This window comes from Nonomuraea monospora (assembly GCF_039531895.1).
GTDB classification, from domain to species: Bacteria; Actinomycetota; Actinomycetes; order Streptosporangiales; family Streptosporangiaceae; genus Nonomuraea; species Nonomuraea monospora.
Genome location: NZ_BAAAQX010000010.1, coordinates 1 through 115,343 on the forward strand (window position 1 = coordinate 1; position 115,343 = coordinate 115,343).

Sequence of the window (115,343 nt, forward strand, 5' to 3'; positions counted from 1 at the left end):
CCCCACCGCCCTGCCCCGCCCCGCCGCCGCCCCGTCCCGGTCCGCCGCGCCGTCCCCACCCTGCGGCCCCGCTCCGCCCCGCCGTGCCACGCCAGGCCGGGCCACGCTGCGCCACGCCACGCCGCGCCCGCGCTGCGTGTCCTGTGCGGTGCTGCGTGTGCATGCCGTGCCGGGTCGCGTCGTGCCGAGTGGCGTGAGGGCACCGGATCTTGCAGGACCAGCGCTGCGGCCGGGTGCCGACGGGGCGGGCCATTGACGCGTTGAACAACCAAGCGCATGCTTGGCCCGTGGCTGACTCAACGAGATCGACGAACGCTCTGACCCCCCGCGGCCAGAGCCGCCGCGCGTTGTTACGCGGTGCCGCCGTGACCGGCGGCGCCCTGATGGCGGGCGCCGCGCTGGCCCCCGCCCCCGCCCGGGCCGCGGCCGAGTACGACGTGGTGGTGATCGGCGCCGGCGCCGCCGGGATGACCGCGGCGCTGACGGCGGCCAAGCGCGGCCTGAGCACCGTCGTGATCGAGAAAGCACCCACGTTCGGCGGTTCGGCCGCCCGCTCCGGCGCCGGCATCTGGATCCCGAACAACGAGGTCATCCTCGCCGCCGGCGTTCAGGACACCCCCGCCAAGGCCGCCACCTACCTGGCCCGCGTCGTCGGCGGCACCGTGCCGGTCGAGCGCCAGCAGGCGTTCCTGTCGGCGGGCCCCGCGATGCTCTCGTTCGTGATGCGCAACAGCCCCCTGCGCTTCCGTTTCATGGACGGCTACTCCGACTACTATCCGGAGCTTCCCGGCGGCATGCCGAACGGCCGCTCCATCGAGCCCGCGCAGCTCGACGGCAACATCCTCGGCGCCGAGCTGACCCGGCTGAACGGCCCGTACATCCCCACCCCCGCCGGCATGGTCGTCTACAGCGCCGACTACAAGTGGCTGACGCTGGCCGCCGTCAACCCGAAGGGCCTGGAGGTGAGCGCCGCGTGCCTGCTGCGGGGCACCGAGGCGGCGCTGCGCGGCGAGAAGCCGCTGACCATGGGACAGTCGCTGGCGGCCGGCCTGCGCGCCGGGCTGCTGGCCGCCGGCGTCCCGGTGCTGCTGAACACCCCGCTGCTGGACCTGATCGTGGAGGGCGGCAGGGTCACCGGCGTCCTCACCCCGTCCGGACCCGTCAGGGCGCGGCGGGGTGTGATCGTCGGCTCCGGCGGGTTCGAGCACAACGCGGCCATGCGCGCCCGCTTCCAGCGCCAGCCCATCGGCACGAGCTGGACCGTGGGCGCCGAGGCGAACACCGGCGACGGCATCGCGGCCGGCGAGCGGGCCGGCGCCGCGCTCGACCTGATGGACGACGCCTGGTGGGGCCCGTCCATCCCGCTGCCCGACGAGCCGTACTTCTGCCTGGCCGAACGCACCCTGCCCGGCTGCGTCCTGGTCAACGGCAACGGCGTGCGCTTCGTCAACGAGGGCGCCCCCTACAGCGACGTCGTGCACGTCATGTACGACCGCAACGGCTCCGGCGCCCCGCACATCCCCGCCTGGCTGATCGTCGACCAGAACTACCGCAACAAGTACCTGTTCCGGGACGTCGCCCCGCTCCTGCCGCTACCCGACGCCTGGTTCGACAGCGGCGCCGCCTACAAGGCCTGGACCGTCGAGCAGCTCGCCGCCAAGATCGGCGTGCCGCAGGCCGCGCTGCGCGGCACGATCAACCGGTTCAACGGGTTCGCCGTGACCGGCAGGGACCTCGACTTCCACCGCGGCGACAGCGCCTACGACCGCTACTACGCCGACCCGCTGGTCAGGCCGAACCCGTGCCTGGCCCCGCTGTGGCTGGCGCCGTTCTACGCGTTCAGGATCGTCCCGGGCGATCTCGGCACGAAGGGCGGGATGCGCACGGACGCCCGCGCGCGGGTGCTGCGCGCGGACGGCTCGGTCATCCCCGGCCTGTACGCCGCCGGCAACGCCAGCGGAGCCGTCATGGGCCACAGCTACGCGGGCTCGGGCTCGACCATCGGCCCCGCCATGACCTTCGGCTACGTGGCCGCCAACGACCTCGCCAACGCCCGCTGAGCTACCTGCCGGTGGTCGAGGGCGGGCTCCGGGTCGTGCTCGCGGTCGGGCTGGTGGCTGGGCTGCCCGGCGGCGCATCCCACATCGGCAGGTTCGCCACGATCGCGGCGACGACCACCGCCAACGCGACCAGCCCGAGGAACAGAGGGATGCCGAGCCGGTTCCTGAGGTCCCTGAACTGGCTGAACAGGTTCTGCTCCGGGGGCTCCTGCTCGTCGGGCAGGATGTCGACCAGCACCCGCCATGCTCCCAGAGCCTCGGACTGGCGTCGGCTGAGAACCCCTGTGCGCAGGACCAGCAGCGTGCCGGACAGCCGGTCCAGCGTTCCCTGGCTGCGGAGTGCCGCGAGTTCGCCGGCCACCTGCTCACGCGCTGTCTCCGTGTCGTCGTCGACGCGGGGTCTACGTGTGGGAGGCGATTCGGACGACGTGTGCCCGCCCTTCACGTCCTCCAGCATGTCGTTCCAGTCCTCAGGCTCCAAGGCGAAGCCGGACCCGCCGTCCGGCCCGTAGACCACCGGCAGCCGGTCGGAGAGGTCGCCCCGCAGGGCCGCGCAGGTGACGGAGAGGATGGCATCGGTGCCGTCATCGGTGTTGTCAGCGAAGTCGGCGGCAAGCCGGTCCGCGCTGTCGTGGGTGCAGCCGAGCACGTTGACCCGGATGGCGCGCTTGCGCGAGTCGACCGGGCGGCCGGCCGGGATGAGGCCGGTGATCAGGAGGAGCAGCCCTTCGCTCCGGAAACGGTACAGCAGCAGGCCGGGTCTTTCGTCGTCGAGCAGGGTGAGGAACGACGAGCCTTTCCGCCACCCCTTCTCGAGGAGCCGCAGCGCCCTGAGATTCTTGTGCCCGATGGGCAGCCATCGGTAGTCCTCCGTGGTGCCCGGACCGCGCGTCTGCACCAACCAGCGGGCGCCCATGTCATCGTCCGTCCAGGTAGGGATGGCTCTGCAGGACGCCGAAGCCGTCGTCGCTCTTGCAGCCGGTGGCGAACTCCCGTGCGGCCTCTACCATGGCGGCGTCCGTCCCGATGGCACGTTCCCACCACGCCCGCATCACGCCGCGATGGTCGCTGTCGCGATACTTGTTCACCACGAACCGCAGCGCGTACCGCAGGAGCTGGTCGGTGTGGAGTGGCGCGTACCGTGCGCCGACGGCCTTCACCCGGAATTCGAAGACGGGGTTGAGGTGTTGCGGGTCCTCTTCCAGCCGGTGGAACACCACCGAGCCGACCGTTTGCACGGGGGTGATCACGCACCCCACACGCTCGCGGAGCTCTCCGGAGCTGATGTAGTTGAGCAGCGTCCGATATTCGTCGACTATTTTGGCCTTGAGCTCCTGTGCGCCGGGCGGTTTCTCCACATAGGTTTCACATTTGAGCGGGGCAAGAATGATCAGCCGATCCATTCTCACCTGCAGCATGCGCTTGATCTCGTCGGTGACGATCTGGGGAATGTTGATGAGGTTGTGATAACGGCCGTTGCGTTCGATGAGCGCGGCGGCGTCGATCGCCACAAGGATGACGTGAGCGCGTTCGAGTGCACGCTGGAGCTTTTCGTCATCTAGATTGTCCGGATTAAGTAGATATTTTCCGGGATAGTCGGTGAATCGTAGTTTGAAGAGAGGGGAGCGACCCTTGCGGCCGACGTCGAAGGCGTAGTCCCGCAGCTCACCGGTGCCCTGGATACCGCCCTGCACCCGCAGGCCATCCGCGATGCGCCGGAGGTCCTCGATGTAGCCCTGCAGGCTCACCGAGGTCTTACGGTCAGTGGGCGTCACCTGAAGGTCCGTGGCGCCGATCACCTGCCCGAACCGTTCGTACATCGAGGCCAGCAACGTGGTCTTGCCCACCCCGATCGAGCCCAGCATGGTGACGTCGATGATCGCGTCCTCGCCGATGCGGCCGGTGATCTTGCGCCAAGGGGCGCTGCTGAGGCGTTGCCGCCTGGCTGGCTTTTCGCTCACTTCTCCTCCTCCTCGTGATCCTGGTCGAGGAGCGAGGCCAGCGCCTGTACGGCCTCGTCCCACACCCTCAGATGGCCGGCTTGTTCGGCCAGGGCGGAGAATGCGCCGCTCCACAGCTCTGCCCTGATGTCCTGGTAGAAGGCGCGCCATTCGTCCGTGCTGCCCTCCGCGCGCAGAACGCGGTCGCGGAACTCCTCGACGATGGAGAAGACCGCTCCGTTCGGCTCCGTGGTCAGCCCGTCGAGGGCCGTGTCGCAGCGATCCAGTGCCTCCTCGTAGGAGATCCGCAGCATCTCCCGCATGGTCTTCTCGTCGACCAGGGTGCCGTCCGATGGCAACGCCATGGCCGGTGAGTCGCCGTGCAAGCCGTCCAGGCACGGCCGGATGCGGTGCTGGACGAAGCCGCGATAGTTCAGCTCGAACTCGGTGAGCATGGTGAGCGCGTACTGGATCTCGCTCTGCCGGCCCTGCCGCAGGGCCGGCGGGATCCGCTCCGCCACGTCCAGCAGGAACTGCCTGCCTTGCTCGCCGCTCAGCGGTGCGAGGCCGCCCGCACGCGCGAGCAGGGCCGCCACGTCCTCGTGCATCTGCTCGACGCATTCGCGCAACCCGTCGTGCAGGCCGAGAAAGTGCCTGGACAGATGAGCGCGCGTCTCGTCGAGCAGGTGACTGTAGGCGGCCTGCCGGGTGCCCTCGACGGCGAACCGGGTCCTGATGTCCTCCGGCGCGGGAATGCCGTCGTCACTGCGGGCCAGCGCGAGCACGGCTCGCACGCTCTGGCTGAAGGCCGTGTCGCGCAGCCCTCGTTCCTCCCTCAGCCGGTCGACCAACTGGTCGAGCTCGGCTGACAGGCTGGTGTGCGCCTGCTTGAACAGGGACTGGAAGGCGGGGAACCACATGCTCGCCGGCTGGGCGAGCGCGTCGAGCCGGCGCGCCTGGCTGATCAGAAGGGTGATCTGGCGGCGCAGTTCCGCCATGGTCCGCCTGCGCGCCCGCAGCAGCATGCGGTCGAGCTCGCCGACATGCGTGAGCAGGTAGTCGACCACGGGCTCGAACGCCGCGGCGACGGCCTCGGCGTCGGAGCAGTCCACGATGTCGGTGCCGGCCACCTTGATCGCCGAGCCGGGGATCTGGTCGCGGAACAACCTGGCGTTGTTCAGGTTGTCCTGATCGACGCTGCGCCGATGGTTGAGCAGCAAAAACGAGCGTTTCTCCATGGGGATGTCCGGCAGCGCGCTCTGTGCCAGGTCATACAGGTCGATGTCGGTGTCCTGGATGGCGTCCCGCTCGGGGGAGGGCCGCCGGACGAACAGCACCACGTCCACGTCGTCGCTGAGCGCGCTCAACAGCAGCCGGGAGTCACCGAGGTTGGTGTCGCCGAGCCCCGGCAGGTCGATCGTGCCGATGCCGCCGAGGTCGTCGTGGGGAAAGGCGGTGGTGATGTGGACACGGCGCACCGCGCGGAAGGCGTGGTAGCGACGGTTTCCATCCGGGTCGTCCTGGGCGACGAACTCGCGGATCTGGTCCGCGGTGATGCGATGCGGGGAGGACGTCCCCAGCCATCGCCGGTATTCGGTCAGCGTGGTGCGGAAAGACGACAGATGGGTGTAGGCGCTCTCCTTGCGCGCCATGTCCTCCTGTCCGTCCCTGTCGAGCGGTGGGAGCGGGCCGGCGAAGTCCTCCAGCGACGCCGGGGAGCGGCCGAGGCGGAGGCGTTCGAAGTAGGGCGCCACGACCTCGTGCAGGAAGGACTGCTCGGTGTGGAAGAACACGTCCGCGTACGTGCTGGCCCCTGGCGCGTGCCTGACGACGCTCGGCACGCCCGTGCAGAACCCGCCGCTGCCGTCGGGGATTTCTCTGGTCGTCAGGCCGGTGAGGCTCTGCAGCAGCCTGCTCTTGCCCTGGCCTGCGCGCCCCACGACACCGATGTTCAGGGTGGTCCGGCGAAGCCTGGCCAGGACGCGCTCGAGTTCGGCCCGTTCCCTGCGCACGCCGAGCATGAGATCCTTCAGCGGCTCCGCGAGTGCGCTCAGCTGGTCCCTCGCCTCGTCCTCGACCCGCGTGACCATGTCGGCCCTGATGTCCTCCAGGCGGGAGAGCCCTTCGGCCAGTGAAGCGAGCCGCCGCTCCATTTCTTCCGCTGCTGCCGCACTTGTGGCGCGTTGCGCCTGGATGGCAGCGATTTTCGCAGCCCTTGTCATGATTCCCCCCAGTTCTGAGCTCACATTCGATGGCCTTCATGTCGCTGGGTGCCGAGGTAACACACGAACGCGCCCCAGTTCACCACCGGCTCTCCGGCCGCGTGACGTTCCAGCTGAGCGGTGCGCAGGGCGTCAGCCGGCTGATGCCCCCGGCTCAGCAACTCGTAGAAGCGGATCATGAGGTCGCGGGTGGGCAGATCCGGCACCTTCCACAGGCTCGCCACCACCGCTCCGGCCCCGGATCGCAGGAACGCTGCCCGGAGGCTGATGTGACCGTCGACCGCGTCGAGGTCCCCGACACCGGTGTCGCACGCGGACAGGACCACCAGCGCGGTGCCTGACAGGTCCAGAGCGCTGACGTCCGCCACGGTGAAGATCCCCGTTTCCGCCCCAGAGCCGGGAACGCCGTGTGCCAGCCACATGTTGGCGCCGGCGAGCGCGAGGCCGCTACGCAGGCTGGGGTGGCGGCGGAGGTTGACGAAGCGCCCTGTCAGCTCGCTCGTGGTGCCACGCAGGCGGCGATCCGTCTCACGGGCCGCCGCCTCGCTCATGCCGGACAGCACATAGCCGTGCGTCGCCAAGTGCAGCAGCCGAGGAGACCGGGTTTCGCGCAGCCGGCCCTTCAACGCCTCGTCACCCCGCAGAACGACCGCCCGTGGCCCGAGGAGGCAGGCGATGCCGTCGGCCTCTCCGGCGGTGCCGTCGAGCGGCCCGAAGAGGAAACCCGTCTGCCCGGGCTCCACACTGCCGAGATCGTAGTCGGGGGCGGCCATGACCAGCTCCGGCCCCGGCTCCGCACGGGGACCGCCGTCCGTGGCCAGATCGTCGGCTGTGACCAGGTAGTCGAGGGCGAACATGGTCAGCAGCGGGCTTCCAGCGGGGTCCACCGGCAGAACGCCGATGGGCACGTGCAGCAACGGCCCGTCCAGAACCACCCGGATGCGCCGGCACCCCGTCAGGGCGGGCAGCAGAGGCGCCACCAAGAGCTGAGCCAGGGCTCGGAGGTCACCGGCGGGCGCGGCCAGAACGGGCTTGAGATCGCGAAAGGCCGTTGCCCGGTCCGGTCCTTCGAGCGTGACTCTGGCGCGCAGCGCCTCCTGGTCGATCCGCGCCGCAGGGCCCAGGTCGATGACGGCGGTCTGCCCGTCCAGCGGTCCCGCCACGAACGCTACGTACCGTCCTTCGACGCCCATGATGTCCACCAGCCGCTCGTCGGCGGCCAACGCCCGGCGAGCGGCGGCCACGGCGGTGGACGCCAGGGGCCGGGCCAGCACGCCGGGCCGGCACTCCCGCCGGAGGAGGGTCTCCAGCTCGGCCTGCCTGCCTTCCAGGGCAGGCAGTTCGGTGACGTGCCCCATCCAGGCCGGCCCGGCCGTCGCCGCGCCCGGCCGCCTGCCCGCGGCCTGGTACCGCTCCTGCAGGCGGTGAGCGATCCGCGCCATCACGGCGTTGAGCTCGGTCTCGCAGGGATGGTGCATGCCGGGTAGCCGCCAGGGGGACCACAGCAGGTGAGGCAGCCGGCGCCGCCAGGTCGCCACCTCCAGGGCCTCTGCCATCAGGGCCTCTGCCGGAGTTGACCGGCTCGCCGTCCACCATGACAGGTAGCGTTCGGCGTACCGGCCGAAGGTCTTGATGAAATCGCGGCGCTGCTGGTCGTTCAGCGTCGTGGCCCCGCCCGACTCAAGCCACGCGCCGACGGTGCACAGGGCATCGCGCGTGGCGCGCAGAGCACGCTCGCCGCTCGTGGCCAGGCTGATGGACATCATGGTGGCCGCCACGTCGGGATGGGCGTCTCCCAGCGCCGCGCGCTGCTCCGCCAGTGCCTTCTCGAACTGCGGCAGGGCGTCTTCGCCGCGTCCGGCCGCCACTCTCGCGCAGGCCACCAGGTAGGTCCCGACCTGATCGTCCCCCAGCGCCCGGGCGGTCAGCACGGCCTGGGCATAGGCGTCGGCGGCCGTGCCGAGATCACCGGCCAGCTCGGCCAGGTAACCCACCCCCTCCGCGGCCATCAATCCCCACCTATCAGGCGGATGCAGCGACCAGATGCGTAGCGATCGCCTGTAGTGGGCGGACGCCTCCTGGTGTCGTCGCTGCTGGCGCAGCTCTCCCGCGAGCTCGCACTCGGCCGCCGCCACGTCGGGATGGGACGGCCCGCGCAGCGCCCGCAGGAGGCCGAGCCGCTCCTCGAGAGTCGTCACGCACTTGGCAGGACGGAGATGGCGCAGGCACTGGGCGTACGTCCACAGGACCGCGGCCACCGCCTCGTCATGCCCTCCCTGACCCGAGTGGAGGATGGCGAGCGCCTCGTCGAAGAGCAACTCGTACCCGAACTTGGTCGCGGAGCCTGTCTGGCTCGTCATCGACAGGGCCCGGGCATGACGCACCAGGGCCGGCACGAGCTCGGCATCACCGGCAGGCAGGCGCTCCCGGCACCAGGCCAGGGCTTCAGCCGTCGCCTGTACGGCTTCGGCGGCGTCTGCCCCGGCCAGCGCGTCATCGGCGCGCGCTCTCAGCACCTCGTAGTCCCCGCCGGACGTCATGAGGGTCCTCTCGGGGTGCCCGGATCGCCGTGGCAGACGAACGCGCCCCAGAAGAACGGCTCAGGATGGCTGTCGCGCAGCCTCGACTGCGCCGCACGAAGCGCGTCCGCCGGGCTCAGCCCCGCCATCAGCCGCTCGTAGAACATCTCCATCAATTGCCGGGTCTCCGCGTCGGGCACCTGCCACAGGCTCGTCACCACCGTGCGCGCACCGGCGAGGGTGAACGCGCGGCGCAGGCCCAGCACCCCTTCGACGGGATGTTGCGCGCCCAGGGCGGTCTTGCAGGCGGACAGGACGACCAGCCTGGTGCCGTCCAGATCCATCCCAGACACTTCCTCCGCCGTGAGGATGCCGTCCTCCGCCTCGGCCGGCAGCACACCGCCCGCCAGCCAGGTGTTGGCTCCGGCCAGCGCGAGCCCAGAGCGCAGGAACGGGCTCGCGCTCGCGTTCGACAACCGGCCGAACCCTTCCGGCAGCTCCGCGAAGCCGCTCGTCAACGACGGCTCCGGCCTGTCCTGACCTTCAGGGCCGGGCAGGGAGAAGCCGTGCGTGGCGAGGTGCAGGATCGCCGGGCGCCGGCACGACCTGACGGTCCCCTCGTTGGCGTCCCTGCCTGTGACGGCCTTGACACCCAGCAGCTTCGCGACCTCCTCACCTTCCGCCGCCGCGCCCGGCAGCGCCGCGAACTGCACGTTCAGCCGCCGTAGGTCGTGAGCGGCCGGTGACCCCCGGTCCGCCGCCTGTTCCTGGGGTGGGTCGGCGGTGGACTGCCACCAGAAGTCCGGGTCCGCGACGACCAGCGGCGCCGTGGGCTCCTGTGCCACGGACGCCGAGAGCCGGACCAGGTCGTGTGCCGTGCCGAGGTAGCTGATCGCGTACTCGTCGGTGAGGCGCCGGTCCGGGCCGAGGGGGAGCACCTCCCAGGGAAGCCGGGACAGATCGCCGTCCGGGCAGAGGAACAGGGACCGGTCGTCGCCGAGTGCCGTGCGCAACGGGTCGAAGACGGCGGATCGCAGGCTCAGACCCGCGTCGAGCTCGCTCTGCCGTGCCGGCGCCGCCACGAGAGGCCGGAGGTCACGAGCATCGCCGGACCGAGGGGGAGGCGGAGCATCGCGGGCACCGTCGATCGTGAGGATCGCCTGCCGATAGGTCGCGACCAGGCGGTCGATCTCGTCGGCGTCGCCGAGATCGACCAGCCTGATACCCGCGTGCGGCCGCAGCACGAACGCCCAGTAGCGGTGCCGGTTCGGAAGCCGGGACGCGCCCGTCTCGGGCGGGGTGTCCGGCAGCACTTGGAAGCGGACGAACTCCACCAGCGCCGAGTCCTGCGGAAGCAGCGCCATGACCTGCTGCCCGCTCAAGCTCGACAGCCGCTGCTCCAGGCGCAGCTGAGGCACGGCGCCGACCAGCTCGGCCTCCAGCCGTTCCTTTTCCTCACGCCAGCCGGTGAGAACCGCGCTGTGAGCCTCGCGGCCCTCGGGGCCGGGCCCGCTCAGCGTCCCGCCGGCGATCTTCGCCTGCAACGAGCGTAACTGCTCGATCTTCGGCCGCAGCTCCGGTCTGCCCTTGTCGTCGCTGCCCGCACGCCAGGCGCGTTGCACCTCGCCGTCGATGCCCTTGCGGCGCAGGACCAGGTCGAAGGCGTCCGCGACCGCCTGGTCCGGCATTCCCGCGGCACCGACCAGAGACAGCAGGACGGACAGGCGCGCGTGCACGTTCTCCAGCAGTTGCAGCCGCTGCCGCTCGGCGGCGATCATGAACACGTCGAGCAGCAGGCGAGAGGTTCCCTGCTCGGACTGCTGAACCAGGTCGAGGGCGCCACGCGGGTCGTCTGCCCACGCGGTCAGGATCGCCAGGCAGAGCGTGACGGTGACAGAGTCCGGATGCAGAGGGCCGGCGACCCGTTCGAGGATCGATCGGCTCTGCTCGAAGGCGCGGCGCGCCTCGCCGAGATCGCCGCGAAGGGCGGCCACGTTGCCCAAGCCGGCGAGGCACAGCGCGTCCTCGTGGGTGGCGCTCTCATCACCGTGCGACACCTGCCGCAGCACCCGCTCCGCCTCGTCGAGCCGGCCTTGGCGCGCGTACACCGCGGCGAGAGCCCGGGCGTTGGCCGTGATGTCGGGATGGTGGGACGGCAACTCGTTCCTGAGAATCTCGCCCGACTCGGTGAGCAACGCCTCGGCGCGCTGAGAGTCGCCGGTCTCCTCATACAGGAGGCCGAGATTGCCCAGCGTGCGGGCATGGTCGGGATGCCGTCCTCCCAGAGCCGCCCGCTGGGTCTCCACCGCCTCCTGACCGAGCCGGATCGCGGTCGGAAGGTCCCTCATCTCCCGATGGACCTCGGCGAGATCGGCCAGTATCTGCGCGCGCACAGCGTCGTCCGGCCGTTCGGCGAGCTGGATCTCCGCGAGCGCGTCACGCAGAGCGGAGATCGCCTGCGGGTACCGGGCGAGGTCGGTGTGGATCACGCCCAGAACGCCGAGTGCCCTGGCCACGGCGACGTGGTCACGACCTGGCGCCTGTCTCGCCTGCGTCACCAGGTCGCGCAGCAGCGCTCCGGCGCGGTCGCGGTCGCCTGTTCTGTAAACGGCCACGGCCAGGTGGTAGTGGCTGGAGGTCCGCTCAGGCGAGTTGACCTCCAAGCCGTCCGCCAGGCGCCAGGCGGCCTGCGCTGGGCTCAGTGCCGCCGCGAAGGACGCCCCGACGAGCAGGCGCACCGTCGTCCGGTTGAGCTCTCGCACCTGGGCGGCCAGGGCACGGTCGGACGCGCGCGGCGCGGCCCGCAGCAGCCGGGCCGCCATCCACGTCTCGAAGCACGGCACGCCGGCACGCGCACAGTCGAGCAGACCGTGCAGCGCCTCCTGGACGTGCCCCTCGCTCATCCGCCGCTGCGCGGTGTAGAAGAGCAGCTGGCAGGACTTCTCGTCGTCGTCGGCCAGTCGCGCGACCTCGTCAGGGCCGGTCCGGCCAAGTGTCTGGGCAACGAGCGCCGAGTACCACGGGTCGGCGATCTGCGCGGGCAGCTCCGTGAAGATGGGCTGGGAGATCGGCGCCGCCGTGTCGCCGGGGGCGGTGTCCAGCGTCTGGCACATCAGGAACAGTTGCAGGGTCTCGTGTGTCGCCTCCCGTGCGTTGAGCTGGATCGCGTCCCGTACGCACGCGCCGTAGTCGCCTTCGGCGAACTCGGCGGCGATGGTGCCGAACAGCCACTGATCGTCGGGCGACCACTGGCCGGGCGCGCCGCCGACGGCCTTGGGGCGCTTCGCCGTCTCCGGCAGGAACGATTCCAGGAGCTGGAACGTCGGCGTCAGCTCGGGCAGCGGGTGTGGGATGGGGAGGTCGTCTTCCCATGACGTCTCCCCGCTGGTCAGGATGCGGTTCGGCAGGTCTTCGATGGCCTTGTGCTGATTGGTCGCCTCGTACAGCTCAAGCAGCACCGCGAACGTGGTGAGCATGTCCGGGTGGAGGCGGTCCAGCACGCGTGCCTGGATGTCGGCGGCGCGGGTGAGGAGCCGCTCGGCCTCGGCGAAACGGCCCTGCGCCAGGCGCAGGCGCCCGAGGGCGCTCAGAGTCTGGGCGAACAGGTGATGGTCCTCCCCGTATCGTTCGCGCTGCCGGTCGAGAGCCTGCAGATGCAACCGCTCCTCGGCTTCGTGATCGCCTCGTGCGCCGCGGACGCCCGCCAGGTCGACGAGCGCGGCGGCACCGAGCCCGGCGTCGTCGTCAAGGTCCTCGACGCCGTCGAAAACCTGCTGGAACAGGAGCTCTGCCTGTTCCTGACGACGTTGCCGCGACGCGATCCTGGCCAGCCCGTGCAGGGCGGCGGCCCTTTCCGCTCGATGCCCCGGTGACCGGTCCAGGCTGTCGGCCGCCGCCTGGTAGAGCCGGTTCGCCTCGTCGAGGTCGCCGATCTTGTCGTGGAGATGGGCGTCGATGATCAGAAGCTGCGCCAGTTCAGGATCGTCCTCCTGTAAGTGCGCGGATCCGGTTCCGAGCGCTGTGGGCATCAGCTCCATCGCTTCGGCGAGCCGGTCGGCCGCGGCGAGCGCATGCAGTTGAAGGCGCAGCCCTCGCGTGCGGCGGACGACGTCCTCGCCCGCGAGCCGGGACGCCTTCCTGGCCTGGCCGATCGCCGCGTCGAACCGGCCCTCGGCGATCGATGCCTCCGCGCGGGCGAGGAGGACGTCAGCTTGTTGCCCCGCCAGTTCCGGCCGATCGTCGAGGTCGAGCTCGGCCAGGTCGATCTCGGCGAGTCGTGCCTCAGCGCAGTCCACGCCCTGGCTCAGGCAATCGAGCAGGCGTTCCCTGGCCGTGGCGAAGTCGCCGACCGTGAGAAGCCTGGCACCGGCGTAGTAGAGCGCCTGGCAACGCCGCTCGTCGTCCGTCGCGGACCGCCAGACCGTCTCCAGATCGGCCATGCCGAACGTGAGCTGCAGCAGCTTCCTCTCCCAGGGGTCGGGAAGGGAGTACAGGATCGGGAGCCGCCGCTGATCGAGGTCGGCTCCTTGGCCCAGGCGGTAGACGCAGATCGGCATCAGTTGCCCGAAGACGAGGTGGCTCGGCGGCTCCCATCGTGGGTCGTCGCGTCTGGCGGCTGCGGCGCAGCCTCCGTAGTCGCGGGCCGCGTACGCCGTCAGACATTCAGCGAAACGCTCTTCGTCGGAATTGTTCATGTGTTTCCCCCTTTCGCCGCCATAATGCGACGGCAATTGCTGCCGGAAAATGCGTTTTCTTGCGTATTGCCCCGGCAAGAAATCCGGCCGCCATGCAGCGATCACACCTTGAGCACCTCGTACCTGAAGGAGAAGTCCTGGGCCCGCATGAGGCCGGTGGACGGGTGGTGGCCCAGGCAGAAACCCTCCGCCTGCAACAGCGACGTGCGATAGAGGCCGATGCTGTCGCCGACCGCTGCCGACAGCAATTGATAGGCGATGTTGACGATGGTGGCGGTGGCGCCGAGCGCGGTCACCGCCGCCAGGATCTGCGGTGCGGCCATCGCCAGGCCCGCCACGTCGACGACCGCCTGCTTGAAGTCCATCGATCCCAGGCGCTCACTCAGCATGTCGCTGAGGTGGAGGCTGTCCTGCCGGTCGCGGGACACCCAGAGCGCCAGGTCGAGGTAGTCGACGGCAGGCCCGTGGTAGAGGAGGAGGTCGTCGAGTGGGAGCCGGTCACCGTCGCGTATGCCGGAGAATCGGACGGTCTCCGCGCGGTACGCGGGCAGCTCGCCATCGGCCCCGGTGAGCACCAGCGCGTCGATCCGCACGTCCCCGCCACGTAGCGCCCGGTTGCGATGCACGACGAGCTCGCCGAGCCGTAGCGCGACCGGGACGGGGCCGCCGCGTGCCCGCCCCTTGTGCGGGATGCGCAGCGAGCGGTCGGGCCGTTGGTCGATGAGGAACGAGGCGGTCTCACGGGAGACAGCCGGAGCGGGGTGGAGAAGGAAATCGAGATGCTCGACCGCGTAGCGAACCGGGCGGGCGTGCTGCTCGGCGGGCAGTTCCCTGCTCATGCCGGCCATGGTCCGATGCAGCATGCTCTCGAGCACCGACGAGGCGGGCCTCAGACTCGCGCGTACGGCGGCCTGGCCCTTCGCGCCACGGGCAGCCGCCTGCTCCACGGCGGCGAGGTCCTGCTCCCGGTCGGCCACGACGACGAGCAGCGACTCCGGCCGGGGCGCGTCCGCCGGCACGCCCTCTGCCCAGGACAGCGGCAGACCGGCCAGCCCCGCGTCGGGCAGGTGCCCGACGGTGTACTCGCTGCCGCCGGCGAGCAGCAGCCCGTACGGATCGCCATTCGTGATGTGCGTGACACCACCGGTGATGCCCAGGTCGAAGAGCCAGAAGTACAGGGGCCGGTCGCCGTCGTTGCGGAGCAGGACGTAGATCGGCTCGCCGGTGTAACAGACGGCGCCGCCGTCGGGCAGCCGCTCCGGCGCACCGTCGCTCACCCGGCCCCATTCCACTGTGTACGGGACCATCAGCTCGGCGTCACCCGTTCCGCCGGGCAGGGTGCGCAGAGTCGCGCTGCGCGCCAGCTTGGACACGTTGCCGACTGTGGCGGCGACGCCCTCGGGGGAGGCGGGTCTGGGCCGGACCAGCTCGCCGACCTCGTCCCGCAGCCGGATCTCGCCCGGCTCCTGCGAGACCTCGACCGTGCACAGGACCGCCGCTGTCCCGGCCGTGGCGAGGCGGACGTGCGGCGCGGCGTCGAGCGCCGCACGCATGTCGTCCGCCACGGGACCCTGCCCGTGCACACTGACGGCGTACCGGGGCAGCTCGCGGCGGACCAGACGGGCCCGCATGCGCTGCGGCAGGGCGGGGGGCGGCGAGCCGGAGGTCACGGCGGCGACGGAGGTAGCTCCGGACACTGTGCTCACGGTCACGTCGGTGAGCACGGAGTCCTGGTCCGTGATGAGCGCATAGCCGTCACCCGGCTCCACGCCGAGAAGGTGCCCCCCGAGGAGCCGAATCCGGCCGTCCGGCAGTCGCTCGGCGTCGAGCAGGTCTTCGTGCGTCTCCTCCGCGAGGTCGAAGGGCAGCCGCCACGGGTTGCCCTCGACGTGCGCGCGCTGGCCGGGAGCCAGGGCGAGCACGCGCTCCTCGACCCGTCTCATGATGGTCTTCCAGCTCGCCCTCGTGCCGATCGCCTCGGCCTCCTCCGCCTCCCGCAGGGCGAGGCACAGGGATTCGGTGAAGACACCCGTGGTGACGCCCTGGGCGTTGGTGTACTCGAAGGCCGTCTGCCAGCGGCGGCACGCGGCCAGGCGCACGGCGAACGGATTGGCCTCGGCGTGCCGTTGCCCCAGGTCCCACCCCTCGGCGCTCAGCCGGCGCAGGTGCTCGGCGACGACCTCGGCAGGTACCGGATGGGCCAGCGCCCTGGGCCGCAGCCGCGGGTCCCTGGACATGCGGGCGGCATGGCAGGAGTCGATGATGGCGGTGACGTTGGGCGTGACGGAGGTCAGCCGGGCCTGCAGCACCGACAGTTCGACGTCGGTGATGCCGCCGAACCCGTCGCCGGCTGTCCCGTAGCCCCAAGGGACGATGAACTGGACATCGGGCAGACCGGTCTCGGCCGTGGCGGCGTGCACGCCGTGGCCGCTGAAGTAGAAGACGACGGCGTCCCCCTCGCGCACGTCGCGGATCAGCCCCTCGTACGCCTCGATGATCCCCTCTCTCGTGGCCGCTTCGCCCTCGCACCGGCGGATCTCGAATCCCCTGCGGCCGAGCAGGTCCGCCATCGCCGCCACGTCGGTCCCCACGCCTGTGAGGCCCTCGGTCTCGGCTCCGGCCAACAGCGCCAGACGTCCCATGCCTTCCTCCAGTCCTAGGTGAGCCACAGTTCTCTCTACGAGCCGGGCCGGAACCGGGCGGCAAGCTGCGCACGCGAGCGGATGCCCAGCTTGCGGTAGATCCGGCAGAGATGAGCCTCGATGGTCTTGGGGCTGAGGAACAGCGTCTCGGCGGCCTCGTTGTTGGTGGCACCCGCGGCGACGATCACTGCTACCCGGTGTTCCTGAGGCGTCAGCCCTTCTTGACCGCCGTCCAGGACGGGTCGCACCTGCTCGCCGGTCGCCCGTAGTTCGTCGGCGCTGCGCCGCGCCCACACCGGGGAGCCCAGCGCCAGGAACGCCTCGTAGGCCTGACGCAGGTGCCGGCGCGCATCACGGCGCCGGCCGGTGCGGCGGAGCCGTTCCCCGAAGCAGAACTCCGTTCGCGCCCTGTCGTAGCGGGAGCCGGCGTCACTGTGCAGCGCGAGCGCGTGCTCGAAGAACTCGGTGAACATCTCGTCGTCGGCCATGAGGCCCCTGCACCGCCAGGCCAGCGCCGCGTCGCCACCGGGATCGAGGTGTCCCGACTGGTGGATCACCTGCTCGGCCAGCTCGCCGGGGACGGCGCCGAGCGCGCGCACGTAGGCCTCGACCAGATCGGAGCCGGACGGGCCGTGGAAGACGAACGCGCTGCCCGGCCGGGGATTGCGGTGGGCGGCCTCCAGATGCGCCAGAGCCGCCTTCGGCCTGGCGAGGCTGAGCTCCTGCAACCCGAGGGCGTTGTGTGAGTCACGCGGGAACCGCAGGTCGGATGAGTCCCGCAGCGCCGAGGCCGCCGCGGCGTGCTCACGGCAGCCTCGTTCGTCACCCTGATGTGCCTCCACGAGGGACAGGCAGCTCAGCGCGAAGTACGACCACAGCGGGTTGCCTGTGCGGCCGGCCAGCTCGACCGCCTCGCTCGCCTGGTCGCGGGCCGTGGTGAAACGGCCGGATGCGAGGTGGGCGTACGCGGAACCGTACAGGGCCAGGGGCAAGGTCCCGAACGCTGCCCGGGTGCGCAGCTCGTCGACCAGCGTGGTGGTGAGAGTCCGGGCAGCGGGCAGGTCGCCCACCCATACGTGGGCGAGGGCCAGGAACACGGCGTATTCCAGGTCCTCGGTGGAGACGCCGCGTTCGTGGACGGCCGCGACGGCCTCGCGGAGCATGCGCAGGCCGTCCACCACGTGCCCGGTCTGCAGGCACGCCATTCCGACGATCAGGCCGCTGACCATGCTGATCCCCGCGGGGGCGGCCAGTTCCGGCGTCATGGCGGCGAAGGCGTGATCGCTGGCGCGTACGGGGTCTCCCGCCAGGAAGGCGGCCATGGCCGCGTCGGCGTAGGCCGGGGCCGCGGCCGGGGACTTGTGCGCGGCGAGGGAGTCCGCGGCGGCGCGCAGGAGGGCGGCGGCCTGGTCAGGATCGCCGCCGGTGAACAGGTGGAAGCGCCCTCGCGTGCGGTCGGCGTAGGTCGTCGGCTCCTGGGGACCATTGGCCCGCGCCTTGTCCAGGAGCAGCGCGGCATACCCTGGGCGGCCCGCGCGCCTGGCGTGGTCGGCGGCCAGATGCCAGCGCCTGGACCGGTGTCCCGAGTCCGGGCTCAGCTCCGCCGCGCGGTCCAGCTGCTGGGCGGCGGCCGCGTGCCCGCCCCGCCGCCGGGCGATCTCCGCGGTTTCCTCCAGCATGTTGGACACCTGCTCGTCGGCCGCAAGGCAGGCTTCGGCCAGGTGCCAGGCCCGGCGTTCGGCCAGGCGCGGCTCTTGAAGGGCGTCGGCGAGCACGCGGTGCGCCTCGCGGAGCTCGCGGGGCCGGGCGAGGTCGATGGCGGCGGACCGTACCAGGGGATGGCTGAAGGTGATCCTGTGTCCGCTGAGGGAGACCAGATCCGCGTTCTCCAGCGCTTCGAGCGCCGAGTCCGGGACGCGTGCCAGCCGAAGCGCCGAGAGCACGGGGCCGAGCTCACCCTCACCGTGAACCGCCGCGACCAGCATCGCCCGGCGGGCCGCCGCGTCGAGCGAGGTGACGCGCGGGCCGAAGAGCCGGCCGGCCGAGGCGGCCGACGGCAGCGGGTCCGGTAGCGGGCCGCGCCCGGCGAGCTGGCCGTCGTCGAGACCGCGGACGATCTCGGCCAGGGCGTCTGGGTGGCCGGCTGCCTGGCGGGCGATCTCGACGGCCACGGCGGCGTGTGTCTCCCGGTCCCGCGCCGCGGCGGCGATCACCCGAAGCGAGGCGTCCCGGCCGAGCGGACGCAGCCGCAGGACGGCCAGGCCGATCTCCCGGGTGTTCCCGGGATCGTCCTGTGGCCGCCCGGCCACCAGCATCGCGACGCCTTCAGCCCGCAGACGCCGGGCAGCGAACATCAGCGCCTCGGCCGAGGAGCGGTCGAGCCATTGAGCGTTGTCCACGCACACGAGCAGGGGCCGGCGTGCGGCCGACAACAATGCCAGGAAAGCGGCATAAATCGGATAGTGGTTCTTGTCTGTCGTCAGCCGTAACGACAAAGCATCAATCAAGGCATTTCGTTCCAAGTCCGGCAAATCCTCAATATCGTTTCTCAGGGGGCGGATCAATAGGGACAGGGCTCCGAAGGGGACGGCCGCCTCAGTGGGGGAGCAGTCGGCGACGAGTATGCGCATGTCCGCCGCTTGGTCGCGGGCATACCGCAGCAATGCCGTTTTCCCTAGCCCAGGCTCGCCGTGGATCAATAGTGCCGCGCCATGGCCGCGCTGAGCACGATCAAGGGCGTCCACTATGGCGCCCGTCTCGGATTCCCGCCCGTACAACACGGCTCAAGCATGAGCGCATTCATGATCTAAAGCCAGCTTTTATACGTATCAATGCGTACTACCCGGCATTTCAAGGAATAGGGATTTCCCTGTATCGATTTCGGGCGCTGTTATCGGACGCTGGTCCCGTGAACCTCCATCGAGATGACGACCTCGGGCCGCTCTCCCAGCGGCTGCTGGGGCTGTGCGACCGGCTGCTCGGCTCGCTCACGCAGCCGGACCAGCGCGCGACGGTGACCGGCGTACGCGACCGATTGTGCGAGCCGCTGCGTGTGGCGATCGGCGGTCGGGAGAAGGCCGGCAAATCGACGCTGGTGAACGCGTTGCTGGGGCGGCGGGTGGCGCCCACTGCGGTCGGGACCTGTACGAAGGTCGTGACCTGGTATCGCTACCACCATCACGAGCACGTCGACGTCCAGCCCTACGAGGGGCCGGCGATCGTGTTGCCGCTGCGCAGCGGGCGACTGCCCGTGGCCGAGGAGATCGGCCTTGAGCACCCGCGCATCTCCCACATGACGGTCTACCTCTCGCACGAGCGGCTGCGAAGCGTGACGATCGTCGACACGCCGGGACTGGAGTCGTCCGACGCCGGACTGAGCGCGCGCACCCATCGGTTGCTCGCCCTGGACGGCGCCTCCACCAGGGCGATCAGCCAGGCGGACGCGCTCATCTACCTGTTCCAGCAGCCGCGCAGCGACGACATGCTGCGGCTCGAGGACTTCCGGGACGCGCTCGCCGGGATGTCCGCGCTCAACGCACTCGGCGTGCTCAGCCGGGTGGACACACTGGCAGGACACGTTCCTGACCCGTGGCCGGATGCCAGGAGGATCGCCACCAAGTACGCTCACCGCTTCCGCATGCTGGTGGCCGACGTGCTGCCGGTCGTCGGGCTGCTCGGCGAGGCCGCCGGGGCGGGACTGCTCACCGAACGCGACGCGGACGACCTGCGCGCCCTGGCAGCGCTCACCGCGGGAACCCGGCGACGGCTGCTGCTCAGCGCGGATCTGTTCGTCCGCGAGGACGCGGCGCCCGTTCCGGCGGCGCGGCGCCGGCACCTCCTGTCCCTTCTCGGTTTGTACGGGCTCCGACAGGCACTCGGGCAGATCGACTCGGGCACCGGATCGGCGGCCCAGCTCGTCCGCGCGCTCCACGAGCTCTCCGGGGTCCGGGAGGTGGACACGTTCATCGGACGGTCGCTGACCCGCAGAGCCGATCCCATGAAGGCGGTCACCGCCATCAGGGCGCTGGAGTCGCTGGCCTACGGAGACCTCACCGGGCTGCGGGGAGAGCTGGAGCGCATCCGCCTCGCCCCGGACATGCACCAGCTCGAGGAGATGGACGCGATGCGCCTCATCGCTACCGGCACGGCCCGCCTGCCGGCGGAGCTGGAAGAGGACGCACTGCGAGTGATGACCGGGACCGATCCCGCCGCACGGCTGGGCCTCCCCGCCGGTGGTGGCGCGCAGTCGATGCGCGATACGGCCCGCGCGGGAGCGAGCCGCTGGCAGGCCGCCGAGAACCGGCCGGGGATCAGCCGGGCCGCCGCGCGGGTGGCCAGGACCGTGAAGCTCTCCTACCTGCATCTGTACGCCCAGGCCGACGCGCACGGCCAGGCCGAGGAGGCGATCCCGTGTCGTTCCTGATCACCTGGGTGTGGGTCCTGCTCGCCGTGACGGCCTTCGCGGCAGGGCTGTGCCTGGGCGGGCTGCTCAGGCAGCATCGCTGGGCCACGGTCCTGGCGCCGCACACCGCGTCCCACGCCAGGAATGACCGGCTCGTCCTGGCCTGCATCGAGCTGGCCGACCAGCTCACCAGCGAGGCTCTGCGCGCTCAGGTGCATCGGGCACTGGCCGACGTCGGCGTCCACGCGATCGCGGCCTGCGGCGAGCCGTTCTCCACGCTCCGCCATCGGGCGGTCGACCGCGAGCCCACCGACGATCCCGGCCGTCACGGCCTGGTCGCCGCCGTGGTGCGGCCCGGCTACGAGAGCGGGCCAGAAGTGCTCCGCGAGGCCGAGGTCACCGTCTTCGACCACACACGTACGAACGAGGAGAACCGGTCATGAACGATCCGATCGCTCGCCTCAGGGAGCTGACGACGTCTGTCGCGGCCCTGTCCGACCAGGCCGGGTTGCCGGAGGCCGCCAAGCGGCTGTGTGCCGAGCGGGACGCCGACGGCCCACCGGCCACCACGGTGGTGGTCGTGGGCGAGACCAAGCGAGGCAAGAGCTCACTGATCAACGCGCTGGTCGGGCGGCCCGGCCTGCTACCGGTGGAGGCGGACATCGCCACCGCAGTGCACATCACGGTCCGCCACGCCCCTGAGGAGGGCGCCTGGGCTCACCTGGTGGACAGGTCCGAGCCGCTGGACATCGGGGTGGCCGGGATCCCCGCCTACGCCTCGGCCGACGGGAACCCGGGCAATGCCAAGGGTGTACGCTCCGTCACCGTCGGCCTGGACGCCGGCTTGCTCAGCCGCGGTCTGGATCTGGTGGACACCCCCGGGGTGGCCGGTCTGGAGGCGGGCCACACGGAGATCACCCTTGCCGCGCTGGCCACGGCGGACGCGTTGCTGCTGGTCGTGGACGCGTCCGCGCCTCTGACGGCAGCCGAGCTGCGATTCCTCGCCCGCGCCACGGAGCGGGTCGAGTACGTCGCCGTCGTGCTCACCAAGACGGACGTCCATCCCGGGTGGGCGAGCGTGGCCGAGGCCAACCGGGAGCTGCTGCGCCTGCACGCGCCCCGCTTCGCCGGCGCCCCTGTCGTACCGGTGTCGAGCAGGCTCAAGGCCGAGGCCGACCTGGCCATGGCCGAGGGCGAGGCGGACATCGCCGAGCAGCTCCACCGCGAGAGCGGCTTCGACCGGCTCGAACGCCTGCTGGCCGACGACGTGATCGGCCGGGCCGAGCGGCTACGGGCGGTCAACCTGATGCGGCTGATCCTGACCGTGCTGGATCGGATCGACCACACGCTGTCGGCCCGGCTGGCCGCGGCCGCCGGTGACCCGTCGGGCGGTCTCGGGGCGGAGAGGCGGCGCTACGAGGAGCTCACCAGACTCTCCGCCCGCTGGCGCCAGGACCTGGCGGCAGGCTTCCAAAAGATCGGCGTGGACCTGCAGAGCGAGATCGCCCGGCACCTGCAGGAGCTGTCGGGCCGCTGTGAGCGGATCATCGTGCAGGCCGCACCGGAGCTGCTGGAGACCATGCCCCGGGAGCTCGGCGACGCCGTGGACGGACGATGGGCCGATCTCAACACCTTCGTCAGGACGAGCGCCGAGGAGGTCGTGGCCGAGATCCTGCTCCGCGAGGACGCCCAGATCGACATCGACGACCTGCCGATGCCGGGGCGGCTGCGCAGGCTTCCGCAGGTGACGGCCGATGAGCCGCAGCCACCGGGCGAGGACGGCTTCGGCGACCTCCTGTCCGCCGGCTGGCCCGTCCTGGGAGTGTTCATGGCGAGCAGCACGCTGCTGTCGTCCGTCTTGGGGCCGCTCGGGCCCGCGGCCGCGCTCGTGGTGAGCTCGGCGATGTTGCGGCACCGATACAACGAGCTGACGCGCGTACGCACGCAGCGCGAGGCCCGCCTGTTCGCCAAGGAGAGGCTCGAGCTGATCAGGCGCGAGATGACCGCGCAGCTCAGCAAGCACGTGATCGATCTGCGCCGCCGCCTCGAAGGCGAGATCGCCACCCGCCTGGACAGCCGCAGACGCCGGCTCCAGGCCGACCTGGAGTCGGCCTCCTCAAGACCGGACGCGGCCGCCACGGAGGGACTGCGAGGCCGCACGCGCGAGCTCGCCGCACATGCCGGGCGCCTGAAGGCCGCGCTCGGCTCAGGCGACAACCGCTGATTGGAGTGAGTCATGCAATGGCAACTATCCGTCGACTTCGGAACCACGTACACGGTGGCCGCCGTTTCAACCGGCGACGGGCCGCCGGAGGTGCTGGAGGTAGACGGCTACAACCGCATGCCGTCCCTGGTCATGCTGCATCCCGAGGGTCGGCTGCTGGCCGGTCGCGCCGCCGTGAACGAAGCCGGGCGCTACCCCGAACGGGTGGAGCGGACACCGAAGCGGTACATCGGCGTCACGGAGCACCTTCCGCTGGGCGGCGAGATGGTGCCCGTGACCGACGCGGTGGCGGCGGTGCTCGAACGCGTGGTGGTGGAGGCGCGCAGGCGCCACAACGGCACATTCCCCGAGCGGCTGGCGCTGACGCATCCCGCGCGGTGGACCGAGGGCCCACTGGAGTGCCTCAAGGCAGCCGCCGTCGCCGCGGGCCTGCCCGCCGCGTACATGGTGCCCGAGCCGGTGGCCGCAGCCCTGGCCTACACCGAGGTGCATCTGAGCCACGGTGACCACGTCGCCGTCTACGACCTCGGCGGCGGCACCTTCGACACGGCCGTGCTCCGCCGCGAGCGGCAGGGGTTCGTCGTCGCGGCGGCGCCCGGCGGCAACCCGCACCTCGGGGGCGAGGTGTTCGACGAGCGGCTGCTGAACCTGCTCGGCCGGCAACTGGCAGAGGTCGACGGCGCCCGCTGGGAGGCGCTGTCCGCGCCGCCGGACCGACGCTGGGCCCGCGCTCACGCCGACTTCCTGACCCAGGTGCGCACGGCCAAGGAACAACTGTCCGACCGCGTCGACGCGACCTTGTACGTCAGCGCGTACGACCGCGACCTGCTGGTCACACGGGAGGAGTTCGAGAGCCTCATCCGCGTGGATCTGGCGGGCAGCGTGGCCGAACTCCTGCGCACGGTGCGTTCGGCTGGCCGCGCCCCGGAGGACCTGGCAGCGGTCTACCTCACCGGAGGTTCCAGCCGCATCCCCCTGGCCGCGGGCCTGGTGCACGAGCAACTGCGGCAGATGCCCGCCACGAGGGGAGACCCGAAGAGCGTCGTGGCGCTCGGCGCCATCCGCGCCCTGACGCCGGCCCGCGCCGACACGCCGCCCCCGCCCCCGCCTACGTCCTCGGTGAACGGGACCGTTCACTCCGGCCCCAGGCCGGTGGTGCTGCCGCCCATGCCGAACTTCCTGGTGCCGGCGATCATCTCGACGATTCTCTGCTGTGTGCCGACCGGCGTGGTGGCGATCGTCCACGCCGCGCAGGTGAGAGGCAAGCAGAGCGCGGGCGACATCGCGGGCGCCCAGGACTCGCTGAAGAAGGCCAAGGCCTGGACCTGGGCCTCGGTCGGGCTGGGCGTTCTCGTGGCCCTGTTCTATCTCGTCGCGATGCTCAGCGACCCCTACCAGTACTGAAAGGAGACGACCATGTCCGAGGAATTCCCTGAGCTCTACGAGGTGTCCGTCGAAACCGACGAGATGACGCTCGTGGGTTACATAACTGTCGAGGAAGTCCCCATGGATGCCCTTCCGGAGTCCACGGAGGATACCGGTCAGGAATCGGCTCCCGAGCCTGTCGACAGCGGGGAGCTCGCCAAGAGCCTCAGCGACGCGTCCGCGGCGCAGCACCGTGCGGCGATGCAGGTCATCGAGAACATGAAGTTCTGAGTCTTCGGGATTCCACGACGGAGGAGATGGTGGCCGTGGAGAAGGTCGCGTTGCTGATCGGATCGGAGATCCTCAATCTCAGAGGCCCGCACCATGACCTCGACATCATGCAGCGCCTGCTCGAGTCCAGGGGGTTCGAGATCCGCCGGCATCAGGAGAAGACGGCGACCCGGGACGCGGTGGTGGCGGCCTACCGCGAGTTGATCGAGGACGCCACCTCCGACCACTGCGTGGTCGTCTACGCGTCCGGTCACGGTGTACGGGCCCAAGCAGGGCCGGGCGACTCGCCGGCCCTCGATCACCGTTTGTGGGTGCCCACGGACTTTCCGGAGTCCACTCCGGACGACCTGCGCGGGATAACCGCGACGGAACTCTCGCTCCTGCAGTGGGAGCTCACCGGGAAGACGCGGAACGTCACGACGATCTGGGACTCCTGCTACTCCTCGCGGATGTCCAGGGACGTGGGGGTCGTGTCGCGTGCCCTGCCCCGCGCGCAGTGGGCCGATGTCGAGGCGCACCTGATCAGGCGCGGAGTCATCGAGCAGGTCCGGAGCAGGCGCGACGCGGTGGGGAACCCGTGGGCGGTCCGCCTGGTGGCCTGCGGGCCCGAGGAGTCGGCCTACGAGTACGAGAACCGCGACGGCATCGTGGTCGGCGCGTTCACCGAGGCGCTCAGCGACACCCTGGAGGAGGTCGGTGAAGCCGGGCTCACCTGGGCCGAGATCATCCGCCGGGTCCGCTACCGCGTACGGCGCCTGTTCCCGAACCAGTGGCCGAGGGCCGAGGGCCCCTACGATCGGCTGCCCTTCACCACCGACGTCCCCGACCTCACCGGAGTCCTGCCCGTCGAGGTGGATCTCGACGGGCAGGTGAGGCTGGCCGCCGGGCGGATCGCGGGGGTGGCGCCGGGGGACGTCTACGCCGTGCAGCCCGCCGGAGCCCCCTTCAGATCGCTGGAGACCAGCCTCGCCAGGGCGACCGTTACCCAGGTCTCCTCCACCGACGCCGTGGTGGAACTGCAATTTCTGGGCGGCGCCACCGAGTTGCCGCGCAACGCACGGGCCCATCCGGTGGAGCTGTCGATGCGCAGGAGGCCGGTGGCCGTCGTGGGAACCGGCCCGGAGGCCGAGACCGTGAGCGCCGCCGTCGCCGAGGCGAGCCACGTGCGGATCGCGGAACCCGCCGAGGCGGACGTGCCCGTCAGTGCACACGTCAGCGGCGGGATCGTGGAGTTGCGCGATCCCCAGGGAGCGCTGACCCTGCCGCGGGACGCCACCGCGATGACCGGCATCGTGCGTACGGTCCGGGATCTCAACAGGTACGCGCGGGCCCTGACGCTTGAGGAACTGACCTCAGGTACGGGCACCTCCGCGCTCGATGCCTCGTTCGAGGTGGAGTTCGGGCGGGTCGTCGACGGGCAGCCCGTGCCGATCACCGCTCCAGGCAACATGGTCTTCTGCCAGGAGCACCTGTACGTGCGGATGCGCAACACCAGCCCCAGCCGGCTGTTCTTCTTCATGTTCGACGTCGGCGTCAGCCGGAGGATCAGCCTCAGCACCAACACCAACCCCGAAGGTCTCGCACTCGACAGAGACGAGGAATGGTGGGTGGGCCGCAGCCCCGCGACCCGGGAGCTCGTCGGCCTGGAGCTGGAGTGGCCGGAGGGGTTCGCCGGCACGAAGCCGCGGCTGGAGACGATCATCGTGATTGTCACTCACCGGGCCGAGGACCTGAGCGTCCTGCAGCAGGAGGGCGTCCAGAAGGCGATCAGCGGCGATGAGTCGCCGCTGTGGCACGTGGTCGCTCAGGTCGCGCTGGGCGGTGGGCGCGAGCTCAAGGAGTCGGAGTCGGAACAGCAGTACAGTATCCGCTACGCGGTCCGCCAGTTCCCGATCATGGTGCATCCCGCTCCGCCGCCTCAGGAGGAGGCCACGCGATTCCGGTATGCGGATCTGCCCGACCGGTCCCTGCGTGCGCTGCCTCCGCAGCCGACGACGCCGCCACCGGCCGGGGTCACGCTCCGACTGACGGACCTGTCGGTGTCCGAACCGATCGCGGGCGGTGCGGCCCTGCGTGTGGACGCGCTCGTGCTGACGGGCTCACCTGACGGGAACGGCGGTCACGTCGCCTACCACGCCTTCACCGGCCTGGCCGGGGCGGGCGGCGTCCCGCAGGTCCTCTTCGACGGCCACGTACGCGATCATCTCGACCTGGCGATCTGGCTGTCTCCCGCCCGGGCGGCCCATCGGCCGCTGGCCGACCTGCTGGCCGGCCAGGTGATCACGCCATCGGCCGCCGTGGACCCGGCGATCGCCGCCATGACCGCCACCGCGAAGTTCATAGATCTGGCGCACGGGCTCCTCGCAGGGCAGGAGGCTGACGTAGTCGCGATCTACCGCACGTGCCTGCTCTCCGGGGAGGCCTTCGGCACCGTCACCGGTAGGGAGGCGGTGAGCATGCCCGGCGTCTCTCTCGCCTTCGAGGTTCTCCCGCGCTGACGAACATGCTGCGCGCCGAGCGGCCCCGCCGAGCCTTCGTACCGAGTGAACGGAGCGTGCTGTGACTCTTTTGTCAGCCGACCGGATGGTAGGCCGCGAGGACCAACTCGCCATGCTGCGGGACGCTTTCGGCGCTGCGAACGGCGGTGCTCCGGTCGCCTTCGTGGTCGGCGGCGAGGCCGGGGCGGGCAAGACCAGGCTGCTGCGCGACTTCACCGCCTGGGCCTTGGGCAACGGAGCCCGGATCCTGGCCGGCGGGTGCCTGAACCTGGGTGCCGGCGACATGGCCTACGCGCCACTGACCGAGGCGCTGCGCAGGCTGGTGCGCGAGCTCGGGGCGCCCGCCGTGCGCGGGCTGGCCGGGCGCAACTGGCACGAGCTCGGGCTGCTCCTTCCCGTCCTGATGGAGGAGGACCAGCAGGAGCCGTCCCGCGAAGGCACCCAGCGCCGCCTGTTCGAGGCGGTCCTGCACTTGCTCGACGAGCTCAGCGAAACGGGACCCGTGCTGTTCGCCGTGGAGAACGTGCAGTGGGCCGACCGCTCCACGCTGGACCTCCTGGTGTTCCTCATCCGCACGCTCCAGGAGGAGCGGGTGCTGGTGGTTCTCACCTACCGGACCGACGACCTGCTGCCCGGCCACATGCTCAGAGGCACGCTGGCCGACATCGAGCTCAGCGGCCGCTGCCGCCGTTGCGAGCTGGTGCGGCTCGACCGCGAGCGGCACCGGGAGCTGGTGGCGGCCATCATCGGTGGCGAACCTCCAGGAGACCTCGCCGATCGCGTGTTCGACCGTTCGGACGGCAACCCGTTCTTCACCGAAGAGCTGATCGCCGCGCGGGATCTCGGCGACGAGGGCGTCCCGATCGCCGTCCGCGACGTCGTGCTGGCCAGGATCGAGGCGCTCAGCGAGCCCGCGCAGGAGGTGCTGCGGGTGGTCGCGACAGTGGGGCGGCAGGTCACACACCCACTGCTGGCAAGGGTGTGCGATCTGCGAGAGCGCGAGCTGAGACGGACGTTACAGGAATGTGTGGGGCGGCAGATCCTTGTCGTCAACCCGTCCCGGCAGACCTACGGCTACCGTCACGAGCTGGCGCGGGAGGCCGTCTACGCCGAACTGCTGCCCGGCGACCGAAGCTGGCTGCACGGCGCGATCGCCGAAGCGCTCACCGAGGACCCGGCCCTGTCGCAGACCGACAGCCTCAACATGGCCGCCGAGCTGGCACACCACTGGGAGCAGGCGCACAACGTCCCCCAGGCGCTGGCCGAGTCCGTACGCGGCGCAGCGGCGGCGGTGTCCGTCTTCGCCTACGCCGAGGCGGCCCGGCAGTACGACCGTGCGCTACGGCTGTGGACCCGCGTGCCCGACGCCGAGGACCGCGCCGGGCTGGCCCGCGAGGACCTGCTCGTCCGGGCCGCCGACGCCTACCGCTGGTCGGGCCGACTCTCCGAGGCGGTGGAACTGCTCGACGAGGTCCTGGCCGGTGCAGGTCACGACGGCGAGGCCGCACGAACCGGAACCCTGCTCGAACGCAAGGGCCGCTACCTGTGGGAGCTGGGCCGGGGCGAGGAGTCGCTGCACGCGTACGAGAAGGCCACCAAGGTCCTGTCCGGCGAGCCGCCCTCGGCCGAGGTGGCGTGGACCCGGGCCGGGTACGCGACCGCGCTCATGCAGGCGGGACACTATCGCGCCGCCATTGGCCAGAGCGAGGAGGCGCTGCGGATCGCCCGCCTCGTCGGAGCCCGGGCGGAGGAGGGGCGGGCACTGAACACCATGGGCGTCGCCCTCACCCTGACAGGAGCGCCGGACGCCGGCACCGCCGCGCTGCGCACGGCCACGGACATCGCCGATGAACTGGGCGCGCTGGAGGACGTCTTCCGGGCGTACGCGAACCTGGCGTACGTCCTGGAGGTCACCGGCGAGCTCGAAGAGGCGCTCGACGTGGCACGGCGGGGCGTGGACCGCGGCCGGGACCTGGGGCTCGAGCTGACCGGAGGCGGCGCGCTGGTGGCCAACGCGGCCTCGGTGCTGGTGCTGCTGGGCAGGTGGAACGAGGCCGAGGAAGTGGCCGGCGCGGCGAGTGCCCGGGACCTGCCGCCGGGCTTCGACTTCTACCTGCAGATCGTCCGGTCCGAGATCGAGATCGGGCGTGGCACCTTCGCCGCGGCCGAGGAGCGGTTGAACGAGGCGGGCTCGGTCGCCGCCCGGCTTGACGAGCCGCAGTTCGCGGGACCGCTGCACGTGCTGTGGGCCGAGCTGGCGCTCTGGCGCGGACAGCACGCGCGGGCTCTCGGTTACGTGGACAACGGGCTCGCCGCCACGGCACACGGCGATCATGGTGGCTTCGCCCTGCGGCTGTGTGCCATGGGGCTGCGGGTGACGGCAGACGAGGCACGGCGGTTGCGCTCGCTGCCCAGACCTGACCAGGCGGCGATCGACCAGGTCGTGGACGTGGGCGCCCGGCTCCTGTCCCAGGCAGAGGCCGCGGCGCTCGGCGCGGAGGAGGCCCCGCTGCCCGAGATGTCGGCCACTCTGGCGCTGTGCCGGGCCGAGAGTGCCCGGCTGGCTGGCCGGTACGACGTGGACGCGTGGGAGTCGGTCGCGGAGTCCTGGCTGTCGCTGCGGCGCCCGTATCCGGCCGCGTACGCGCGATGGCGGCAGGGCGAGGCGGCGATCGAGCGCGGCGACCGCCGGGCCGCCGCGGAGCCCCTGGGCGAGGCCGTCCGCATCGCCGGGCGGATCGGCGCGGAGCCGCTGCGCGCCGAGGTCATGGCCATGGCCGTGGCGGCCCGGGTGAGCGTGGACACCGGCCAGCGGCCGCCGCCGCAACAGGTGCCCGACCCGTTCGGGCTGACCCGGCGCGAGCGCGAGGTGCTCAGGCACCTGGCGCAGGGGCAGAGCAACCGGCAGATCGCGCGAGCCCTGTTCATCACCGAGAAGACGGCGAGCGTGCACGTGTCGCACCTCATGGCCAAGCTCGGCGCCACCACCCGCGGCGCGGCCGCGGTGACGGCGCGCCGGCACGGACTCGTCGATCCCTGATCCTCATTCGATCCCATCGGAATCACCAGAGAGGAAAGCACCATGGCAAGCAAGATCCACCTGTACGGGAAGTCGTTCGACCTGCAGGAAGGCGCCGATCCCACGGCGCTCACCGAGGACATACTCAAGGCGATGGACCTGAAGAAGCCGCTGTCCATCGGGGTCGTCTACCACGGGAACCCGCTCACCATCATCTTGAACGGCGAGCGGCTCGACTTCGTCACCATGGACCTCAACGGGGCGATCATCGGGTTCCACTCCGGCTGAGGCCGGGCGCCTGAGGAGCGGACGGGCCGGGCCTAAGGGTTTCCGTAAGGCACGTTCGCTCCTTTCTCCCCATGACGCGGACGCGCTGGGGCGGGACGGTGACCAGGTGACCACCACACCACAGACCCGGCCGCGGCTGACCCCACGCGAACACAGCGTGCTCCGGCTGCTCGCCGAAGGGCTGACGGCCAAGGAGATGGCCCGGCGGCTCGGCGTCTCGCCTCGCACCGTCGGCAAGCACCAGGAGAACCTCTACCGCAAGCTCCGCACCTCCGACCGGCTCACGGCCGTGCTGAGGGGGTACGCGCTCGGCTTGCTCGCATTCCCGATCACCGCCCGCCATGACTGAGCCGCGGGAGGCCCCATGCTTCACTCGACCGATCTGCTCGTATCGCTGCTGTTGACGGAACGTCACGGTGACGATCTCACGCCTTTCCTGAGGGAGGAGGGCCGATCGACCGTCCTGGTCGCGATCCCCGAAGCCGAGCGCCCGCTGGTCGTCGCGGCCGGGGCGATCGCCGCCGGGGAGCCCAAACGCGCCCTGCGTGCCCTCGACGGCCTGCGGGGGCCCGTCGAGGTGCTGGAGGTGGCGGCGGCGCTGCGGCTGGCCGCCCGGACGGCCGACGTCCACCTGTATCCGGGCGGAGGGGCGCCTCAGGACATGCTGCCCGATGCCGGACCTGTCCCAGCGCCGGCGGAACCGGGAGCCGACCTCGTCGTCCAGGTCGCGGCACGCGTGATTCCGCTCGTTCAGTGGTCGAGGGCGGTGGCCGAGAACGCGCTCGCGGGCGCCGACGAGGACATGTCCGCCGTGTACAAGGAGTTCCAGGAGCTGGGCGAACGGCTGACCTCGCGGGACGCGCTCTGCTACCTGCGCCTCGCGCAAGCCGACGTGGCCAGGCGTGCGGGCAGCACGCAGGACGTGGTGGCCCCCCTCGCTGAGGCCCACCGGCTGGCGGGGGACGATCCGCTGATGAACGCGCATATCGCGCTCACCGAAGGGGACTGGGCCCTGGCCCCGGCCGCACATCCGGACATTCTGTCCCTGTCGCTGACCCGGCTTCCCATCGGGGTCGCGCTGCCTGCCGCCGACCCCACGTCGGCCCGGCGGCACTACCTGCGTGCGGAGGAGCTGTACGCGAGCGTGGGAGCCGCTGCCGGGCGCGCGGCGGTCACGCTGCGGCTGGCCTGCCTCATGCGCGAGGACGCGAGCGGCGATCCGGTGCCCCTGCTGCGGCAGGCCGCCGAGGCGGCGGCTGGCTCCGGGCGGTCGGCCCTGCGCCGCGTCATAGAGACGCACCTGCTCCTCGACCGGCTCGACGCGGGTGAGGACGTGCCCCTCGACGAGATGGACGCTCTGGCGGCGTGGAGCCGTGCCGAGGGCGGCGACGGGTTCGCGCAGGGCATCGCACGGCTGCTGCTGGCCAGGGCACGCAAGCTACGGGAGAGCGGACCGTCCCTGCCGGCCATGAGGGGCATGCGGCTGGCCCGGCGGCTCGCCGCCCTCGCCGGCGCCCCCAAGGAGCGGACCCTGGCAGGGCGCGACCTGATCGACCTGATCAGCGAGGCCAACTTCCGCTTCGCCTCGACCGTGCTGCTCGCGGGTGAGGCCGCGCAGCACGTGGCGGGGCTGGGTTCCGGATCCGTCGAGGCCCTGGCGTGGACGCGGGCCGCCGACGTGGTGAACGAGCTCGACAACGTGGCGGAGAGCAGCGCCGATCCGGATCTCAAGAGAGTCGCGGCCACTTACCTGAACGCGGTCGCGGATGCCGCGGATCGCATCCGACAGCGCCCCGCCAGGGTCGAGCAGGCCCTCGCCGCAACGCGCGAGGCCGCTCGGCAGGCGCGCCCGCTGATCCTGCGCTACGAGGGACGGCGAGATGAACAGGCGGGACGCCGCAGGGAATCCCGGATGCACCTCCAAGAGGCGCTGGAGGCGCTGCGCGACGACGACGTCATCCTCCGCATCGTCCTGCTGGCGGAGCTGGGCCGGCGGGACGAGGCCCACGAGATCACCATGACGCTGTTGAAAGCCGGGATGCTGCACCTGGACTTCGCCGTGTCGATCTTCCTCATCCTCGAGGACCCGGTGACGGCGCAACTCGCGCTGCAGGCCCTCGACGAGCAGGGCTGGCCACCACCGGCCAGGCGGCCCTGGCTCGACGCAGCGCGCCGCGCGGAGCTGTCCACCGCGCTCGGTCGTTTCGACGAGGCGGTCACGCACGGCGCCCGTGCCATCGAGGACTTCGAGACCAGGTCGGCCGGCCTCGTCAGGGAGGTGCTGCGTACCTCGATGACGGACGACGTCAATGTCGCCGCCATGTACCACTTCGGCGTCATGGCCCACCTCGGGCGGGCCGGCCAGGCCGATTCGCCGGTGGAGGCGGATCGGGCCGTCCGCGATGCCTTCCAACTCGCCGACCGCTGCCGCGGGCTCGTCGTCGACCTCCTGCGGGCGCTCGACGCGCTGCCCGACGGCGCGCCGCGCGACGCCGTCGGCCGGTGGCTGCGGGCGGGCTCCGCCTGGGCGGCAGCCTACGAAAGCCTGGCAAGGGAGGTGGCGTGGGCGGCGGCGGATCCGCCGCCGCCCGAGGAGGTCCAGCGCCGAATTCTGGCCGTCGAGGACGAGCTCGAAGCGGCGGAGTCGACGGTCGCCGAACTCGCGCCGCAGGTGCTCACCGGATGGCGGGAGAGACGGCCCGGCGCTGACTGGGACGAGGTGCGCGCCGGACTGACCGGTGACCGTGTCCTGCTCTACTATGAGGCGTTCGGACAGGACCTGGTGGTCTGGGCCGCCGGCTCGGACGGCATGCGGCACCAGCGCATGCGGGTTCGCGAGCGCGACCTGACCGCCGACGTCAGGGCGTTCCACCAATCGTGCGCGACCGGCTGGTACGACCAGCGGCTCGGTGAACGACTCACGGACCTGCTGCTTCAGCCGGTCCAGTCCATGATCGCGGACGACGGTCACCTGATCGTCGTGCCGCACCGCTCGCTGGCGCTGCTTCCCTTCCACGCCCTGCCCTGGCGCGGCAAGGTGCTGGGAGAGCGCAACCACGTCTCCCACCTGCCCTCGGCGGCGCTGCTCGCCCGCCCGGAGGCCGCACGCGCGCCGGATCTCAACGGGCCGGCGCTGCTGGTGGGCAACCCGGCGTACAGCCCTCAGCGTGGTCTTCACCCGCTGGGAGGCAGCGCCACCGAAGTGGCGGCGATCGCCGGCATGCTCAGCGACGCGAAGCTCCTCACGGGCGACGACGCCACCGAGCAGGCCGTCAGGGCACGGGCGCCGGGATGCCACATCCTGCACCTCGCTACGCACGGCCTCGTCGACGAGTTGGCGCCCCACGGCAGCTATCTCGCACTCGCCGGTGACGACCGGCTCACCGTGGGAGACCTCATGGGGCTCGACCTCGGCGCCGACCTCGTGGTGCTGTCGGCGTGCCATACGGGCAAGGGCACCGCCACCGCGGGCGGAGACATCGTGGGGCTGGTCCGCGCTGCGGTGACGGCCGGCGCGCGGCACGTGGTGGTGTCACTGTGGCCGGCCGACGATCAGGCCGCCGCCCTGCTCATGACGGAGATGTATCGGGGTCTGGCAGAGGGCGACGGCGTCACGCGGGCTCTCACCTCGGCCCGGCGCTGGGTTCGCACGCTCGACGAGGACGCACGGGATGCCGCGTACGAGACCCTGCGGCGCGACGTCGGCACAGGCGGGGCCTCCGGGGTGCGGGACCTTCGCCCCGAAGGGCCCGCTCCCGGCCCAGAAATAGGACTACCTTATTTCTGGGGTTCGTTCGTGCATTACGGCGTTTGAATCGAATACGTAATTTCACGAATTCCGGGGCCTGGAATTCGCGGCCATCATGGAATGGCGGGGGAAATTCTCTCGCCATTCCTGCTCGGGAGGGCACATGAATTCCAGCGACGCGAGAATAGCGGCGGCCTACACCACGGCACCTAACGGCACCGTCGCCGACGACACCCCCAACGCGGGTCCGCCCAGGTCGCCGACCTTCGATCTCGTCCTGCAACTGGAGGCGGGCAACGTACTCGGCCAGAGCGGCGGCGATTACACGCTGAACATCGTCGCCATCAACGAGAACACCGGCCTTCCGGTGGCCAGCCTGGTGCCGACGGGGAATCCCTTCAAGGAGGAGTTCAAGGCGCCGGCCTGGACGCCGAGTGGGAACGACTTCGTGCGCTCCGGCTCCAGTCCCGGGGTACTGCGGTACTCGATCACCGTGCCGAGCGGGGTGACGGGACGATTCCACTACAACGTGGACTTCGTCAGCTCCGGCTTCCAGGTGGTCGAGCTCGCCAAGACCCCGTCCTTCCTGCTGGTCTGAACCCGCGAAACCCCGGGGCGGCGCTTCCTCCGCACCGGGGTTCGCCTCAAGTGGCGCAGGTCACCTGGCCACCGCCTGGCGGTAGCCCTCGTCCGTGTGCAGCAGGTTGCGATGGGTGTCCTCCGCCGTGATGACGCCACCGTCCAGCACCAGCACCCGATCCGCCGCGTCCAGCAGCGCCGGGCTGCTGGTGATGACGATCATCGTGCGCCCCCGCCGCACCCGCGCCAGGTTCCGGGCGATGAGCTGCTCGGTGACCGCGTCCACCGCCGTCGTCGGATCGTGCAGCACCAGGATGCCGGGGCCGGCGGCCAGGGCGCGGGCCAGGGAGAGGCGCTGGCGCTGCCCGCCGGAGAGGTTCGCGCCGCGGTCGCGCACCTCGTGGTCGAGCCCTTCGCGGTGCAGGGCGACGACGTCGGTCAGCATGGACGCCTCGACGGCGTCCGCCACCGGCAGGCCGGCGCCCGCCGGGTCGAGGTTGGTGCGGACGGTGCCCGCGAAGATCTCCGCGTGGTACGGGTTCACCAGCAGGTGCTCGCGGACCGCCTCGACCGACAGGTCCTTCAGCTCGTGCCCGCTGACCCGCACCACGCCCTCGTAGGCGTCCGGCGGCACGTTCACGGCGAGGATCGCGGCGAGGTCGGCGGCCTCCCGCGCCTGGTAGGCGGCGATCGCCACGAACTCGCCCGCCGGCACGTGGAACTTCAGCCCGTTCAGCGACCCGTAGCGGACGCTGTCGACCTCCAGGTCGCCGTCCGCGGACGGCCGCCCCGTGCCCGGCGTCATGACCGGGGGAGCGGCCAGCACCAGGGCCATCCGGTCCGCCGACGCCCGGGCGATCATCACGTACTTCGGCATCTCCGAGAACAGCTTGAGCGGCTCGATGATGAACTGCGCCAGCCCCACCGCCATGACGAGCTGCCCGATGCTGATCTGTCCGCTCAGCGCCAGCCAGCCCGCCGCCAGGGTGACGGCCGCGGCGAGGATCGCGTTGAGCGCCAGCGCCGCCCCGGCGTACGCGCCGTTGATCCTGGCGACGCTGACCGCCTGGTCCTTCGCCTCGGCGCTGACCTTCCGGTACGTCAGGAACGCCGCGTGGTTGCCGCCGAACCCGTGCAGCGGGCGCAGGCCGGAGATCAGGTCGGCGACCTTGGCGCCCGCCCGCGCGACCCGCGCCTGCTGCTCGCGGGTGCCCTCGCCGATCCGCCTGGACAGCACGCTGAGGATGGTCAGGATCGCGACGGTGCCCACGATCACCAGCACCCCCAGCCAGAGGCTCGCGATGCCCAGCGCGACCGCCGTGATCACCACCGCGACCAGCGAGCTGATCAGCAGCGGCACCACCTCGATGATGTCGGCGGTCTGGTCGGCGTCCTCCGTGGCGATGGTCAGCACCTCGCCCGATTTGAGGTCCGTGTCCCTGGCCACCGGCTGCAGCCCGCGGTCGGCGACCAGCACCCGCCAGCGGTGCGCCTCGGTCGTGTTGGCCTTCTGCAGGATGCGCATCCCGAACCGCCACGACAGCGACACCGTCGTGATGATCACGGCCAGCGCCGCGATCGACCACCCGAGCGAGGCGAGGCTGCGCTCCTGCAGCGCGTGCTCGACGATCAGACCGAGCGCGATCGGGAACGCGGTCTCGCCCGCCTGGTACAGCCCCATGAGCAGGGTGCCGCCCGCCATGGCGCCCGCGTTGCGCCGCAGCGCGGTCCTGAGGATCCGGGAGCCGGTACGGGGCTCCCGCGGCTCAGTGCCGCTCATCGAGGTGCCGCTCATCGAGGTGCCGCTCATCGAGGTGCCGCTCATCGAGGTGCCGGGCGATCGCTTCGGGGGTACGCAGCGCGAACAGGTCGCGGATGGTGACCACGGGCCCGTACTCGCGGCGGAGCAGCCCGGCCAGCCGCACCGCCAGCATGGAGTGCCCGCCGAGGGACACGAAGTCGCTCACCGCGCTCACCTCGTCGTCGTCCAGGTCCAGTGCCTCGGCGAACAGCTCGCACACCGCCCTCTCCGTGTCGGTCGCCGGGCCGCGCTCGGCCGACGTGGTCAGCGCTCCCAGCGGCTTGGCCTCGGGCAGCGCCTTGGTGTCGGCCTTCCCGTTGACGGTCAGCGGGATGGCGTCCACCTGAGCGTAGTGGGTGGGCCGCAGGTAGTCCGGCAGCCCCGCCCCGACCTCGGCGGCCACCGCCGCGAGATCCGTCCCGTCCAGTACGAGGTAGGCGGCCAGCCGGTAGGCGCCGTCCACCTGCGGGTCGGACTGGGCGACGGCGGCGGCGAACCGCACCGCCGGGTGCGCCGCGAACGCCGCCTCCACCTCGCCCAGCTCGACCCGGTGCCCCCGGATCTTGACCTGCTGGTCGGTGCGGCCCAGGTACATCAGGTTCCCGTCGGGCCGCCGCAGCACGAGGTCGCCCGTGCGGTACATGCGCTCGCCCGGCTCGCCGAACGGGCACGCGACGAACCGGTGCGCGCTCTGGCCAGGCTGCCCGAGGTAGCCGCGGGCGATGCCGACGCCCGACACGTACAGCTCGCCGGGCACGCCGTCGGGCACCGGCCGCAGCCAGGCGTCCAGCACGTAGACGCCGGTGTTGTCGATGGGCACGCCGACGACCGGGTCCGGGCACTCGAACGTGCCGACGCCGAGGGTGTTGATGGTGTACTCGGTGGGGCCGTACAGGTTGTAGCCGACCGTCCCCTCGGTCTCGGCGAGCCGCCGCCACAACCCCGGCGTGACCGCCTCGCCGCCCAGCAGCACCAGCGGCGGACGCCGCGCCGGGTCGTCCAGCAGGCCCTCCGCGACCAGTTGCTGCGCGTAGGTGGGGGTCACGTTGATGACGTCGATGCGGTGGTCGAGGCAGTACTCGACCAGGCGGGGCGCGTCGCGCCGCAGCTCCTCGTCACAGACGTGCACCTCGTGGCCGTCCGCCAGCCACAGCAGCTCCTCCCACGACATGTCGAACGCGAACGACACGGTGTGCGCGATCCGGAAGACCCGGTGGCCGTGCTCCGCCAGCACCGGCTCGAAGATCCGGCGCTGATGGTTGATCAGCATGTTGGTGAGCCCGGCGTACTCCGTCACCACGCCCTTCGGCTTGCCGGTCGAGCCCGAGGTGTAGATCGTGTACGCGGGGTGCCGCAGCCGGTCCGGGTCACCGGGCGCGAACGTCACGAACGGCTCCGCCTCCGGGAGCGGCCGGTCCAGCTCGATCAGCTCGCCGCTGAGCCGGGGCGAGACGGAGCTGACGGTGAGGATCACGTCGGGGCGGGCGTCCGCGACGATCGCGGCGATCCGCTCGTCGGGGTGGTCCAGCTCCAGCGGCACGTACGCCGCCCCTGCCCGCAGCACGGCGAACAGCGCCACGATCGAGTCGAGCGAACGCGGGATCGCCAGCCCCACGGTCGTCTCAGGCCCGAGGCCGCGACCGGCGAGCACCCCGGCCACGGCCCGGCTGCGGTCCCGCAACTGCGCGAACGTCATGCTGCGGCCGTGCGAGACGAGCGCGACCCGGTCAGGATGGCGGTCGGCCGCCAGGTCGAACCGGTCCACCACCGTGTCGGTGCCGATGCCGGTGCGCTCGACCGGCGTCGGCACGGGGCCCAGACCGGGCAGCGCGCCCACGGGCCCGCTCCAGCGGGCCAGGTCGTCGAGCACGCGCAGGTAGTCGTCGAGGAGCCGGCGGGCGCGCGCGGTGTCCCTGTCGCGGTACTCCAGCTTGACCGTGAGCTGCTCGCCCGGCGTGACGACCCAGGTGAACGGGTAGTGCGTGGAGTCGTCGGCCCGCTCGGCGACGATGCCGTGGCGGGCGTTCCGCTCGGCGAACGCGTCCAGGTCGAGGAAGTTCTGCAGCACGAAGAGGTTGTCGAAGAGGGTGTCGTGCCCGCTGCCGCGCTGGATCTCGCCCAGCCCCAGGTGCTCGTGCTCCATCGCCGCCACCCTGGCCGCCTGCACGTCCGACAGGTACTCGCGCACCGTGTCGCCCGGCCTGGCCCTCGTCCACATGGGGACGGTGTTGAGCAGCACGCCGACGATGCCGGACAGGCCCTCGCCCTCCCGCCCCGAGACGGTCACGCCGAACACCGCGTCCGAGCGGCCGGTGTGCGCGCCGAGCAGCAGGCCGAACGCGCCGGTCAGCACCGAGTTCAGCGTGACGCCGTGCGCCCTGGCCGCCTCCCGCAGCAGCCGCGACCGCTCCGCCGTCAGCGTGTGCACCAGCGCGGACGGCAGCTCGTCCGGCAGGGACGGCGACGGGCCGGCGAGCAGCGTCGGGCCGGGCAGGCCCGCCAGGTGCTCCGCCCAGAAGCGTTCGGACGCGGCGACGTCCCTGGCGGCCAGCGCCCTGGCGTGCTCCTCGAAGCTCGGCGCGGACGGCACAGGGACCGGCGGCTGCCCGGCCACGATGGCCGCGTAGGCGTCGAACAGCTCCCGCAGCACGATCTCGCGCGACCAGCCGTCCCACAGCAGCAGGTGGTAGCTCAGCAGCAGGCCGTCGTGGCCGGGCAGCCGCACCACCGTCAGCCGGATCAGCGGCGCCTCGCCGGGATCGAAGCCCGTGTCGCGGTCCCGCGCGCACAGCGCCTCGGCCGCCGCCTCGTCCGGCAGCTCCACCGTGCGGACCCGCACCCGCCGTCCCGCCGCGAGCACCTGCACCGGGTTTCCGTCGGCGTCGGTGCTGAAACCGGCGCCAACGGACGGGTGCCTGGCGATCACGTACGCCATCGCCTCGGCCAGCGCGCCGGCGTCCAGCCGCCGGTCGAAGGTGAAGTAGCTCTGGGCGACGTAGTGCCCGGCGGGGCCGGTGAGCTGGGCCTGGAAGTACAGGCCGCGTTGCAGCGGGGTCACCGGCGCCGTGCGCTCCGCCGTGGCGCAGGCGTCCGCGACGCGCTCCAGCGCGCGCCGCCAGTGCTCGGCCAGCTCATCGGGTACGCCGTCGGCCAGCGTGAACGTGGCATGCAGGCTCCCCGTGGCGGTGTCGAGCCAGGCGTTCACCTCGGCGGCGTACGGGCTGCCCTGGTCGCCGCCGCTGATCCGCACCGCCGCCGCCTCGCTGGCCGGGCCCAGGTAGTTGAACAGCACCTGCGGGCGCGCGGCCAGCAGCGGGGCGGTCTGCGGGTTGAGATACCGGAGCCGTCCGTAGCCGGCGTGCCCGCGCTCGTCCGGCTGCCGCCCGGCCAGCTCGCGGGCCGCCGCCACCGGGTCGGTGTGCGGGGACAGCCGCACGGGCGCGATCGCGGTGAACCAGCCGACCGTACGCGTGTAGTCGTGGTGGCCGAGCACCGGGACGCGGCCGTGCCGCTCCAGCTCGAGCGCCAGATCGGCGGGCGACGCCTGGACGTGCGTGAGCGCGGCCCGCAGCGCGCCGCACAGCAGCTCGGTGAGGCCGACGCCGAGCGCGGCCGGTGCGGTGCGCGTCACCAGGGCCGACAGCTCGGGCGCCAGCTCCACCGCGACCTCCCGCGACCCGCTCGCCACCGGCAGCAGCGGGGGCGCTTCGAGCGTCTCCAGCCAGTGGCCGAGGTCGTCGATCGGCTGGGCCGACTGTGCCGCCAGCGCGTCGGCGTACTCGGCGTAGGAGGTGGTGGGGTGCGGCAGGGGCGTTCCGCGCAGGGCGGCGTTCAGGTCGTCCAGGAGGATCAGCCAGGAGACCGCGTCCACGGCGAGATGGTGAGCGGTGATCACCAGGGTGCGGCTCGGCTCCAGCCACGAGAACGCGATCACCTGCCCGGCCTCGGGGTCGAGCCGTCCCGCCGCCTCGTTCGCCGCCGCCGTGGCGTCGGGCGCGTCCGTGCGGACGACGGCGACCTCGGTGGCGGGCTCGGTGCGCAACGTCCACACCCCGTGCTCGGTTCGCAGACGGAGGCGGAGGATGGGGTGGGCGGACACTACGGCTTTCGCGGCGCGCTCCGCGTCCTGGAAGCCGGTGCCCTCCGGGGTCACGAGTGTTCTGGCCTGGGCGAAGCGTGCCAGGGAGCCGCCCAGCTCGCGTTGCCTCAGGATGATCGGCGTCGGGGCCAGCGGGCCGTCCGCTGCACGGGCCGGTGCTGCGGTGGGCTGGTCCGTGGCAGGCGGCGCGGTGGTGGCCAGGATCGCGGCGAGGGCTCGGGGCGTCTTGTGCAGGAAGAGGTCCCTGGGGGAGATCGGCAGGCCGAGGGCTCTGGCGCGGTTGACCACGCTGATGGCGATGATGCTGTCGCCGCCCGCCATGAAGAAGTCGGTGTCGGCGTCCGCCTCGGAGCCGGGCAGCGCCTCGGCGAAGATGCCGGTCAGCGAGGCGAGCGCCGGGAAGTCCTGCGCGCCCGGCGCGAGGACTCCGCCGGACACGACGGCACCGCCGGACACGACGGCACCGCCGGGCGGGAGGGCTCCGCCGGGCGCGACGGCTTCACCGGCCGCGACGGTGGGCGTCGTGGACGGGGTGGCGGGTTCGGTGCGGGACGCGTGTTCACGCAACGCCTGCCGGTCCAGCTTGCCGTTGACCGTCAGCGGCAGGGCGTCCACAGAAAGCACCCGCCCCGGCACCATGTACGCGGGCAGCTTCTCCGCCAGCGACCCGGCCACGTCACCGGCCGCCTCACCCACCACGTGCGCGACCAGGTGATCACCGCTGTCCGCCACCGTGACGGCCGCGTCCACCACCCCGCCCAGCTCCCTGATCGCGCTCTCCACCTCGCCGAGCTCCACCCGGAACCCCTTGAGCTGCACCTGGTCGTCGGCCCGCCCGGCGAAGACCAGCTCGCCGCCGAGCGTCCGCCGCGCCAGGTCGCCCGTGTGGTACATGCGCGAGCCGTCCCCCGCGAACGGGTCCGCCACGAACCGGCTCGCGGTCAGCTCCGGCCTGCCCAGGTAGCCGAGCGACACCTGTTCGCCGGCGACGTAGATGGCGCCGACCCGGCCCGGCGGCACCGGCCGCAACCGGTCGTCGAGCAGGTACGTGACCAGGCCGGGGATCGGGCCGCCGATGGGGCTGACGTCGTCGCGGGCCGCGAAGTCCGCGCCGGTCAGCACCCGGTGGGTGACGTGCACGGTGGTCTCGGTGATGCCGTACATGTTGACCAGCTCGGGAGAGGCGGCGCCGTACCGCTCGACCCAGCCGCGCAACCGGCCCAGGTCCAGCGCCTCGCCGCCGAAGACGATCACCCGCAGTGAGGTGAGCGGCTCGCCGGCGTGCCGGTCGGCCTCGATGAGCTGGTAGAACGCGGACGGCGTCTGGTTGAGGACGGTGACGCCGCGCTCGCGTATCAGGCGGTGGAAGTCGACGGGGGAGCGGGTCAGCCCGTACTCGGGCACCAGCAGCTCGCCGCCGTGCGCGAGCGCGCCCCACAGCTCCCACACCGCGAAGTCGAAGGAGGCGGAGTGGAACTGCACCCACACGTCGTCCGGGCCGAACCGCAGGTCGTGGCGGGTGTTCGCGAGCAGCGCCACCACGCTGGAGTGCGGGACGACGACGCCCTTGGGCCTGCCCGTCGAGCCCGAGGTGTAGATCACGTACGCCGGGTCGTGCGGGGCGGCCCCCGGTCCGTCCGTGGCGGCGGGCGGTGGTGGCTCGTCTCCTTGGACGAGCACGCGGGCCTCGATGCCCGCCCTGGCCGCCAGGTCCGTGAGGCGGTCGCGCTGGTGGTGGTCCACGAGGATGACGCGCGGGGCGGCGTCGGTGAGGACGTACTGGAGGCGTTCGTCCGGGTATGCCGTGTCCAGGGGGACGTAGGCGGCGCCCGCGGTGACGACGGCGATCAGCGCGGCGACCTGTTCGGCGGAGCGGGGGAGGGCGACGGCCACCCGTTCGCCCGGCCCGGCTCCGGCGGCGCACAGTGCGGCGGCCAGGCGGTCCTTGGCCTGTGCCAGCTCGGCGTAGGTGAGTGACCTGGTGCTGCCGTCCAGCGCGCACTGGGTGACGGCGGTGGCGCCGGGACTCCGGCGCGCGGCGGCGTCGAAAAGGCCGCCCAGCGTCGCCGGAGCGGGGCCGGGCAACTCGCCGTGCGCCCCAGGGGCCGCCCCCGGTGCCGCCGCAGGGGTCGCGATCGGGGCTGAGGTCGGGGTCGCGGCAGGGGCTGCGGTCGAGGCCGGGCGCCGGTCGAGCGCGCTCGCCAGGCCGCTCGCCAGGTCGTCCGGCCGCGTGAGCAGCCCGGTGAGCGTCCGCGTGAACGTGCCCAGGATCGCCCGCGCGTCCGCCTCCCGCGCCACCTCCCCGTCGTAGATCAGGTTGAACCGGGTGCCCCCGTCCGGCGCCCGCTCCACCACCAGCGTCAGCGGATAGTGCGGCGCCCCCTCGTTCACGACCCCGGTGATGGCCAGCGCATCCCCGCGCAGCTCGCTCACGTCGGTGGCCACGTCGAACACCACCAGCGTGTCGAACAGCGGCCCGCCCCCGGCCTGCCGCCCGATCCTGGCCAGCGACACGTGCTGGTGCGGCAGCACCGCGCTCTGATGCTCCCGCACCGACCCGAGCAGCTCTCCCGAGGTGGTGCCGCCGCCCCACCGGACGCGTACGGGAATGGTGTTGATGAACAGTCCCACCATGTCCTCGATGCCGGGCACCTGCGCGTCCCGTCCGGACACGGTGGAGCCGAAGACCACGTCCCGGCTGTGCAGGATGCCGCCCAGGGTGAGCGCCCAGGCGCCGTGCACGGCGACGCTCAGCGGCACCCCGGCCGAGCGGGCGGCGGCGTCGAGGTCGTGGTCCGGCTCCACGGCGGTGTCGGCGTACCGGCCGGAGGGGGTGTGGCCCTCGGCGACCAGCGAGGGGCCGGGCAGGCCCGCGAGCTGCTCGCGCCACACCCGGTCGCTCGCCTCGTCGTCGCGCCCGGCGAGCCACCGCACGTAGGCGGGGAAGCCGCCGAGCGGGCGCACGCTGCCGGGCGCGTGGTACTCGGCCAGCAGCGCGCGCAGCATGGCCGGCACCGACCAGCCGTCGGCGATGATGTGGTGCACGGTCTGCACGAGGACGTGCCCGCCGGCGGCCGCCCGGATGAGCGTGTACCGCATGAGCGGGCCGGTGGCCAGGTCGAATCCGGCGCGGCGGTCGCGTTCGGCGTGGTCGCGGATCTCCTCGTCCGTCATGCCGGGGTGTTCGAGCGTGGTGAAGGGCGCGACCGCGCCGCTCTCCAGCACCGAGATGACCCGCCCGTCGTCGAGCGCGACGAACCGCGCGGCCAGGTTCGGGTAGAGGGTGAGCAGCCGGGTGGCCGCCGCGGCGAGGCGGTCGGCGTCCACGTCGCCGTCCAGCGTGAGCAACTGCTGCTCGACGTAGCTGCCCGCCGAGTCGTCGTCGAAGACCGAGTGGAAGTACAGGCCCTCCTGCAGCGGGGTGAGCGGCAGCAGGTCGCGCAGGGCCGGGCCGTCGAGGGCGTCCACGTCGGCCTGGGTCAGGGGCAGCGGCCGGAAGTCGCTGGGGGAGTGGCCGCCCTGGTCGAGCGCGGCCAGGCCCGCGAGGGCGGCCAGGAAGTACGCGCCGATCGCGGCGGCGTCGTCGTCACTGAAGACGCCCTCCGGCCAGGAGATGGCGGTGACCAGCTCGTACGCGCCGGTGGGCCCTGGCTCGGCGATCGCGTTGAACTCCAGGGCGCGCGGCAGCCGCATCGCGGGGTCGCGCCGCTCGCCGAGCTGCCCGGTCGCCCCCGCGAGCTGCCAATCCCCGGACGTGCCCGCCTCGAAGCGGCCCAGGTAGTTGAAGAGCACCTGCGGCGCGGGCGCGTCGAACGCGGCGCCGGCCAGGTAACGCAGCACGCCGTAGGACAGGCCGTTGCCCGGCACCCGGGCGAGGTCCTCCTTGACCGCCTTCAGCGCGGCGGCCAGGTAGCCGGGATCGGTGAGGTCGGCCGCCGCGCCGGGGTCCACGACCACCGGGAACAGCGTGGTGAACCACCCCACGGTCCGCGACAGGTCCGGCTCTGGACCCGTCACGTGCCGCGCCTCCCTGCCGTGCCCCTCCAGCTCGATGTGCGCGAACGTCTGATCCTGCCCCAGGTCGCGGCGCCATCGGGCGAGGGCGACGGCCAGCGCGGTCAGCAGCACGTCGTTCACCCCGGCGTGGAACCGGGCGGGGATCTCGCCCAGCAGCGCGGCGGTGACCTCGGGCCCGGCGGTGACGACGCGCACCTGCTCGCGGGCGACGGTGTCGTCCCCGGACAGCGGGCGCCTGCCGATCGGTCCGTCCGGTCCCGGCAGGGGGCGGCGGTAGTGGGCGAGGTCCGCGTCGAACGGTGTCCGCTCCAGCAACTGCGTCCAGCGGCGGAACGACGTGCGCACCGGGGGCAGCTCGATCGGCGCGCCCGACGTGAGTTGCCGCCACGCCGTGGCCAGGTCGTCCATGAGGATCCGCCAGGACACGCCGTCGATCACCACGTGGTGCGCGGCCACGACGAGCTGGCGGGACGCGCGACGCCAGACGGCGGCCAGCATGGTGCCGCCGTCCGGATCCAGGGCGGAGACGGCGAGGTCGGCGCACTCGCCGGGCGGCCGGTCGCTCTCCTGCCACCTGACCGCCGCCCCCTCGGCCTCCGGGACGTCGAAGCCCCAGCGGTCGCCGCGCGTCAGCCTGGCCCGCAGCATGTCGTGCCGCCCTGCCAGGGCGGTGAGGATCGCGTCGAGCGCCTCCGCCGTCAGGTCCGCCGGGGTGTTCAGCACGACCGACTGGGCGAAGCCGTCCACGGCACCGGTGGTCTCGCCGAGCCAGCGCACGATGGGCGAGCCCGTGACGGGGCCGGTCGCGACGTCCTCGTGGTCGGTGGCGGAGTCGTCCTCGCGCCTGGCCACCGCCGCCAGCGCGCCCAGGGTGACGCTGGTGAAGATCTCCGTCGCGGTGACGTGCAGGCCCGCCTCGCGCAGCGCGCCCAGCAGCGAGATCGCCAGCAGGCTGTCGCCGCCGAGCTGGAAGAAGTTACCGTCCGCGCCGACCTCGTCCATGCCCAGCACGGACGCGACGGCCGCGCACACCACCCGCTCCTCCTCGGTGACGGGCGCGGCGATCGGGCCGGGACCCATCGACGGCTCCGGCAGCGCGCGCCGGTCCAGCTTGCCGTTCTCGGTGAGCGGGAACTCCGTCATCACCACGACGTGCGCGGGCACCATGTAGTCGACCATGTTCCGCGCCGCCCAGGCGGTGACGTCGTCAGGACGCAGGCCCTCGCCGCCCGCCGCCGGGATCACGTAGCCCACCAGGTAGGTGCCGCCCGCGGTGTTCTTCTTCGCCACGACGCACGCGTGCCGCACGCCGGGGTGCTCGGTGAGCCCGGCCTCGACGTCCTCCAGCTCCAGCCGCATGCCGCGGATCTTGATCTGGTTGTCGGCCCGGCCGAGGAAGTCCAGCGAACCGTCAGGGGTGAAACGGGCCAGGTCGCCGGTCCGGTAGAGGCGGGAGCCGTCCGACGCGAAGGGGTTGGCCACGAAGCGGGAGGAGGTCAGGCCGGGCGCGCCGGCGTAGCCGCGTCCCAGGAGGAAGCCGCCCACGTACAGCTCGCCACCCACCCCGACCGGGACCGGGCGCAGCTCGTCGTCCAGCACGTACAGCTGAGTGTTGGGGTTGGCCTTGCCGATCGAGGTGGTCAGCCGCTCCGCCGCGCCCCGGTAGATGACGTGGGAGACGCCGATCGTCGTCTCCGCCGGGCCGTAGCCGTGGTAGAGGGGGATGCCGAGCAGCTTGCGGAACCGCTCGTACAGCTCCGGGGTGAGCACCTCGCCGCCGCACCACACGTGCCGCAGGCTGTCCAGCCGCCCGGAGTCGCCCGCCATCTCCAGCAGCACGTCCAGCATGGACGACACGAGGTAGGTGAACGTGACGCGCTGCCCGGCGATCACGCTCAGCAGGTGGTGCGGGTCGCGTTCGCCGCCGGGCCGCAGCACCACCAGCCTGCCGCCGCGCACCAGCGGCAGGAAGATCTCGTTGATGGAGATGTCGAACGACAGCGGGGCCTTGAACAGCGCCGCGTCGTCGGGGCCGAAGCGCAGGATCTCGCCGGCCTGCCACAGCAGCCGCTCGCTGATCGCCTCGTGCCGGATCATCGCGCCCTTGGGCCGTCCCGTCGAACCCGACGTGAAGATCACGTACGCCAGGGCGGGCCCGGCGATGGGAATCTCGGGGTCCTCGGCGGGGTAGGAGCCGTAGCGCCAGCCGTCGAGATCGACGGCCACGGCCTCGGGCTCGCCCCCGGCGTGCTCGCCCGAGCGGTTGAGCTGCGCGACGAGCCCCGCGTCGGCGATGACGACCGCGCGGCGCGCGGCCGGCCAGCGCGGGTCGAGCGGCACGAACGCGCACCCGGCCATGAGCACGCCGAGCAGGCCGATCACCATGTCGGCCGAGCGCTCCAGTGAGATGCCGACGACCTGCTCGGCGGTGAGGCCGCGGCCGATCAGGTGATGGGCGAGCTGGCTCGCCAGGGCGGACGTCTCGCGGTAGGTCAGGGAGCGGTGCCCGTCCACCACGGCGACGGCGTCCGGCCTGGTGCGCACCTGCTCGCGGAACAACTCCACGATGGTCGGGCGGTCCCGCTCGGCCCCGGTGTCGTTCCACTGCGCCAGGGTGCGCAGCCGGTCCGCCAGGGTGGACGGGCCGATGGTGGCGAGCGGCCGGTCGGGGAAGTCGGCCAGGTCGTCCAGCGCGAGCTGCGCGTCGGCCGCCGTGACGCCCTCGGGGACGGCGATGCTCAGCCCGTCGTCGGCCACCTCCCAGCCCGCGGGCGCGCGCCCGCCGTCGCCCGCCCAGCCGATCACGTCGGTGAAGAGCGTGCCGGGGGCCAGGTCGAGGCCGTCGATGAGGGACGTGCCGGGGGCGCGGCCCTCAGTGCCGTTGCCCGCCGCCCAGTACGCCAGCCCGATGGCGCACGCCTCTGCCAGGGTCCTGTCGGGATGTTCGCCGATCCGCCGGCGCAGGCCGGCCAGCCGTGCGGAAGAAAGCGTGACGAGACGGGCGCTTGGTTCCAACATCGCAGACTCAGCCATCCCCTTCGGTAACCTCCATCTGATCGCCTATCCGGCGTCCCGCCACGCCCGCCACAGCCGCGCGTAGCGGCCGTCCAGGGCGACGAGCTCCTCATGCGTTCCCTGCTCCACCACGCGGCCCGCGTCCAGCACGGCGATGCGGTCCGCCGCCATCGCCTGCGTCAGCCGGTGCGCCACGAACAGCGCGGTACGCCCCCGGCACGCCGCCAGCACGGCCCGCTCCAGCTCGGCGGCGCCCTGGCTGCCCGCCTCCGCGGTCGACTCGTCCAGCACCACGACCGGCGCCCGGCCCAGGACCAGCCGGGCCAGCGCGAGCTGGGCGACCCTGGTGCCGTCCAGCCGCTCGCCGCCCTCGCCGACCACGGTGTCCAGCCCGCCGGGCAGCGCCTCGGCCCACGCGCCCGCGCCCGCCGTGCGCAGCGCGTCCCACAGCTCGGCGTCCGTCGCCTCCGGCGCGGCCAGCCGCAGGTCGTCGGCGAGCGAGCCGGAGAACACGTGCGTCTCCTGCGTCAGGATGCTCGCCAGGACGCGCGCCCCCGCCTCGTCCAGGTCGGCCAGGTCGGTCGAGCCGATGCGCACCGACCCGGCCTGCGGGGCGCCGATGCCCGCGATCAGCGCCGCCAGCGTCGACTTGCCCGCGCCCGTAGCGCCCACCAGCGCGAGCGAACGGCCCGCCGGGATCTCCAGGTCCACGTCCAGCAGGACCGGCCGCTCGGACCCTGGGTAGCCGAACGTCAGCCCCGCCACCTTCACCGGGTACGGTCCCGCGCCCGCCGGCGTGACGGCCGCCTCGCCCACCAGCCGCTCCTCGGTGGACTCGCTCAGCACCCCGACCAGCCGGGTCAGGCTCGCGCCTGCCTTCTGCGCCTCGTCGAAGGTGAACATGATGGCGCCCAGCGGGTTGAACAGCCGGTGGAACAGCAGCGGCGCCACCGACGCCTCGCCCAGGGTGACGGCCCCGGCCTCCAGCAGCACGTACCCCGTCACGATGATCAGGACCAGCCCGATGAACTCGGCGCGGTTCTCCCTGCCGACGAACCGGCCGAAGAAGCGGAACACCTCGATGCCGAGATCGCGCACCCGCCACGACTCGCGGGCGACCCGCTCGCGGAAGACGCCCTCCAGCCGGTAGGCGCGCACGGTGTCGATCCCGTTCAGCCCGCTGATCAGCGCCTGCGCGCGGTCGGCCTGGGCCTCCCGCTGCGCCCGGTACAGCGGCGCGGAGCGGGGCAGGTACCAGCGCAGCGCCAGCGCGTACGCGGGCAGCGCCCCCGCGCCCGCCAGGCCGAGCCGCCAGTCCAGCCCGAACATGCCCACCGTGGCGACCGCGACCAGCACCCCCGAGGACAGCACCGTGGGCACGGCCTGCCGGATGCCCTTCGACACCACGGCCACGTCGTCGCCGACCCTGGACAGCACGTCGCCGTGCCCGACCTGCTCGATCCGGGCGCTCGGCATGCCGAGCACGGCCCGTACGGCGCCTTCACGCAGCCGCGCCAGCATTTCCGCGCCGAGCCGCCCGATCAGGTACGCCGACGCCGCGGTGGCCGCCGCCCCGAGCAGCGCGGAAGCGACCAGCAGCACCCCGATCGTGACCAGGATCGACTGCGGCTCGCCCGCCGTCACCCCGTCCACCACCCGTCCGAGCAGCAGCAGAGGCAGCACCTGGAGCGCCGCGCCGGCGACCGTGGTGAGCGCGGCGGCGGCCGTCAGCCACGGGGCCTCGCGGCAGGCCGCGACGACCCAGCGGGTGGCCTCGCGGCCGCTCGCCGTGCGCAGGATCGCCGGTCCTTGCCCGGTGGCGCGGGTCTCGGCGGCGGTCACGTCCACGCCGCGGCGGACGGCGCCACCGGTGATCGCCGTGGGGTCGTCGTCACAGTCGTTGCCTGGAAGAGCATCCGGAATCCCTCGCTGTCCGCTGCACACTCGCCGAGCCAGGGAAACCGTAACATGCTGATATTAGGTAAGGCTAACCTTGCTTAACGCTACGACCGTGAGGACGGGCCGCATGGACGACACCTTCGCCGAATTCGGCTTACCCGGCGAACCGGGCACCGACGCGTTCTGGGCGGCCGCGGCCTCACCCGCGTGGAAGCCCGACGGCGCGGGCGGCTGGACGGCCCTGTTCCTGTGGCGCGGATCGTTCGCGACCGTCGACTTCGAGAGCTGGTCGCCGCCCGTCCCGCTGCGCCGGTGGGGCGGCACGGACTGCTGGTACGCCGAGGTGGCCGTGCCCGCGCGGCTGCGGGTCACCTACCGCCTGCGCGCCGGGGACGCGGCCTGCGCCGACCCGCTCAACCCGGTGGGCGCCGGCGGCGAGCTGTCCATCGCCGCCGCCCCCGACGCGCCGCCGCAGCCGCACTGGCCCGCCGTCGGCGCCGCCGACGTCCTGCCGCTCCCGTCCACCCGCCTGCGCTGGACCAGCGAACGGCTCGGCGGGCGGCGCACCGTGCGCGTGCACCCGGCCGGCGGCGGCGGGCCTGTCGTGCTGCTGCTGGACGGGGACGACTGGCTGTACCTGCATCCGGCCATGACCGCGTTCGACTCGGCCGTCGCCGCGGGGGAGCTGCCTCCCGTCACGCTCGTCTTCGTGCCCGTCAGGGACCGGGAGGCCGAGTTCGCGTGCAGGCCCGAGCTGTGGGAGGCGATCAGGGACGAGCTGCTGCCGCTGGTGGCGGACTGCGGGGTGCCCGCCTCGCCGTCCCGGACGGTGGTCGCGGGGCAGAGCCTCGGCGGGCTGAGCGCGATGTACGCGGCGCTGGAGTTTCCCGGGCTGGTGACGGGGCTCGCCTGCCAGTCGCCGTCGTTCTGGTGGGGGCCCGGTGTCGACGGCCTGGCGGACCCCATGGACGGCCCGGCCGGAGGCGCCGTCGCGGCGCGCCTGCGTGGGCGGCCTGACCTGTCCGGGGTGCGGGTGGCGTTCGACGTGGGGGAGCACGAGGGGCGGATGTTGCCGCACTGCGAGCTGGTCGAGCGCCTGGCCGGGGAGGCGGGCGCGACGGTGCGGGTGTCGCGGTCGCCTTCCGGGCACGATCGGGCGGCCTGGCGGCACGCGCTGCTGCGGGACGTCGCCTGGGTGCTGTCGGGCGACGACGCGTAGATGACGACGCCTGGATGAGGGCGCGCGGCGGCCCGGGGCCGTCGGGCCGCCGCGCGGCTCTCAGGTGGCGGGGTGGCGGGTCAGGTAGCCGCCCATGGTCCTGAACACCTCGGTGGCGGGCAGGCTCGTGCCGTCCTCCGTACGGACGCGCTCGATCACCAGCCCGTGACTGCGCCCGCGACGGGCGTCGGCGCCCGCCACGATCACCACCCCGTCGCCCTCCCGGATGAACACCCGCCCCGGCGTGCCCCCGTAGATGCCCCGCGACACCGACGCCTTGAGCACCCGGATCCGCTCGCCCCGGTAGTGCGTGAAGGCGTTCGGATACGGGTCGGACTGGGCGCGGACCAGCCGTTCGATGTCCTCGGCCGGCCAGTTCCAGTCGATGTTGCTGTCCTCGATCGAGCGCTTGTGGAAGAAGCTGGCCTTCGACCTGTCCTGGGGCGTCCAGGTGGTCCGGCCCGAGGCGATGAGGTCGAGCGCTTCGGTGACGATCGGCGCGATCAGGTCGACCGTGCGGTGGAACAGGTCGGTGGCGGTGTCCTTCGGGCCGACGGGCACGGACCGCTGCACGACGATGTCGCCGGCGTCCAGCTCCTCGTCCATCATGTGCGCGGTGACCCCGACCTCCTGCTCGCCGTTGATCAGCGCCCAGATCAGCGGGGAGAAGCCCGCGTAGGCGGGCAGCAGCGAGTCGTGCACGTTGAGGGTGCCGTGGCGGGGGAGGTTGAAGATCTCCGGCGGGATCCAGGTCCGCCAGTTGTTGGCGACGATGAGGTCCGGCTCGGCCTCCTTCAGCCGGACCATGAGCTCCTCGTCGTCGGGCCGGTTGCGCAGCAGCACGGGGACGTCGTGCGCCAGTGCCAGCTCGGCCACCGAGTCGCTCCAGATCCTCTCGTAGGCGTGCTCGCTCCTGGGGTGCGTGACCACCAGCACGACCTCGTGCGCGGAATCCAGAAGTGCCTGGAGCGTGCGATGACCCCAGGTCTGGTAGCCGAACATCACGACCCGCATGGTGCCTCCTTGTCGGGGCGATCGGATTAGGTTAGGCTCCCCTTAATTAGGCCAGGCTAACCTAATTTGGGCAAGGTCTCCACCCCTGTTTCGTACCGGCGGAAAGGCGTACATGTCCTCAGCGGAGCAGCACGTCCACGACCTCGTAGGCATCGGCTTCGGGCCGTCCAACCTCGCCCTGGCGATAGCGCTACGGGAACGGCAGACGCGGACGGGCGACCTGCTCGACGCGGTGTTCCTCGAGAAACAGCCGGCCTTCGGCTGGCATCGGGGCATGCTGCTGGAAGGCACGACCATGCAGGTGTCCTTTTTGAAGGACCTGGTCACCATGCGAAATCCGACGAGCGAATTCAGCTTTCTCTGCTATCTGCAGGACAAGGGCCGATTGCCCGACTTCATCAACCACAAGACGATGTTCCCGTCCCGCTTGGAGTTCCACGACTACCTCGAATGGGCGGCGGCCCGCTTCACCGAGCAGGTCGAGTACGCCTCCGAGGTCGTCGCCGTCACCCCCGTCGAGCCGGCCGGGACGATCGAGCTGCTCGACGTGGTCGTCCGGCAGGGCGATGGCACGCTGGTCACCCGCCGCACCCGCAACCTCGTCCTCGCCGCCGGCCTCGAACCCGTCCTGCCGGACGGCCTGGTGAGCGACGACCGCGTCTGGCACAGCGACGAACTCCTCGCCAAGCTGCCCGCCCTGCGCGACCCGCGCAGGATCGTGGTCGTCGGCGCGGGACAGAGCGCGGCCGAGGTGACCGAGCACCTGCACGGAGCCTTCCCCGAAGCCGAGGTGTGCGCCGTCTTCGCCAAGTACGGCTACACCCCCGCCGACGACAGCTCCTTCGCCAACCGCATCTTCGACCCCGTCGCCGTCGACCACTTCTACTCCGCGCCCGACGAGGTGAAGGCGCGGCTGCGCGACTACCACGCCTCCACCAACTACTCGGTGGTCGACCTGGACCTCATCGACGAGCTGTACCGCCGCCACTACCAGGAGAAGGTCCAGGGCAAGGAACGGCTGCGCATACTCAACGCCTCCCGCCTCGCCGAGGTCGAGCGCGACGAGGACGGGCTGCGGGTCACCGTCGAGTTCCTGCCCACCGGCGAGCGCACCCTGCTGGAGACCGACGTCATCGTCTACGCCACCGGCTACCGGCCGTCCGACCCCCTCACCCTGCTCGGCGAGGTGGGGCGGCTCTGCGAGCGCCTCCCCGGCGGCGGCGTGCGGCTGGACCGCGACTACCGGGTCGTCACCTCCCCGGCGCTGCGCTGCGGCGTGTACGTCCAGGGGGCCAGCGAGCACACGCACGGGCTCACCTCGACCCTGCTGTCCGCCACCGCCGTCCGGGTGGGCGAGATCGCCGAGTCGGTGGCCGACCGGCTCAGGAGCGGCAGCCTCAGCTCCTACCTGCTGTCCCGCTCCACCTGACGGGCTTCTGTGGACCGGCGGGGCCCCTCGGGCGGACAATCGCGAGGGGCGCTCGCCGTGCCCGGCGGACGCGTGACGCATGGAGAGCCGCACGGAGGCCGCATGGAAGGCCGTATGGAGGGCCGCATGGAAGGCCGCCGCATGGAGGGCCGCGTGGAGGGCCGCGTGGAGGGCCGCGTGGAGGGCCGCGTGGAGCAGGCCGCCGCTGACCGGCCCTTCGTCCTTGATCCCACCGGCCGCGACATCCACGCCGAGGCGGCACGCCTGCGGGCGCTCGGCCCGGCCGTACGTGTCGAGCTGCCCGGCGGCGTCCCGGCCTGGGCGGTGTGCGGGCAGGCGCCGCTGCGGCGGCTCCTCACCGACCCCCGGGTGTCCAAGGACGCGCACCGGCACTGGGCCGCATGGATCGACGGCGAGGTCGGCGCCGACTGGCAGCTCGTCGCGTGGGTAGGCGCACGCAACATGTTCACCGCCTACGGCTCCGACCACCGCCGGTTACGCGGGCTCGTCTCCAGCGCCTTCACCGCCCGCCGCACCGCCGCGCTGCGGCCCCGGATCGAGGAGATCGTCTCCACGGCCCTGGACGACCTGCCCGGCGACGAGCCCGTGGACCTGCGCGCGCACTACGCCTACCCGATCCCGGTGAACGTGATCTGCGAGCTGTTCGGCGTCACCGACGACGGCACTCGCACTCGGTTGCGCCGGTGCATCGACGCCTTCTTCCGCACCGCCGCCGATCCGCGGGAGGCCGCGGAGGCGTACCCGCGCATCCAGCACATCCTGCGCGAGCTGATCGCCGAGAAGCGGCTGCACCCCGGCGACGACCTCTCCTCGGCCCTGATCGCGGCCCGCGACGACACCCCGCACCTACCGGACGGCGTCTTGGAAGGCGGGGCGGCGCACGACGGCGGCCCGCACCTCCCGGAAGGCGAGGCGGCGCGCGACGGCGGCTCGCACCTCCCGGAAGGCGGCTCCCGGTTGTCGGAGGACGAGCTGGTCGACACCCTCTCGCTGTTCCTCAGCGCGGGCCATGAGAGCACGGTCAACCTCCTCGACAACGCCGTCTTCGAGCTGCTCACCCACCCGGACCAGCTCGACCTCGTCCGCACCGGCCAGGTCACCTGGGCGGCGGTGATCGAGGAGACCCTGCGCCACCAGGCGCCCGTCGCCAGCATCCCGCTGCGCTACGCCGTCGAGGACATCGACCTCGACGGCGTCACGCTGCGGGCCGGCGACGCGATCCTCGCCTGCTACGCGGCGGCCGGCCGCGACCCGCTGGTGCACGGCCCCGACGCCGGCCGCTTCGACGTCACCCGCCCCGCCAAGGACCACCTCTCCTTCGGCCACGGCGCCCACCACTGCCTCGGCGCCCCGCTGGCCCGCATGGAGGCGCTGGTCGCGCTGCCCGCGCTGTTCGACCGCTACCCCGAACTGGCCCTGGCGGCCGAGGCGGGCCCGCCGGCGCCGATGGAGTCCTTCATCTCCAACGGGCACCGCGCCCTGCCCGTCCGGCTCGGAAAGGCAAGCCGATGACGACCACCACGCGGATCCAGACGCCGGGGAGGCGGCCATGACCGTCGTACTCGCGCCGCCCCGCCTCACCGACCAGGCCCGCCAGGACTGGGACCTGCTCCAACGCCCCACGCGGCGGCCACCCGCCTTCGACCCCGACCTGGCCGGACTGCTGCCCGAACCGGCGCAACGCTGGCTGCTGCACGCCATCGAGCCTGGCACGCCCCTGCTGCGGGCCGTCGTCCTGAGCATGCGCGGCACGATCAAGCTCGGCGAGTGGCACCGCTTCCACGCCAACCAGGCGCTGCTCCCGCTGGAAGGCTACGTCTGGGCGGGCACCGCCTCCCTCGGGCTGACGTCGGTGCGCGGCCTCGACCGGTACCGGGCGGGCGCCGGTGAGACGCGCTGGCGCATGTACGGCGCGTTCCCGATGGTGACGGGCGGCGGGCCCGACGTCACGCGCAGCGCCGCCGGGCGGCTGGCTTGCGAGCTCGTCCTCGCGCCCGCCGCCGCGCTCGATCCGCGCGTCCGCTGGAAGGCCCTGGACGAGCGCCACGCGGTCGCCGCCATGCCGATCGGCGGCGAGGACCACGAGGTGACGCTGGCCGTCGCGCCGGACGGGCGGCTGGACAGCGTCACCACGACCCGATGGGGCGCTCCCGGCGGCACCGCCTACCACGAGCACACCTTCGGGCTGGAGTGCGTCGAGGAGGGCACTTTCGACGGGTTCACGATCCCCGCCCGGGTGCGCGGCGGGTGGTGGCCGGGGACGGACAGGCGAAGGGACGGCGAGACCATCCACTTCGCCCTGGACGACGCGCTGTTCCGCTGAGCGAGCGGCAACGCTCGCACGCCACCCGCGCCCAAGCCCCGCCCGCCCTGCACGTCGCCGCGCCCTGCATGCCACGTGCGCCCAAGCTCTGCACGCCACGCACGCTCAAGCCTCGGACACGACGCGCGCTCAGCCTGGCACCCGCGCCTAAGCCCTGCACGCCACCCGATGCCCAAGCCCTGCGCGCCGCCCAACACCCGAAGCCCCGCTCCCGCCCTGCGCCCGGCCCCGCAGCCGCCCGCAGTTGCTCGAAGCTGCGGCGAGCCCGGGCGGTCGCCTATCCGGCGTAGGTCTCGAACTCGGCGATCCTCGGCGCGGCCGACGACCCCGTGATCCTGAAGGTGATCTTGCTGAGCGACGCCGCCGTGAACGTGATGGTCCCGGCCCCGCTCCCCGACTTCAGCACGGCCCCGGTGCCCGCGTTCAAAAGCTGCCACGCCCCGATACGACCCTCCGCCCCGGCAGCCTCACGGATGACGACCCGGGACACGGTCGTCGCGGAGCCCCACTTGATCGAGATGTCACCGGTGGAGCCCGACGGCGACCAGTAGGTGCTCAGGTCCCCGTCCCGCACGTTGCCGTAGCTTGTCCCGTCAGCCTTGCTGGAGCCGTCCGAACCGGCCCCGATACTGAGATTCGTCCCACCAGGAGTGGGAGTAGGCGTGGGCGTGACGGTCGGGGTGACCGTGGGAGTGACAGTGGGCGTGGGGGTCGGCGTCTGCGGCGTGCAACTACCGTTCGACACCTGCAAGCCCTTGTTCGCCCCGGCCGTCTGCCGCACGATGGCCGGCACGCAGCTCGCCCCGTCGAGCGTGTAGGAGTAGGGGACGCTGACCGAGGTGTTGGACTGCGGGTTCGGCCCGGCCGGGTTGTTCTCGCTGCCCGGGGCCGACCAGGTCACGTTGTCGAAGATGTTGCCGGCGACCTGCCAGTAGCCCGCCTCGCTGGTGTAGAAGGTGCCCAGGACGTCCTTGGAGTCCTTGAAGTAGTTGTTCTCCACCTTGGCGCGCGCCCCGGCCCGGGAGTTGATGCCCGACTCGTGCAGGCTCACGTACGAGTTGTTGTAGATGTGCGAGACGCCGCCGCGCAGCAGCGGCGTGCGGGAGTCGATGTTCTCGTACAGGTTGTGGTGGAAGGTGACGTAGCCGTTGGACAGGTCGCTCTCGCTCGACCCGATGAGCCCGCCGCGCCCCGAGTTGCGCAGGATGCTGTAGGACAGCGTCACGTACTGGGTGTCGTCCTTCATGTCGAAGAGGCCGTCGAAGCCCTCCGACTCGCCGCCGGAGGCCTCCAGGGTGGCGTGGTCGACCCACACGTTGCGCACGCCGCTCTCCATGCCGATGGCGTCGCCGCCGTTCGACGTGGGCGAGCCGGACTTCTTGACGTTGCGGATCGTCACGTTGCGGATGATGATGTTGCTGGCCTCCCGGATGTGGATGCCGAGCTGGTCGAAGACGGCGCCGCCGCCGACCCCGATGATGGTGACGTTGCTGATCTGCTTGAGCTCGATCACCCCGGCCGCGGTGTTGCAGCTCTCGCCCGACACCTTGGCGGTGTTGCCGTGGTTGATGGTGCCTTCGACCTCGATGGTGATCGGGGTGCTGCTGCTGGCCCGGCCGCACAGGGCCGCGTGGATCGCGGTCCCCGTGGTGGCGCGCACCGTCTGCCCGCCTGCGCCGCCGGTCGTCCCGCCGTTGCTGCTCGCGTAGCCGGTGGCGCCGTCGGCCGCCGCCGACGCCTGCGTCATCGGCAAGGCCACGGCGGCGGTGCCGACCGCCGCCGCGGCGGCCACCGCGGCCAGCACCGCGTGGAGTCGTGACGCGACTGCTCGTCTCATCCCTGGTTCACCTGCTCCTTCGACATCGAGCGCCTGCAGCGACACCGTAGGAAAGCGCTTTCCCCACTGTCAACGCACCGTGAAACTTTCATCGGGGCACCCTTGGGGGCACCGGGAGGCTCGCCCGGGCACCGTACGAGCGGCGGCGGCGAGCGTCCGACAGCAGGCCGAGGGGTGGTGAGCCCGGGTGCGGCTGTACGGCCGGAGATTCGAGTGCGAGAGGCTGGACGAACCCGTCGCCACGGTGCAGACCGGCCGCAGCTCCAGCGCCGTCCTGGTGGTGCGGAGCGAGGCGGGCGTCGGCAAGACGGCCCTGCTGGAGCACGCGCGCGACAGCACGGCAGGCTGCCGGGTGGCATGCACGGGCGCGGAACTGGCCTTCAGCGGGCTGCACCAGCTCTGCGCCCCGTTCCTGCACAGCCTGCGGCAGCCGCGCCGGGCGTGCCCAGGCAGACGATGCTGGACGTACTGCTGATCACCGCCATCATGCAGTTCCTGTGGCAGCCCGTCGCCGTCCTCATCGCCCACAGGGTCGGGGCGCTGCGCGTCATGACGAGCGCGCTGGCCGAAACATCACTCGCGCTCACCCGCCGCACCGGCTTCCAGCAGAAGCCCGCCGCCAGTCCTACCCAATTCCCGAAAAGCCGTCACGAAGCCGACCCCCTGTCCTGTCTCACCGGGAGACCACCCCACGCAGCGACAGGATCGACACCTTGCCACCCGCCAGAATCCGGCTCCGCATCCGCATGAGCGCGCGTCCCGTCGATGAGCCGCACCGCGTCTCCAGCCAGCTGGAGCTGCTGTTCGACCTCACGTTCGTGGTCGCGGTCGCCGCCATCACCGCCCAGCTCGCCCACCAGGTCGTCGAGGGACACGCGGCGGACGGCATCGTGCCGTTCCTCCAGGTGTTCTTCGCGATCTGGTGGGCGTGGATGAACTTCACCTGGTTCGCCTCCTCCTACGACACGGACGACGTCGCCTACCGAGTGCTGACCATGGTGCAGATGGCCGGCGTGCTGGTCCTGGCGGCCGGCGTGCCGGCGGCCGGCGAGCACACCGACTACCGGTTCGTCACGCTCGGCTACGTGATCATGCGGATCGGGCTCGTCGCCCAGTGGCTGCGCGTCGCCGCCGAAGACCCGGCGCGGCGGCGCACCGCGCTGCGTTACGCCGGCGGCATCACCCTTCTGACGGTGGCCTGGACGTACCACTCGTGGCTGGCGCCGCTGAGCATCGAGCTGCCGCTCTTCCTGCTCCTCGCGGCGCTGGAGCTGGCCGTGCCGCTGTGGGCGGAACGGGCCGAGCCCACCACCTGGCACCCGCACCACATCGCCGAACGGTACGGGCTGTTCACGATCATCCTGCTCGGCGAGAGCGTGCTCGCCGCGTCCAGGGGAGTGGCCAGGGCGCTGGAGTCGGACGCGGTCAGCGGCCCCTTCATCATGGTCGCCGTCTCCGGGCTCGTCGTGCTGTTCGCCCTGTGGTGGCTGTACTTCCTGGTGGAGGCCGGTGAAGGGCTGCGCGGGCGGCGCGACCGCTCCTACCGGTGGGGGTACGGCCACTACGGCATCTTCGCGGCCCTGGCCGCGCTCGGCGCCGGTCTGGAGGTCGCGGTCGAGCAGAGCGGGCACGCCGTCGCGGCCACGCCGCTCACCGTCGCCTTCGCCGTCGCCATTCCCGTCGGCTTGTTCCTGCTGCTGCTGTGGGTGGTGCACACGCCGATCGAGCCGGAGTCCGTCATCCATCCCGCCGTGATCGCTTGCTGCGCCCTCGTCGTCCTGGCGCTGCCGTTGACGGTGGCCTGGATCGGGGTGCACGGCGTGGCCACGGCCATCGCGGCGGCTTGCGTCCTGGCGGTCGCGGTCGCGGTCACGATCGCCCTGAGCCCGTCCCGCGAGCCCGCACGCGCCCGTCGGCCGTCCAATGCCGCCCGCTAGCTGTACTGCCCACCCAGCCCCGCCCATTCGCGGACGGGCTCGCCGCCCGCATCCGCCACCACCACCACGACCTGGCGGCCCTGTGGGTCAGGAGGTGTCGGCCCCCGGGTGGCGGTCGCGCCAGATCAGGAAGACGGCGCACGACACCAGCGCCCACGCCGCCAGCACCAGGAACGGCATCAGCCGCTGATGCCCGCCGAAGTACACGGCCGTGTGCTGGGCGTTGATCGAAGCCCCAGGCGGCAGCCAGCGCCCGATGGTGCCCAGCGGCGACGGCAGCAGCGGCCACGACACCGCCCCGCCCGACGACGGGTTCCCGAGCAGCACCATCAGCCCCCACGTGGGCGCCATCGCCCACCGCCGGACCAGGGTGTTGAACATCGTGAACACCATGCCAGAGGCGAACATCGTCAGCGCCAGAATGAACCACGACTCCAGCAGCGGCAGGTCGAGCGCGCCGAGCCCCCAGTCCACGACGGCCACGATGGCGAGCCCGCCCAGCGCCGCGTACGCCGCCGTGAACGCGATCCGCTGCCACGCGGTCAGCGCGCCCGCCTGGACGCTGAGCTGGACGGCGCCGATGAACCCGATCACCACCGCCGCGAGCGTGATGTAGAACAACGCCAGCCCGCGCGGGTCGCCCCGCTGCAGCGGCTTCATGTCCCGCACCGTCAGTCGTACGCCGACGCGCGGGGCGACCTTCGGCGCCGCCGTGGCGAGCAGCTCCGCCACCGACGCCCCTGACGCGCTCGACACATACAGCGTGACGTCGTCACCGGGGTGCACCACGATGACGCCGAACACCCGCTGCTCCTCGACCGCCTGCCTGGCCTGCTCGAACGAGTCGTCGAAGGAGAGCGCCAGCGAGGCGTTCAGCGCCTGCTCCAGGCCGGCGGCGAACGCCTTGCCGCGTACGGTCTGGTGGCTGACCCCCACCACCGCGACCGGCACGCGGTGCGGGGTGGGGTTCGCCATGGCGTAGGTGTAGGACCCGGCGAACAGGCCGGCGGCGGCGGCGAGGATCAGCACGAGCACGCTCGCGGGGAAGAACGGCGACGCCTTGAAGGCCGCCCACCGATGGCCCGTCCGGTCGTCCATGCCCACACACGCTAGGCACGCGAGCGCCGCCGCCCGGCCGCTGACACGCGCGCCTTGTGGAGGTTTGGCCTCCTGATTTGGGACGGTCGCGGCGGCGCGCGCGGTCAGGCCCCGGAGCGGCGGGTCGAGGCCTGACGGCGGAGAGACGCGCGATCAGGCTCCGGTACGGCGTGCGGTCAGGCTTCTGTACGGCGGTCGAGGCCCAGGGTGGCGATGAGATCCTCGTGCAGCTCGAACCAGACACGGTGGCAGGAATCGACATCGGTGCGATCCACCCAGGACCCCTCCCCGGCCTGGACACGCGCCAGCGCCGCCGAGAACCGGACGTCGTAGCCGAGGAACCGGTCCAGCACACTCCCGAGCCGACCCGCCAGAGGCTTCAGCGCCCGTTCGATGTCGGCCAGCTCACCCACGACGCGACTGTCCCAGACCTGGTCGGAATGGTCATTGACGGCGAGCCGGTCGCCGGGCGCGGGCCGGAGCTGCCAGTCGGTGCAGGCCCGCAACAGCAGCGCGTTCAACGGAAGAAACGCGCGGTGGACGTCGCGAACCTCCTCACCACCGCCGACGCTGTCGAGTTCTTCGGCGAGCCGACGCTCGCCCTCGGCCCGGCCCCGGCCAGTCAACGTCCAGCCACTGTCACCGGCGACGGCGACGTGCTCGACCCAGCCGTACGCCTCGGCGTCCAGCAGCAGCTCCTTCGCCTCGCCCGGATCGACCCCGAACCGCTGGGCGATCGCCGAGGTCTGCCCGAACCCGATGAGGCGCACCGCGTGCAGGACCAGCAGGTCGGCGGCGGATCGGGCCGTCACGAGTCGGCGTCCTGACGGGCGGTCAGGCGGGTGTAGTGCTGCTGGCACGCCTGCGGCGAGTTGAACCCCATCACCTGCGCCATCTGCGCCCACGTCAGCCCCGCGCTCCTGGCCATGAACAGCAGCGCGGACTCCAGCCCCTCGACCTCGGCGCGGGCGGCGGGCAGCAGGGTGAGGGCGCTCAGAACGTCGCCGGGGGACAGGTCGGCGTGGCGCCAGACGGCGAACTGCACAAGATCCAGCGCTGTGGGCGGGGCGGGGGAGGGGCGCCATGGGCGCGGTTCGAGCGCGTCCGCGCCCAGGCTCAGCAGCCGCTCGCTCGCGTCCTGCTCGCGCCTGGCCCGGGCGTGGTCGTCGTGCGGGCCGGTCTCCTTGCGTGCCATGCGGCCATGATGCAGAATCAAGAAAAAGTTGTCAACGAAATGTTGAAGGCAGGGTGGATGATCGTACCTCTCGAGGAGGCTGTCGCCGGGACGTGCGGAGGCAAGGCCGGCTCGCTCGGCGCCTTACTCCGCGCGGGCCTCCCGGTCCCCGTCGGCTTCGTCGTCCCCTTCGCCACCTACCTCACCGCCGTCAGCGAGCCTGACCTGGGACGGCCGGAGGAACCGGGCGTGGCGCGGCAGGCGATCGAAAGCCTCCCGCCGCCCGTCACCCTGCCCGTCACCTTCCCCGTCACCTTCCCCGTCACCCCGTCCGCCACCCTGGCCGAGGCGCTGGCACGTGCGCTCGAGCAGCTCGGCGATGCTCCCGTCGCGGTACGGTCGTCGGCGTCGGACGAGGACACCGGCCAGACCTCGGCAGCCGGCCGATACGAGAGCTTCCTCGCCGTCCACGGCCCCGACCAGGTCGCCGACGCCGTACGTGCCTGCTGGGCCTCACTCTTCTCCCCACGCGCCGTCCACCACCGGCGATCAGGCGAGCCCATGATGGCCGTCATCGTCCAGCGCCATCTCGACGCCGAGGTGTCGGGCGTCATGTTCACCCCCGGCGGCGGCGCGGAGGGCGCGACGGAGATCGAGGCGTCCTGGGGCCTCGGGCCGAGCGTGGTCGGCGGCACGGTCACCCCTGACGCCTACCGCGTCGCCGCCGACGGGTCCGTCACACGTACGGTCGCGAAGAAACGAACCCGCCTCGACCGGCGCGGCGAGCGGCTCGTCACGAGCGAGGTGCCAGCCCACGCCCAGGCCGCCCCGGTGATCGACGACGCCACCGCCAGGCACCTCGCCACGCTGGGCGCCGAGATCGCCGCCGTGCTCGGCGGACCGCAGGACATCGAATGGGCGATCGCCGACGGCCACACCTGGATCCTCCAATCCCGCCCGGTCACCGCCGCCCCTCCGCCCAACCCGGCTCGGACCGCCCCCGATCCCTCGCCCGGCCGCACGAAGGCCGTCACCACACCGCAGCCCGGCAGCCCGCAGCCCGGCAGCCCGCAGCCCGGCAGCCCGCAGCCCGGCAGCCCGCACCCTGCCGGCCCGCCGCAGTCCGACCGCACGCAGGCCACCGCATCCTCGCCCGCCCGAACACAGGCCGCCGCCCCTCTGCCCGGCCCGGCTCGGACCGCCGCCACACCACCGCCCCCGCCGCCCGGCCTCTCGCGCACCCCGGCCAAGCTCACCGGAACCCCCGGCAGCCACGGAACCGCCACCGGCACAGCGAGGATCGTCCGAGGCCCCCGCGACTTCCCCCGCGTACGCCCCGGCGATATCCTCATCTGCCCCTTCACCGACCCAGCCTGGACACCCCTCCTCCGCATCGCCGCCGGCGTCATCACCGAAACCGGCGGCGTCCTCTCCCACGCCGCGATAGTCGCCCGCGAACACGCCATCCCCGCCGTCCTGGACATCCCCGACGCAACCACCAGACTCCACGACGACACTCTCGTCACCATCGACGGCACCACCGGCACCGTCACGACGACCAGCGCATGAGCGACACCCACCGAACACAGGAAAGGAGAGCGGCGCGGCACCCCCGCGCCCTTGACGCACCGATGACCACACGACACCTCTACCTGGCCCGCCACGGCGCCGCCGACGCGTTCGGCGAGCTCACGGACCTCGGACACAGGCAGGCAAGCCTCCTGGGCGAACGCCTCGCCGCCCTGCCCATCGACAACGTCTGGCACTCCCCGCTGCCCCGCGCCGTGGCCAGCGCCCACGAACTCGCCAAACACCTGCCGGACGCACCCATGGCCGAGGCCGCCGAACTCATCGACCACGTGCCGTTCGTCCCCGACCCGGCCGACACCCCCGGGCCCTGGGCGGGCTTCTTCGACGGCTACGAAGCGGACGAGGCCGCCGAGGGCCGCAGGCTCGCCGACGCGCTGGTCGCCCGCTTCACGCAGGTTCCCGACGAGGCCGCACCGGACACGCACGAGGTCCTGGTGACGCACGCCTTCCAGATCGCGTGGCTGATCCGGCACGCCCTGGACGCGCCGCCGTCCCGATGGCTGGGGCTCAACAGCGGCAACACCGCGCTGACCGTCATCCACTACCGCACGGGCCTGCCACCCGCGATCGTGATGTTCAACGACATGAGCCACCTGCCGCCCGACCTGCGCTGGACCGGATTCCCGCCGGGCACGCGCCCCTAGGGCTGCCCCGAGAATCCCGTTTGGCGATACGTTGATCCCTATGCCCTTGGCCCTCACCGCAGTGCTCCGCGCCCAACGGCCGGCCTCTCCCCGGCTCGCCTGGCTGGACGCGTTGCGCGGCATCGGCGCCATGGCCGTGGTGGGGGAGCACCTCACCACGTGGGCGATGCCATGGCTGCGGCCCACCGCCTTCAACCTCGGCGTGTACGGCGTGCTGGTGTTCTTCCTGGTCAGCGGCTACATCATCCCCACCTCCCTGGAGCGCCACGGCGACCTGCGGGCCTTCTGGATCGGCCGCGCCTTCCGCCTGTATCCGCTCTACCTGGCGGTCATCGCCGTCGTTCTCGCGCTGGCGTGGTGGATCCCGGTGCGGCCCGAGGTGCCCAGGGACCTGTCCTCCGCCGCCGCGCACGCGACGATGCTGCTGGACGTGGTGGGCGTCGCGGGCGTGCTGAACACCATGTGGACGCTCTCGTACGAGATGATCTTCTACCTCCTGGCCGCCGCGCTGTTCGCCGGCGGGGTGCGGGATCGGTGGGGCCTGCTCCCGGCCCTGCTCGCGGTGGCCGGCGGCGTCGCCGGGCTGGCGCTGACCGGGCCGCCGCTGGCAGGCGGGTGGCTGGCCTGGGTGTCGTGCGGGGTGTTCGCGGCAGGCATGGGCTGCGTCATCTCCGGACGCGGGCGCACCGTCGCGGCCTGCGCGCTGGGCGTGATGGCGCTGGGGCTGGTGCTGCTGAGCAGCCGCGTCCCGTGGTTCGGGGTGGCGATCGTGGCGGTGATGTTCGCGGGGACGGCGATCCGCCGGTGGGAGAGCGGCGACGGGCCGCTCTGGCCGGTCGCCGTCACCGCCGTGGTCGTGGCCGCGACGCCGTTATGGGCGCGCAACGCCGGCTGGTGGTGGGTGCGGCCGGACGTGTGGGGGCTGACCATCCTCCTCACGGCCCTCACCTTCGCCGCCGCCATGGCGTGGCGCACCCGCCGCTTACCTGCCTTCCTGGCCTGGCTCGGGGCGATCAGCTACTCCCTCTACCTGGTACATCTGCCGATCCTCCTGATTTTGATGGAGGTGGCGGGGGAGATGCGCTGGGCGCCCCTGCCGTACCAGATCGGCATCGGCCTGGTCTTCCTGTCGCTGCTCCTGCCGGTGAGCTGGCTGAGCCACCACTACCTCGAACGCCCCATGCAACGCCTCGGCCGCCGCCTCAGCACCCCGCCCCCTCCCGAAGGCCGATAAGGCGCGGCCCGACGCCTCAACACACTCTGAGGCCAGTGAGGCGCGGCCCGACGCCTCATCCCATCTCCTGCCTTCTACTTCCTGACGAGCAGCTTCGCCGGCCTGACGGCGAGGTTGCCCTCCGTCCACGGCACGTCCAGCGCCCGCCCAGCCAGCCTGAGCCCCGGCTGCCGTGTGACCAGCACGCGCAGGATCTCCTGCAGCTCCATCCGCGCCAGGTTCGCGCCCAGGCAGAAGTGCGTGCCCCGCCCGAAGGTCAGGTGCGCCGCCTGCCGCTCCGGACGCAGCGCGCATGGGTCGGGGAAGACCGACGGGTCGAAGTTGGCCGAGGAGTTGGACGCGATCACACCCTCACCCGCGCGCACCACACCCGACGGCAGCTCCACGTCCTCCCTGGCCACTCGCACGAACGGGCTGTCACCGACCAGTTCCAGCCGCAGCAGCTCCTCCACCGTGCTCTCGATCAGCTCGGGCCGCTCGATCAGCCGCTCGTAGCCCTCGCGCGGGTCGAGCAGCCGCAGCATCGACCTGGACAGCGCGGTCCCGGTCGTCTCGTGCCCGGCGAGGAACAGCACGAGCGTGTTGGTGACCAGTTCCTCCTCGGTCAGCCGGTCCTCGCCGTCGCGGGCGTGGATCATCGTGGCCAGCAGGCCGTCGCCCGGCTGGTCGCGGTGCTCGGTGATCACCTCGGCGATGTACGCGGCGAACTCCATGGCCGCGCCGAGCTGCTCCTCCTCCGACAGGCTGGACGTGGAGAGCATGGCGTCCGACCAGGCCCTGACCCGCGCCGTGTCGATGCCGGGCACGCCCATGACGTCGCAGATGACCTGCACGGGCAGCGGGAACGCGAAGTCGTGCACGAAGTCGAACTCGCCGGGCAGCGCGTCGAGCAGCTCCGTGGTGAGCGCGCGAAGCCTGGGCCGCCAGGCGTTCACCTGGCGCGGCGTGAACACCCCCGACAGCAGCCTGCGCAGCCTGGTGTGCTCGGGCGGGTCCATGCTGGAGAGCATCCCGGGCGTCTCCAGCAGCGAGAACCCGCTGAACATCCGGGGCGAGCCCGGATGGCTGAGGTCCTTGCCGAAACGCGGGTCGCTCAGCACGGCGAGCGTGTCCTCGTAGGTCGTGGTGAGGTACGCCGTGCAGCCGCTGGGCAGCCGCACCTTGCCGAGCGGGTCCTTGCCACGGCGCTCGGCGTACGCGCCGGCCAGAGCCCCATGTGGGCCTGGCCCGAACGGGTAGTGCTCAGAATCGGCCATAGCTCGGACGGTAACCAGTGATCGGGACGCCGACCAGACCCGAGATCCGCCCATGCGGCGGCGCACCCTCACCCACCCGGGGTGGCCGACGGTGCCACCTCCGGCTCGTCGCGGCTGTGGATGGGACAGAGAGCGGTTCGGGGTGGCCGGTGGCGGTTCGGGCAAGGTCGGGTGTGGTTCGGGCGGGGTCGGGTGTGGTTCGGGCGGGGTCGGGTGTGGTTCGGGCGGGGTCGGGTGTGGTTCGGGCGGGGTCGGGTGTGGTTCGGGCGGGGTTGGTGGCGGTTCGGGCGGCCCCCGGGGTGGCCGGTGGCGGTTCGGGCAAGGTCGGGTGTGGTTCGGGCGGGGTCGGGTGTGATTCTGGCGGGGTTGGGCGTGGTTCGGGCGGGGTTGGTGGCGGTTCGGGCGGCCCCCGGGGTGGCCGGTGCCGGTTCAGGCGGGGTGTGGGGTCGGTGGTGGTTCAAGCGGGCCCGGGGTAGCCGGTGGCGAAGGCCCGTTTTAAGTAGCTCCACGTCGCAGAGGTCAGGATGCCCTTCGTGGCCGCCTCGGCGCCCTTGGCGTCGATCTTGTCGTAGAGGGCCGACAGGGCGGTCCTGTCGCCGCCCACCAGTTCCAGCACCGCCTCCGTCCAGCGGCGCGCCAGCTCCTGTACGGCCGGATCGGCCGGGTCGGTGCCGCGACCCGCGTGCGTGCCGGCCTGCGCGGCCAGTTGTTCGAGCCCGCGCAGTCGGTGGGCCAGGCCCTCCTGGCCCAGCTCGCGGTGCCTGCCCTCGAACTGGGCGAGTTGGTCGGGTGTGAAGTGTCGAGCCTGCATCATCGCCTCCATGGTCTTCATGAGCTGGTCGATCGACGGCTGTCTGGCCTGCCGTAACCCCTCGGCGACGGTGCTCAGCCGGTGGAGCAGGGCGTGCTGGGCGGCGAGCCGGTGGCCGGCCTGCTCGATCTGGCGCTGGATCGTCTCCTGGAGGTCGGCGCCGTCGAGTGACCGTGCGATCTCGCTCAGTGGTAGCCGCAGCTCTCTGAGCGCCAGGATCTGGTAGAGCCTGCGTACGTCGCCGTCGGTGTAGACGCGGTGCCCCGCGCTCGACCGGCCGGCCGGGCACAGCAGGCCGATCTGGTGGAAGTAGCGCAGGGTGCGGACGGTGACGCCCGTGGCGGTCGCCAGTTCGCCGATCTTCCAGCTGCCTTCGTTCACAACGCTGAAGGTAGGTCCTGACGCGGCGTCAGGTGCAAGCCGGGAGGCAGGGGGAGTGGAGGAGCTGGGAGGCAGGGAGTGAAGGCGCGGGGAAGCTGGAGGTCGGGGAGTCGGGATGAAGTGGGAGGGGCGTCCGGTTGCACCGGGGGAAGAAGGATGATCCGCGAAGGAGAACCGGTTCATGACCAAGCACCCCACCTCACCCGCCACCCCCGTCCGCCAGCTCAGGCTGGTCGTAGAGGCGGAGGACTACGAGGCCGCGCTGGCCTTCTACCGCGACGTGCTGGGACTTCCGGAGCAGGCGGCGTTCTCTGGTGGCGACGGCGCGCGCGTGACGATCCTGGACGCGGGCCGCGCCACCTTGGAGATCGCCAACCCGGCGCAGAAGGTGATGATCGACGAGGTGGAGGTGGGCCGGCAGGTGGCGCCCAAGATCCGGGTCGCGTTCGAGGTGGACGACGCCAAGGGCACCACGGAGCGGTTGGTCTCGGCGGGGGCGACGGAGGTGGCGCCGCCGACCGTCACGCCGTGGGAGTCGCTCAACTCCCGCCTTGACGCGCCCGCCGACCTGCACATCACGGTCTTCCAGGAGTTGCGCCCGCAGGAGGAGCGTGAGGCGCTCGACGGGTTCGGCACGGAGGGCTGAGCCGGGCTCGGCCGGATCCCGGTCCCTACGGAAAAGGGGGTCGGACCCGCTCCCTGCGGAAAAAGGGGTCGCGGATCCGGTCCGTGCGAGAAGGGGGCCACGGATCCGGTCCGTACGGGAAAGAGGTCGCGGATGCGGTCTGTGCGGAAAGGGGGCCGCGGACACGCTCCGTACGGGAAAGAGGTCGCGGATGCGGTCCGTGCGAGAAGGGGGTCGCGGGATCCCGTCCGTACGGGAGAGAGGTCGGATTCGGTCCGTACGAAAAGTAGAGTTCTGGAAGGATCGTTTCGGCATCGAGCAGTGAAGACGTGGCACAACCATGGACAAGATCGAAGGCCAGGACGGCGAGCACCTCTCGGTCGGGGCGCCCAAGACGTGGGCGGCCGGGCTGCCGGGGGTCCGGCACGCGCTGACGTACTCGCTGGCCCAGACCTCACCTCGCCGCACCGCGCTGACGCTGCTCAACCTCAACCAGACCGCCGGCCTCGACTGCCCCGGCTGCGCCTGGCCGGAGCCGGGGCGCCGGCACGTCAACGAGTACTGCGAGAACGGCGCCAAGCACGTCAGCGACGAGGCCACCACGCGCCGCGTCACCGCCGGGTTCTTCCGCGAGCATCCGATCTCGGAGCTGGCCGGCGCCTCCGACCAGTGGCTGAACCAGCAGGGCAGGCTGACCGAGCCGATGGTCAAGCGGCCGGGCGGCGACCACTACGAGCCGATCGGCTGGGACGAGGCGCTCGGCCTGATCGCCGGCGAGCTGCGCGGTCTCGGCGACCCCGGCCGCGCCCTGTTCTACACCTCGGGCCGGTTGGGCAACGAGGCAGCGTTCCTGCTGCAGTTGTTCGCTCGCGCGTACGGCACCAACAATCTGCCCGACTGCTCGAACATGTGCCACGAGTCCAGCGGCGTCGCCCTCATCGACACCCTCGGCGTCGGCAAGGGCAGCGTCAGCCTGGAGGACATTCACGACGCCGACCTGGTGTTCGTCGTCGGCCAGAACCCGGGCACCAACCACCCCCGCATGCTGTCCGCGCTGGAACGCACCAAGCGCTCGGGCGGCAGCGTGGTGGCGGTCAACCCGCTGCCCGAGGCCGGGCTGCTGCGGTTCAAGAACCCGCAGACGGCGCGCGGCCTCGTCGGGCGCGGCACGCAGATCGCCGACCAGTTCCTGCAGATCAGGCCCGGCGGCGACCTGGCCCTGTTCCAGGCGCTGAACCTGCTGTTGCTGGAGGCCGGCGACGCGCTGGACCGGGAGTTCATCGAGACGCACACCACGGGCTTCGACGAGTTCGCCGCCCACGCGCGCGAGGTGCGCTGGGAGGACGTGCTGACCGCGACCGGCCTGACCCGCGAGGAGATCGAGCGCGTCCACCAGCGGGTCCTTGGCGCCAAGAAGGTCATCGTGTGCTGGGCGATGGGCCTGACGCAGCACAAACACGGCGTCGCCACGATCAAGGAGATCGTCAACTTCCTGCTGCTGCGCGGCAACGTCGGCAAGCCGGGCGCGGGCGTCTGCCCGGTGCGCGGGCACAGCAACGTGCAGGGCGACCGCACGATGGGCATCTGGGAACGCCCGCCGCGGCCTTTCCTGGACGCGCTGGAGCGGGAGTTCGGCTTCACCCCGCCGCACGAGCACGGCCTCGACACCGTCGGCGCCATCCAGGCCATGCTGGACGGCCGGGCCGACGTCTTCCTCGGCGTCGGCGGCAACTTCGTGCGCGCCACCCCCGACAGTGACGCCACCGAGCGGGCCATGCGCTCCTGCCGCCTGACCGCGCACGTCTCCACCAAGCTGAACCGCTCCCACACCGTCTGCGGCGACACGGCGCTGATCCTGCCGACCCTCGGCCGCAGCGACCGCGACATCCAGGCGAGCGGCGAGCAGTTCGTCACGGTCGAGGACTCGATGAGCCAGGTGCACGCCTCCAGAGGCCGCCTCCACCCCGCCTCAGGCGCGCTGCTCAGCGAGGTCGCCATCATCAGCCGGCTGGCCAGGCTCGTCCTCGGCGACAAGCCGGACATCCCGTGGGAGACGTTCGAGGCCGACTACGGCACCGTCCGCGACCGCATCTCCCGCGTCGTGCCCGGCTTCGAGAACTTCAACACGCGCGTGGCTGAGCCCGGCGGCTTCCGCCTGCCCAACCCGGTCAGCGAACGCGTCTTCCGCACCCCCAGCGGCAAGGCCGTGTTCACCTGCAACCCGTTCGCGCGGCTGGAGGCCCCGCCCGGCCACCTCATCCTGCAGACGCTGCGCTCGCACGACCAGTGGAACACGATCCCGTACTCCGGCGACGACCGCTACCGCGGCATCCGGCACTCCCGGCGGGTCGTCCTCGTCAACCCCGCCGACCTGGCCGAGCTGGGCATCGCGGAGCGCAGCGTGGTCGACCTGGTCGGCGTCTGGCACGACGGCGTGGAACGCCGCGCCCCCGGCTTCACGGTGGTGGCCTACCCGACCACGCCGGGATCGGCCGCGGCCTACTACCCCGAGACGAACGTGCTGGTGCCGCTGGACAGCGTCGCCGACCACAGTAACACCCCGACCTCCAAGGCCGTCGTCATCCGGCTGGAGGCCACACGGAGCTGAGGCCCGCTCACCTGAACGGCGCGCTGTTGGGCTGGGGCCCGCTCACCTGAATGGTCTGTTACTTGGACGTACGGGCGGCGCGGCGCGGCATGCGGGCCTGGCCGTTGTGCGGCGTCTCCACCAGCGGCGTGTCCACCAGGTGCTCCACCAGGAACCAGGTCTGCAGCTCCCCGGTCCTGATCACGTCGGACACCAGCAAGTCGTTGGTGCCGTCGTCGCCCATCTCCTGAGCCCGGGAGGCGGCGTCGTGCGAGGCGATGAGGATCGTCTCGTGCGCCTCGATCAGCCGCGAGATCATCGCCGGCACCTCCTCGGCGCCGTTCGGCGGGCGCGGCACCACGGTGATCTCCGCGACGTGCCGCGGGTCGCCCACGGCGATGCCGCCCAGCGTCTGGACGCGCTCGGCGATCAGGTCCACCAGCTTGAGCTGCTCGTCGGCGTGCTTGTCCAGCAGCAGGTGGAGCTGGTAGAAGGTGGGGCCGCGCATCAGCCAGTGGTGCTTCTTGTACAGCGCGTAGAGGATCTGCGTGTCGGCCAGGATCTGGTTCAGCCGCTCGCAGGAGTACTCGCGGGCTTCGTCCGAAAGGCCCAGCGGCCACGTGCGGACGGTGCCGAACTCCTGGATCTCGGTGCCGTCGACGTGCAGCCACGGCTGGCTGCTCGACTGCTTCTTCGTTGTTGCCTTGGTGCTGCTTCTGGTTTTGGCGGGCACGATCATCTCCCGGTCCGGTGAGGTTTGAGCCGATCCGACCTCGAACCTTCCCGTACGCCCGCCCGCCGACCCTCCACCCGCACCAGCGCATGGCAAAGGTTTCCGCAGCCCCGTCGGTGAATACTCGATTGCCCGCCGGGCGGCGGCGTTGCGAGGATCTCGCCCATGCCTTTCTACTCGGCCCACGACGGAACCCGTCTGGCCTACCACGTGTCCGGCGACGGCGACCCGCTGATCTGCCTGCCGGGCGGCCCCATGCAGGGCTCCGCCTACCTCGGCGACCTCGGCGGCCTGACCGCGCACCGGCGGCTCATCCTGATGGACCCGCGCGGCACCGGCGACTCCGACAAGCCGGGCGACCCCGGCACGTACCGGTGCGACCGGCTCGTCGCCGACGTCGAGGCGCTGTGCGAGCACCTCGGCCTCGACCGGATCGACCTGCTCGGCCACTCCGCAGGCGCGAACCTCGCCGTCCTGTACGCCACCCGCCACCCCCACCGCGTCGCCCGGCTCCTCCTCATCACCCCCAGCACCAAGGCCGTGGACCTGGAGCCCGCCCCGCAGGCGCGGCTCGACGCCGCCCGGCTGCGCGCCGGCGAGCCCTGGTTTCCCGAGGCCTTCGCCGCGCTGGAGCGGATCCAGGCGGGCGAGGCCACCGCCGAGACGTGGGCCGCCGTCGACCCCTTCGTGTTCGGGCGCTGGGACGAGGCCGCCCGGGAGTTCCTGGCGCTCTGCGACCGGCACAGGAACGCCGAGGCCGCCGCCGTGTTCGGCGCGCAGGGCGCCTACGATCCGGCGGCGATCAGGGCGGCGCTGGCCGGGTTCGGGGCGCCGGTGCTGCTGGTGGCCGGGGAGTTCGACCTCAACACCATCCCGGCCGCCGCCGCCGAGTACGCCGCGCTGTTCCCCGCCGCCGAGCTCGTCGTGCAGCAGGGGGTGGGGCACTTCCCGTGGCACGACGACGCCGCCCCGTTCGCGGCGACGGTCGCCGCCTTCCTGGCCCGCCCGCGCTAGCCGAGCCCGCCGTCGCGCATCGAAAGCCGGGCACGCGCTGGCCGAGCCCGCCGTCGCGCATCGGAAGCCGGGCAGGCGCTGGCCGGGGCCGCCGTCGCGCATCAGAAGCTGAGCATGTGTCAGCCGAGCCCGCCGTTGCTCATCAGGAGCTGCCCGTTGATCCACTGGCCCTGCGGCGAGCACAGGAACGACACCAGGTTCGCGGTGTCGTGCGGCGTCCCGAGACGCCCCAGCGGCGTCAGGCCTGCCATCCGCTCTCTGAGCTCCGGCGACATCCACCCGGTGTCCACCGGCCCGGGGTTGACGGCGTTGGCGGTGACGCCGAGGTGGGCCAGCTCGTGCGCGGCGGCCAGCGTGATGCGGTCCAGAGCGCCCTTGCTCGCCCCGTAAGGCAGGTTGCCGACCGTGTGGTCGCTGGTCAGGGCGACGATCCGGCCGGTGCCGTGCGCGCCGGTGAAGCGCCGCCCGTACTCGCGGATCAGCAGCCACGTGGCCCGCGCGTTGACCGCGAAGTGCCGGTCGAAGCTCTCCACGGTGGTGTCGAGCAGGCCCGAGTCGACCGACTCGCAGTGGCACATCACCAGCGCCGTCACCGCGCCGAGGCGGCGTTCCACCTCGTCGAAGACGAACGCGGGCGCGTCCGGGTCGGACAGGTCGGCCTCCACGGCCGTGGTGGCGGCGCCGTGCGCGGCCAGGGACTTGGTGATGGCGTCGGTCGCCCCGGCCTCCACCCCCCAGGTCATGCGCTCGTCGTACGGGGTCCAGCAGGTCAGGGCGATGTCCCAGCCGTCGGCGGCGAGCCGGTCGGCGATGCCCGCGCCGATCCCGGCCGTCCGGCCGACACCGGTCACCAGCGCCAGCGGGCGGGCAGGTGCGGAAGAATGTGCGGTCGTCACACGACACGATCATCGAGGACACCGCGCCCGGCAGGCAACCGATATCTGGGGGACACGATGCTCCATCGCTTCACGGTCGGCGGCCTGTCCTGCGCCGTCATCAGCGACGGCCAGTCCGAGCCGCCCATGGAGCCGCCGCTGGCCGCCTTCTACCGCCCCGACACCGGCGTCCCCGAGCACGAGCTGCATGCCGCCGTGGCGGCGGAGGGGCGCGGCAGGAGCACGCTGACCTGCGCGTACAACTGCCTGTGCGTGGAGACCCCGGCGGGGCTCGCGGTCGTCGACGCCGGTCTCGGGCCCGGCTTCCTCGGGTACGGGCCCGCCTTCGCACCGCTGGTCGGCCGGTTCGGCGCGGGGCTGGCGGAGGCCGGGTTCGAGCCGCCCGACCTGGCCGCCGTCGTCTTCACCCACCTGCACGAGGACCACGTCAGGGGCGCCGTACGGGCGGGGGAGCGGGCCTTTCCCGAGGCGGTCGCCTACGCGCACACCGCCGAGGTGGCGTTCTGGTCGGACCGCGACGACGTGCTGCCGGACGAGCAGCGGGCGGCGGCGCGGGAGGCGATCCGGCTGTTCGGCGAGCGGCTGCGGCCCGTCGAGTACGGCATCGAGGTGCTGCCAGGCGTGCACACCGTGGACGCCGCCGGCCACACCCCGGGACACACGGCCGTCCTGCTGCGGTCGCGCGGGGAGCGGCTGCTCTGCCTGGGCGACACCTTCTACGACCCGCTCCAGCTCGCCAACCCCGCCTGGCGCACACCCTGGGACCACGACGCGGCCCGCTCGGTCGCCAGCCGCCGCCGGCTGCTGGACTGGGCGGCGGACGACGGCCTGCCGGTGCACGCCTACCACCTGCCCTTCCCCGGCCTCGGCCGGATCGAGCGGCGCGGCGACGGCTTCACCTGGCACCCGCTCACCACCTGAGCGAGCGCCGAGCCGACGCGCCGCCCGCCTTCCCGCGTCTCCCCGCGACCGGCTCCGGCGGTTGACGGGCGGAATCATGGACCGGACGCTGCTTGCATGCCCCCCACCCCGAACCCACGGCCCATCGTGGCGGTACTCGCCTTCGCCGGCATCGTCGTGGCGATCATGCAGACCGTGGTGATCCCGCTGATCCCCCAGCTCCCCCGCCTCCTGCACGCCACCCCCACCGACGCCGCCTGGGCGATCACCGTCACGCTGCTGGCGGGAGCCGTGGCGACGCCGGTGGTGGGCCGCCTGGGCGACATGTACGGCAAGCGGCGGATGCTCCTGATCAGCCTCGCCCTCCTGGTGACCGGCTCGGCCGTGTGCGGCCTCAGCGACACCCTGGCCCCCATGGTGACCGGCCGGGCGCTGCAGGGCGCCGCCTTCGGCGTCGTCGCGCTGGGCATCAGCATCATGCGCGACGAGCTGCCCCAGGAACGGCTCGGCTCGGCGACCGCCCTGATGAGCGCCTCGCTGGGGGTGGGCGGCGCGCTCGGCCTGCCCGCGTCGGTGCTGCTGGCCGAGCGGACCGACTGGCACGTGCTGTTCTGGACGTCGGCCGCGTTCGGCGCCGTGGCGGCCGTGCTGGTGGTGGCGCTGGTGCCGGAGTCGGAGGTGCGCAGCGGCGGGCGCTTCGACGTCGCGGGCGCGGCCGGGCTGTCGGCCGGGCTGACGTGCCTGCTGCTGGCCGTCTCCAAGGGGGCGGACTGGGGGTGGGGGAGCGCGACCACGGTGGGCCTGTTCTGCGCGTCGGCCGCGGTGCTGGGGGTGTGGGGGCGGTGGGAGCTGCGGGCCCGCGAGCCGCTGGTCGATCTGCGCACCACCGCCCGCCGGCAGGTGCTGCTGACGAACCTGGCCTCGGTCGTGTTCGGGTTCGCGATGTTCGCCATGGCGCTGGTGCTGCCGCAGTTGCTGCAACTGCCCGTCTCCACCGGTTACGGGCTGGGCGCCACGATGCTCGGCGTGGGGCTGGTGCTGGCGCCGTCCGGGCTGGTCATGATGGCCATGGCGCCCGTGTCGGCGCGGCTGTCACGGGCGAGGGGCCCGAAGGTGACGCTCATGGCGGGCGCGCTCGTGGTGGCCGCCGGCTACGCGCTGGGCGTGGCGCTGATGTCGGCGGTCTGGCAGCTCGTGCTGGTCTCGTCGGTGATCGGGGCGGGCATCGGCCTGGCGTACGGGGCCATGCCCGCGCTCATCATGTCGGCCGTGCCGAGCTCGGAGACGGCCGCCGCCAACAGCCTCAACACGCTGTCGCGGGCCATCGGCACCTCGATCTCCAGCGCCGTCGCCGGGGTCGTGCTCGCCCGGCTCACGGTCGATCTGGGCACGTTCACCGCGCCGTCGCCCGCGGGGTTCCGCCTGGTGATGGGGGTCGGCTGCGGCGCGTCGCTGGTCGCCTTCGCGGTCGCCGCGTTCCTGCCGGCACACCGGCGGCCCGGCAGGGAGGAGGGCGCGTCGCCGCGCGGAGGGCTGCCGGGCCAGGACGAGGCCAGAGGGAGGGGGAGGGGGCCGGACCGTCAGACCCGGTCGGCCGCGATCAGCAGGTACTGGAAGCTGCCGCTCTTGTACGCCTCCAGGAAGGCGTCCTCGATCCCGGTGGCCAGGTGCGTCCTGGCCCGCAGCTCCCAGTAGGGGATGGTGGCGGCCGTGAGGTCCACCACGCTCACCGGCACCAGCCGGTTGGCGGCCATCTCCTTGAAGTAGGTGCTGCGCGAGTGGATGTCGCAGATGTAGTGGGCGTTGATCTGGCTGATGGCCCGCGACGGCAGGCCGTAGGCGTCGTTGTAGCAGCCGGTGATGCACACGTAGCGTCCGCCGCGGCGCAGCAGCCTGGCGTGCTCGGCGAACAGCAGCGACAGCTCGACGTACATCGTGCTCTCGTTGTTCCAGATGGCCTGGAACTCGCCGGTGGGGAAGCGGGTGTCGAGCATGTTGCGGAAGTGGAAGCGCACCCTGTCGTCCACGCCGCGCTCCTTGGCCTGCTGGTTGGCGAAGGCGACCTGCGACTCGGAGATCGACACGCCGTCCACCTGGCAGCCCGTGCGCAGGTTGGTCAGGAAGCTGGAGCCGCCGCGGCCGGAGCCCGCGTCCATGACGCGGTGCTCGGGGCGCAGCGGGCCGAGGTGCGCGACGAGCGTCTCGGCCTGCGCGCTCTCCAGCCGGTGCAGCTCGTTGACGACGCGTCTCTCCCTGGTGTCTGCGGGCCCGTCAAGGACCGACCAGTCCACCTCGCCGATGCCGTAGTGGTGGTGGTAGAGGCCGTCCACCTCCCCCAGCCGCAGATTGACCGGATTCTCCTCGGCGTTCCAGTAGTCGGCGACGGATTGCTGGTAGAGGCTGCTCAGAACGGGGACGGCGTTCGGGGTGACGGTCACCTCGGGCTCCTTCCTAGCGGGTGTTCATCGGTCAGGACTGGTATCGGGTGGTGCTGCCGTGCCACTCGATGCCCCCGGCCATCCACGCCTGCGCGCCGCGCAGGAAACGCTTCAGCTCGGGGGAGGGCAGGGCCGACAGCTCCCGCTGGCTCTGCTCGAACCCGCGGACGAACTCGTTGTGCATGCGCACCGTGCGCTCGACGGCCTCGCGGGTCGAGCAGCCCTCCTCCTCGGCGATGAGCAGCACCACGTTGGAGTCGGGCAGCTCGTCGGCCGCCTCCTTGGCCGCCGAGTGCAGGTCGTTGACCAGCACGGCCGCGGTGCCCGCCTGCATGAGGGCGGTGTGGAAGCGGCGCTCGGCGAACAGGTGCGGCGACAGCTCGTAGCCGCCCACGATGTCGATGAGGACCATGGAGGTGTAGAAGCTGTCGTGCTGGCGGGCCGCCAGGTAGCGCCAGACGGGCGGCGGGGTCTCCAGGTAGCGCCAGGCGGCGTAGGCGTCCCAGCTCACGTACATCTGGCTCGTGATGTTGCACAGCCGCATGACCTGCGCGGACGTGCAGTGGCGGGCGGCGTGGCTGGTGGCCGAGCGCAGCGAGACCAGCACGGGGTCGCCGGTGATGGCCTCTTCGAGCTGCTCGGTGTACGGGCCGGCGTCCGGCGGCGGGTCCATCGCCGACATCACCAGCGCCAGCCGGGGCGGCAGCTCGGTGGGGGTGGCGCCCAGGTCGGTCTCGTCGGCGTAGTAGTCGTCGGCCGCCCACCAGGCCGCGTTCATCTGCGCGGCGATCAGCAGCATGTCGGGGTCGTCGGTGTCGGTGTGGGTAAGCATGGCCAGCCGCCCGAACCCGGTGGAGGCGAACTCCGCCATCCGCCCCTCGTGCAGCCCGATCCGCTCCGCCCACGCCACCAGCCGCCGGTCCACCTCCGCGCCGGCCTCGTCGTTGACGCGGTCGGCCTCGGGACAGTAGAGCGGCGGGTACGTGCCGTCGCCCCAGTCGCGCTCCCGGTAGCCCAGCGGCGCCAGGCTCGGGCCGCCGCGCCTGCCGGAACCGAAACAGGAGGGCGGCTGATGCCCGTCGTCGTCCTGGAAGGCATGCCGGTACGGCCGCAGCGCCGAGCGCAGGCTGAGCGTGTACGAGCCCAGGCCCGTGGGCCCGGCTGGGATGTCAGACATAACGCGCCTCTTCCTGGGGCCGGCGGGTCACGAGCGCGGGGCGGCGACGTCGACGTCCTCCAGGATCCCGATCGCGTCGGGCACCAGGATCGCCGCCGAGTAGTAGGCGCTGACCAGGTACGACATCACAGCCTGCGGGTTGATGCCCATGAAGCGCACGTTCAGCCCCGGCTCGTACTCCTCGGGGATGCCCGTCTGGTAGAGCCCGACGACGCCCTGGTCGTCCTCGCCCGTGCGCAGGGCCAGGATCGAGGTGGTGCGATGGCGCGAGACCGGGATCTTGCCGCACGGGAAGATCGGGATGCCCCGCCACGACGGCAGCTCGTGCCCGTTCACCTCGGTGGAGCCGACGACCAGCCCGCGCTTGTTGCACTCGCGGAAGAACGCGGCGATCGCCTTCGGGTGGGCCAGCAGCATGCGGGTCTTGCGGCGCATGCTGATCAGCTCGTCGAGGTCGTCGGGGGTCGGCGGGCCCGACCAGGTGTAGATGCGCTGGTCGTAGTCGGTGTTGTGGAGCAGCCCGAACTCGGGGTTGTTGAGCAGCTCCGACTCCTGGCGCTCGCGCAGCTCGTGGATGGTCAGGCGGAGCTGCTGCTCGATCTGGTTCATCGGGTCGTTGAACAGGTCGGCGACCCGGGTGTGCACGCGCAGGATGGTCTGGGCGACGCTCAGCTCGTACTCGCGGGGGTGCAGGTCGTAGTCGACGAACGTGCCGTCGATGAGCGGCTCGCCGGTGTGGCCGGCCGACAGGCGCACGGCCGCCTCGCCGCGCCGGTTGGCCGGTCTGCTCATCGTGTCGAGGTAGCCGGCGAGGTGCTCGCGCAGCGCCGCCGACCGGTCGGCGACCCGCCGCAGGCCGTCGCGCGGCGCGAACAGCACCGTGCACAGCGTGGCGGCCCTGAACGTGCACGGCCAGCGGGCCTCGTCCTCGGTGAGCACCTCGTCGCCGAACTGGTCGCCGTCGGCGATGACGCCGAGGAACTGGGCGGCGCCGTACCGGCCGGTGGACAGGCGCTCGACCCGGCCGTGCGCGATCACCCAGGCGCCGGTGACGGGGTCGCCCTCCTCGGCGACGACGTCGCCGGGCTGCAGCTCGCGCGCCGCGAACTCGCCGGCGAGGGCCGTCAGCACGCCGTCGTCGCCGAAGCCGCGCAGCGCGGGGATCTCGCTCAGCGTGCCCGGCACGATCCGGACCTCGCCGGGCCCGCCCGGCGCCACCCCGACGCGCCCGCGGCCCGGCCGGTGCGTCAGCCGCCGGTTGACCCGGTAGGTGCCGCCGCGCACGTCGACCCAGGGCAGCATGCGCAGCAGCCAGCGGGAGCTGATGGCCTGCATCTGCGGGCGGGTCTTGGTGGTCGTGGCCAGATTGCGCGCGGCCCGGGTGTCCAGGCTGAGCCGGGTTTCCGTCGGGTCCGTGGGCATTTTTCCTCCGGGGGTCGCACAGCCAGTCGCTACTAAAAGTAGTTATATGGACACTGTGCGTTCAGTCTCCTGATCGATAGGAATGCTGTCGGACCGGTAAGGCCGATGTGGCGCGCAGGCAACTATCCTGGCCCGCTCACCACCCGCGTCCGCGCAGGAAGGCGGCGCACCGGGCGGTCCAGTCGCCGACGACCGGATCCTCCCCGGCCAGGCCGAGCCCGTGCTTGCCGCTCGGGTACACGTGCACCTCCTGCGCGACGCCGTGACGGGCCAGCGCCTGCGACAGCGCCAGGGTGTTACCGACCGGGACGGCCTCGTCGTCGGCGGTGTGCCAGAGGAACATCGGCGGCGTGTCCGCGCCCACCCGCCCGGCCAGCGTCAGCTCCTCCGGCAGCGAGTCCGGGGCGCCGGGGCCGAGCAGGTTGCCGACCACGCCCCGGTGCGCGTCCTCGCCGGTCAGCGTGGTGACGGCGTAACACAGCACGGCCAGCCCCGGCCGGGCGTCGGCCGCGTCCACGGCGTCGTGCGGGCCCTCCGCCAGCATCGGCCCCCGCTCGGTGGCCAGCAGCCCGGCCAGGTGGCCGCCCGCCGAGAACCCCAGCACCCCCACCCTGGCCGCGTCCACACGGTGGTCGGCGGCGTGGTGGCGCACCCAGCGCACCGCCCTGGCGGCGTCGAGCAGCGGCAGCGGGTGGCGGTGCGGCGCGACCCGGTAGCGCAGCACGAACGCCGCGACGCCGAGCGAGTTCAGCCACCGCGCGACCGGCTCGCCCTCGTGGCCGGCCAGATGGTGGTAGGCGCCGCCCGGGCACACCACGACCGCCGGTGCGGGGCCGTCGTCCCGCGCGACGGGGAAGGCGGTGATGGTGACCTCGCCGGACGCCGGCCACAGGGGGTGCTCGCTCATGTCCATGCCTTTCGTGTCGATCGACGATGGATGCTAGCGAGGGCCGCGCAGGACACGCCGGTCGCACCCGCCCCGGGCTCGCCGCCACGCGGATGACGTGCGCAAACTTGTGCGGCGTCAGGGCAGGGGCGATGCTGGGCGGACGGCGGTGACACCTTGAGGCAACCATCCCTGACGCGACGCGCGGCGCAACCACGGCACGATGCCGTTCCGCGGGCCGGCCGCGCCCCGCGAAACGTGAGACGCCTGGTCGCCGTCCTGGTGGTCGTCCCGGCCCTGAGCGTCGTCCTCGTGCACACGCTCGGCGGCCCCGGCGAGGTCCGCCCCGGACACCGGCCGGTCCTGTTCGGCCGCACCGTGGACGGCCGCCCGTTCGACCCGGCCGGCCTGTGGGGCAGGCCCGTCGTGGTGACTGTGTGGGCATCGTGGTGCGACCCGTGCCGGCACGAGCTGGCCACGCTGGCCGGGCTGTCCCGCACCCTGCACGGGGTGCGCTTCGTCGGCGTGAACCTGCGCGACAGGCGGGCCGCCGCCCGCTCGTTCCTCGCCGAGTCGGGCGCGACCGCGTACCCGCATCTGTGGGACGCGGACGGCGGGCTGGCCTCGGAGCTGGGCGCGCGCCGCGTCCCCGAGACGTTCCTCCTGAACGCCCGGGGGCTCGTCACCGCCCGCACCACCGACGCCGTGACCAGGGGCTGGATCGAGGAGCACGTCCAGCCCTGAGCACGCCGCTCAGTAGCCGGGGAAGACGCGGCGCAGCAGGTCGAGGTCGGCCGCGCCGGTCGTGGCGACGCCCTCGGGGGTGTGTTGGGGCGCCAGGCGGCCCGCCACCAGCCGCAGCCACGACTCCGCCGGGAGCGCCAGCGTGCCGTCGGCCTTGTCGGGAAGGTCGAAGTCCACGCTGATCGGCTCCTGCAGCCGCAGCGCGAACTCGGAGGCGGGCTCGCTCGTCGTCACCTGGATGACCGCGCGCTGACCGTCGAGCCGATCCGCCTTGCCGGTCCAGCCGATCAGGTCGGGCGCCCCGTGCAGGAGCCGGCGGGTGGCCTCCGGCGCCAGGGCGGCGTGCTCGTCGAAGGCGACGCGCACGTCCCAGGCGTGCAGGGCGGCCTCGCTGAGCCGCATCCGCCCCGCCGTCGCCACATCGACGGGCGCCGGCAGGAAGCCCAGGTCGATGCGCAGGTTCGTACGGGTGTCCTGGTCGAGCGACTCGTACAGCTCGACCAGCGTGCGGTCCGATGCGAGGAAGCCGTCGGCGCGCTGCCTGCGCGTCATGGCGTTCCACCTGTCCCAGACGGACTGCATGAAGTCGCGCCCCGGCCCCGGCCGGCCGTCGAGGGCGGCCTGAAGGTTGGCGCGCCCGATCTCGGCGCCGCTGCCGAGGTGGCTCAGCACCTCGGAGACGTCCCACTCGGCGGAGCCCGAGGGGCGGGCCAGGTCGTCCTCGCCGAACGACGACACGTCCGCCGCCAGCGCGTCGTGCCCGGTGCGGAGCGCGGAGATCACCGCGTCTGTGCTGGTCATGTGCTCTCCCATGGGTTGTGTCAAGTGCCGGGGCCCGGCGTCAGGTGACGCTCAGCGCGCCCCTGAGGACCGAGGCGACGGTCTCGCGGACGTCCTCCGGCCACGGCGGCAGGCCGTCCAGACCGGCGAACAGCAGATGCGCGGCCCCGACCAGCGTGGGAGCGAGCCGGCCCACCTCGGCGTCGGCCGCGAGGCGGCCCAGGTCCCGCTCGGCCGTCAGGTAGGCGGAGACGATCATCCCGATCTCCGTCACGATCGGGATGCCGCCGACGGGCCTCGCCTCGCGCAGCCGGGCCCGCAACTGGTTGTTGAACGTGACCAGCGCGACGATCGACACCGCGGCCGGGCCGAAGAGCTTGATCAGGGCGTCGGTCAGGTTGCCGACCACGGTGCCGGTGCCCGCGGAGTCGCGCAGCACGGCGCCCTGGGCCTGGACCAGCTTGATGCGGTCGAGCACGAACTCGGCGAGGAAGGCGTCGAAGGACTCGAAGTGCCGGTGCAGGACCCCCTTGGCGCATCCGGCGCGGGTCGTGACCGCCCGGCTGGTGAGGGCGTCCGCGCCGTCCTGCTCCAGGATCTGCTCAGCGGCGGCGAAGAGCTGCTCGCGCGGATCACGGAGGTGCACCCCTGTCGGCATCGTCGATCCTTTTCACTGTCGGCCAGCGGGCGATTGCCCACTATAGCGTGCGGCCCTGCCGTTCGAGCATGGGCTTGATCATGGTGAGCTGCGCCGCCGCGAGCAGCAGGCAGGTCAGGGCCAGCACACCCCACAGGCCCTCAGGGCCGGCGCGTTCGAGGAGCTGGGTGCCGCACAGGGGCGCGAGGACGGTGGCGAAGCCCCAGCAGGTGCCGAAGACCGACAGGTAGCGTCCCCGCGCGTGCGGGGGCGCGAGGTCCACGACGACGGCGTAGCTGCGGCCGAACATCAGCACGTCACCCGCGCTCCACACCACCGTGGCGGCCAGGTGGCCCGGCAGCCCGTCCGACACGGCGTAACCGGCCAGGCCCGCGGCGAGCAGGAGGTAGCCGCAGGTCATCGCCGTGTGGTGGGACAGCGCCGCCGTCCACCGGAGCAGCGGCTGGCAGAGCACCATGACGACGGCCGCGACCGCCGACAGCAGCCCGGCGTCGGCGGCCTCCAGCCCGCGCGCCACCAGGACCAGCGGCATCGCCATCCCGACCTGCATGAAGATGACCGCGAAGAGGGTGCCGGAGAGCAGGAGCACCAGCAGCCTGCGGTCGCGCCACGCCGACCCCGTGCCCGAGACCCGGGAGGTGGCCGGGGCGGGACGGTCCGCGGGCAGGACGAGGCGGATCACGACCGCGCAGAGCAGGCACGAGACGGCGTCCGCGACGAACAACCACCGCAGGTCCCACCGCCCCAGCCCCGCCGCGATCAGGCCCGCGCCCATCCCGCCCACCGCCAGGGCCGTGTTGAACAAACTGAACGCCTGCGCCTGCCGCTCCGGCCGTACGGCGTCGGCGATCATCGCCTGGGATGGCGGCTCGTAGACCTCGAAGACCAGCCCGAGCAGGACCGCGAACACCGCCGCCATCGCCACGGACCCGGAGACCGCGAGGCCCGCCTGCGCCAGCGCGCACCCCGCCAGTCCCGCCACGATCGTGCGGCGGCGGCCCAGCCGGTCGGCCAGCACGCCGCCCACGAGCCGCGACGGGATGGTGGCCAGCCCGAAGGCGGCGGAGACGACCCCGGCGGCGACCGCGCTCACGCCGAACTCGGTGGTGATCAGCACGGTGAGGAAGCCGACGGAGAAGGCGCCCAGCCGGTTGATCGCCCGCGCCAGCACGAGCCACCACACCGTACGCGGCAGCCGCTCCGCGCGTGACCCGGCGATCAGCACGTTCACCTCCCGTGTGACTATCGAAACTGATAACGTCGGTCACGGACACTATGACCTGAGGAGTGACCAGTCAAGTGCTGTTCGATAGTCACGTGGCGATCCTGCTGGACACCGCGGTATCACTCGTGAACGTGCTGACCGACGGCGGCGACCGCGGCAAGCCCTACGTCGCCCCCAAGGGCGAGTCGCTGCCCGACATGGTCCGCGCCGTGCTGCCCGGCAACGTGACGGTGTCCATGGACGAGGCCCACTACCTGGCCGGGACCACGCTGAAGGTCCGCCGCGTCTTCGAGGCCATGGACGACGGCCGCGACGACGACGCCGCCGCCGTCGTCAACGCCCTGGTCATCAGCACCGGCGCGCGGCCCCAGCTCGACCGCGCCGCCGGGGAGCCGTGGCAGGTGCACTTCCACGGCGCCGACGACAGCCTCGCCGTGGGCTGGAGCGCCGGCATCGCCTCCGCGCTGACCCTGGCCATCGGCAGCGACCTCGGCGGGCGCCTCGGCGTCTGCCAGGCCAGGCAGTGCGACCGCGTGTACGTGGACGCCTCCCGCAACAACGTGCGCCAGTTCTGCTCGCGCTCCTGCCAGAGCAGGACGAAGGCGGCGGCCTTCCGCGCCCGCTCGGCCGGACGCGGGCGTGGAGGCGCGGGCTGAGTCCCCCGCCCGGCCGGGCGCGGTGGCGGGGGCTGAGATCTTCCGGGATCTCGGTGAAGGCGGCACCATTCGAAGTGCGCGGTCACCACCCCGGCCCGGCGGAGGAGAGCACGGATGTTGTCGTACGAGCCCCTGACCCCCACCTCCTTCCTCGAACGATCCGCCACCGTCTTCGGCCCGCGGCTCGCGGTCGTGGACGGCGGGCTCGAACTCACCTACGCCGCCCTGTGGGACCGCGTCCAGCGCCTGGCGGGCGCGCTCGCCTCGGCCGGGGTGCGGCCGGGCGACCGCGTGGCGGTGCTGGCGGCCAACGGGCACCTGCTGCTGGAGTCCACGTTCGGCGTGCCGGCGGCGGGCGCGGTCATGGTGCCGCTGAACATCCGCCTGTCCGCGAGCGAGCTGGCCTACATCCTGGACCACGCCGGGGTGTCGGTGCTCCTGCACGACGACGCCCTCACCGGCCTGGCCACCGAGGCGGCCGGGACCGGCGTGCGCCGGCTGGTGCCTGCCGCCGAGTACGAGAAGCTGGTCGCCGCGGCCGAGCCGCTGCTGGTCAGGGTGGAGGACGAGCTGGCCCCGCTGTCGATCAACTACACCAGCGGCACCACCGGCCGTCCCAAGGGCGTCGTCTACCACCACCGCGGCGCCTACCTCCAGGCGCTCGCCATGGCCCTGCACACCAGACTCGACGCGGGCTCCGCCTACCTGTGGACGCTGCCCATGTTCCACTGCCACGGCTGGTGCTTCCCCTGGGCGGTCACGCTGGCCGGCGCCCGCCACGTCTGCCTGCCGAGGATGGACCCCGGCCAGGCGTGGGCGCTCATCCGCGAGCACCGCGTCACCCACCTGTGCGGCGCGCCGACCGTCCTCACCTCGCTGCTCGCCCACGAGCACGCCCCCGCCGGCGTCGGCGGGGGCGCGCTCGACCCCCGCCTGCTGGCCTGCGTCGGCGGCGCGCCGCCCAGCCCCGCCCTGCTCGGCAGGGCGCTGCAGGCCGGCATCGACGTGATCCACCTGTACGGCCTCACCGAGACGTACGGGCCCGCCGTCATCTGCCAGCCCCAGCCCGAATGGCGCGACCTGCCGGTCGAGGAGTCGGCCGCGCTGACCGCCAGGCAGGGCGTCGGCAACGTGATCGCCCAGCGCGTCCGCGTCGTCGGCGACGACGGCCGCGACGTGCCCGCCGACGCCGCCACCATCGGCGAGATCGCCGTACGCGGCAACGACGTCACGATCGGCTACCACCGCGACCCGGCGGCCACCGAGAAGGCCGCGCCCGACGGCTGGTTCCGCACCGGCGACCTCGGCGTGGTGCACGCCGACGGGTACGTGCGGATCGTCGACAGGGCCAAGGACGTGATCATCTCGGGCGGCGAGAACATCGCCTCCGTCGAGGTGGAGAACGTGCTCGTCAGCCATCCCGGCGTGCAGGAGGCCGCCGTCGTGGCCCGGCCCGACCCGCACTGGGGAGAGGTGCCCGTCGCGTACGTGACGCTCGCCGCCGGAGCGCACGCCACCGAGGCCGAGCTGATCGAGCACGTGCGCGCCCGCCTGGCCCGCTTCAAGGCCCCCAAGGCGGTCGTCTTCTGCGAGCTGCCCAAGACCTCCACCGGCAAGATCCAAAAGAACGTCCTCAGGCAGCGCGCCGCAGGTTAACCGGCAGGCTGCGGGGAACGTCGCACCCACGGACCTGACATCGGCAGTGGGGGCGGCATGGTCACTTCGCGCGGCGTCTTCCGGCGCAAGCCGGTCGCGCAGATCGCCACCGAGCACGAAGGGGAGCTGTCCAGGTCGCTCGGCCTGTGGCAGCTCACCGCCATCGGCGTGGGCGGCATCATCGGCGCGGGCATCTTCGCCCTGGCCGGCGCCGTCGCCAACGAGACCGCCGGCCCGGCCGTGCTGATCTCGTTCCTCATCGCGGGCATCGCCAGCGCCGCCGCCGCGCTGTCCTACGCCGAGTTCGCCGGCCTCATCCCGAAGGCCGGCTCGGCCTACACCTACGGGTACGCCGTCCTCGGCGAGATCGTCGGCTGGTTCATCGGCTGGGACCTGCTGCTGGAGTACACCGCGATCGTCGCCGTCGTGGCGATCGGCATCTCCGGCTACTTCGGCTTCCTCGTCCAGCAACTCGGCATCACGCTGCCCGCCTGGTCGCTCGGCGCGCCCGGCACAGGGCCCGGCCATGTCGTGGACCTGTTCGCCGCGGTGCTGTGCCTGATCATCGCGGCGCTGCTGAACCTCGGCATCCGCGCGGCGGCCCGGTTCGAGACGGTCGTGGTCGGCATCAAGGTCGCGGTCGTGCTGCTGGTCATCGTGGTCGGCTTCTTCCACATCAGCACCGCCAACTACACCCCGTTCTTCCCGTACGGGATCGGCGGCGCCATCACCGGGGCCGCCACCGTGTTCTTCGCGGTGTTCGGCTACGACGCGATGAGCACCGCGGCCGAGGAGTCACGCGACGCGACGCGCCACATGCCCAAGGCGATCATCTACTCCCTGGCCATCTCCATGGTGCTGTACGTGCTGGCCTGCCTCGTCCTGACCGGCATGCAGAACTACCGCGACATCGACCCCGAGAGCGGCTTCTCCTCGGCGTTCGCCGCCGTCGGCCTGTCGGGGCTGGCGTCGGTCATCGCGGTCGGCGCCATCGTCGGCATCCTCACCGTCATGTTCACGTTCATGCTCGGCGTCACCCGCATCTGGTTCTCGATGAGCAGGGACGGCCTGCTGCCCGCCTGGTTCGCCAAGGTGCACCCGGTGCGGCGGGTGCCCACGCGCGTCACCTGGATCGTGGGCGTCGCCTCGGCGCTCATCGCCGGGTTCCTGCCGATCAGGGAGGCGGCCGAGCTGACGAACATCGGCATCCTGCTCGCGTTCGTCGTGGTGTGCGTGGCGGTGATCGTGCTGCGGTACCGGCAGCCGGACCTGCCGCGCTCGTTCCGGACGCCGTGGATGCCGGTCGTGCCGGCCGTGGGGGTGCTGTTCTCGATCTGGCTGATCACCTTCCTGGCGCCGGCGACGTGGCTGCGCTTCGCCGTCTGGTTCCTGCTCGGCCTGATCGTCTACTTCGCCTACAGCAAGCGGCACTCCGCCCTGGAGTGAGCGTGTCACATCAGGCCCTTCGCGAACGTCAAGGCGGTGACGGACGCACCGACACCACCGAGACGAGGCCCGATGAACGATCGCGAATACCTGGCAGGCCGGTTCGAGGCGCACCGGGGACACCTGAAAGCGGTGGCCTACCGGATGCTGGGCTCGCTCACCGAGGCCGAGGACGCCGTCCAGGAGGCGTGGCTGCGGCTCAGCCGCACCGATGCCGGCGAGGTGGAGAACCTGGGCGGCTGGCTGACCACCGTCGTCGGCCGGGTGTGCCTCGACATGCTGCGCACCCGCACCTCCCGCCGCGAGGAGCCGCTGGAGGGACGCCTGCCCGACCCGGTCGTCAGCCCGGCCTCCGGCCCGGACCCCGAACAGGCGGCGCTGCTCGCCGACTCCGTCGGGCTGGCGCTGCTGGTGGTGCTGGAGTCGCTGACCCCGGCGGAACGGCTGGCGTTCGTGCTGCACGACATGTTCGCGGTGCCGTTCGAGGAGATCGCGCCCCTCGTCGGCCGCTCCCCGGCCTCGGCCAGGCAACTCGCCAGCAGAGCCAGACGGCGTGTACGCGGCTCCGCGCCCGTCCCCGACCCCGACCTCGCCCGGCAGCGCGAGATCGTCACGGCCTTCATCGCCGCCGCGCACCGCGGCGACTTCGCGGAACTGGTGGCCCTGCTCGACCCCGACGTGGTGCTCCGCGCAGACGCCGGCGCCCTGACCGGAGGTGGCCTCGCCGAGGTCCGCGGCGCGGCGAACGTCGCCGGCCAGGCACTCACCTTCCGCCGCTACTCACCGTCCACCGCCCACGCCGCCCTGGTCAACGGCCTGGCCGGAGTCGTCAACACCGTGGACGGCGAGCCGTCGGCGGTCATGAGCTTCACCATCACGGACGGCCGCATCGTCGAGATCGACATCCTCGCCGACCCGGACCGGCTCTCCCGCCTCGACCTGTCCGTCCTCACCGACTGAGCCCCCTATTTGGCCGCGGGGCGAGCCCGCACGTGCATCCGCTCGCCCTGCGGCCCGAACAACGCCAGCACCTCGGTGTGCTCATCGGCCTCGTTCACGAACGCGTGCGGCGTCCTGGTGTCGAACTCCGCCACCTCACCGGCCGCCAGCACCACATGATGCCTGCCGAGCAACAACCGCAGTCGCCCGGCCAGCACGTACAGCCACTCATAACCCTCATGAACCTGCTGCTCCGGCTCATAACCCGGCCACCCCGGCGGATAGATCTGCTTGAACGCCTGCAACCCGCCGGGCCTGCGGCTCAGCGGCACGTACGTCATGCCGTGCCGCTTGACCGGCCGCATGTGCACCCGCGGATCGCCCGTCACGGGCGCGTCGATCAGCTCGTCGATCTGCACCTGGTAGGCGTTGGCCAGCAGCAGCATCATCTCCAGGGTCGGCTTGCGCCCGCCGGACTCCAGCCGCGACAGCGTGCTGACCGAGATGCCGGTGTTCTTCGACAGCTCGGCCAGCGTCGTGCCGCGCTCCTGGCGCATGGCCCGCAGCCGCGGGCCGACGGCTTTCAGCACGTCATCGAGATCCATCCCGCCTACTTTGCCATTTCGGCAACGAAGTTTGTCAACCGGGGAGCCGGTGGAGCACAGTGGCGCGGCAGGTGACGAGTGGAAGGGAGCCGCGCATGGACGCGAGCTACGACGTGGTGGTGATCGGTGGCGGGGCCGCCGGGCTGAGCGGGGCGCTCGCGCTGTCCCGGGCGCGCCGCAAGGTGCTGGTGATCGACTCCGGGCAGCCCAGGAACGCGCCCGCGCAGGGCGTGCACGTGCTCCTGGGGCACGAGGGGGTGCCGCCGGGCGACCTGCTGGCCATCGGGCGCAAGGAGGTCGCCGGGTACGGCGGGGAGATCGTGACGGGCGTGGTCGCGGCCGCCGAGCCGATCGGGGACGGGCGGTTCAGGGTGACGCTGGAGGACGGGCCGGCGGTCGAGGCGGCGCGGCTGCTGGTGGCCACCGGGCTGGTGGACGAGCTGCCGCCGATCGCGGGGCTGGCCGGGCGGTGGGGGCGGGACGTGCTGCACTGCCCGTACTGCCACGGCTACGAGGTGCGCGACCAGGCGATCGGCGTCGTGGCCACCAACCCGCTGGCCGCCCACCAGGCGCTGCTGTGGCGGCAGTTGAGCGACGACGTGATCCTCTTCCTGCACACGGCTCCCGAGCCGGGGGAGGAGGCGCGCGAGCAGCTCGCCGCCAGGGGCGTCAAGGTGGTCGAGGGGGAGGTGAGCGAGGTCGTGGTGACGGGGGACCGGCTGACCGGCGTGCGGGTGGCCGGGGGGCGCGAGTTCCCGAGGGACGCGCTGGCGATCGGGACCCGGTTGAACGCGCGGCTGGGCGGGCTCGAAGGGCTCGGGCTGGAGACGGCGGACCAGGAGGTGAACGGGTTCGTCATCGGCGGCTACGTGCCCGCCGACCCCATGGGCAAGACCGGCGTGCCCGGCGTGTACGTCGCAGGGAACGTGCACAACGTGGTCGACCAGGTCGTCAGCGCCTCCGCCGCCGGGGTGCGGGCGGGGGCGGCCATCAACGCCGACCTGGTCGGCGAGGAGGCGCGGGCCGCCGTGGCCGCCCGCCGCGCCACCGTCACGGGCACCCCGCACGGCCAGGCCCCGGACGGGCTGACCGAGGAGGAGGCCTGGGACGGCCGCTACCGCCAGAGCGAGCGGATCTGGAGCGGCGCCCCCAACGCCGTGCTCGTCCAGGAGGTGTCCGAGCTGCCGCCGGGACGCGCGCTGGACCTCGGCAGCGGCGAGGGCGGCGACGCGATCTGGCTCGCGGCCAAGGGCTGGCAGGTCACCGCGGTGGACATCTCCGGCGTCGCCCTGCGCCGCGCCGCCCGCCACGCCGAGGAGGCCGGGGTGGGGGAGCGCGTCGACTGGCAGCGGCACGACCTCGGCGCGTCCTTCCCCGAGGGCGTCTACGACCTGGTCAGCGCCTGCTACCTGCACTCCGCCGGCGACATGCCGCGCGAGAAGATCCTGCGGCGGGCCGCCGCCGCGGTCGCGCCCGGCGGGGTGCTGCTGGTCGCCGGGCACGCCGGGTGGCCCGCCTGGCAGCAGCACGAGCACTCCGACGTGCACTTCCCGACGCCGCGTGAGGTGCTCGACTCCCTGGAGCCGGGGGAGGGGGAGTGGGAGGTGCTGCGGTGCGAGGAGTTCGAGCGGACGCAGAAGGGTCCCGACGGGGAGCCGACCACCCGGACCGACAACGTCCTCACGATCCGGCGGCGTTAGAGACTGAGGGGGTCTGGGTGCGGTAGGAGTGGCCGAGCTGCGGGCCCAGGCCGAAGTAGTGGCGGAAGTTGTAGATGAGCGGGCTCCAGGCGGACGGGTCCACGTGCTGGGTTCCCGGTACGACGAGGCGCGGGTCGGCGTGCACCTTGGCGACGACGGCCTCGACGATGACGAACGAGGCGGAGACGTCCCGGCGCACGCTCTGCGCCCGCGCCTCGAACTGCAGCGGGCACTCGGCCACCCGCGGCGGCCGAACCTGGTCGGAGGGCTCGGGGCGCAGGCCGGCCGCGCCGAACTTGTCGGGTTCGAAGCGGCAGTCCGCGTGCTTGGTGTCCGGGACGGGGAAGCGTCCCGTCAGGGGCGCCAGCCGTTCCACCGCCCGCCACTGGTGCGGGGCGGGCAGGTTGATCACCAGGTCGGGCCGGTCGGCGAGGTTGCGGGCGCTCTGCCCCTCCTCGCCGAGCCCGAGCACGATCACGTTGCCCAGCGCCCAGGCCGAGGACATGGGCGCGAGGTTGAAGGAGCCGTCCGGGTTCTCGGTGGAGAGCAGGACGACGGGGGTGCCGAAGTACAGGATGCTGGGCTCGATGGTCACGTGGTCGGTCACGGACGGCAGCCTAGGGACGGGACGTTCAACCGGCGGCCGAAACGTTCCCGTCCCTGAGATCTACTTTGTAAAGGCGCCCGGCTGGGCGAGGTAGGCCACGCCCTTGCCGGAAATCCGCACCGAAGGGGCGGAGGCGGGGACGAAGGCCGACTGTCCCGGGCGCAGGGTCAGGTCGCCGATCTGGGTCTCGCCCTCGGTGCAGAGCACGATGCCCGGCACGCCGGCGGGCAGCGGGTGTGCGCCCTCCGCGAGCTCGTAGCGGGTGAGGGCGAACTCCGGGGCGGGCGGACGGTAGTCGTAGCCGCCTGAGCCGTCGGGCGCCGGCTCGACGCGGTGCGGGTCGGACGGGGTGAAGTCCACGACGCGCATCAGCTCGGGCACGTCCACGTGCTTGGAGGTGAGGCCGCAGCGCAGCACGTTGTCGGAGTTGGCCATGATCTCGACGCCGATGCCGCCGAGGTAGGCGTGCGGCACCCCGGCTCCCAGGTAGAGCGCCTCGCCGGGGCGGAGGGTGACGTGGTGGAGCAGGAGGGCGGCGATGACGCCGGGGTCGCCGGGGTAGGCGCGGGCGATGTCCGCGTAGACGGCGAGGCCTGGGTCCTGGGAGGTCAGCAGGGCCGCCTCGGCCTCGGCGCGCAGCGGGCGCGCGGCCTCGTCGAGCATCGCGGCGAACACCTCACGCAGCGCCTGCCCGGCCTGTCCGGTACGCAGGGTGTCGATCCAGGGGTGCAGGCCGGGCACGCCGAGCCGGTCGAGCAGGCCGGCGGCGGCCTCGGGCGAGCGGAAGCCGCACAGCCCGTGGAACGGGGTCAGCGCGCACACCATCTCGGGCTTGTGGGAGGCGTCCTTGTACGTCCGGGCGTAGTCGTCCAGCGGGATGCCACGGGCGTTCTCCTCGGCGAACCCGGCCGCGGCCTGAGCGGTGGTCGGGTGGACCTGGAGGGAGAGGGGCCGCTCGATGGCCAGCACCTTGAGCAGGTACGGCAGGACGGGGCCGAACCGCTCCGCGCAGCGTTCGCCGAGCGTGGCGGCGGGGTCGCGGGCGATGAGCTCGTTCAGCGGGACGCCGCCGACCGTCGAGGGGGCTCCGGGGTGGGCGCCCATCCAGAGCTCCGCCTGCGGCTCGCCGGTCGGCTCGGTGCCGAACAGCTCGGGCATGGCGGTGACCGACCCCCAGTCGTAGGGGCGGATGGTGGTGGCCAGGCGCATGGGCGTGGCGTGTGGCACGGCGGTGGCTCCAATCGTCGTCGTGTGGAGCGTAGAGCGTGAACGTGTCCTGTGTGTGGCCGGGTACTGGACGAGCGACTATACGTGGGTATAGTTTCCTTCTCGCAGGAACAGTCGGCTGTACGATCGAACAGGAGGGGCGGGGTGACGACGACCGTACCGGACCCTGAGGACCTGACGGCCCGCGCCCGCATCAGGGACGCGGCGCTGCGCCACTTCGGCGAGCACGGCTTCGAGCGGGCCACGATCCGCGGCATCGCCGAGACCGCGGGCGTGTCCCTGGGCCTGGTGCGCCACCACTTCGGCTCCAAGCAGGCGCTGCGCGAGGCGTGCGACGAGCACCTGATGAAGGTCATGCACCGGCTGCACGAGGAGGCCGCGAGCCGGCCGCTGGGCGGGCTCAACCCCGTCGCGGTCATGGGCCCCTACCGCGACTACCTGGCGCGCGCGCTGACCGAGGGGTCGGCGGCGTCGTTCTTCGACGAGATGGTGCGCATCGGGGTGCGGTGGCTGGAGGAGGCCGACCAGAAGCAGCCGGGCCCGCCCGGCGTCTCCCCGCAGGCGCGGGCGACCGTGATCGCCGCGATGGCGCTGTCGTTCAGCGTGCTGACGGGGCACGTCGAGCGCGGCCTGGGCGTGTCGCTGGAGACGACCGAGGGCCAGCACGAGCTGCTGCGGGCCCTGCTGTGGGTCTATTCGCACCCGCTGCTCACCCCGGAAGAGGCAGCCGCCCTCGACAGGAGCATCTCATGACTGACGCGATCACCGTCTCAGGCCTGCGCAAGCGGTTCGGCAGGACCAGGGCGCTCGACGGGCTCGACCTCACCGTACGCGCCGGCGAGGTGCACGGCTTCCTGGGCCCGAACGGCGCGGGCAAGAGCACCACGATCCGGATCCTGCTCGGCCTGGTCCGCGCCGACGGCGGCACCGCCCGGCTGCTGGGCGGCGACCCGTGGACGCGGACGGCCGAGCTGCACCGGCGGCTGGCGTACGTGCCGGGCGACGTCACGCTGTGGCCGAACCTGACCGGCGGCGAGACGATCGACCTGCTCGGCCGGCTGCGCGGCGGTCTTGACCAGCGGCGCAAGGCGGAGCTGGTGGAGCGGTTCGGCCTCGACCTTCGCAAGAAGGGCCGCGCCTACTCCAAGGGCAACCGGCAGAAGGTGGCGCTGGTCGCGGCGCTGGCGTCCGGTGCGGAGCTGCTCATCCTGGACGAGCCGTCCACCGGGCTGGACCCGCTGATGGAGGAGATGTTCAGGCAGTGCGTCGAGGAGGAGCGGCGGCGGGGCGACCGGACGGTGCTGCTGTCGAGCCACCTCCTGGCCGAGGTGGAGGCGCTGTGCGATCGGGTGACGATCGTCCGTGACGGGCGCACGGTGGAGACCGGCACGCTGGCCGGGCTGCGCCACCTGACCCGCACCTCCATCGAGGCCGACCTGGCGGGGCCCGCCGACGGGCTGGCGGACCTGCCAGGCGTGCACGACCTCGCGCACGGCGCGGGCGGCCGGGTGCGGTTCACCGTGGACACGGCGCAGCTCGACCCGGTGCTGCGCCGGCTCACGGCCGCGGGCGTGCGCGGGCTGGTGAGCCGGCCGCCGACGCTGGAGGAGCTGTTCCTGCGCCACTACGACACGACCGCCGCCAGGGCGAGCTGAGGCCGGGCGCGGGTGACCGTCCCGCTCGTCAAGATCGAGTACGGGTTCAGCGGGCTCGCGGGCCGAGGACGACCGGCATGGTGCGCGTGCTGTTGCCCAGCAACGTGTCCAGCGGCGGCAGCTCCTCCACCGGCCGCTCCAGCGCCATGCCGGGAAACGCCTCGAACAACGCCCTGATCGCGATCTCCCCCTCCAGCCTGGCCAGTGGCGCGCCCAGGCAGAAGTGCGGCCCGTGCCCGAAGGCCAGGTGCGTGAACTGCGGCCGGGTGATGTCGAAGACGTGCGCGTCCTCGCCGTACTGGTGCGGGTCCCGCCCGGTGGCGGCGAAGCAGGCCAGTACGGGCTCGCCGCTGCTCAGCCGGACCCCGTCGATCTCGACGTCCCGCACCGCGTACCGCATCGGGAAGTAGGCGATCGGGGAGTCCCAGCGCAGCGTCTCCTCGACCGCGGCGCTGTAGGGGCACTGCCCCGAGCGCAGCAGGTCGAGCTGCCCCCGCTCGGTGAGCAGGGCGCCGATGGCGTTGGTGATCAGGTTGACGGTGGTGACGTGCCCGGCGATGAACAGCAGCTCGATGGTGGCGAACAGCTCGTCCTCCGACAGCCGGCCGCCGTCCTTCTCGTGCAGCGCGAACAGGTCGCTGATGAGGTCCTCGCCGGGCGTGTCGCGGCGCTCCTCGATGATCTGGTCGAGCAGCTCGCGCAGCTCCTTGCGCAGCCCCGGGGAGTCCTCCAGGCCGCCGACCTGGGCGACGGCGTCGGTGAGCCGGTGCAGGTCGTCCTGGTGGGCGGCCGGGATGCCGATCAGCTCGGAGATGACCTCGCGCGGCAGCGGGTAGGCGAACTCCAGCCGCAGGTCCACCGGCTGGTCCGGCGGCAGCTCGGCGAGCCGGTCGATCAGGCGGGCGGTCAGCTCCTCGATGCGCGGGCGCAGGCCGTTCAGGCGTCGCTGGGAGAACGCGGTGGTCAGCGGCATGCGCAGCCGGCGGTGGCGCTCTCCTTCCGCGTTGAGCAGGGACGTGTCGGTGACGATGCGGTCGATGGCCGTGCCGGGTGGCATGGACTGCCGGGCGTTCCAGTGGTGCAGCTCCCTGGACAGGTCCGGGTGTGTCAGGACGGTGAGCAGGGTGGCGTACTGGGTGGCGGCCCAGGCGGGCACGCCCTCGGCGGTGACGGGGACGAGCGGGCCCGCCCGCCGCAGCCGGTCGTTGTCGCCGTGCAGGTCGGCGGTGGCCGGGTCGAGAACGAAACGGTCCTCCCGCCCGGAACGACCCGCCCCGTCAAGCCGGTCGGTGCTGTCGAGGCGGTCGGTGCGGGTGATGTCGTCGAGCTGGTGGGCGCGGTCGGCGTGGCCGGTGAGGTCGGCGCCGTTGAGCCGGTCCGCCTGGCCGGAGCGCTGGTCGGTCATGACACCAGCCCCGTCCGCGCGGGCCCGACCGCCAGCGCCGTCACGTCCATCCCCGGATCCCGATCCAGGAAGAGATCACGAACCAGCTCCCCGGCAGCGGGCGCGTTGCACAGCCCGTGCCCAGAGAACCCGGTCGCGTACAGGAAGGCAGGCGGCCCGGGCTGATGCCCGATGAAGGCGGTCTTGTCGGGGCTGGCGTCCCGCAGCCCGGTGACGGCGGTGTGCAGCCCGATCCCGGCCAGGCTCGGGTACGTCTGGGCGAGCCGCACGGCCACGTCCCTGCGCCAGGAGTCGCGGTCGGCCCCCGGGTACCCCATGCCGATGAGCAGCCGGTCGTCGCGGTTGCGGATGAGCAGCCCGCTGGCGGCGTGCAGGGTGACAGGGACCTGCGGCGTGCCGGGCGGCAGCGGGTCGGTGGTGAGCAGTTCCTGCTCGATCGGCTCGGTGAGCGGCATGTCCACCCCGGCGCAGCGCACCAGTGAGGCGGACCAGGCGCCGGCGGCGCACACGATCGCGTCGGCGGAGATCTCGCCGTCGGCGGTCTGCACGCGCCCGGCCTCCGGGTCGATGGCGGTGACGGGGCAGCCGGTGCGCAGCGCCGCCCCCGCCAGCTCGGCCGCCTGCGCGTAGGCGGTGACGATGGCGGTGGTGTCGGAGATGTAGGCGTCGGGCGAGTACGCGGCCCCCAGCAGCGGCAGGTCCCCGATGAGCGGGTTGTGCTCCCTGGCCTCCTCCGCGCCGATCAGCTCGACGTCCACGCCGGCGGCGCGCTGGGCGGCCAGGTCGGCGTTGAACGCGGCGAGCTGGTCGGGCTCGGTGAACAGCACCAGGTAGCCGACCTGCCGCAGCGGCAGCTCGGTGCCCGGCCTGGTGGGGAAGGCCCGGTAGGCCTCCAGGCTGCGTACGGCCAGCGACGAGCTGACGGGGTTGCCGGCGAAGTAGGAGCGGACCACGTCGGCGGTGGCGCGGGAGGCGCCGGAGCCGAGCGTGCCGCGTTCCAGCAACGTCACGTCCTGCCCGGCCTCGGCCAGATGGAAGGCGATCGACAGGCCGATGACGCCGCCGCCGATCACCACCACCCGGGAGCCGGCGCTCATGTCGCCACCAGCGACCTGCGCAGGTGGTCGCCCGCCTGCCAGGGGAACAGGTGCAGGTTCCAGCCGCCCAGGCAGTTGCAGTAGAGCGCCATGTGGGCCATGATCGCGACGAAGTCCTCGTGGTCGTCGAGCCGCTCCAGGCCCGACAGCAGCCGCTGGGTGAAGTCCCACAGGCGGTCGAGGCCGCAGTAGCCGAGGAACTCGGCGGGCGTGTGGGCGAGCTGCCTGGTCATCTGGCGCAGCCACGGCATGGGCATGCCGTCGAGTGCGGCGCGGACGAGGCCGCCGTAGCAGCTGTAGCCGAGCGGGCGGGTCTCGCCGTTGACGAACAGCAGCGTGGTCAGCACCGTCTCGTAGCTGCCCGCGCCCGACGGGATGCGGCCCTGGTGCAGGTCGAGCAGCTCCTGCGGCGGGTTCAGCCAGATGCGCTCGGTCTCGGCGTGCACCTCGATGGCGAGCCGGTTGAGCTCGGGGTCGCCGAGCGGCAGGCGGGGCAGCACGTGGCCGCCCTGCTGTCCGGCGCGGCGCACCTCGGCGATGACGGGCTGCTTGGTCTCGTAGACCGAGCGCCACACCTCGCGGCCGGCCTGGGCGAGGGCGTCGAGGTCGGCGTCGGCGACCTTGCCGATCGGGGTGGCCTGCATGGGCTCGGTCAGCTCGCCGTACTTGATGCCGAGGTGCTGCAGCCGCGAGCAGAACAGGGTGCCGTCGGGCACGGTGCGGCGGTCCACCTTGTATTCGGCCGGGGTGTGCAGCAACGAGTACACGGGAGCGACGTGGTACAGGTGGTATCCGGCGACGAGGGCGTGTCCCTGGAGGCTCTGGTAGGGCAGCCCGTCCCACAGGGCCTGGGCCAGGGAGGGGTTGCGCTGGTCGAGTTCGGCGGCCACGGTGATGCCGATGCCGGGCCAGGTGATTTCCACATGCTTAGTATCGTTCACAGTACGTCACTCTAACGTCACACTTTGTGGCGATAGAGCAGGGGGCTGGCCTATTTACCGGGAGATGACCTCACCGGGAATCAGCAGGTCGCGGCTGCGTTCGTCCCCCCAGACGGACGCGGGATCGACGTACGGGCGGATCAGCTCGGTCAGCTCGGGATCGCCGCGCCCGGTGAGCGCGTCCAGCGCGACCTTGCGGGCGACGCCCGCCATGACGTCGGCGACCTGCACCCGCTCGTCCAACTCTGAGTCCACCAGGTGCAGCCCGGCCATCCGGCCGCCGAGGAGCTCGCGCATCTGCGCGATCCGCTCGCCGGTCAGCGTGGTCTGCCTGTCGTGCACCACGGTGACGGGCCCGCCCGCGCCCCAGAAGGTGACGGCGCCGACGATCGCGGGGATGAGCGGGTCGAGGGCGGGGAAGACGTACGGGGCCTCCAGCAGCCGCTCGCGGAAGGCGGCCACCCGCGGCCTGGCCCGCCACAGCTCCCGCATGATCGCGCCCGCCGGCCCGTCCGCGCCGCGCAGCGCGTCCACCAGCCGGTACGTCTCCTCGACCGACGTGGTGACGCCCTGGCCGTTCTTGGCACGCAGCAGGTAGTTGAACGAGTCGAGCAGGGCCGTCCACCGTTCGCCGCCGAACCCGCGCGGCCCCTCGCGGTAGAGGACGGCGGCCGTGGCGAGCGCCCGCGGGTCGAGGCCGAGGCGCGGCTCGTGGTCCTCCTGCAGCAGGCCGGCGACCTTGCCGACGGCGTAGAAGATCTTGTCGGTGAGGAGCACGCGCACGTGGCCGAGCACGGGGCCCTGCGGGCCGAGCAGCCACAGCAGGGCGGCGCGGTGCTTGTCGCGCAGCACGTGGCCCGCGCAGTACTGGGAGGCGGGGGTGGGCGCCCGCTCCCGTAGCTCGCCGATGCAGGCGGTGGCGGCCCGCGCGTCCATCAGCACGCTGGCGTGCGTGAAGACGTCGCTGTTGCCGCCGACGAGTTTCTCGCCCTCCGCGCCGGACTCGTCGCACGCGATGTCGAGGGGGTGGGACACGCTTGCGAATCTAGCCGCAGCCGCTGCCTGCCCGCGAGGCGATTTTCAGCGCCTCATGGAGCCGGTTCTCACGAACGGATGAAGAACTGCTGCGCCGCGCTCCCGTTGCAGCGGAAGACGTACAACGGCACGGTCGGTGATCCGCCCGGCACGTCGATGCAGTGCGTACGCGTGCCGCTGACGGCGGAGCGGATCTGCTTGGGCGTGGTGTTGTTGAACGATCCCTGCCAGACCCACTTCTCGTTGCTGATGGCGTTGCACGGCCACTGGTCGACGCGGCCGAGGTTGACGGCGCCCTCCCTGGCCTCCAGGCACCACCCCGTGCGCTGGTTGAGGAAGCGGTAGGTCGCGCTGCTGCTACTCTCCTGCAGCGGCAGCCAGTTCTGGCCCGCGCTGCCGTCGCACGGCGCCTGGAAGATCTGGGCGTCGGAGCCGGCGGGCACGGACGGGTCGGGCTGCAGGCACATCCCGCTCGCGAAGCTCACGATCTTGAAGTAGTTCTGGGCCTGCGCCGCAGCGGTGGATGCCGTGAAGAGTCCTGCCGACGCGACGGCGACGGTCAGGACGGCTAAGCCACGTTTGATCGACATGTTCTGCCTCCCGTGTCAATGGCGAGGGGCGCGTCCGCGCCCCTCACTACACGTTGGCGTTCCATCCCGTTCCATCCGTGCCGGCGGTCCAAAGGCGCTGAGGACACGTTGCAGGGGATTTCCAGCACGGCTCGGCACTCTGGCGTTGCTCGGGACCGAACACCGGCCCCACCACTCCCCGGAGGCACCCCCATGTCGAGCACCCCAATCTCGGCCCGCCTGCTGGCCGGCCTCGCGTTCGCCGCCGCCACGCTCTCCTTCACCGTCGTGGACGTCGCGGCCACGCCCCAGGCCGCGCACGCCGCGAGCGCCCCCGACGGCAGGATCACCCGCTCGGAGGTGCTGGCCCGCGCCCAGAACTGGGTCGACAGAAACGTCCGCTACAACCTGACCCGCGCCCCCGGCACCCTGGTCACGGACGCGGAGGGGGACGACAAGTACGGGCCGGACTGCTCGGGCCTGGTCTCCATGGCCTGGCACATCACCGCGAACTCCGGCAAGGGCGGCAACAGCACCGTCGACTTCGCCGGCTACGGCGGGAAGATCGTCCTGGGCAGCCTGGACGACCTCAAACCGGGCGACGCGATCCTGCGCAGCGGCCACATGGAGCTGTTCGCCCGGTGGAAGAACGAGCAGGACCACACCCAGGGCGCATGGACGTACTCGCTCAACGGCGGCAGCGACTCCAACGGCGACGGCTGGGAGGACGATTGGGCCAAGGGCCCGAAGGTCAACTCGCACGGCGAGCGCGGCGACGAGTCGTGGGCGAGCATGCAGGACTACACGCCCATCCGCTACAAGAACATCGTCGACGACAACGCCTCGACCCACGGCGCGGACTTCAACGGTGACGGTATCGGTGACATCTTCTCCGAGACGACCGGCACGCTGAACATCTGGAACGGCAAGGGCAGCAACAACTTCGCCACCCGGCTGGAAGTGGGTGGCGGTTGGGGGGCGTTCTCCAAGCCGGTCGCGGGTGACTTCAACAATGACGGGGTCAGCGACCTGGCGGCGATCAAGGACGGCAGCACGCTGTTCATCTGGAACGGCGAGGGCGGCAACGAGTTCGGCCCGGCGGTCGAGGTGGGGCCGGGGTGGGCTCCGTTCGACGGGACGCTGACCTCGGTCGGTGACGTCAACCGCGACGGCCACGACGACCTCGCCGCGATCAAGGACGGCAGCACGCTGCACCTCTGGAACGGCCGGGGCGGCAACAACTTCGGTGCGGCGGTGGAGATCGGCGGCGGCTGGGGGGCGTTCTCCAAGCCGGTCGGCGGCGACTTCGACGACGACGGCATCGGCGACCTGGCGGCGATCAAGGACGGCAGCACGCTGTTCATCTGGAACGGCAAGGGCGGCAACAACTTCGGCGCCGCCACCGCGATCGGCGGCGGCTGGGCGCGCTTCGACGGCACGCTGACCTCCCTCGGTGACGTCAACCGCGACGGTCACGACGACCTGGCCGCGATGAGCGACGGCACCCTCTACCTGTGGAACGGCGAGGGCGGCAACGAGTTCGGCGACGCCACCGCCATCGGCCCCGGCTGGACCCCCTACTTCTAACCCCTGGCATCCCCTTCTCAAGATCAGGAGCAAGCACATGCAGTCCATGAAGAAGGCCGTACTGGCCGCCTGCGCGACCCTCACGTTAGCCGCCGCCCCGGCCCAGGCCGGCACCCCCGACGAGCCCGCCGCCGCCTCGCTGACGGCCTCCTACGCCACCGCCCCCTGCGACCCGGACGGCACGACCGGCGCGGACGCCGCGACCGCCACCCGGCTGAACGGCGTGCTGACCGCGAAGATGCGCGGCTACATGAACGCCTACCGCGTCTCGTGCGCCCGCATGGTCGTCGAGGCCGTCCGCGACCGCGGCCTGGCCGAGCGCGCCGCCGTCATCGCGATCGCCACCGTCATCGTGGAGGCGAGCATCCAGAACGTCGCCGAGACCGTCGACCACGACAGCCTCGGCCTCTTCCAGCAGCGCGCGTCCTGGGGCTCGGTCGAGCAGCGGCTCGACCCCACCTGGGCCACCAACGCCTTCCTCAACAAGATGATCAGGCTCTACCCGGGCGACGCGTGGAAGTCGGCCCAGGTCGGCGAGGTCTGCCAGGCCGTGCAGGTCTCCGCCTACCCCGACCGCTACCAGGTGCAGGCCGGCGACGCGCAGAAGATCGTCGACGCCCTCTGGAGCCCGCCCGGCAGAGCCGGCGCGGATTTCAACGGTGACGGCGTCGGTGACATCTTCTCGGAGACGACCGGCACGCTGAACATCTGGAATGGCAAGGGCAGCAACAACTTCGCCACCCGGCTGGAGGTCGGCGGGGGTTGGGGGGCGTTCAGCAAGCCGGTCGCGGGTGACTTCAACAATGACGGGGTCAGCGACCTGGCGGCGATCAAGGACGGCAGCACGCTGTTCATCTGGAACGGCAAGGGCGGCAACGAGTTCGGCCCGGCCGTGGAGGTGGGGCCGGGGTGGGCTCCGTTCGACGGGACGCTGACCTCGGTCGGTGACGTCAACCGCGACGGGCACGACGACCTGGCGGCGATCAAGGACGGCAGCACGCTGCATGTCTGGAACGGCCGGGGCGGCAACACCTTCGGTGCGGCGGTGGAGATCGGCGGCGGCTGGTCGGCGTTCTCCAAGCCGGTCGGCGGCGACTTCAACGACGACGGCATCGGCGACCTGGCGGCGATCAAGGACGGCAGCACGCTGTTCATCTGGAACGGCAAGGGCGGCAACAACTTCGGCGCCGCCACCGCGATCGGCGGCGGCTGGGCGCGCTTCGACGGCACGCTGACCTCCCTGGGCGACGTCAACCGCGACGGGCACGACGATCTCGCCGCGATGAGCGACGGCACCCTCTACCTGTGGAACGGCGAAGGCGGCAACGAGTTCGGCGACGCCACCGCCATCGGCCCCGGCTGGACCCCCTACTTCTAGGCCGGTGAGCGCAGGGCCGGACCCTTCCCCGGGTCCGGCCCTGCGCTCTGCCCGTACGTCACGGCCTTGAGCTCGCCGGCCTCCCGCGCGCCGAGTCGCGCGAAGACGGCGGCGGCCTCCGCGATCACCAGCTCCGCCGCCGCACTGTCGCCCCGCGCGGCCAGCACCGCCGCCAGATCCCGCTTGGCCCTGGCCACCGGAAGCGGCGTCCGCAGCTCCTCCGAGATGGCGATCGACCGCAGCAGATGGGCCTCGGCCAGCTCGAGCTGCCCGTTCGCCAGGTGCAGCTCGCCGATGGTGCGCTGCATCAGAGCCTCACCGAACCGGTCGAAATGATTCCTGCACACCTCCAGAGCATCGACGAGCAGCGGCAGGCTGGCGCCGTCCCCCTGCCGGACCCTCGCCTTCACCAGGGACTGCACCGCGAAGGCGGCCAGATGAGAGTCACCGATGGCGCGGAACAGCTCCAAGGCCCGTTCGCTCAGCTCGGCGGCCACCGCGTGGTCGCCCAGCGCGCGATGCACGAGGCTCGTGGTGCGCAGCGTGAGCGCCTCACCCCGCCGGCTGCCCGCCCGCCGGTACGCCTTCAGCGCCTGGTCGAGCAGCGGCCACGCGGCCTCGTACGCCCCCAGTTCGAGATGGATGGCGGCGGCCATCCGCGTGGTCGCGCCGATCGCGGTGTGGTCGCCCAGCCCGCGGAAGATCGCCGTGGACCTGGTCAGATACCCCAGCCCCTCCCGCAGCCGGCACTGTTCGCGGCACGCGCCGCCCATGCCCGCGAGCGCGACCGCCTCGCCCCTGACGTCGCCGGTCGCGGCGAACAGCGGCAGGGCCGCCGACAGGTACTCGTGCACCTCGTCGAAGCGGTCCAGCCTGTAGTGGATGTGGCCCAGCCCGGCGAGCAGGACCGCCTCCCCGGAGCGGTTCCCCGCCCGGCGGGCCGCCGCCAGCGCGGCCTGGTGGCTGGCGTGCCACTCGCTGCGCCGGTTGGCGTCGAAGACGTGCGAGAACGACAGCGCCGCGGCCAGGTCGCAGGCGGCGACGTCCAGGTTCATGGCCGCGGCGCGGGACACGGCCACCGTCAGGCAGGGCGCCTCGGCGTCCAGCCACGCGGCGGGGTCCGCCGCCGCCCGCTCGGCGACGAGCCCGTCCACGGGGCGGGCCGAGGCGTACTCGCCGCGCAGGACGACCTCACCGGACGGCGTGCGCGCGCCGATCGTGTCGATCAGCCACAGCCAGCTCCCGAGGGTACGCGTGACGGCCGCCGCCCGCTCGGCCGCGGTGTCGTCCGTCTCGGCGCGCTCCGCGGCGAAGACGCGCAGCAGGTCGTGCAGCCGGTAGCGGGGCTGGCCGGTGGCGTCGGTCGTGGTGAAGTCCACGAGCTGGGCGTCCACCAGGCGTTCGGCGACGTCGTCGGCGTCGGCGGCGGGCACGTCGAGCAGCGGGGCGATGATCCACGGCGCGAAGTCGGGCGCGCCCAGCAGGCCGAGCCGGCGGAACGCCGTCCTGGCCTGCTCGTCCAGCTGCCGGTAGCTCAGGCCGACGCTGGCGCGGACCTCCACGTCCCCGGCGGTCAGCTCGTCCAGCCTGCGGCGCTCGTCGGTGAGCCTGACGGCCATCGTGGCCAGCGCCCAGTGCCGCCGCGTGGCCAGCCGCGCGCCGACGGTCCGCACGGCGAGGGGCAGCAGCCCGCACAGCCGGACGATCTCGCGGGCCGCCTCCGGCTCGGCGGCGACCCGGTCGGCCCCGGCGACGGCCCCGAACAGGGCGAGCGCGGCGTCGCCGTCCAGCATGTCGAGGTCCACCAGTTGCGCGCCCGCCAGGCCCGCGAGCCGGGCACGTGAGGTGACCAGCACCGCGCAGCCCGCCCCGCCCGGCAGCAGCGGCCTGATCTGCTGCTCGCTCCCGGCGTCGTCCAGCACCACCAGCACCTGCCGCTGCGCGAGCAGGCTGCGGAAGAGGTCGGCCCGCTCCGCCGGCGACTCGGGCTGCGCCTCGTGCTCGACGCCGAGCGCCCGCAGGAAACGGCCGAGCACCTCCTGGCCGGTGGCCGGGGTGTCGCTCGTGCCGCGCAGGTCGGCGAAGAGCTGGCCGTCGGGGAAACGCTCGGCCACCCGGTGCGCCACGTGCACCGTCACGGCGCTCTTGCCCACCCCGCCCTTCCCCGAGACGATCACCACGGGCGGCGCCGTGCGGCTCGCGGACAGCAGCTTCGCCAGCTCGCCGACCACGTCGGCGCGGCCCGTGAAGTCGGGCACGTCCGGCGGGAGCTGCTTGGCCACGAACCGCCGCCTCAGGTACGGCGGCGCCGCGCCGGACAGCGACGGATCACCCCGCAGGACGGCCTCCTGCAACGCCCGTAACTCCGGGCCGGGATCCAGCCCCAGCTCCTCGGCCAGCGTCACCCGCCCGTCGTCGAACACCGCCAGCGCCTCGGCCGAACGGCCCAGCCGGTACAGCGTCGTCATGAGCTGGCCGCGGATCCGTTCCCGCGTCGGATGCGCGGCGACCAGCGCGGTCAGCTCCGCCACCAGGTCGCCGTGGCGGTCCAGCAGCAGCTCGGCCGCGATGCGCTCCTCCACGGCGGTCAGGCGCAGCTCCTCCAGCCTGGCCGCCTCCGCCTGCAGCGCCTCGCCGATCCCGCCCAGCGCCGGCCCGCGCCACAGCCCCGCCGCGGCGCGCAACGCCTGCCCGGCGTCCTCGTACCGGCCCGCCTCCGCGGCCAGCCGCCCGTCCGCGACCAAGCGCTCGAACACCTGGAGGTCGAACCGCTCGCCGTCCAGCTGCACCAGATAACCGGGCGGGCGGGTCACGATCACCTCCGGCCGCAGCCTGCGCCGCAACGCGGACACGTACGTCTGGATCAGCTCCCGCGCGGTGCCCGGCGCACGGTCGCCCCAGATCAGGTCCACCAGCCGATCCACCGACACCACCCGGCCGGGCGACAGGAGCAGCGACGCGAGCAGCGCCCGCGGCTTCGGGCCGCCCAGCGGCACCCGTTCCGCTCCGTCCCACACCTCGACGGGCCCGAGCAGGCGAAATTCCATCGATACCTCGCATCCGTGGAATTGCAGCGAACTTACAGCGGGCCCCCTCATGCTCGATCGAGAACACGAGCGAAGGACCGTAGGACATGACAGCTGAACCGATCGTGCTGATGTCGGACCGCCGGCTCCTGGCGATCCCGGTGATCGAGTGCGGCGAACCCCTGTTCGACCTGCACAAGGTGCCGGCCCTGGCGCTCGACGCCCGCCAGGCCGACCCCGCCGGCGCGTACGCCCGGCTACGCATCGGCCTCGTCGACCGGCTGCTGTCCGCGCAGGAGCTCCTGCCCGCCCGGCACCGGCTGCTCATCGTCGAGGGCTACCGGCCGCTGTCGCTGCAGCGGCACTACTTCACCCGGTACGCCGCCGAACTCCGCGACGCCAACCCCTCCTGGAGCGAGGAGCACCTCCACGTCCAGGCCAGCCGCTCGCTCGCGCCGCCCGAGGTCGCGCCGCACGTGTGCGGGGCCGCCGTCGACCTCACCCTGATCGACGCCACCGGCGCCGAACTCGACATGGGCACCCCCGTGAACGCCGGCCCCGAGGAGAGCGGCGGCGCCTGCTACACGCACCATCCGGCGATCTCCTCCCAGACGCGGGCCAACAGACGCCTGCTCGCCCAGGCCATGAGCGCGGCAGGGTTCATCAACTATCCGACCGAGTGGTGGCACTGGTCCTACGGCGACAGGTACTGGGCACTCGCGACGGGAGCCCCCGCGGCCCTCTACGGGCCGCTCGACTGGCACGGCTCAGCAGAGGACGGCACGCCGGGGCGCCCGTCGTGACACCCGCACCCGCAGCCGGGATGCGCGGTACGTCACGTTACGGCGTCGCGGTATGCGGCGGGTATGCCTGACCCCTGTCCCGGTCCGTCTCCCGCCGGCCCCACCGTACGGGCGCTTCCTGCGGTTGGCGCGTGGCGAACCACGCGCCGCGGCTAGCCCCGTTTTCCGCACGTCGGGTTGATTGAAGATCGTCGGGTTTGCTGTGGTGATCGTCGTCGCGGTATGACCTGGCAGATGAGGCAGCGTGCGCAGTGGGGCCAGGCCAGTGTCGAGAAGATGCTCGGAGCATTACCGGTGGTGGCCGCGTTCTGCTCGCGGCTGCGGATCCGGGAGCTGGTGGATGCGGCTTGTCCGGTGCGGGACGTGGCCGAGTCCACGCACGGGCAGGTGATCGAGGTGCTGGTGGCCAACCGGCTGACCTCTCCGGCTCCGCTGGTGCATGTGCAGGAGTGGGCGCGCGCCTGGGCTGTGGGTGAGGCGTTCGGGGTGGAGCCCAGCCTGCTCAACGATGATCGGATCGGCCGCGCCCTGGACGCCGTCGCCCCGCACCTGGACCAGTTGGCCGGCTCGGTCGGGCTGGCCGCGATCGAGGAGTTCGGCGTGGATGTGACACGCCTGCATGGGGATCTCACCTCGATCTCGCTGCAGGGCGACTACGAGCAGGCCGAGGCCGGCTTCGCCGCGCCGAAGTTCGGCCATCCCAAAGACCGCCGGCCGGATCTGAAGCAGATCCAGGCCGGGCTCGCCGTCAGCTCCGACGGGGCAATCCCGGTCTTTCACCGCGCCTATGACGGCGGGGCCGGCGAGGTCGGCCAGGTCATACCGGCGATGCAGGCGCTGCAGCGGCTGGCCGGCCCTCAGCCGATGCTGATGATCGGCGATTCGAAGCTGGTCTCGTATGCGAACCTGGCCGCGATGACCGCCGAGCAGGTGGCCTTCATCGCCCCGGCCTCCAAGACCTATGTGTCGGCCCAGGCGCTGGCCGGACAGCGGCTCGACCAGGCACACCCCGTGGACTACGTCGCCGCCCGCGACGCCGGCAAGGACGCCGGGCGGCGCGGCACCTGGCACGTGTGTGAAGACGACATGACGCTGGCCGGGCCGCGCAAGAAGGACCCGATCCTGACCCTGCGCCGCATCTTCGTGCACTCCTCGGCCCGCGCCCAGGCCGCGGCCACCGCCCGGGCCAAGAAACTCGAGCGCGCCCGCGACGATCTGGCCCGGCTGGAACGCGGCCTGGGCGGGCGCCACTACCCGACCGAGCAGGCGGTCACCGACCGCGTCACCGCCATCGGCCGCGCCCGGCGGGTGACCACCTATCTGGTCGCGGTGACCGGCACCGATCCAGCCACCGGCAAACCCACCCTGACCTGGAATTTCGACCAGAACGCGATCGATGTCGAGGCCGCCACCGACGGCTGGTACGCCCTGTTGACCAACCTCAGCCCCGACCAGGCCGACGCCGGACAGGTCCTGCGCCACTACAAAGGCCAAGAAGCCGTCGAACGCCGCCACCAGGCGTTCAAGGGCCCGCTGGCCGTCACCAACCTGTATCTGAAGAACAACCGCCGCATCAACGCGCTGATCACCGTGATCTGCCTGGCCCTGCTCATCTTCTGCCTGATCGAACGCCAGGTTCGCCACACCCTGGCCGCCCAGGACAAGACCAAGGTCAACGGCTTGTACGCCGGACGGCCCGCCGTCCCCACCGGCAAACTCATCCTCGACGCACTGGCCGGCATCCGGCTCATCCCGGGCACCGGCCAGTCACCCCCGACCATCCCGCAACCCACCAACCTCCAACTCCACCTCCTGGACCTCCTCAACATCGATCCACGAGACCTCCGCTGAAGATCACTCATGTGCGGAAAACGGGGCTAGCCGGTCCGCGCGAGCAGGCCGGTCAGGGTGTCGGCGACGCGCAGCAGGTCCTCGCCCGGCAGGTCACCGGCCATCGCCTCCAGCCTGCCGACGATCTCCTCGTGCACCCGCACGGCCAGCTCCCTGCCCTCGGGCGTCAGCTCGACCCGGCACGCCCGCCGGTCCGCGCCGTCGCGTACGCGGCGGACGAAGCCGCGCCGCTCCGCCCGGTCCACCAGCCCCGTGAGGCTCGGCTTCTCCAGGTGCAGCAGCCGGCTGAGGTCCGTCATGCCGATCGCGTCGCCGCTGGTCAGCACGCAGAGCAGTTGCGCCTGCTGCGGGGTGATGTCCCGCTCGCGGCTGACGTCGGAGAAGACGTGCTGCACCAGGTGGGACATCCGCACCAGGGCGGCGGCGAAGCCCAGCCCGGCGTCTGTCGCGCTCTTCATCGGCACCTCCTGCCGCCGAGTGTAGTTGCGGACGGTTCGCACTACAAACTATGTTGTTCGCACTACGAAATGTTCGTGATGCGAATCAAGTTTGGAGGTGCGACCATGCCGGCGTCCCCCCGCCAGATCGTGGCGGCGCTCGTCACCACGGTCTTCGGCTACTCCCTGATGCAGACGGTCGTGGTGCCCGCGCTCGGCCTGCTCACCCGCGAGCTGCACACCACCCCCACCTGGTCGGCCTGGATCCTCAGCGCGTTCCTGCTGTCCAGCGCGGTGCTCACCCCGCTGCTCGGACGCCTCGGCGACCTGTACGGCAAGCGCCGCGTCATGCTCGGCGTGCTCACCGCGTACGCCGCCGGCATGGCCGCGGCCGCGCTCGCCCAGGACATCGCCCAGCTCATCGCCGCCCGCGTCGTGCAGGGCGCGGCGCTGGCCGTGGTGCCGCTGTCGATGGCGATCCTGCGCGAGGCGCTGCCCAGGGAGCGGCTGGCGTCCGCGATGGGCCTGGTGTCCGGCATCGTCGGCGCGGGAGCCGGCGCCGGGCTGGTGGTCGGCGGGCTGCTCGCCGACCGGCTGTCGTGGCGCTACCTGTTCGTCCTCGGCGCGCTGCTGGCGCTGGTCAGCCTGGGCCTGGTCGCCCGGTGGATCCCGCGCGGCGAGCGCGCCGCAGGCGGCGGGCTGGACGTGCCCGGCTCGCTGCTGCTCGGCGCGAGCCTGGTCGCGGTGCTGCTCGCCCTCACCCAGGGCCCGGCGTGGGGGTGGGGCTCGGCGCCGGTGCTCGGGCTGTTCGCGCTCGGGGTGCTGCTCGCCGCCGCGCTGATCGCCCTGGAACGGCGCAGGAGCGACGCGCTCATCGACGTCGCCGAGCTGACCGACCGGCCGATGCTGGCCACGCACCTGGCCGCGCTGCTGTTCGGCGCAGGATCGTACTTCTTCTACGTGGCCATCCCGCTGTTCGCCCAGCAGCGGCCCGGCCCGGACGGCGCCGGCTTCGGCGCGTCCGTCACGGTCGCCGGCCTGCTGATGCTGCCCGGCATGCTGGCCATCATCCCGGCGGGCATGGCGGTCGGCCGGATCGCGCAGGCGTTCAGCTCCCGGTGGCCGCTGGTGATCGGGTTCGCGGCGATGGCGGCCGGGTCGGCGCTGATCGCCACGGCGCACGGCGCGTACTGGCATCACCTGCTCTTCTACGGGATCGTCGGCGCGGGGTCGGGGCTGGTCATGGGGGCGCTGCCCAAGCTGATCGCCGACATCGTGCCGCCCGCCAGGACCGGCACCGCGAACGGGCTCAACAACATCGCCCGCACCGTCGGCGGCGTCGTCGGCAGCCAGCTCGCCGCCGCCGTGATCGCCTCCGGCAGCGACGGGCGTGCCGTGCCCGACTCCTCCTTCACCGCGCTGTTCTGGCTGGCGGGCGGGGTGGCGGTGCTCGGGGCCGCCGTCTCCCCGTACGCCGTGCGCGCCCTGCGGACGGCGGCGGCATGAGCGTCTTCAGCGAACGCGAGCTGGCCTACCTGCGCGGCGACCGGCTGCTCGGGCGCCTGGCCACCGTCGGCGCCGACGGCATGCCGCACGTCGTGCCCGTCGGCTGGTCCCTCGACGAGACCGGCACGCTCATCGAGATCGGCGGACGCAACCTCGTCCGCTCCAGGAAGTTCCGCGACGCCGCGCGCCACGGCCTGGCCGCGCTGGTCATCGACGACGTGCTGCCGCCGTGGCGGCCCCGCGGCGTGGAGATCCGCGGGCACGCCGAGACGATCGACGGCGACCGGCCGCTGATCATGCTGCGCCCGGCCAGGATCGTCAGCTGGGGCCTGCACAGCGGCGCCACCATCGAGGACACCTACCGCGCTCGCCCCGCGGGACGCCCCGTCGAGCCCTGAGCGGGCAACGCCGGCAGGCGCAGCACGAACCGGGCTCCGCGCGGGCAGTCCTCCACGGTGAGGGACCCGCCGTGGGCCCGGCACGTCTCCCTGCTGATGGCCAGCCCGAGCCCGCTGCCGCCCGGATCGAGCCGCCGCCCCTCCGGCAGCCGGACGAAGGCGTCGAAGACCCGCTCGCGATCCTCCGGGACGATGCCGGCGCCGTCGTCCCGCACGGTCAGCACGGCCTGGCCGCCCACCTGCTCGACCGTGACGTGCACGTACGTGCGGGCGTGCCGCCGTCCGTTCGCCAGCAGGTTGTTCAGCACCCGGCCGAGCTGCACCCGCGACCCCAGCACCCGAGGGCGGGAGGCCGCCCGCAGCCGGATCGGGACGCCGTCAGGCGGGAGTGCGGCCAGCTCCTCCTCGGCCAGGGAGACCAGGTCCAGCTCGTGGTAGGCCTCCAGCGGGGCGTCCTTGACCCGGGTGTAGGCCAGCAGGTCGTCGATGATCGCCTCGAGGCGTTCCGTGCTGTGCAACGCGTTCCGCAGCGCCGAGCCCGCGTCCACGTCCTCGGGGTACATCAGCGCCTCCTCCAGTTGCGTGCGCAGCGCCGTGACGGGCGACCTCAGCTCGTGGGACGCCAGCGACGCGAACCGGTGCCGCGCCTTCACCGCCTTCTCCAGCCGGTCGAGGTAGGAGTTGGAGGCGTGGGCGAACTCGGCGATCTCGTCGTCGTGCAGCGGCGTCGGCACCCGCATCGACAGGTCCTTCGCCGTCGCCTCGCGCATCCGCGTGCTGATCGCCCGCACTGGACGCAGCGTCCGGTCCACCACCACGCGGGTGCCCCACGCCGCCACCGCCGAGGCGACCAGGACCGCCGCGCCGAAGCCCGCCTCCATGTACGGCTTGGCCAGCACGACGGGCTGCACCGCGCCGGCGTAGATGTAGTGCGGCCCGTCCTTCAGCGGCGCGTCGGGCAGTTGCGGGTCGAGCAGCAGGGCCGTGACGAGCAGGCACGCGTCCGTACGCCACGTCGGGCACACCGTCAGATCCTGCATGCCGTCACCCGGGACGGGCTTGACCGTGGTCAGCGCCGCCCTGCCGGACGCCGCGAAGTTGGACACCACCACCCGCCCCTGGGAGTCCACGAGCTGCAGATACCTGACGTGCCCGGTCGATTTCCCCGGCCTGGGCACCGGGATGTAGCCGGGCCGCATCCTGCTCACCCAGTCGACGATGGCCAGATGCTGGTCCTCGAAGACCTCCGCCGCGACGCTGTGGCGGATGCCGGAGACGGTCAGGGCGCCGACCGCCGTGAGCACCACCAGGAACAGCGCTCCGACGGCGAGGGAGAAGCGCGCGCGGATCGAGCGCGGGAACGGCCGGCGGCCTCTGCTCGCCCTCGACGACATGCGCCCCCTCTCCCGGTATGAGCGATGCCCGCGACACGCCGCCCTCCATCGTCCTGTGACGGGTCTTTACGGTCGCGGGCGCAAATCTGGAAGCGCCTCGGCCGAGCTGGAAGCGCCTCCCCGAGCGCGTCGTCTAGCTGGAAGCGCCTCAGCCGAGTGCGTGGTCGAGGTTGAAGGCCGCGCTGATCAGCGCGAGGTGCGTGAACGCCTGCGGGAAGTTGCCGAGCTGCTCGCCGGTGTGCGCGATCTGCTCGGCGTACAGGCCGAGATGGTTGGCGTAGGTGAGCATCTTCTCGAACGCCAGCCGGGCCTCGTCGATGCGGCCCGCGCGGGCCAGCGCCTCCACGTACCAGAACGAGCAGATGGAGAACGTGCCCTCCTGCTCTCCGAGGCCGTCCGGGCTGAGCTCCGGGTCGTAGCGGTAGACGAGGGAGTCGGAGACCAGGGTGTCGCCGAGCGCGTCCAGGGTGGACAGCCACCTGGGGTCGGTCGGCGAGACGAACTTGGCCAGCGGCATCATCAGCACCGCCGCGTCCAGCACCTCGTCGTCGAAATGCTGGACGAAGGCCCGCAGCCGCTCCGACCAGCCGTGCCGCATGATGTCGCGGTAGATGGCGTCGCGGCTCTCGCGCCAGCGCGGAATGTCGGCGGGCAGGCCGCGCTGCTGCGCCACCCGCATGGCGCGCTCGATCGCGACCCAGCACATCAAGCGGGAGTAGGTGAAGTTCCGCCGCCCGCCGCGGGTCTCCCAGACGCCCTCGTCGGGCTGGTCCCAGTTGTCGCAGACCCAGTCGGCCAGCGTGCACAGCTCGTCCCAGCGGCGGCTGGAGATGGGCGTGCCCCACTTGTTGTACAGGTAGATCGAGTCGATGAGCGCGCCGTAGATGTCGAGCTGGAGCTGATCGACGGCGGCGTTGCCGATCCTGACGGGCCGCGAGCCCCGGTAGCCCTCCAGGTGGGGCAGCTCCTCCTCGGGCAGGTCGTTGCGGCCGTCGATGCCGTACATGATCTGCAGCGGCCCGCCGGGGCCCGGCCGCTCCAGCCGGACGTGCTCGTCCAGGAAGCCCATGAACGCCTCGGCCTCCTCGGTGAAGCCCAGCCGCAGCAGCGCGTAGACGCAGAACGCGGCGTCGCGCACCCACACGTAGCGGTAGTCCCAGTTGCGCCGGCCGCCGATCCGCTCGGGCAGGCTGGTCGTGGGCGCGGCGACGATGCCGCCGGTCGGCGCGTACGTGAGCAGCTTGAGCGTGAGCGCCGAGCGGTGCACCACCTCCCGCCACCGGCCCCGGTAGCGGGAGGCCGACAGCCACTTGCGCCAGAACCCGACCGTGCCGGTGAACAGCTCCTCCGCCTCCTCCAGCGGGCAGCCGCGTGCCTCGACGCCGGGGGAGAGCTGGTCGAGGGCGAACACCGCGAACTCACCCTCGCGCAGCACGAACCGGCTGGTCGCGTCGCGGCCGTCGTGCTCGACGGGGACGCTGGAGGTGAGCACCAGGGTGAGCGGCGGCGACTCGAAGAACGTCAGCTCGCCGTCCTGGCTGATGGTGTGCGGGCGACGGGCGTAGTCGAAGCGGGGCGCCACCAGCGCGCGGAACGGCAGCGTGCCGCGCACGCAGGTGACCCGCCGGATCAGCCGGTGCCGGTCACGCTCCGACGCGCCGTCCGCGACGGGCATGAAGTCCTGGATCTCGCCCACGCCGTCGTCGGCGAAGAAGCGGGTGATCAGCACGTTCGTGTCGGGGAAGTAGAACTGCTTGGTGGTGTACGGGACGTCGGCCGCCAGCTCGAAACAGCCGCCCCGGTCGGCGTCCAGGAGCGAGCCGAACACCGAGGGGGCATCGAAGCGGGGGCAGCAGTACCAGTCGATGGTGCCGTTGGTGCCCACGAGCGCGACCGTGCGCAGGTCGCCGATCAGGCCGTGCTCGCCGATCGGCAGGTAACGCGGATCGCCGGGCCGGCCGTGGCCGTCGTTCTCCGGCGTGGTGCTGTCTGCCTGCATGTTCTCAGCGTAAGCAGTGACAGGCGGCACGTCGCGGGGCGCGCTCGACCTCCCGGGCGGATCAGCGGCTTCGGCGGGTCGGCCACTTCGACAGGGCGGCCATTCCGGTAGGGCGGCGACTCCGGCGGGTCGGCGGCGGCGGCCTTTGAGCGGGCGTGCTCGTAGGCGGCGGCGGGTCAGCGGCGCAGGCGGATCCAGGTGCCGTGTGACGCCGTGCGCAGGCGCGCGGACAGGCCGGCCTCGTCGAAGGCCGTCTCCAGGTCGGTCAGCCCTTCGGAGAAGTGCGCCCACCCGTCGTAGTGCGCCGGGATCACCAGCTCCGCGTCCAGGACGGCCGCGGCGGCAGCGGCCCGCCGGCTGTCCAGGGACAGGGGCCGGCCGCCGAACTTCGCCGGCACCCGCGCCGCCCCCGCGTGCAGCACGGCCACGTCGATGTCGGGCAGCCGCCGGGCGATCTCCGTCACGGTGCGGATCGAGGCGTTGTCCCCGCTGAGGTAGACCGTGGGCAGCCCCTCCCCGGACAGCACGAACCCGGTCACCTCGCAGTTGACGTTGCCGTCGGCGTCGCGCTCGCCGTCCTCAGGCCCGTGCACGGCGGGAACCGCGAGGACGGTGAGCGCTCCGCCCCCGTCACCGCGCGGCACGTCGCGGCTCTCCCACGGCGCGAGGCCGACCGCGGGGCCGCCGAGCCGCTCCGCGGAGCGCGGGCCGGTGAGCACCAGCGGCGCCGCCCCGGCGAAGGCCCGGCCGCGCTCGTCGAGGTTGTCCGCGTGCAGGTCATGGCTGACCAGCACCACGTCCACCGCGCCCAGCGCGTCCTCGGTGACGGCGGGGCCCGCCGTCTTCGTCAGATATCCGTGCGGACCGGCCTCGTCGAACGTCGGGTCACTGACCAGGCGCAGCCCGCCGAGGTCGATGACCGCCGTGGGGCCGCCCAGAACAGTGATCGCACATTCCTGCCGTGCCGGCGTTGTCATGGTCATCGTGATGGTCAGCGTAGCAACGCGTTCCCGGCGCAGCCGTCCGTGGCAGGGACTTTGCCGGACGTTGAGGTAAGGAGGGCGAACCATGGGGCACGCGCGGGATGGGTGACGGGCAAACGGAGAGAGGAAACCCCGATGACTTCTGTGACGGCCGAAGCTTCCGGCCAGTTCGCGATCGAGAACACCCTGCGCGTCAACCGGCTCGGCTACGGCACCATGCAGCTCACCGGCCCCGGCGTGTGGGGGCCTCCGGCCGACCCCGACGAGGCCGTACGGGTGCTGCGCCGCGCGGCGGAGCTCGGCGTGACGCTCTTCGACACCGCCGACTCCTACGGCCCGGCGGTCGCCGAGCCGCTGCTGCGGCGCGCGCTCGCCCCGTACGGCGAGGACGTCGTCATCGCCACCAAGGCGGGGCTCACCCGGCAGGGCCCCGACCAGTGGGCACCCGTCGGCAGGCCCGCCTACCTGCGCCAGCAGTGCGAGATGAGCCTGCGCATCCTCGGCGTGGATCGGATCGCGCTGTTCCAGTTGCACCGCGTCGACCCGGAGGTGCCGCTGGAGGACCAGGTCGGCGAGCTGAAGGCGCTGCGGGACGAGGGGAAGATCGCGCACATCGGCCTGTCGGAGGTGAGCGTCGAGCAGATCGAGCAGGCCCGCGCCGTCGCCCCGATCGCGTCCGTGCAGAACCTGTACAACCTGGCCAACCGCTCGGCCGAGCCGGTGCTCGACCACTGCGAACGCCAGAACATCGCCTTCATCCCGTGGTTCCCGCTGGCCACCGGCGGCCTGGCGCAGCCCGGCGGGCCGATCGCCGTCATCGCCTCCCGCATGTCGGCCACGCCGTCACAGCTCGCGCTCGCGTGGCTGCTCCACCGCTCACCCGTCATGCTGCCCATCCCGGGCACGTCGTCGGTCGAGCATCTGGAGGAGAACGTGGCCGCCGCGGGGCTGCGACTCAGCCAGGACGACTTCGACGAACTGACGGCGGCCGTCACCTCGCGGGCCTGACGATCCCATCGGAGCATCGAACCATGTCCCACGCCTACGATCCCCGCCGCACAGCCGTGC

Annotated in this window: 82 protein-coding genes (1 of these 82 running past the window's edge); 43 read left to right on the forward strand and 39 right to left on the reverse strand. The window is 72.2% G+C overall.

Annotated features, from left to right (window positions below):
- Positions 1-287: 287 nt before the first annotated feature.
- Positions 288-2,060, forward strand: coding sequence for a 3-oxosteroid 1-dehydrogenase (kstD, locus tag ABD331_RS21015; protein WP_344477238.1), 1,773 nt, complete (start codon positions 288-290; stop codon positions 2,058-2,060).
- A gap of 1 nt (position 2,061) precedes the next feature.
- On the opposite strand, the gene ABD331_RS21020 is transcribed toward kstD, so the two are convergent.
- From ABD331_RS21020 to ABD331_RS21050, 7 genes are all read right to left on the reverse strand, one after another.
- On the reverse strand, positions 2,062-2,976 hold the full coding sequence (locus tag ABD331_RS21020) for a hypothetical protein (RefSeq protein WP_344477239.1): 915 nt from the start codon (positions 2,974-2,976) through the stop codon (positions 2,062-2,064).
- A gap of 1 nt (position 2,977) precedes the next feature.
- Positions 2,978-4,021 (reverse strand): TRAFAC clade GTPase domain-containing protein, encoded by a 1,044-nt coding sequence (locus ABD331_RS21025; RefSeq protein WP_344477241.1) that lies wholly within the window; start codon positions 4,019-4,021, stop codon positions 2,978-2,980.
- On the reverse strand, positions 4,018-6,153 hold the full coding sequence (locus tag ABD331_RS21030) for a hypothetical protein (RefSeq protein ID WP_344477242.1): 2,136 nt from the start codon (positions 6,151-6,153) through the stop codon (positions 4,018-4,020). Before ABD331_RS21030 ends, ABD331_RS21025 begins: the two co-directional genes overlap by 4 nt.
- 89 nt (positions 6,154-6,242) lie before the next feature.
- Entirely contained in the window at positions 6,243-8,762 is a 2,520-nt protein-coding gene (locus tag ABD331_RS21035) for a CHAT domain-containing protein (RefSeq protein WP_344477243.1), read from the reverse strand.
- Positions 8,759-13,435 carry a CHAT domain-containing tetratricopeptide repeat protein gene (locus tag ABD331_RS21040; RefSeq protein ID WP_344477244.1) on the reverse strand — a complete coding sequence of 1,559 codons (4,677 nt, stop codon included), beginning with the start codon at positions 13,433-13,435 and terminating at the stop codon, positions 8,759-8,761. Before ABD331_RS21040 ends, ABD331_RS21035 begins: the two co-directional genes overlap by 4 nt.
- A 101-nt stretch (positions 13,436-13,536) precedes the next feature.
- Complete coding sequence (locus tag ABD331_RS21045; RefSeq protein ID WP_344477245.1) at positions 13,537-16,077, reverse strand: caspase family protein; 2,541 nt, start codon at positions 16,075-16,077, stop codon at positions 13,537-13,539.
- A 35-nt stretch (positions 16,078-16,112) separates the two neighbouring features.
- Complete coding sequence (locus ABD331_RS21050; RefSeq protein ID WP_344477247.1) at positions 16,113-18,857, reverse strand: AAA family ATPase; 2,745 nt, start codon at positions 18,855-18,857, stop codon at positions 16,113-16,115.
- Between the two features lie 128 nt (positions 18,858-18,985).
- On the opposite strand from ABD331_RS21050, the gene ABD331_RS21055 reads away from it, so the two are divergent.
- The 11 genes from ABD331_RS21055 (at position 18,986) to ABD331_RS21105 (ending at position 34,510) form a co-directional block, all read left to right on the forward strand.
- Positions 18,986-20,500, forward strand: a complete 1,515-nt coding sequence (locus tag ABD331_RS21055; RefSeq protein WP_344477249.1) for a dynamin family protein — start codon at positions 18,986-18,988, stop codon at positions 20,498-20,500.
- Positions 20,488-20,922: a nucleotide exchange factor GrpE gene (locus ABD331_RS21060; RefSeq protein ID WP_344477251.1), complete on the forward strand. Its 435-nt coding sequence runs from the start codon at positions 20,488-20,490 to the stop codon at positions 20,920-20,922. The genes ABD331_RS21055 and ABD331_RS21060 overlap by 13 nt, the downstream gene beginning before the upstream one ends.
- Positions 20,919-22,703, forward strand: coding sequence for a dynamin family protein (locus ABD331_RS21065; protein ID WP_344477253.1), 1,785 nt, complete (start codon positions 20,919-20,921; stop codon positions 22,701-22,703). Before ABD331_RS21060 ends, ABD331_RS21065 begins: the two co-directional genes overlap by 4 nt.
- A gap of 12 nt (positions 22,704-22,715) precedes the next feature.
- Positions 22,716-24,107 carry an Hsp70 family protein gene (locus ABD331_RS21070; protein ID WP_344477256.1) on the forward strand — a complete coding sequence of 464 codons (1,392 nt, stop codon included), beginning with the start codon at positions 22,716-22,718 and terminating at the stop codon, positions 24,105-24,107.
- A gap of 12 nt (positions 24,108-24,119) precedes the next feature.
- Positions 24,120-24,359: a hypothetical protein gene (locus ABD331_RS21075; RefSeq protein WP_225265985.1), complete on the forward strand. Its 240-nt coding sequence runs from the start codon at positions 24,120-24,122 to the stop codon at positions 24,357-24,359.
- Positions 24,360-24,394: 35 nt separating this feature from the next.
- Positions 24,395-26,857, forward strand: a complete 2,463-nt coding sequence (locus ABD331_RS21080) for a caspase family protein (protein ID WP_344477262.1) — start codon at positions 24,395-24,397, stop codon at positions 26,855-26,857.
- An 85-nt stretch (positions 26,858-26,942) separates the two neighbouring features.
- Positions 26,943-29,897 (forward strand): helix-turn-helix transcriptional regulator, encoded by a 2,955-nt coding sequence (locus ABD331_RS21085; RefSeq protein WP_344477760.1) that lies wholly within the window; start codon positions 26,943-26,945, stop codon positions 29,895-29,897.
- A 42-nt stretch (positions 29,898-29,939) separates the two neighbouring features.
- The gene (locus ABD331_RS21090; RefSeq protein ID WP_344477264.1) at positions 29,940-30,164 is read left to right on the forward strand and encodes a hypothetical protein; all 225 of its coding nucleotides are present in this window, start codon (positions 29,940-29,942) and stop codon (positions 30,162-30,164) included.
- Positions 30,165-30,270: 106 nt separating this feature from the next.
- Positions 30,271-30,513, forward strand: a complete 243-nt coding sequence (locus tag ABD331_RS21095) for a response regulator transcription factor (RefSeq protein ID WP_262379700.1) — start codon at positions 30,271-30,273, stop codon at positions 30,511-30,513.
- Between the two features lie 15 nt (positions 30,514-30,528).
- Entirely contained in the window at positions 30,529-33,978 is a 3,450-nt protein-coding gene (locus ABD331_RS21100) for a CHAT domain-containing protein (protein WP_344477267.1), read from the forward strand.
- 97 nt (positions 33,979-34,075) lie between these two features.
- Positions 34,076-34,510 (forward strand): hypothetical protein, encoded by a 435-nt coding sequence (locus ABD331_RS21105; protein ID WP_148436179.1) that lies wholly within the window; start codon positions 34,076-34,078, stop codon positions 34,508-34,510.
- A gap of 60 nt (positions 34,511-34,570) precedes the next feature.
- Here the strand turns inward: ABD331_RS21105 and ABD331_RS21110 are convergent, their stop codons facing one another.
- From ABD331_RS21110 to ABD331_RS21120, 3 genes are read right to left on the reverse strand one after another with little or no spacing between them, the layout of a single operon-like run.
- Complete coding sequence (locus ABD331_RS21110; RefSeq protein WP_344477272.1) at positions 34,571-36,301, reverse strand: ABC transporter ATP-binding protein; 1,731 nt, start codon at positions 36,299-36,301, stop codon at positions 34,571-34,573.
- Complete coding sequence (locus tag ABD331_RS21115) at positions 36,258-47,426, reverse strand: amino acid adenylation domain-containing protein (RefSeq protein WP_344477274.1); 11,169 nt, start codon at positions 47,424-47,426, stop codon at positions 36,258-36,260. The genes ABD331_RS21110 and ABD331_RS21115 overlap by 44 nt, the downstream gene beginning before the upstream one ends.
- Before the next feature lie 42 nt (positions 47,427-47,468).
- Positions 47,469-49,271, reverse strand: a complete 1,803-nt coding sequence (locus tag ABD331_RS21120; protein WP_344477276.1) for an ABC transporter ATP-binding protein — start codon at positions 49,269-49,271, stop codon at positions 47,469-47,471.
- A gap of 178 nt (positions 49,272-49,449) precedes the next feature.
- Here ABD331_RS21120 and ABD331_RS21125 point away from each other — a divergent pair, with 178 nt between their 5' ends.
- Entirely contained in the window at positions 49,450-50,541 is a 1,092-nt protein-coding gene (locus ABD331_RS21125) for an alpha/beta hydrolase-fold protein (protein WP_344477278.1), read from the forward strand.
- Positions 50,542-50,601: 60 nt separating this feature from the next.
- On the opposite strand, the gene ABD331_RS21130 is transcribed toward ABD331_RS21125, so the two are convergent.
- Positions 50,602-51,555, reverse strand: coding sequence for a methionyl-tRNA formyltransferase (locus tag ABD331_RS21130; protein WP_344477280.1), 954 nt, complete (start codon positions 51,553-51,555; stop codon positions 50,602-50,604).
- Positions 51,556-51,667: 112 nt separating this feature from the next.
- On the opposite strand from ABD331_RS21130, the gene ABD331_RS21135 reads away from it, so the two are divergent.
- From ABD331_RS21135 to ABD331_RS21145, 3 genes are all read left to right on the forward strand, one after another.
- The gene (locus ABD331_RS21135) at positions 51,668-52,984 is read left to right on the forward strand and encodes a lysine N(6)-hydroxylase/L-ornithine N(5)-oxygenase family protein (protein ID WP_344477282.1); all 1,317 of its coding nucleotides are present in this window, start codon (positions 51,668-51,670) and stop codon (positions 52,982-52,984) included.
- A gap of 102 nt (positions 52,985-53,086) precedes the next feature.
- On the forward strand, positions 53,087-54,517 hold the full coding sequence (locus ABD331_RS21140) for a cytochrome P450 family protein (RefSeq protein WP_344477284.1): 1,431 nt from the start codon (positions 53,087-53,089) through the stop codon (positions 54,515-54,517).
- Between the two features lie 37 nt (positions 54,518-54,554).
- Positions 54,555-55,328, forward strand: coding sequence for a DUF6544 family protein (locus ABD331_RS21145; RefSeq protein ID WP_344477286.1), 774 nt, complete (start codon positions 54,555-54,557; stop codon positions 55,326-55,328).
- A gap of 277 nt (positions 55,329-55,605) precedes the next feature.
- On the opposite strand, the gene ABD331_RS21150 is transcribed toward ABD331_RS21145, so the two are convergent.
- A complete protein-coding gene (locus ABD331_RS21150; RefSeq protein WP_344477288.1) occupies positions 55,606-57,165 on the reverse strand; it encodes a pectate lyase family protein in 1,560 nt (519 codons plus the stop codon).
- A gap of 187 nt (positions 57,166-57,352) precedes the next feature.
- Here ABD331_RS21150 and ABD331_RS21155 point away from each other — a divergent pair, with 187 nt between their 5' ends.
- The 3 genes from ABD331_RS21155 to ABD331_RS21165 are packed head-to-tail and all read left to right on the forward strand — an operon-like array spanning position 57,353 to position 59,102.
- Positions 57,353-57,640 (forward strand): P-loop NTPase family protein, encoded by a 288-nt coding sequence (locus ABD331_RS21155; RefSeq protein WP_344477290.1) that lies wholly within the window; start codon positions 57,353-57,355, stop codon positions 57,638-57,640.
- Entirely contained in the window at positions 57,622-57,915 is a 294-nt protein-coding gene (locus ABD331_RS21160; protein WP_344477292.1) for a hypothetical protein, read from the forward strand. The genes ABD331_RS21155 and ABD331_RS21160 overlap by 19 nt, the downstream gene beginning before the upstream one ends.
- Complete coding sequence (locus ABD331_RS21165; protein WP_344477294.1) at positions 57,879-59,102, forward strand: low temperature requirement protein A; 1,224 nt, start codon at positions 57,879-57,881, stop codon at positions 59,100-59,102. Before ABD331_RS21160 ends, ABD331_RS21165 begins: the two co-directional genes overlap by 37 nt.
- A gap of 87 nt (positions 59,103-59,189) precedes the next feature.
- Here the strand turns inward: ABD331_RS21165 and ABD331_RS21170 are convergent, their stop codons facing one another.
- From ABD331_RS21170 to ABD331_RS21180, 3 genes are all read right to left on the reverse strand, one after another.
- Positions 59,190-60,200 (reverse strand): ABC transporter permease, encoded by a 1,011-nt coding sequence (locus ABD331_RS21170; RefSeq protein WP_344477296.1) that lies wholly within the window; start codon positions 60,198-60,200, stop codon positions 59,190-59,192.
- A 176-nt stretch (positions 60,201-60,376) separates the two neighbouring features.
- Positions 60,377-61,012 (reverse strand): helix-turn-helix domain-containing protein, encoded by a 636-nt coding sequence (locus tag ABD331_RS21175; RefSeq protein WP_344477297.1) that lies wholly within the window; start codon positions 61,010-61,012, stop codon positions 60,377-60,379.
- Positions 61,009-61,395, reverse strand: a complete 387-nt coding sequence (locus ABD331_RS21180) for a DNA-binding protein (RefSeq protein ID WP_344477299.1) — start codon at positions 61,393-61,395, stop codon at positions 61,009-61,011. Before ABD331_RS21180 ends, ABD331_RS21175 begins: the two co-directional genes overlap by 4 nt.
- A gap of 57 nt (positions 61,396-61,452) precedes the next feature.
- Here ABD331_RS21180 and ABD331_RS21185 point away from each other — a divergent pair, with 57 nt between their 5' ends.
- From ABD331_RS21185 to ABD331_RS21195, 3 genes are all read left to right on the forward strand, one after another.
- Positions 61,453-62,943 (forward strand): PEP/pyruvate-binding domain-containing protein, encoded by a 1,491-nt coding sequence (locus ABD331_RS21185; protein WP_344477301.1) that lies wholly within the window; start codon positions 61,453-61,455, stop codon positions 62,941-62,943.
- A gap of 62 nt (positions 62,944-63,005) precedes the next feature.
- Positions 63,006-63,608, forward strand: coding sequence for a histidine phosphatase family protein (locus ABD331_RS21190; protein ID WP_344477302.1), 603 nt, complete (start codon positions 63,006-63,008; stop codon positions 63,606-63,608).
- 40 nt (positions 63,609-63,648) lie between these two features.
- The gene (locus tag ABD331_RS21195; protein ID WP_344477304.1) at positions 63,649-64,842 is read left to right on the forward strand and encodes an acyltransferase family protein; all 1,194 of its coding nucleotides are present in this window, start codon (positions 63,649-63,651) and stop codon (positions 64,840-64,842) included.
- Between the two features lie 74 nt (positions 64,843-64,916).
- On the opposite strand, the gene ABD331_RS21200 is transcribed toward ABD331_RS21195, so the two are convergent.
- Positions 64,917-66,098 carry a cytochrome P450 gene (locus ABD331_RS21200; protein WP_344477306.1) on the reverse strand — a complete coding sequence of 394 codons (1,182 nt, stop codon included), beginning with the start codon at positions 66,096-66,098 and terminating at the stop codon, positions 64,917-64,919.
- Between the two features lie 457 nt (positions 66,099-66,555).
- Entirely contained in the window at positions 66,556-67,290 is a 735-nt protein-coding gene (locus ABD331_RS21205; RefSeq protein WP_344477308.1) for a MerR family transcriptional regulator, read from the reverse strand.
- Positions 67,291-67,471: 181 nt separating this feature from the next.
- On the opposite strand from ABD331_RS21205, the gene ABD331_RS21210 reads away from it, so the two are divergent.
- Both ABD331_RS21210 and ABD331_RS21215 read left to right on the forward strand, forming a co-directional pair.
- Positions 67,472-67,936 (forward strand): VOC family protein, encoded by a 465-nt coding sequence (locus tag ABD331_RS21210; RefSeq protein WP_344477310.1) that lies wholly within the window; start codon positions 67,472-67,474, stop codon positions 67,934-67,936.
- Between the two features lie 319 nt (positions 67,937-68,255).
- A complete protein-coding gene (locus ABD331_RS21215; RefSeq protein WP_344477312.1) occupies positions 68,256-70,523 on the forward strand; it encodes an FdhF/YdeP family oxidoreductase in 2,268 nt (755 codons plus the stop codon).
- Between the two features lie 58 nt (positions 70,524-70,581).
- On the opposite strand, the gene ABD331_RS21220 is transcribed toward ABD331_RS21215, so the two are convergent.
- Positions 70,582-71,235 (reverse strand): Dps family protein, encoded by a 654-nt coding sequence (locus ABD331_RS21220; RefSeq protein ID WP_344477314.1) that lies wholly within the window; start codon positions 71,233-71,235, stop codon positions 70,582-70,584.
- Positions 71,236-71,400: 165 nt separating this feature from the next.
- Between ABD331_RS21220 and ABD331_RS21225 the strand changes: the two genes are divergently transcribed.
- Positions 71,401-72,249 carry an alpha/beta fold hydrolase gene (locus ABD331_RS21225; protein WP_344477316.1) on the forward strand — a complete coding sequence of 283 codons (849 nt, stop codon included), beginning with the start codon at positions 71,401-71,403 and terminating at the stop codon, positions 72,247-72,249.
- A 119-nt stretch (positions 72,250-72,368) separates the two neighbouring features.
- Here the strand turns inward: ABD331_RS21225 and ABD331_RS21230 are convergent, their stop codons facing one another.
- Positions 72,369-73,145: an SDR family oxidoreductase gene (locus ABD331_RS21230; RefSeq protein WP_344477318.1), complete on the reverse strand. Its 777-nt coding sequence runs from the start codon at positions 73,143-73,145 to the stop codon at positions 72,369-72,371.
- 57 nt (positions 73,146-73,202) lie between these two features.
- On the opposite strand from ABD331_RS21230, the gene ABD331_RS21235 reads away from it, so the two are divergent.
- The gene (locus ABD331_RS21235) at positions 73,203-74,066 is read left to right on the forward strand and encodes an MBL fold metallo-hydrolase (RefSeq protein ID WP_344477320.1); all 864 of its coding nucleotides are present in this window, start codon (positions 73,203-73,205) and stop codon (positions 74,064-74,066) included.
- A gap of 96 nt (positions 74,067-74,162) precedes the next feature.
- A complete protein-coding gene (locus tag ABD331_RS21240) occupies positions 74,163-75,740 on the forward strand; it encodes an MFS transporter (RefSeq protein WP_344477322.1) in 1,578 nt (525 codons plus the stop codon).
- Here the strand turns inward: ABD331_RS21240 and ABD331_RS21245 are convergent.
- The 4 genes from ABD331_RS21245 to ABD331_RS21260 all read right to left on the reverse strand — a co-directional run bounded on the left by ABD331_RS21245 (position 75,626) and on the right by ABD331_RS21260 (position 79,989).
- Entirely contained in the window at positions 75,626-76,483 is an 858-nt protein-coding gene (locus ABD331_RS21245; protein ID WP_344477324.1) for a geranyl diphosphate 2-C-methyltransferase, read from the reverse strand. The two genes, ABD331_RS21240 and ABD331_RS21245, sit on opposite strands and share 115 nt — an antisense overlap.
- A 31-nt stretch (positions 76,484-76,514) precedes the next feature.
- Positions 76,515-77,660 (reverse strand): family 2 encapsulin nanocompartment cargo protein terpene cyclase, encoded by a 1,146-nt coding sequence (locus ABD331_RS21250; protein WP_344477326.1) that lies wholly within the window; start codon positions 77,658-77,660, stop codon positions 76,515-76,517.
- A gap of 27 nt (positions 77,661-77,687) precedes the next feature.
- On the reverse strand, positions 77,688-79,082 hold the full coding sequence (locus ABD331_RS21255; protein WP_344477327.1) for a family 2B encapsulin nanocompartment shell protein: 1,395 nt from the start codon (positions 79,080-79,082) through the stop codon (positions 77,688-77,690).
- A gap of 136 nt (positions 79,083-79,218) precedes the next feature.
- A complete protein-coding gene (locus tag ABD331_RS21260; protein WP_344477329.1) occupies positions 79,219-79,989 on the reverse strand; it encodes an alpha/beta hydrolase in 771 nt (256 codons plus the stop codon).
- Between the two features lie 237 nt (positions 79,990-80,226).
- On the opposite strand from ABD331_RS21260, the gene ABD331_RS21265 reads away from it, so the two are divergent.
- Positions 80,227-80,712 (forward strand): TlpA family protein disulfide reductase, encoded by a 486-nt coding sequence (locus ABD331_RS21265; protein WP_344477331.1) that lies wholly within the window; start codon positions 80,227-80,229, stop codon positions 80,710-80,712.
- A gap of 9 nt (positions 80,713-80,721) precedes the next feature.
- On the opposite strand, the gene ABD331_RS21270 is transcribed toward ABD331_RS21265, so the two are convergent.
- From ABD331_RS21270 to ABD331_RS21280, 3 genes are read right to left on the reverse strand one after another with little or no spacing between them, the layout of a single operon-like run.
- Positions 80,722-81,513, reverse strand: coding sequence for a maleylpyruvate isomerase family mycothiol-dependent enzyme (locus ABD331_RS21270; protein WP_344477334.1), 792 nt, complete (start codon positions 81,511-81,513; stop codon positions 80,722-80,724).
- Positions 81,514-81,553: 40 nt separating this feature from the next.
- A complete protein-coding gene (locus ABD331_RS21275; RefSeq protein WP_344477336.1) occupies positions 81,554-82,150 on the reverse strand; it encodes a TetR/AcrR family transcriptional regulator in 597 nt (198 codons plus the stop codon).
- Positions 82,151-82,190: 40 nt separating this feature from the next.
- A complete protein-coding gene (locus ABD331_RS21280) occupies positions 82,191-83,381 on the reverse strand; it encodes an MFS transporter (protein ID WP_344477338.1) in 1,191 nt (396 codons plus the stop codon).
- A gap of 68 nt (positions 83,382-83,449) precedes the next feature.
- Between ABD331_RS21280 and ABD331_RS21285 the strand changes: the two genes are divergently transcribed.
- The 4 genes from ABD331_RS21285 to sigJ all read left to right on the forward strand — a co-directional run bounded on the left by ABD331_RS21285 (position 83,450) and on the right by sigJ (position 88,093).
- Positions 83,450-84,031: a CGNR zinc finger domain-containing protein gene (locus tag ABD331_RS21285; RefSeq protein WP_344477340.1), complete on the forward strand. Its 582-nt coding sequence runs from the start codon at positions 83,450-83,452 to the stop codon at positions 84,029-84,031.
- Positions 84,032-84,145: 114 nt separating this feature from the next.
- Positions 84,146-85,687, forward strand: a complete 1,542-nt coding sequence (locus ABD331_RS21290; protein ID WP_344477342.1) for an AMP-binding protein — start codon at positions 84,146-84,148, stop codon at positions 85,685-85,687.
- Positions 85,688-85,744: 57 nt separating this feature from the next.
- Entirely contained in the window at positions 85,745-87,133 is a 1,389-nt protein-coding gene (locus tag ABD331_RS21295; RefSeq protein ID WP_344477344.1) for an amino acid permease, read from the forward strand.
- Positions 87,134-87,205: 72 nt separating this feature from the next.
- Positions 87,206-88,093 (forward strand): RNA polymerase sigma factor SigJ, encoded by an 888-nt coding sequence (gene sigJ / locus ABD331_RS21300; protein ID WP_344477346.1) that lies wholly within the window; start codon positions 87,206-87,208, stop codon positions 88,091-88,093.
- Between the two features lie 5 nt (positions 88,094-88,098).
- Here the strand turns inward: sigJ and ABD331_RS21305 are convergent, their stop codons facing one another.
- The gene (locus ABD331_RS21305; RefSeq protein WP_344477348.1) at positions 88,099-88,677 is read right to left on the reverse strand and encodes a helix-turn-helix domain-containing protein; all 579 of its coding nucleotides are present in this window, start codon (positions 88,675-88,677) and stop codon (positions 88,099-88,101) included.
- Positions 88,678-88,772: 95 nt separating this feature from the next.
- On the opposite strand from ABD331_RS21305, the gene ABD331_RS21310 reads away from it, so the two are divergent.
- Entirely contained in the window at positions 88,773-90,377 is a 1,605-nt protein-coding gene (locus ABD331_RS21310; RefSeq protein ID WP_344477350.1) for an FAD-dependent oxidoreductase, read from the forward strand.
- On the opposite strand, the gene ABD331_RS21315 is transcribed toward ABD331_RS21310, so the two are convergent.
- Both ABD331_RS21315 and manA read right to left on the reverse strand, forming a co-directional pair.
- A complete protein-coding gene (locus tag ABD331_RS21315) occupies positions 90,358-90,984 on the reverse strand; it encodes a flavin reductase family protein (RefSeq protein WP_344477352.1) in 627 nt (208 codons plus the stop codon). The genes ABD331_RS21310 and ABD331_RS21315 overlap by 20 nt on opposite strands.
- Positions 90,985-91,044: 60 nt before the next feature.
- A complete protein-coding gene (gene manA, locus ABD331_RS21320; RefSeq protein WP_344477354.1) occupies positions 91,045-92,211 on the reverse strand; it encodes a mannose-6-phosphate isomerase, class I in 1,167 nt (388 codons plus the stop codon).
- Between the two features lie 144 nt (positions 92,212-92,355).
- Between manA and ABD331_RS21325 the strand changes: the two genes are divergently transcribed.
- Together ABD331_RS21325 and ABD331_RS21330 are read left to right on the forward strand one after the other, a co-directional pair.
- A complete protein-coding gene (locus ABD331_RS21325) occupies positions 92,356-92,964 on the forward strand; it encodes a TetR/AcrR family transcriptional regulator (protein ID WP_344477356.1) in 609 nt (202 codons plus the stop codon).
- The gene (locus ABD331_RS21330) at positions 92,961-93,866 is read left to right on the forward strand and encodes an ABC transporter ATP-binding protein (RefSeq protein ID WP_344477358.1); all 906 of its coding nucleotides are present in this window, start codon (positions 92,961-92,963) and stop codon (positions 93,864-93,866) included. Before ABD331_RS21325 ends, ABD331_RS21330 begins: the two co-directional genes overlap by 4 nt.
- Before the next feature lie 46 nt (positions 93,867-93,912).
- Here ABD331_RS21330 and ABD331_RS21335 read toward each other — a convergent pair whose 3' ends face one another.
- From ABD331_RS21335 to ABD331_RS21355, 5 genes are all read right to left on the reverse strand, one after another.
- On the reverse strand, positions 93,913-95,271 hold the full coding sequence (locus tag ABD331_RS21335; RefSeq protein ID WP_344477360.1) for a cytochrome P450 family protein: 1,359 nt from the start codon (positions 95,269-95,271) through the stop codon (positions 93,913-93,915).
- A complete protein-coding gene (locus ABD331_RS21340) occupies positions 95,268-96,368 on the reverse strand; it encodes an NAD(P)/FAD-dependent oxidoreductase (RefSeq protein ID WP_344477362.1) in 1,101 nt (366 codons plus the stop codon). Before ABD331_RS21340 ends, ABD331_RS21335 begins: the two co-directional genes overlap by 4 nt.
- Positions 96,365-97,291, reverse strand: coding sequence for a cucumopine synthase-related protein (locus ABD331_RS21345; RefSeq protein WP_344477364.1), 927 nt, complete (start codon positions 97,289-97,291; stop codon positions 96,365-96,367). The genes ABD331_RS21340 and ABD331_RS21345 overlap by 4 nt, the downstream gene beginning before the upstream one ends.
- A gap of 72 nt (positions 97,292-97,363) precedes the next feature.
- On the reverse strand, positions 97,364-98,344 hold the full coding sequence (locus ABD331_RS21350; protein WP_344477366.1) for a hypothetical protein: 981 nt from the start codon (positions 98,342-98,344) through the stop codon (positions 97,364-97,366).
- A 68-nt stretch (positions 98,345-98,412) separates the two neighbouring features.
- Positions 98,413-98,934, reverse strand: coding sequence for an RICIN domain-containing protein (locus ABD331_RS21355; protein ID WP_344477368.1), 522 nt, complete (start codon positions 98,932-98,934; stop codon positions 98,413-98,415).
- A 192-nt stretch (positions 98,935-99,126) separates the two neighbouring features.
- Here ABD331_RS21355 and ABD331_RS21360 point away from each other — a divergent pair, with 192 nt between their 5' ends.
- Positions 99,127-100,500: an FG-GAP repeat domain-containing protein gene (locus tag ABD331_RS21360; protein ID WP_344477370.1), complete on the forward strand. Its 1,374-nt coding sequence runs from the start codon at positions 99,127-99,129 to the stop codon at positions 100,498-100,500.
- A gap of 37 nt (positions 100,501-100,537) precedes the next feature.
- Positions 100,538-101,878, forward strand: coding sequence for an FG-GAP repeat domain-containing protein (locus tag ABD331_RS21365; protein WP_344477372.1), 1,341 nt, complete (start codon positions 100,538-100,540; stop codon positions 101,876-101,878).
- On the opposite strand, the gene ABD331_RS21370 is transcribed toward ABD331_RS21365, so the two are convergent.
- Positions 101,875-104,925: an AfsR/SARP family transcriptional regulator gene (locus tag ABD331_RS21370; RefSeq protein ID WP_344477374.1), complete on the reverse strand. Its 3,051-nt coding sequence runs from the start codon at positions 104,923-104,925 to the stop codon at positions 101,875-101,877. The genes ABD331_RS21365 and ABD331_RS21370 overlap by 4 nt on opposite strands.
- A gap of 86 nt (positions 104,926-105,011) precedes the next feature.
- Between ABD331_RS21370 and ABD331_RS21375 the strand changes: the two genes are divergently transcribed.
- Complete coding sequence (locus tag ABD331_RS21375) at positions 105,012-105,707, forward strand: M15 family metallopeptidase (protein WP_344477377.1); 696 nt, start codon at positions 105,012-105,014, stop codon at positions 105,705-105,707.
- Between the two features lie 234 nt (positions 105,708-105,941).
- Positions 105,942-107,558: an IS1634 family transposase gene (locus tag ABD331_RS21380; protein WP_344477380.1), complete on the forward strand. Its 1,617-nt coding sequence runs from the start codon at positions 105,942-105,944 to the stop codon at positions 107,556-107,558.
- A gap of 26 nt (positions 107,559-107,584) precedes the next feature.
- Here ABD331_RS21380 and ABD331_RS21385 read toward each other — a convergent pair whose 3' ends face one another.
- The gene (locus tag ABD331_RS21385) at positions 107,585-108,016 is read right to left on the reverse strand and encodes a MarR family winged helix-turn-helix transcriptional regulator (protein WP_344477383.1); all 432 of its coding nucleotides are present in this window, start codon (positions 108,014-108,016) and stop codon (positions 107,585-107,587) included.
- A gap of 105 nt (positions 108,017-108,121) precedes the next feature.
- Between ABD331_RS21385 and ABD331_RS21390 the strand changes: the two genes are divergently transcribed.
- Positions 108,122-109,501 (forward strand): MFS transporter, encoded by a 1,380-nt coding sequence (locus ABD331_RS21390; protein WP_344477385.1) that lies wholly within the window; start codon positions 108,122-108,124, stop codon positions 109,499-109,501.
- Positions 109,498-109,899 carry a PPOX class F420-dependent oxidoreductase gene (locus ABD331_RS21395; RefSeq protein ID WP_344477387.1) on the forward strand — a complete coding sequence of 134 codons (402 nt, stop codon included), beginning with the start codon at positions 109,498-109,500 and terminating at the stop codon, positions 109,897-109,899. Before ABD331_RS21390 ends, ABD331_RS21395 begins: the two co-directional genes overlap by 4 nt.
- On the opposite strand, the gene ABD331_RS21400 is transcribed toward ABD331_RS21395, so the two are convergent.
- The 3 genes from ABD331_RS21400 to ABD331_RS21410 all read right to left on the reverse strand — a co-directional run bounded on the left by ABD331_RS21400 (position 109,860) and on the right by ABD331_RS21410 (position 114,275).
- A complete protein-coding gene (locus tag ABD331_RS21400; RefSeq protein WP_344477389.1) occupies positions 109,860-111,293 on the reverse strand; it encodes a sensor histidine kinase in 1,434 nt (477 codons plus the stop codon). The two genes, ABD331_RS21395 and ABD331_RS21400, sit on opposite strands and share 40 nt — an antisense overlap.
- A gap of 148 nt (positions 111,294-111,441) precedes the next feature.
- Positions 111,442-113,292, reverse strand: a complete 1,851-nt coding sequence (locus ABD331_RS21405; RefSeq protein ID WP_344477392.1) for a glycoside hydrolase family 15 protein — start codon at positions 113,290-113,292, stop codon at positions 111,442-111,444.
- A gap of 176 nt (positions 113,293-113,468) precedes the next feature.
- The gene (locus tag ABD331_RS21410; RefSeq protein WP_344477394.1) at positions 113,469-114,275 is read right to left on the reverse strand and encodes an MBL fold metallo-hydrolase; all 807 of its coding nucleotides are present in this window, start codon (positions 114,273-114,275) and stop codon (positions 113,469-113,471) included.
- 135 nt (positions 114,276-114,410) lie between these two features.
- On the opposite strand from ABD331_RS21410, the gene ABD331_RS21415 reads away from it, so the two are divergent.
- Together ABD331_RS21415 and ABD331_RS21420 are read left to right on the forward strand one after the other, a co-directional pair.
- Positions 114,411-115,283: an aldo/keto reductase gene (locus tag ABD331_RS21415; RefSeq protein ID WP_344477396.1), complete on the forward strand. Its 873-nt coding sequence runs from the start codon at positions 114,411-114,413 to the stop codon at positions 115,281-115,283.
- Positions 115,284-115,306: 23 nt separating this feature from the next.
- Positions 115,307-115,343: the 5' portion of a cysteine hydrolase family protein gene (locus ABD331_RS21420; protein WP_344477398.1), read on the forward strand. The gene runs 593 nt beyond the window's last position; only the first 37 of its 630 coding nucleotides appear in the window; the start codon lies at positions 115,307-115,309; its stop codon lies beyond the right edge, outside the window.

What these genes read in the sequence shown, in the direction of transcription:
- ABD331_RS21020 (WP_344477239.1), bottom strand. Translation starts at nt 2,976, where the DNA reads ATGGGCGCCCGCTGGTTGGTGCAGACGCGCGGTCCGGGCACCACGGAG.
- ABD331_RS21030 (WP_344477242.1), bottom strand. Translation starts at nt 6,153, where the DNA reads ATGGAGCGGCGGCTCGCTTCACTGGCCGAAGGGCTCTCCCGCCTGGAG.
- ABD331_RS21035 (WP_344477243.1), bottom strand. Translation starts at nt 8,762, where the DNA reads ATGACGTCCGGCGGGGACTACGAGGTGCTGAGAGCGCGCGCCGATGAC.
- ABD331_RS21040 (WP_344477244.1), bottom strand. Translation starts at nt 13,435, where the DNA reads ATGAACAATTCCGACGAAGAGCGTTTCGCTGAATGTCTGACGGCGTAC.
- ABD331_RS21045 (WP_344477245.1), bottom strand. Translation starts at nt 16,077, where the DNA reads ATGGGACGTCTGGCGCTGTTGGCCGGAGCCGAGACCGAGGGCCTCACA.
- ABD331_RS21065 (WP_344477253.1), top strand. Translation starts at nt 20,919, where the DNA reads ATGAACGATCCGATCGCTCGCCTCAGGGAGCTGACGACGTCTGTCGCG.
- ABD331_RS21070 (WP_344477256.1), top strand. Translation starts at nt 22,716, where the DNA reads ATGCAATGGCAACTATCCGTCGACTTCGGAACCACGTACACGGTGGCC.
- ABD331_RS21075 (WP_225265985.1), top strand. Translation starts at nt 24,120, where the DNA reads ATGTCCGAGGAATTCCCTGAGCTCTACGAGGTGTCCGTCGAAACCGAC.
- ABD331_RS21085 (WP_344477760.1), top strand. Translation starts at nt 26,943, where the DNA reads ATGGTAGGCCGCGAGGACCAACTCGCCATGCTGCGGGACGCTTTCGGC.
- ABD331_RS21090 (WP_344477264.1), top strand. Translation starts at nt 29,940, where the DNA reads ATGGCAAGCAAGATCCACCTGTACGGGAAGTCGTTCGACCTGCAGGAA.
- ABD331_RS21100 (WP_344477267.1), top strand. Translation starts at nt 30,529, where the DNA reads ATGCTTCACTCGACCGATCTGCTCGTATCGCTGCTGTTGACGGAACGT.
- ABD331_RS21105 (WP_148436179.1), top strand. Translation starts at nt 34,076, where the DNA reads ATGAATTCCAGCGACGCGAGAATAGCGGCGGCCTACACCACGGCACCT.
- ABD331_RS21110 (WP_344477272.1), bottom strand. Translation starts at nt 36,301, where the DNA reads ATGAGCGGCACCTCGATGAGCGGCACCTCGATGAGCGGCACTGAGCCG.
- ABD331_RS21115 (WP_344477274.1), bottom strand. Translation starts at nt 47,426, where the DNA reads ATGTTGGAACCAAGCGCCCGTCTCGTCACGCTTTCTTCCGCACGGCTG.
- ABD331_RS21125 (WP_344477278.1), top strand. Translation starts at nt 49,450, where the DNA reads ATGGACGACACCTTCGCCGAATTCGGCTTACCCGGCGAACCGGGCACC.
- ABD331_RS21130 (WP_344477280.1), bottom strand. Translation starts at nt 51,555, where the DNA reads ATGCGGGTCGTGATGTTCGGCTACCAGACCTGGGGTCATCGCACGCTC.
- ABD331_RS21135 (WP_344477282.1), top strand. Translation starts at nt 51,668, where the DNA reads ATGTCCTCAGCGGAGCAGCACGTCCACGACCTCGTAGGCATCGGCTTC.
- ABD331_RS21140 (WP_344477284.1), top strand. Translation starts at nt 53,087, where the DNA reads ATGGAAGGCCGTATGGAGGGCCGCATGGAAGGCCGCCGCATGGAGGGC.
- ABD331_RS21145 (WP_344477286.1), top strand. Translation starts at nt 54,555, where the DNA reads ATGACCGTCGTACTCGCGCCGCCCCGCCTCACCGACCAGGCCCGCCAG.
- ABD331_RS21150 (WP_344477288.1), bottom strand. Translation starts at nt 57,165, where the DNA reads ATGAGACGAGCAGTCGCGTCACGACTCCACGCGGTGCTGGCCGCGGTG.
- ABD331_RS21160 (WP_344477292.1), top strand. Translation starts at nt 57,622, where the DNA reads ATGCTGGACGTACTGCTGATCACCGCCATCATGCAGTTCCTGTGGCAG.
- ABD331_RS21170 (WP_344477296.1), bottom strand. Translation starts at nt 60,200, where the DNA reads ATGGACGACCGGACGGGCCATCGGTGGGCGGCCTTCAAGGCGTCGCCG.
- ABD331_RS21180 (WP_344477299.1), bottom strand. Translation starts at nt 61,395, where the DNA reads ATGGCACGCAAGGAGACCGGCCCGCACGACGACCACGCCCGGGCCAGG.
- ABD331_RS21185 (WP_344477301.1), top strand. Translation starts at nt 61,453, where the DNA reads ATGATCGTACCTCTCGAGGAGGCTGTCGCCGGGACGTGCGGAGGCAAG.
- ABD331_RS21190 (WP_344477302.1), top strand. Translation starts at nt 63,006, where the DNA reads ATGACCACACGACACCTCTACCTGGCCCGCCACGGCGCCGCCGACGCG.
- ABD331_RS21195 (WP_344477304.1), top strand. Translation starts at nt 63,649, where the DNA reads ATGCCCTTGGCCCTCACCGCAGTGCTCCGCGCCCAACGGCCGGCCTCT.
- ABD331_RS21200 (WP_344477306.1), bottom strand. Translation starts at nt 66,098, where the DNA reads ATGGCCGATTCTGAGCACTACCCGTTCGGGCCAGGCCCACATGGGGCT.
- ABD331_RS21210 (WP_344477310.1), top strand. Translation starts at nt 67,472, where the DNA reads ATGACCAAGCACCCCACCTCACCCGCCACCCCCGTCCGCCAGCTCAGG.
- ABD331_RS21215 (WP_344477312.1), top strand. Translation starts at nt 68,256, where the DNA reads ATGGACAAGATCGAAGGCCAGGACGGCGAGCACCTCTCGGTCGGGGCG.
- ABD331_RS21225 (WP_344477316.1), top strand. Translation starts at nt 71,401, where the DNA reads ATGCCTTTCTACTCGGCCCACGACGGAACCCGTCTGGCCTACCACGTG.
- ABD331_RS21235 (WP_344477320.1), top strand. Translation starts at nt 73,203, where the DNA reads ATGCTCCATCGCTTCACGGTCGGCGGCCTGTCCTGCGCCGTCATCAGC.
- ABD331_RS21240 (WP_344477322.1), top strand. Translation starts at nt 74,163, where the DNA reads ATGCCCCCCACCCCGAACCCACGGCCCATCGTGGCGGTACTCGCCTTC.
- ABD331_RS21250 (WP_344477326.1), bottom strand. Translation starts at nt 77,660, where the DNA reads ATGTCTGACATCCCAGCCGGGCCCACGGGCCTGGGCTCGTACACGCTC.
- ABD331_RS21255 (WP_344477327.1), bottom strand. Translation starts at nt 79,082, where the DNA reads ATGCCCACGGACCCGACGGAAACCCGGCTCAGCCTGGACACCCGGGCC.
- ABD331_RS21260 (WP_344477329.1), bottom strand. Translation starts at nt 79,989, where the DNA reads ATGAGCGAGCACCCCCTGTGGCCGGCGTCCGGCGAGGTCACCATCACC.
- ABD331_RS21270 (WP_344477334.1), bottom strand. Translation starts at nt 81,513, where the DNA reads ATGACCAGCACAGACGCGGTGATCTCCGCGCTCCGCACCGGGCACGAC.
- ABD331_RS21275 (WP_344477336.1), bottom strand. Translation starts at nt 82,150, where the DNA reads ATGCCGACAGGGGTGCACCTCCGTGATCCGCGCGAGCAGCTCTTCGCC.
- ABD331_RS21290 (WP_344477342.1), top strand. Translation starts at nt 84,146, where the DNA reads ATGTTGTCGTACGAGCCCCTGACCCCCACCTCCTTCCTCGAACGATCC.
- ABD331_RS21295 (WP_344477344.1), top strand. Translation starts at nt 85,745, where the DNA reads ATGGTCACTTCGCGCGGCGTCTTCCGGCGCAAGCCGGTCGCGCAGATC.
- sigJ (WP_344477346.1), top strand. Translation starts at nt 87,206, where the DNA reads ATGAACGATCGCGAATACCTGGCAGGCCGGTTCGAGGCGCACCGGGGA.
- ABD331_RS21305 (WP_344477348.1), bottom strand. Translation starts at nt 88,677, where the DNA reads ATGGATCTCGATGACGTGCTGAAAGCCGTCGGCCCGCGGCTGCGGGCC.
- ABD331_RS21310 (WP_344477350.1), top strand. Translation starts at nt 88,773, where the DNA reads ATGGACGCGAGCTACGACGTGGTGGTGATCGGTGGCGGGGCCGCCGGG.
- ABD331_RS21330 (WP_344477358.1), top strand. Translation starts at nt 92,961, where the DNA reads ATGACTGACGCGATCACCGTCTCAGGCCTGCGCAAGCGGTTCGGCAGG.
- ABD331_RS21335 (WP_344477360.1), bottom strand. Translation starts at nt 95,271, where the DNA reads ATGACCGACCAGCGCTCCGGCCAGGCGGACCGGCTCAACGGCGCCGAC.
- ABD331_RS21340 (WP_344477362.1), bottom strand. Translation starts at nt 96,368, where the DNA reads ATGAGCGCCGGCTCCCGGGTGGTGGTGATCGGCGGCGGCGTCATCGGC.
- ABD331_RS21355 (WP_344477368.1), bottom strand. Translation starts at nt 98,934, where the DNA reads ATGTCGATCAAACGTGGCTTAGCCGTCCTGACCGTCGCCGTCGCGTCG.
- ABD331_RS21360 (WP_344477370.1), top strand. Translation starts at nt 99,127, where the DNA reads ATGTCGAGCACCCCAATCTCGGCCCGCCTGCTGGCCGGCCTCGCGTTC.
- ABD331_RS21365 (WP_344477372.1), top strand. Translation starts at nt 100,538, where the DNA reads ATGCAGTCCATGAAGAAGGCCGTACTGGCCGCCTGCGCGACCCTCACG.
- ABD331_RS21370 (WP_344477374.1), bottom strand. Translation starts at nt 104,925, where the DNA reads ATGGAATTTCGCCTGCTCGGGCCCGTCGAGGTGTGGGACGGAGCGGAA.
- ABD331_RS21375 (WP_344477377.1), top strand. Translation starts at nt 105,012, where the DNA reads ATGACAGCTGAACCGATCGTGCTGATGTCGGACCGCCGGCTCCTGGCG.
- ABD331_RS21380 (WP_344477380.1), top strand. Translation starts at nt 105,942, where the DNA reads ATGAGGCAGCGTGCGCAGTGGGGCCAGGCCAGTGTCGAGAAGATGCTC.
- ABD331_RS21385 (WP_344477383.1), bottom strand. Translation starts at nt 108,016, where the DNA reads ATGAAGAGCGCGACAGACGCCGGGCTGGGCTTCGCCGCCGCCCTGGTG.
- ABD331_RS21390 (WP_344477385.1), top strand. Translation starts at nt 108,122, where the DNA reads ATGCCGGCGTCCCCCCGCCAGATCGTGGCGGCGCTCGTCACCACGGTC.
- ABD331_RS21395 (WP_344477387.1), top strand. Translation starts at nt 109,498, where the DNA reads ATGAGCGTCTTCAGCGAACGCGAGCTGGCCTACCTGCGCGGCGACCGG.
- ABD331_RS21400 (WP_344477389.1), bottom strand. Translation starts at nt 111,293, where the DNA reads ATGTCGTCGAGGGCGAGCAGAGGCCGCCGGCCGTTCCCGCGCTCGATC.
- ABD331_RS21405 (WP_344477392.1), bottom strand. Translation starts at nt 113,292, where the DNA reads ATGCAGGCAGACAGCACCACGCCGGAGAACGACGGCCACGGCCGGCCC.
- ABD331_RS21410 (WP_344477394.1), bottom strand. Translation starts at nt 114,275, where the DNA reads ATGACCATGACAACGCCGGCACGGCAGGAATGTGCGATCACTGTTCTG.
- ABD331_RS21415 (WP_344477396.1), top strand. Translation starts at nt 114,411, where the DNA reads ATGACTTCTGTGACGGCCGAAGCTTCCGGCCAGTTCGCGATCGAGAAC.